Genomic DNA, 114,779 nt, shown 5'->3' with positions numbered 1-114,779 from the left:
AGACCGATCTCATGAGCGGGGACCTACCGAGTGACGTCAACAGTAATCGTTGAGTCAGCATAAAGACGAAATAGAATATTAACAATTACCGTGCGTGTTTTTGTCGGAAGAGTCCGCTGTCCGCAGTCGGCCAGTTCAGCGCAGGAAATCGAACTCCTGTCCAACCGCTTTGGAACGGGCCATTTCAAAGGCCGCCCAGCTCAGGGCGAGGTCCTGCCAGGGCAGGCCGACGGGCGCGTAGACGGTTCGCTCGGTCTCCCCCCTCCGGCCGGGCGCCCGGCCGGCCAGCACGTCCCCGAGCGCCACGGCGGAACGCTCCACCTCGGGACCGGCGCCCGCGAGCGCCCCCATCTCCGCCGCTAGCCCGACGTCGTCGACCACGACGCGCGCCTCCCGCAGGAGGGCGGGCGCCAGCTCGGCCTTGCCCGGCTCGTCCGCCCCTAGGGAGGTGACGTGCGCGCCGGGCGGGACGTCCGGCGCGTCCAGGATCGGGCGCCGCGCCCAGGTCGCCGTCACGACGATCCCCGCGTCCCGGACGGCCTCGCGGATCGCGCCCGGCACCTCGCCGTAGGAGGTCAGGGCGGCGGCGTCCAGCCCGAGCCGGGCGCCGTGCCGCGCGGCGAACGCCTCGGCCCGGCCCGGGTCAAGGTCGTGGACGGCGAGCCCGCGCACCGGCCGCAGCGCCGCCAGCCCGCGCATCACCAGCTCCGCCTGCGCCCCCGCCCCGACCACCGCGACCGCGTCCGCGCCCGGACGGGCGAGGACGTGGGTGCCGAGCGCGGCGGCGAGCCCGGTGCGCCACGCGGTGACGGTGGCCGAGTCCAGCAGCGCGAGCAGCTCGCCGGTGCCGAGGTCGTGCAGGCACACCACGCCGCGCAGCGCCGGACGGCTGCCCGGGAACTTGGCGTTGACCTTCACCGTGTAGGCCGGGATACCCTCGACCACCCCCGGCAGCAACGCCGTCGCGGTCCCGGGACCCGGCGGGCGGGCCACGACGCGGCGCGCCGCGTCCCCGCCGGCCTTCCCCGCGGTGAATCCGCGGCGCAGCGCGGCGAGGCAGCCGGCGGGATCGAACACGGACTCCAGATCGGACCTGGTCAGCAGCAACGTCACCTGATCATTTTGCCGGAACGTCCTACCCGTTCCGCACGGTGCCCCATGCCTGATGAGTACCAATTGTCCTAAACGGGCCATCTTGCCCGTGAATGCTGGACAAATCCGCACCCATTGTGCCAACGCACTCTTCGCCGTTTAGGCACTTTCTAGTCTTCCGTCCGCCTTTGCGGTCTCGGAGCATGTGCGGTGACCTCCGGCATACCACCCGGGTGTGCCCGCTCCCCCCTGGAGGCTCAGTGAAGATCCGTCACGCTCGCATCAGCGGCGCGGCCGTCACGATGACGGCGACGGGAGTCATGGCGTCCGCGCTGGTCGCCGCCCCCGCCGCGAACGCGACCCCGCAGGCGCCGGCCTCGCCCGCACAGGCCGCCCAGGCCAGTGTGCTCACGACGGCGCAGGCGGCGCAGGCCAGGACCGCGACAACGCTGGCCCAGCGGCTCGGCTCCCGCACCGCCGGCTCCTACATCGACGCCGCCACCCGGCAGCTCGTGGTCACGGTCACCGACGCGAGCGCGGCGCGGGCCGTCCGCGCGGCGGGCGCCCAGCCGAAGACCGTCGCGCGCAGCGGCTCGGACCTGAAGAAGGTCATGGCCGCGCTCAAGCGCGACGCGACCGTCCCCGGCACCGCGTGGGCCGTGGACCCGGCCAGCAACACGGTCCTGCTGTCCCTGGACAGCACGGTCACCGGCAGCAGGCTCGCCAAGGTGCGCAAGGCGGTCGCGAAGCAGGGCGCCGCCGTCCGCACCGAGCGGATCGCCGGGACGCTCCGCCCGTTCACCAGGGGCGGCGAGGCCATCTGGACCAGCGGCGGACGCTGCTCGCTCGGCTTCAACGTCAAGAAGGGCGGCGAGTACTACTTCCTCACCGCCGGGCACTGCACGAACATCGGCACGGCCTGGTACTCCGACCAGGGCCACACCAAACTGCTCGGCAACACCGAGAACGGCAGCTTCCCGGGCAACGACTACGGCATCGTGAAGTACTCCTCCGCCCCGGAGGACACCCAGGGCTCCGTCAGCCTCTACGGCGGCACCCAGGACATCACGAGCGCCGGGACCCCGACCGTCGGGCAGACCGTGCAGCGCAGCGGCAGCACCACCCACGTGCACAGCGGCCGGGTCACCGGGCTCAACCAGACGGTGAACTACCAGGAGGGCAGCGTCACCGGCCTGATCAAGACGACGGTGTGCGCGGAGCCGGGCGACAGCGGCGGCTCGCTGTTCGCCGGGGCCACCGCGCTGGGGCTGACCTCGGGCGGCAGCGGCAACTGCTCCAGCGGCGGCACGACGTACTTCCAGCCGGTCACCGAGCCGCTCCAGGTGTACAGCGCCCAAGTCTACTGACGGCAGGTGTACTGACGGCAGGTGTAGCGACCTCTCGTCCCCAGACGGCCATCCGGCCTCCGTGCCGGGACGGGCCCCCGGTCCCCCGCCTCGTCCGGCGGGGGCCGGGGGCCCGCCCGCGTGCGGGCGGGGTCAGGCCGCGACGCCCAGCGCGCGGTGGATCTCGGCGATCACGGCGGACTGGTGCGGCGTGAGGTAGAAGTGGCCGCCCTCCATCACCGTCATCGCGAAGGGCCCGCCGGTCAGCTCGGCCCACCGCTCGGCCTGCGCCGGCGTCACGTGCGGGTCGTCGTTCCCGACGATCACGGTGACCGGGACGTCCAGCCGCGTCCCCGGCCGGTGCGCGTAGTTCTCGACCAGCGCGAAGTCGTTGCGGACGTAGGGCAGCACCAGCTGGCGCAGCTCCGGGTCGGCCAAAATCTCGGCCTCGGTGCCGCCGAGCTTCACCATCTCGGCGACCACGCCCTCGTCGTCGCGCTCGGAGACGCGGTCGTCGTCCCGGTCGTGCGGCGGCCGGGCCCCGGAGGCGAACAGGTGGACGGGCGCGCTCCCGCGCTCCTGGAGCAGCCGCGCGACCTCGTAGGCGACGACGGCGCCCATGCTGTGCCCGAACAGCGCGGCGGGCCGGTCGAGCAGCGGGACCATCGCGTCCGCGACGAGCCGGGCCAGCTCGTGCGCGTCGCCGACGAGCGGCTCGGCCAGCCGGTCGGCGCGTCCCGGGTACTGGACGGCGTGCACCTCGACCGACGGGTCGGCCTCCTTCGCCCAGGACCGGTAGGACACCGCCGACCCGCCCGCGTGCGGCAGGCAGAACAGCCGCGTCGACGCCCACGGCCGGGGCTCGGCGCAGCGGAACCAGGTCATGTGGTCAACTCCCCCTCCTCGTCCGGGCCGGACGAGACGATCTCGGCGTGTTCGGTGTGGCGCCTTCCGCCGCCACCCTAAGGCCCCGCTCCGGACGCGCCGGTACGGCTAGACCCGCGTCCAGTGGGCAGGGTGCGGTCATGGATGAGCGAGAGGGCAGGCGCGGGGACGTCCAGGAGCTGAGCGAGTTCGAGCTGGCCGTCTACGAGACCGTCGCGGAGATCGACAAGGAGGGCGGGGCGGCGGACTTCGACACGGTGAGCCGCCTGGTCGCGGCGCCCGAGGAGGAGCTGTGGGCGGCGCTCGGGCACCTCGTCGAGGTCAACCACCTCCACTCGACGCCGAAGGGCTACGTGCTCGGGCCGCACGACTGGGCCCCGTAGCCGCTGCTCCGCGCGGTCGCGGAGGTACGGGACAATCCGCCCATGACGACGACGCGACGGGCCAGCGGGGCGATGTTCGGGCTGGCGTACGGGGACGCGCTCGGGGCGCCCACCGAGTTCCTCTCGATGGAGCAGATCCGGCAGCGGTTCGGCGACCTCGGACCCGAGCGGCCCGAGGGGGACCCGGCACTCGTGACCGACGACACGCAGATGGCGATCGCGGTCGGCCTCGCGCTGCTGGACGCGCTGGACGACCCGCCGTTCACCGCCGACCGGGTCGAGCCGCTGTGGCGGCGGCGGTTCGTCGACTGGCTCGACAGCCCCGACAACGACCGGGCGCCGGGCAACACCTGCCTGACCGCCTGCCGCGGCCTCGCGACGCCCGTGCCGTGGACGGAGGCGACCGTGCCCGGCTCCAAGGGCTGCGGCGCGAACATGCGCGTCGCGCCGGTCGGGCTGGCCCCGGGGCTGACCGACGAGACGCGCGCCGCCGCGGCCCAGCTCCAGGCGGCGATGACGCACGGGCACCCGACGGGGCTCGCGGCGAGCGAGCTGACCGCGTTCGCCGTCCGGTGGCTGGCCGACGGCATGGCGCCCGCCGACCTGCCCGACGCGCTCCGCGACCGCTGCTACGAGGAGCGCACCACCTACTACGGGGAGTGGCTCGGGGACCTGTGGCGCGCCTCCGGCTCGGACGATCCGTGGCGGTTCATCTCGCGCGGCTGGGAGGAGTGCATCGACGCGCTCGACCGGCTGGACGCGGCGCTCGCCGGTCCGGACCGCGCGGCCGACCCGTGCGAGACGACCGGGGCGGGCTGGGTCGCCGAGGAGGCGCTCGCCGCCGGCCTGCTGTGCTTCCTGCTCTTCCCCGACGAGCCCGTCACGGCGATCCGCCGCGCCGCCGCCAGCTCCGGGGACTCCGACTCCATCGCGTGCCTGGCGGGCGCCTTCGCGGGCGCGCACCTCGGTATGGACGCCTGGCCCGGCGAGTGGGCGGCGCGCATCGAGTACGCCGACGACCTGGGGCGGATCGGGGCCGCCTGGGACTGACGACTTGACGTTGCATAGCTCTATAGCTAATCTTCTTAGCTATAGAGCTACGAAGGAGCACGCGATGACGCACTACCTGGACCTTCCCGACGGCCGCCTCGCCTACGACGACGAGGGCGACGGTCCGCTCGTCGTGTGCCTGCCGTCCATGCTCGACCTGCGCTCGCAGTACCGGTTCCTGACCCCGCTGCTGCTGGCCGCCGGATACCGGGTCGTCACCGTCGACCAGCGCGGCATGGGCGACAGCGACGCCGCCTGGCCCGAGTACGGCAGCACGCCCCTCGCCCACGACCTGATGGCGCTGCTCCGGCACCTGGACGCCGGGCCCGCGCTCGTGCACGGCTGCTCGAACGGCGCGGCGGCGGCCGTCTACGCGGCGGCGGAGGCACCCGGGCTGATCAGCGGGATCGTCCTGTCGGCGCCGTTCGTCCGGGACGGCGAGGCCGGGTTCGCGCAGAAGCTCACCCAGGCGGTCATGCGCGTGCCGGGGCTGGCGCGCCCGCTCTACATGTCCTACTACCCGAAGTGGGAGCCGAAGCCGCCCGCGGACTTCGCCGAGCACAAGGCGAAGCTGGACGCGAGCTTCCGCCGCCCCGGCCGCGCCAAGGTCATCGGCGCCTACATGAGCATGTCGCACGCCGAGGCCGAGGCCCGGCTCGACCGCGTCACCGTGCCCGCGCTGGTCATCATGGGCACGGGCGACATCGACTGGCCCGACCCCGCCGCCGAGGCCGCGTGGGTCGGCGAACGGCTGGGCGCCGAGGTCGTCCTCCTGGAGGGCGCCGGCCACCACCCCCACGTCGAGTACCCCGAGCGCATCGCGGAGGCCGTCACCGCGTTCGCCCGCTCTCTCCCCCGCTGAGCCCCAGCGCGCTCCCCCGCGCGGGCTATGCGGATCAACCCCGCGCGGGAGGTCCGGCGCCCCGCCCGCCGCGAGAGTGGTCGGCAGCGGAGCCGAGGCGAGGGAGGACGACGTGGGCGTCGCATACGCCGCGTCCGGGCGGGGCGCGGCCGGGCGGTGGCCGGAGTGGGCCGGATACGCGGCCGGGGCGTGGACGCTGCCCGCCGTCGCGCTGGCCCTGTACTGGGCGGCCGGCGGGGACACCGGCTACGTGCTGCGGGACGCGCGGATCGGGCCCGCGCTGGCCTGGCCGGTCGCCGCGTTCCTGCTGGTCGGCGGCATCATGGCGGTGTCGAGCGTGCGGCGGGTCGGCCGCCAGATGCCGCGCTGGTGGCCGGGCGCCGGGCTCTGGACGGCCTGCGCGCTGACCGGCGCCGGCACGTTCGGGTTCGTCATGAACGCGCTGCAACTGGTCTTCACCGGGACGGTCGACGACTGGCCGGTGTTCGGCGTCGAGGCCCTCTCGGCCGTCGGCGCGGCGCTGTACGCGGCGGCCGCCCTGGCGTTCCAGCGCGCGGTCGCGGGGGCCTGCGCGCGGTGCGGCGGGCTCCACTCGGCGGGCACCGGTGCGGCGAGGGGAGCGCCGGTGCCCGTCCCCGCTCCCCGCGCGGTGCGGCGCGCCGCGTACGCGGGGGCGCTGGCGTTCGTCCCGTACATGGTGATGAAGACGACCTGGGCGTTCGGCGGGACGTTCGCGGGCGTCTCCGGCGAGGAGATGGTCGCCGAGTTCAGGCGGAACGGCGCGTCCGGGCTCGTGCTCACGCTGGAGCGGTACGGGGTCGACTTCACCACGCTCTCGGCGCTGCTCGGCGTCTTCCTGCTCCTCGGCCTCACGCACCGGTGGGGGCAGGTGTTCCCCCGGTGGGCGCCGCCGCTCACCGGGCGGCGCGTGCCGCGCTGGCTGCCGCTCGTCCCCGCGTGGCTCGGCGCCCTCACGCTCGGCCCGTACGGCGTCGTCGCGACCCTGCTCTACCTGCTGCCGTCGGCGGTGGGCCTGACCGGCCTCCCGGACAAGGAGCCGCTGGCGGGATGGGCGGGCTGGACGGTCGCGGCGTTCGGCGTCGGCGCGTTCGCGGTCTACGGCGTCGCGCTGGGCGTCGCGGCGTGGTCCTACCAGCGCCGGACGCGTCCGGTGTGCCTCAACTAGCCCCGTACTCCTTCGGCCTGTGGCCGCGCTCGGCCGCCCGCGCCAGCTCCTCCGCGGTGAGGACGCGCGGTTCGCCGATCGTCTTCGCCCGGACGTACACGCAGCACAGCCACTCCAGCAGCCGCGCGTTCTCGAACGCCTCGTCGAGGTCGCCGCCGACGGCCACGCCGCCGTGGTTGGCCAAGAGCGCGGCGCGCATCCCGCCCGACATGGCTTCACCGACGTTCGCCGCCAGCTCCGGCGTCCCGTACGTGGCGTAGGGGGCGACCTTCACGATCCCGCCCAGCAGCAGCGTGTTGTAGTGGATCGGCGGCAGCTCGGTCAGGGTCGAGGCGACCGCCACGCCGTAGGACGAGTGCGTGTGCACGACCGCCGACGCCGGGGACGCCTCGTACAGCGTGAGGTGCAGGGGCGTCTCGGACGAGGGCTCCAGCCGCCCGTCCACCGGGCGGCCGCGCACGTCCACGACCGGGCAGTCCTCCGGCTCCAGCCCGTCGAGCCGCATCCCGGCGGGCGTGACCGCGACCAGCTCGCCGGCCCGCACGCTCACGTTGCCGGACGAGCCCGGCACCAGCCCCGTCTCCACCATCCTCCGGCCCGTGCCGCACAGCGCGGCCCGCTCGGCCTCCAGGAGCATCGCCGAACTCCCCTCCCGTCCGGCCGCTAGGGCGCGAGCGGCAGCCCGGCGGACAGCACCGCGCCCGCCGCGCCCGCGAGCTGCTCCAGGCGCAGCACCTCCGTCCGGTGGAACGGCGGCGCGCCCGTCCGCGACACCACCAGTATCACCGCGCTCGTCGACAGCGGGCCTCCCGACAGCGGGCACAGCGCGAAGTGCGCGCCGTCCGGCGCGGTGAACGAGCGCGGCCGCACCGGAGCCAGGGCGGGCAGCTCCGCCGGGGCGGCCCCGCCGACGCTCGCGTACACGAGCGCCGCCGCGCCGTCCGCGCCGACCTCCGCGAGGCCTGCCCAGCCGGCGCTCAGGATGGCCGGGACGGCGTCGGCGAGGATCTCCGCGCCGCGCTCCGGGACGGCCGCGACCTGCCCGATCACGGCGGCGTCGGGGAACGCGCCGCACGGCTCGCCGGTCGGCCAGATGCCGAGCACCTCCACGCCCGGCACCGAGGCCAGGCCGTCGTGGAGCGGGCCGGGCGCGGCGCCCGCGGGCCAGCCGACCGTGAAGTCGTCCAGCGCGCGGCCGTCGCCGCGTTCGAGCACGGCCATCTGCGCCACGTCGGCGCCCGCCGCGCCGAGCGTGCGAGCGACCCGTCCGAGCGAGCCGGGACGGTCCGGCAGGCGTACACGAATCCGTAGCAACATCGCCACCTCCAGTAGCCGGGACCCTCCAGGGTCCGCGAGACGCGTTTCAGTGGTGTTACCCATGTGTTCCGGCACGGAGAATCCGGTGCTGGATCGGCGGGGCCGGGTCGAACTAGAGTCCGGTGAAGGTCAACCGCGGATCTATCGCCGCACGCCACCTCACGATTAAGGTAACTGCACGTGTCGACGGACGGGGAACGCCCGGTCAACGACGGCTCCGGGGCCGAGGTCGCGGAGGCGCTCGCCGCGCTGTCGGCGCAACTGTCGGCCCGGCTCGACCGCGAGCACGAGCGCGCCGCGCACCGGGAGGCCGTCATCGACCGGCTGCACGAGGAGAACCAGCGGCTCCGCCGCGGCGAGCTGGAGGCGATGCTGGAGCCGGCCCGCGCCGCGCTGTACCGGCTGCACGACCAGGCGCGCCGCGAGTCGCGGCGGCTCTCCGAGAGCGAGGACCCTCCCGACCCCGCGCGGACCGCGCAGCTGCTGGCGGCGGTCGCCGACGACGTCGCCGACGCGCTCGCCCGCCTCGGCGTGGAGCGGTACACCGTCGAGCCCGGCGCCCCCTACGACCCGTCCCGGCACCGGCCGGTGGCGGTCACCTCCGTCGCCGAGCCCGCCCGAGACGGCACGGTGGTGACCGTCCAGTCCGACGGGTTCGAGCGGGAGGGCGCGATCCTGCGCAAGGCGGCGGTGTGCGTCGGCAGGCTCGACCCCGCCACGCCCGGCGCACCGTCGAGCGCGGCGCCCGGCGCACCGTCAGGCGCAGCGTCAGGCGCCACGCCCGGCGCCACCGCACCCGTCAGGACCGGACGCGACATGACCGAGCCGAACAAGACCGGGTCAAGTCGCCCCCGCGCGGCGGGGCGCGGCGCGACGATGAGCACCGAACGCAACACCGGACTCGGCACCGATTAGGTGAGAGGGACATGGCTGTCTACGGGATCGACCTCGGAACCACGTACTCGTGCATCGCCTCCATCGACGAGGTGGGGCGGCCGGCGGTGCTGCGCAACCTGGAGGGCACCGACACCACGCCGTCGGTGGTGTACTTCGAGAGCGGCGACAACGTCGTCGTCGGCGCCGCCGCGAAGGACACCGCCGTGCTGGAGCCCGACAACGTCGTCAGTCTGATCAAACGCGACATGGGCCGGGACGTGACCCGCCCCCTGCACGGGATCGACTTCGCGCCCGAGGAGCTGTCGGCGTTCATCCTGCTGAAGCTCGCCACCGACGCGCGGACCTCGACCGGCGAGGAGACCCGCGACGTCGTCATCACCGTCCCGGCCTACTTCGGCGCGGCCGAGCGGGACGCGACGCGCAAGGCCGGGCGGATCGCCGGGCTGAACGTCATCGACATCGTGTCCGAGCCGATCGCCGCCGCGATCACCTACGGCGTGCTCAACCCCGACGCGGACCGGACGATCCTCGTCTACGACCTCGGCGGCGGGACGTTCGACACGACGGTCATCGCCCTGCGCGGCGGCCACATCGAGGTCGTGTGCACCGACGGCGACCACGAGCTCGGCGGCGCCGACTGGGACGCGCGGGTCGTGGAGTACCTCGCCGAGCGGTTCCGCGCCGAGCACCCGGACGCCGGCGACCCGCTCGACGACAAGGCGACCGAGCAGCAGCTCCGCCGGGACGCCGAGGACGCCAAGAAGGCGCTCACCACCCGCACCTCGCACACGGTCCGGGTGATGCACGGCGGGCGGGTCGCGGCGGTCGAGGTGAGCCGCGAGAAGCTGGAGGAGCTGACCAAGGACCTGCTGGACCGCACCGTCGAGATCACCGGCCGGACCCTCGCGACCGCCGCCGACAAGGGCGTGGACGACTACGACGACCTCGTCCTCGTGGGCGGCTCGACCAAGATGCCGGTGGTCGCGGCGCGGCTGGAGACCGAGCTCGGCCTCGCCCCGCGCCTCCAGGACCCCGACCTCGCCGTCGCCAAGGGCGCCGCGCTGTACGCGTTCGAGGAGACCTACCGGCGGCTCGTCCGGGAGGGCTCCGCCGAGCGCGCCGAGGAGATGGCGAGCCGGGCGGGGCTGTCGGCCGAGCAGCGCGAGCAGATCGAGGGGCGGCGGATCCGGACGGTCGCCTCGCACGCGTTCGGGATCGTGGTCGTCGACCGCGACAGCGGCGCCGAGCACGTCGCGCACCTCGTGCACGCCAACGAGGAGCTGCCCGCCGCCAAGACCGAGGACTTCTTCACCGTCTACGACGACCAGGCGTCCGCCGACATCCGCGTGATGGAGCAGGCGGGCAGCGTCGAGTCGGTGGAGCTGGTCGACAACACCGAGATCGCGACCGGGGAGATCCGCGTCCCGCCGGGCAAGAAGGCGGGCTGGCCGATCGGGGTGACGTTCGCGCTGGACGCCTCGGGCCTGCTGAACGTCACGGCTGTGGAGAAGGAGACCGGCGAGCGGCTGGAGCTGAAGGTGGACGTCGGCGGCATGTCGGAGGAGGAGGTCGAGCGCTCCCGGAAGGCCCTCTCCCAGGTGCGGGTGAGCTGAGGGGGCACCCGTGCCGTTCGACCACGAGCCCACCGACGAGCGCTTCGACGAGCCCTTCGACGAGCGTTACCGGCGCGAGGTGCTGGAGCCCGCGCGGGAGGCCGGCGACCGGCCCCCCGACGACCTGCGGGCCCGGTACGCGCTCGCCGAGCCGCTGGTGGCGGCGGCGGTCGCCGCGCGGGTCCGGGAGGTGCGGCAGTGCTGGCGGCGGTCGCGCGGGCAGCTGAAGTACCGCAGGCTCATCGACCGGCTGGAGGCCGAGCACCGGGAGCTGGCGCCGCTGTTCGCCGCCGCCGAGCGCGGCGACCCGCGCCCGCTCGCCGACCGGCTGCGCGGCGCGGCCGGGCGCGACGAGCGGCGCGGCGGCGAGGCCCGCGCCCGCCTCGCCGACGCCGCCGGGACGCTGCGGATGGTCGCCCCCGCCGAGGTCGAGGCCATCGCCCGGACCGCCGGGGTGCCGCGCGCCGAGCTGGAGGAGGCGGCACGCGTCGCGGGCATCGCGGTCCGCGAGCCCGACGCGCTGCCGTCCGCCGCGCCCTACCCCGCGTACCGGAAGGTGCGGGAGTCGCTGGACGTCCTCGGCAAGCGGCACCTGCCCGACTTCCTGTTCGGGGAGCGGCTGGCGGGCCCGATCCGGGTCCTGGACGGTTTCGCCGCCCCGCCGGGGCTGCGCCTCGACCAGGACGCGGTCGCGGCGGCGGGCGCCGAGTGGGCGCGCCGCAGCCGCGACACCAGCACCACGCACGCGGGCACCGTCCTCGCGGCGCTGCGGTCGGGTGCGGCGCTGCACGACCTCGTCCTGTACGACGTGGCCGACCGGCTGCGGGAGCGGCAGCGGCAGCGGCCGTCCGAGGCCGCGCTGCTCCGGTACGCCACCGCCGGCCTCGGCGTCGAGGAGGAGGACGCGCGGCGGCTGGTGTTCGCCGTGCTCCGCGAGACGGGCCGGGGCGGCGGCCTCGCGGGGCGGCTGCGCGCCCTGCTGGACGCGGGCGAGGTGTTCGCGGCCGCGGAGCTGGCCGACGCCCGCGTCCCCGAGGGCGACGCCGCCGACGACGAGGCGGAGGTCCTGGCCGCCGAGGCCCGGCACCGCCTCGACACGGCGCTGCGGCTGCGCGAGACCGCGATCGCCGAGCCCGACGCCGACCGCGCCTGGCGGCTGCTCGCCGACGCGCTGCGGCTCGTCGGCGACCTGCCCGGCGCGGCGGAGCACCAGCGGCGGCTGCCGCCGCTCCCGGTCCCGTCCGCGCGCGCGGACGTGGACGGCGCGGCCGTGCGGGTGTCGTGGGAGCCGTCGCCGTCCACGGCGGGCGAGGTGGGCTACCAGGTCGTCCGGCGGGCGGGGCGGGCGCCCCGCGACGCGCGGGACGGGGAGCCGCTCACCGGGCCGCGCGACGCGGCGCCGCCGGTGAACGTCCCGCTGTACTACGGGGTCCTCGCGGTGCGCGGCGAGGCGGCGGCGCCGCCCGTGGTGGCGGGCCCGGTGGTCGTGCGCCCCGAGCCGGGCGAGGTCGAGCTGCTGGCGGGCGACGGCCAGGTGACGGGCCGGTGGCGGTGCCCGGCGGAGGCGGCGCGGGTCGTCGTGGTCCGCGAGGGGCGGGCCGTCCCGGGCGGGCGGGACGGGTTCCGCGAGCACGTCCCCAACGGCCGCACCCACCACTACCTGGTCAGCGCCGTCTACCTGGACGCCGCCGGACGCGAGGTCATGACGCCGGGGGTGCGGGCGTCGGTGACGCCGAGCGCGCCGCCCGGGCCGGTGTACGAGCTGGAGGCCGTGCCCGACGCGTCCGACCCGGGGCTGCTGCGGGTGGCGTTCGACCCGCCCGCGCACGGCCGGGTCGAGCTGGTGCTGGCGGACGCGCCGCCGCCGTGGCCGCGCAGCGCCCTGATACCGGTGGAGGAGGTCAGGCGCGCGACACGGCGGCTGGCGTGCGCGCCCGTGGCCGGCGGGCTGGAGGTGCGGCCGAGGTCGGGCGGCTGGCTGCTCGCGGTGACGGTGGCCGAGGGCACCGCCGCGATCGGCGCCTGCCACCGGCACGTGAACCTGCCGCCGCCGCGCCGGCTGGTCGCCGAGCGGCGCGGCGACCACGTCCACGTCGGGTTCGACTGGCCGCCGGACGTCGCGGAGGTCGAGGTCGGCGTCGGGATCGTCCACCGCGCCGGGGCGGAGCCCGGCGAAGGGGACCGCGCGGTCGTGACGCGCGCCTCCTACGACACGCAGGGCGGGATCCGGCTGCCCGTGCCCGAGGACGCGCCGGTGGAGGTGTCGGTCGCGGCGGCCGGGACCGTCGGCGGCTCCCGGGTGGTCGGCCCGGCGGTCGCCGCGCGGGTGGACGCGCGGACGGTCGTCCGCTACGACCTCCGGCGCTCGGGCCCGCCGTGGCGGCGGTCGCTGACGATCCGGCTGAGCGGGCCGCGCCCGCTGCGGGTGGCGCGGCTGGCGCTGGTGCTGCGCGCCGGGGCGGTGATGCCGCACCGCGCGGCCGACGGCGAGGAGCTCGGCGCGTGGGAGCAGGTGCCCGTGCCCGGCGAGCTGTCGCTGCCCGCCCCGGAGGCGTCCGGCCCGTACTGGCTGCGCTGCTTCGCCGACGACGCGGTCGTCGAGCTGAGCGACCCGCCCGTCCGCACGCTCCAGGTCGCGCGATGACCAGGCCGCTCGCGCGCGCCCGGCTGCCCCGCGTGGGGCTGGCCCGGGCCGGGCTGCCGGGCGCCGCGTCCAGGCCGGAGATCACCTGCCCGTACTGCTTCGCGTCGGTGCCGCCGCAGCGGGTGCTGTTCCGGTGCCGGGGACGGGCCGGGCGGGCGCTCGGCTGCGCGCCCGTCCTGGACGAGCGGCTCGCGGCCTACACCGGCTCGACCGCCGGGGCGTCGCTGCCCCCGGTGTTCACCGCGCCCGGACGCGGCGGCCGCGCCGACTGCCCCGCCTGCGGCCGGCCCACCGGGAACCGCGCCTGCCCCGAGTGCCACAACCCGCTCCCGGCCGCCTACTGCGACTCCCCCGGCCGGATCGTCGCGCTCGTCGGCGCGAAGAACGCGGGCAAGAGCACCTACATCGCCGTCCTGCTGCACGAGCTGATGAACCGGGTCGGCACCGAGTTGGACGCCTCCCTCGTGGCCTGCGACGACCGGACGATCGAGCGGTACAAGCGCGACTTCGCCCGCCCGCTGCTGGAGGAGCGGAGGCTGCTGCCGACGACGGCGAGCGCGGCGACGGGCCCCCGCGAGCCGCTCGTCTACCTCCTCACCCGCACCCGCAGGGGCCGGTTCGCGCGGCCGCGCAACGAGTCGCTGGCGCTGGTGCTGTTCGACACGGCGGGCGAGGACCTGCGCAGCCGCGAGGCCACCGACCTGCACCTGCGCTACCTGGAGGCGGCGGACGCGGTCATCTTCCTCGTCGACCCGCTGGAGCTGCCCGGCGCGCGGACGGGCCTGGCCGACGTCCCGATCCCGCGCGGCGCGGGCGAGGACCCGGACAGCGAGCCGCTCAACGTCATCGCGCGGGTCACCGAGACGCTCCGGCAGCGGCACGGGGCCCGGCCGGGCGAGCCGCTCCCGGTCCCGGTCGCGGTCGCGCTCACCAAGATCGACGCGCTGCGGCCGGCGCTGCTGCGGCAGTCGGCGCTGCACCGCACCCGCGCGGGCTCGGGCGTCCTCGACCTCGACGACAGGGAGGCGGTGGACGCGCAGGTCCGCGCGCTGCTGCACGACTGGTCGGCCGGGCAGCTCGACACCTATCTCGGGCAGCAGTACGCCGAGCACGCGCTGTTCGGGCTGTCGGCGCTCGGCGGGATCCCCGAGGCGGGACGGGTGGGCGCGGGCGGCGTCCGGCCGCACCGCGCCGAGGACCCGCTGCTGTGGCTGCTGTACCGGTTCGGGATGCTCGACGGAGTCCGCCCCGGAGGGTCCTGACGGTGGCCTGGCAGCTGCACTACACCTCGGCCCGGCGCGGCCCCACCGGCCGGGCGGGGTTCCAGTTCGTCGCCGAGACGCCCGGCCTGCCCGACGGGGTGCGGGCGGGGGTGACGCCGTACCTGTCCTACCGTCCGCCGCCGGACGCGCCGCTCTCGCCGGACGAGGCCGAGCTGGAGGAGTTCCCGGTCTCGCTGCTCTACGACACCGTCGGCGGCCGTCCGCTGCTGCTGCGCAGCCGCTACCTGGGCCGCGACTACTCCGGCCGCTACGGCAACTTCTTCGCCCACGCGGTCGTGGCCGAGCCCTGCGAGCTGGAGGGGCTGCGCCCCGCCGAGCTGTGGCGCGCGCCGCTGTGGACGCACGGCCCGGCCGAGAGCCCCGCGCTGGACGAGCTGGACGAGCTGACCCCCGGCGCCGCCCTCGACCCCGAGGCGCTCGCCGCCTGGCTCGCCGCGTCCGGCTCGGACTCTTGTGGGGGGACGACCCCCCACACCCCCCGGAACAGCCTCAATGACCCGTACGTGACCTTGGCCGGGCTGGTCGACGCGGTCGCCTCCGTGCTCGCGCGGGGCCACGGGCGCGTCGTGCTGGTCGCGCGCGACGTGGAGGTCGTCGCCCGGTGGATCGCGGTCGTCTCCTACTCGCTGCCGGTCGCGGCGGCGGCGCGGCTGTCGTTCGTCACCTACACCGCCGACCCGGAGGGCGCCGCGCAGCGCCTCGTCGGCACGACGCCGGGCGTGTGGGCCGCCGTCCGGCACCGCACCTCGCATGCCTTCGCCGTCGACCTCGGCGAGGGCACTTCCTCGAAGGCCTCGCCCGGCCCGTCGCGGTTCGCCCGGACGGTCGCGGCCTGCTGGCGCGGCGCCGACTTCGCCGGTCTGGACGCCCTCGCCGAACTGGCCCGCCTGGACACCGCCACGCTCGACGGCGCGGCCGTGCTGCTCGCGCTGTGCCGGGGCGACGCCACCGTGACGGCGGAGGAGGAGCGGGCGGCGGCGGGCCTGGTGTCCCGGTGGGACGCGCTCCCGGACTGGGTGTGGCGGGAGCTGGCGCCCGGCGTCGCGTCCATGGGGCTGGAGCTGGCGCTGGCCGTGCACCGGCGGGCCGGGGCCGCGCCGGAGCACACGGCCGCGCTGGCGGTCGCGGCGACGCGGGCGGCGCTGGCCCGGCCGGGCGCGGCCGGGCTGCCCGCCGTCCACGCGGCGTGCCCGGCGGAGGTCCGGGACGCGCTGCTGGACGGCGTCGTCGCCGGGCTCGCTGAGAACGGGCACCGGGACGTCGACCCGGCCGCCTGCGACCTGCTGTACGCCCGGGTCGAGCGGCTGCACGGGTTCCCGGACGTCGCGGTGGCGGTGCTGGCGTCGGTGGGACGGCGGCGCCCGGCGAGCCGCGTCGCGGTCACCGGCGAGCTGCTGCGCCTCGCCGAGGAGTCCGACGGAGTCGAGGGGGTCGGGGCGGCGCTGGCCGGGGTGTGGACGGAGCCGCCGTCGGCGCTGGAGTGCGTCGAGCTGCTGGAGGCCCACCCCGCCGAGACGGCCGGGCACCCGGCGCTGGCCGAGCTGCCCTCGCGGGCGTTCGCGCGGCAGGGCGAGACGTTCGCGGACGCGATGACGCTGCGGCTCGCGGCGCGGGTGCGGGCCGTCCTGCCGGACGGGCGGGCCGCGCGCGACGCGGAGGCCGTCCGGGCGCACGCCGACGCGGTCACCGCCGAGCAGCCCCGGGACGCCGCGCGGGCCCTGGAGGAACTGGCGGGGTCGGGCGCCGACCCGGCCCTCGCCGACGCGGCCTTCGACGCCGCCGCGCGGGTGCTGTGCCGGAGGCCGCCGCGGTTCCGGGCCGGGCTGCTGGCGGCCGCGTCCACGCCCGTCCGGGCGCGGCTCGGCGGGTGCTGGACGGCGGAACTGCCCGCCCGCGCCCGCGCGGGACGCGCCCCGCTGCGCGGCGCCGAGATCGGCCAGCGCAACGACCTGGTCGAGGTCGTGCTGCGGCTGCGGACGCGCGGCGTGACCGAGCCCGCGCTGGAGACGTGGGCGCGCGCGGCGGCCGGGCGGTGGCTCGCGGCGCGGCAGCTCGACGCGCACCTGTCCGGCGAGCCCCGGCTGCGCGAGGCGCTGAAGGACCTCCTCGCCGAAGCCAGGGGGCGATGAAACGTGCACCCCCTGCTCGTCCTGCTGCTGATCGCGGTGTGGCTCGGCGCCATGTACGTCGGGTTCATCGTCGTGTTCCCCGTGCTGTTCCCCGCGACGCTGGTCGTCGCCGGGGCCGCCGCGCTCGGCCTGTACTACCTGCACGCCTGCCGGACGCTCGCGCCGTCCACGCTGGCGGGCCCCTCGCCGGTCGAGCCGCCGCCGGTCGCCTACCGGCACTACCTGCTGGGCCAGGTGTGGCGGGACTGGTGGGCGATCACCCGGACCGTCGTGCCCCGGGTGTGGACGACCGCGTCCGCGATCGTCGTGCGGCTCACCAGGACGCTGCTGCTCGGCGGGCTCTGGGGGTACTTCGCGTTCCCGATCTGGCTGGCGCTGTGCGCGGGGATCGCGACCGCCGCCGTCCCCGCCGGGGTGTTCGTGCTGGCGCTGACCGTCCTGTACGGGCTGGTCGCGGCGGTCGGGCTCGCGGCGTGGCTCGGCTGCGTGCTCGTGCTCGCGGCGGTCGAGCGGGTGTTCATGGCCTACGGGCGGATCCTGCAAACCTGCCCGCACCCGTTCTGTTACGAGCGGATCGGGCTGCCCGAGTACGCGTGCCCGGGATGCGGCGCCCGGCACCGGGGCCTGACGCCCGGCGCGGGCGGCGCGTTCCGGCACGTGTGCCGCTGCGGCGCGCGGCTGCCGACGACGGTCCCGCTCGGGCGGTTCCGGCTGGCGGCGTACTGCCCGCACTGCGGCGGGCGGCTGCCCGAGCGGATCGGGCGGGTCCGGGTGGAGCCGCTGCCGTTCGTCGGCGGCCCGGCGGCGGGCAAGACCACGTTCATGGTGCTCGGCATCCGGGCGCTGCACGCGCACGCGCACGCCGTCGACGGGCGGCTGTCGTTCGTGGAGCGGCGGCACGCCCAGGCGTACGCGGGCGCCATCGAGGAGTTCCAGCGCGGTGGGCGGCCGGCGAAGACGGGCCCGGAGCTGCCGCTCGCCACGATGGTGGACGTGGAGCTGCCGGGCCGCGCGCGCCGCATCCTGTACCTGTTCGACCCGGCGGGCGAGCACTACACGGGCGCGACCGAGGTGGAGTCGCTGCGCTACCTCGACCACGGCGAGGCGCTGCTGTTCGTGCTGGACCCGTTCGCGCTCCCGCAGGTCAGGCGGGCGCTGACGGCCGACGAGCGGCGCCTGGTCGAGGCGGGCGCGGCCTCCTCGGAGGAGGACCCGGCCGACACGCTCCAGCGGGTGCTGAACGAGCTGCGGTCGCGTCCGGGCCAGGGGCGGCAGAAGCGCGTCGCGGTCGTCGTCACCAAGATCGACCTGCTCGCCCGCACCGAGATCGGCCGCGGCCTGCGCGACGATCCCGACCTGCGCGGCTGGCTCGGCCGGGTCGGGCTCGGCAACACCGTCCGCACCCTCGACCAGGTCGCGGGCGAGGTCCGCTACCTCGGCTCGGGCCTCGCGACCGCGCCCGCCGAGGTCGCCGACCTGCTCGGCTGGCTGACGGGGCTGGTCCCGCCCGCGGCGAACGTCGAGGGCCCGGCCACCGCGTCCGGTGCCGAGGAGGGCGGCGTGCCGGGGACGGCGCCGCCGCGCGCGCCCTGGCCGGTGCGGGGCCGCGCGGACGGCCGCGTCCCGGTCGGCTACCAGGTCGGGCGCTGGGCCGTGCTGGCCGGGGTGTCGGCGCTGACCGTCGCCGCCGTGGCCGGCGCGCTGCTCGCGGCCGCGGAGCGGTTCCCCTACTAACGATCGTGACGGACAGTGGTGTGACGGACGCCACTTCCTGACGTGGCAGATAACGTACGGTCATCTCGTTAGACCTTCTCGGAGACCCCTCCCGCCCCGGCCGCTTCCCACGGAGACCCCCATGACCCAGACGGCCACGCCCTCCGGATCCGTGTCCCCGGCGCGCGCCGCGCCCGACCGGCGGCTCATGCTGATCCTCGTGCTCGGCGCGCTGACCGCCGTCGCGCCGCTGTCGATCGACATGTACCTCCCGGCGCTGCCCCGGCTCGCCTCCGACCTGTCCACCGGCGCCATGCAGGCGCAGCTCACGCTGACCGCGTGCGTGGTCGGCCTCGCCGCCGGGCAGATCATCGCGGGACCGCTGAGCGACGCGCTCGGCCGCCGCCGCCCGCTGCTGGTCGGGCTCGCCCTGTACGCGATCGCGTCGCTACTGTGCGTGATGGTTCCGAACGTGGAGACGTTCATCGCGCTCCGGCTCGTCCAGGGCGCGGCGGGCGCCGCCGGGATCGTGATCGGCCGCGCCATCGTCCAGGACCTGTACGACGGCGTCGCGGCGGCGAAGTTCTTCTCGCTGCTGATGCTGGTCAACGGGACCGCGCCGATCCTCGCGCCCGTCCTCGGCGGGCAGCTGCTGCGGGTCGTGCCGTGGCCGGGGGTGTTCGCCGTCCTCGCCGGGACGGGCGTCGCGCTGTTCCTGGCCGCGCTGCTCGGGCTGCGCGAGACGCTGCCGCCGGAGCGCCGCGAGACCGGCGGGGCCCGCGCCACGCTGACGACGTTCCGTGCGCTCGCCGCCGACCGGACGTTCGTCGCCTACGGCCTGTCGGTCGCGCTGGCGTTCGGCGCGCTGTTCACCTACATCTCGGGCTCCCCGTTCGTCCTCCAGGACATCTACCACCTGTCGCCGCAGGGCTTCAGCCTCGTGTTCGGCGCCAACTCGCTCGGCATCGTCGCGGTCGGCCAGCTCAGCGGGTGGCTGGCCGGGCGGGTCAGGCTGGAGCGGCTGCTGGCCGCCGGGCTGACGGTCGTCGCGGTCGGCGGCGTGGGGCTGCCGGTCGCGGTGCTCGCCGGGGCGGGCCTGCCCGGCGTGCTGCCCGCGCTGTTCCTGGTCGCCGCCGGGGAGGGCCTGATCATGCCGAACGCGACCGCGCTCGCACTCGCCGACCGGCCGCCCCGGGTCGCCGGGAGCGCGTCGGCGCTGCTCGGGCTGACCCAGTTCGCGATCGGCGGCGCCGCCGCGCCGCTCGCCGGGATCGGGGGCCCAGGGACCGCGCTGCCGATGGCGCTGACGATCGCCGCGCTGGCGCTGGCCGCGTTCGCGATCACGCGCCTGGCCCCCCGGCGCCGGTGATTGCGCAGGTCAGAGCGCCTCTCTTCCGGCCTTAGGGACTAAACACCCGAGATCGGGAATCATTGGAGGAAAGCCCGAGGGGAGGCGCGGTGAGCGAGATCCCGCAGCGGCGCGGCGTCCGCGCGGCGGCGCTGGCGCTGCTGGCCGCGCTGACGGCGCTGCTCGCGCCCGCCTGCCGCGCGGCGGACGACCCGGAGGCGACCCCGCCGGTCGCGGCCACCTCCACCCGGCACGCGGCGCCGAGCGGCCGCCGCCCCGGCGTCGTCAACATCGACACCGAGCAGGGCCTGAACAGCACCAGCGCCGCCGGGACCGGCCTCGTCCTGGACCCCTCCGGGTTCGTGCTCACCAACAACCACGTGATCCAGGGCGCCACGGCGATCAAGGGCACCGACACCGACAACCACCGCACCTACACCGCGCGGGTCGTCGGCTACGACAAGGCGGGCGATATCGCGGTGATCCGGCTGGACGGCGCGGCCGGGCTCCAGCCGGCCGTGTTCGGCGACGCGTCCCGGGTGCGGGTCGGCGACCCGGTCACCGCCGTCGGCAACGCGGGCGGCAAGGGCGGGACCCCCACGGTCGTGACCGGCCTCGTCACCTCGCTCGGCCAGTCGGTGACCGCCAGGGACGAGAGCGACGGCACCTCCGAGCGGCTCACCGGCCTGATCGAGACCAGCGCCCCGATCCGGCCGGGCGACTCCGGCGGCCCGCTGCTGGACACCCGGGGCGCCGTGATCGGCGTCAACACCGCCGCCGCGGGCGGCGCCGAGCTGAAGCAGAAGGGCGCGCACCGCGGCTACGCGATCCCCGCCGGGCGCGCGCTGGAGATCGCCCGGCAGATCCAGCGGGGGCAGGCGTCCGCGACCGTCCACATCGGCCCGACCGCGCTGCTCGGCGTCAAGGTCCGGGGGACGGGCGCGGAGCTCGGGGCCCTGGTCGCCGAGGTCGTCCCCGGCACGCCCGCCGACGCCGCCGGGGTCCCGGTGGGCGTGACGATCGTCGCGCTGGCCGGGCGGCGGGTGGAGTCGGCCACCGCGCTCACCGACCTGATGCTGGCCCACCACCCGGGCGACGACGTCCTGCTCGAGTGGACGACGGCGCAGGGCGTCCGGCAGTCCGCCGTGCTCCATCTCACCGACGGGCCGCCCCAGTAGCGTCCGTCCAGCGGAACCGGGCGGTGACCAGCGCAGTGGGTCGTGCGAGAGTAAGGGGCAGCCACCCCTGCCCCCGACCCGAGGACGTGAGAAGGATGAGCCGCAAGGCGCCCGCGGGCGACGTCGATCCCGCCGACGACATCGCCGGCACGGAGGTGTCGGAGCCGAAGACCTGGGCGGCGGGCGTACCGGGCGTCACGGCGGCGCTGCGCCAGGCCTACGACCAGATGGGCGTGCGCCGGACGGCGCTGACGCTGGTCCGGGTCAACCAGAAGCCCGGGTTCGACTGCCCCGGCTGCGCGTGGCCCGAGGGCGACCACCGGCACCTCGCCGAGTTCTGCGAGAACGGCGCGAAGGCCGTCGCGGAGGAGGCGACGACCCGGCGGGTGACCCGGGAGTTCTTCGCCCGGCACACGGTCGCCGAGCTGGCCGAGCGCTCCGACCACTGGCTGGGGCAGCAGGGCCGGCTGACCGAGCCGATGATCCTGCGCGCCGGGTCCGAGCACTACGAGCCGGTGTCGTGGGACGAGGCGTTCGAGCTCCTCGCGTCCGAGCTAAACGGCCTCGACTCCCCCGACGAGGCGCTCTTCTACACCTCGGGCCGGACGAGCAACGAGGCCGCGTTCGCCTACCAGCTCTTCGCCCGCGCGTTCGGCACGAACAACCTCCCCGATTGCAGCAACATGTGCCACGAGTCGTCGGGGTCGGCGCTGGTCGAGACGATCGGCATCGGCAAGGGCTCGGTGCTGCTGGAGGACCTGCACCAGGCCGACCTGATCTTCGTCGTCGGCCAGAACCCGGGCACCAACCACCCCCGGATGCTGTCGGCTCTGGAACGCGCCAAGAAGGACGGCGCGCGGATCGTCGCGGTGAACCCCCTGCCCGAGGCCGGGCTGATGCGGTTCAAGAACCCGCAGCGCGCGTCGGGGCTCGTCGGGAAGGGCACGGGCCTCGCCGACCGGTTCCTCCAGATCCGGCTGAACGGCGACCTCGCCCTGTTCCAGGCGCTCAACCGGCTGCTGCTGGAGTCGGACGCGCCCGACGCGATCGACGAGGAGTTCCTCACCGCCCACGCGCACGGCTTCGAGGCGTTCCGCGACCACGTCCTCGGCCTGGACTGGGACGCGGTGCTGGAGGCGACCGGCCTGTCCCGCGGCGAGATCGCCGCGACGCTCGGCGACGTGCTGGCCGCGAAGAAGATCGTCGTGTGCTGGGCGATGGGCCTGACCCAGCACCGCAACTCGGTGCCGACGATCCGCGAGGTCGTCAACTTCCTGCTGCTGCGCGGCAACATCGGGCGCCCCGGCGCGGGCGTCTGCCCCGTCCGCGGGCACTCCAACGTGCAGGGCGACCGGACGATGGGCATCTACGAGAAGCCCGCGCCCGCCTTCCTGGACGCCCTCGCCAAGGAGTTCGGGTTCGAGCCGCCGCGCGAGCACGGCCTCGACACCGTGGACGCGATCCGCGCCATGCGCGACGGCACCGCGAAGGTGTTCCTCGGGATGGGCGGCAACTTCGTCCGCGCCACCCCGGACTCGGCGGTCACCGAGGCGGCGCTGCGCGGCTGCCGCCTGACCGCGCAGGTGTCCACCAAGCTCAACCGGTCGCACGCGGTGACCGGGACGCAGGCGCTGATCCTGCCGACGCTCGGCCGCACCGAGCGCGACGTCCAGGACTCGGGGCCGCAGTTCGTCTCGGTCGAGGACTCGATGGGCATGGTGCACGCCTCGCGCGGGCGGCTCGCCCCGGCCTCCCCGCACCTGCTGTCGGAGGTCGCGATCGTGTGCCGCCTCGCCCGCGCCACGCTGTCCGGCCCCGACCTCGGCTGGGCGGAGATGGAGCGCGACTACGACGTGATCCGCGACCGCGTCTCGCGGGTCGTGCCCGGGTTCGACCGCTACAACGAGCGCATCCGGGGGAAGGACGGGTTCACGCTCCCGCACGCGCCCCGCGACGAGCGCCGCTTCCCCACCGCGACCGGCAAGGCCAACCTGACCGTGAACGAGCTGGAGGTGCTGCGGGTGCCGGAGGGGCGGCTGCTGCTCCAGACCGTCCGCAGCCACGACCAGTACAACACCACGATCTACGGGCTGGACGACCGCTACCGGGGCATCAAGGCGGGCCGCCGCGTCGTGTTCGTCAACCCCGCCGACCTGGAGGCGCTCGGGATCGCCGACGGCGCGGTCGTCGACCTGGTCTCGGAGTGGACGGACGGCACCGAGCGGCGCGCCCCCTCCTTCCGCGTCGTCGGCTACCCGACGGCGCGGGGCTGCGCGGCGGCCTACTTCCCGGAGACCAACGTGCTGGTCCCGCTCGACAGCACCGCCGCCGTCAGCAACACCCCGACCTCGAAGTCGATCGTCGTCCGGTTGGAGCCGGCCGGCTGACCGCTCTAGGCAGTGTTCATGAAGTCCCGGCCGTGTTTATTGAAGTCCCGGCCCACCGCCCTCGCCTGGCGGCTCGGGCAGTGACCGTGCCTTGGCGGGCGCGGATCGCTTCGCGATCTTCGCGGTGGGGCCTCGCCTCCGGCGTCGGCCCCACCGCTCAGCTACGCGCCCGCGTGACCGTTGAGGCCACTTCGACACACGCTCTAGGCTCGGCGCATGACGAACCTGCCTGAGCGCGCCGGACGGCCCGCGACACCGGAGATGCGGGCCTCCGACGCCGACCGCGAGCGGATCGCCGGGGTGCTGCGCGACGCGGCGGGCGAGGGGCGGCTGACGCTGGAGGAGCTGGACGAGCGCCTGGACGCGGTGTACGCGGCCAAGACCTACGCGGAGCTGGAGCCGATCACCCGCGACCTCCCGGCCGCGGGCGCGGCGCCGCCCGCGCCCGCGCCGTCCTCGGGCACCGACTTCCGGCCGGTGCCGGGCGCCCCGTCCTGGCGGGGCGGGATCGGGATCATGAGCGGGTTCCGGCGGTCGGGGGTGTGGAACGTGCCCCGGCGGTTCCGCGCGTTCGCGTTCTGGGGCGGCGGCAAGATCGACCTGCGCGAGGCCCGGTTCGACGAGGCGGAGGCGACGATCTCCGCGCTGGCGATCATGGGCGGGGTCGAGATCATCGTGCCGGACGACCTGACCGTGCACGTCAAGGGGCTCGGCATCATGGGCGGCTTCGACCAGCGGGCGAGCGGCACCGGCGCGCCGGGCTCCCCCGTCGTGGTGATCCGCGGCTTCGCGTTCTGGGGCGGCGTCAACGTCAAGCGCCGGGCGCGCAAGCACGACAAGAAGCTCCGCAAGGAGCTGAAGCGCCGCGAGGCGGAGGCCGAGGCCGAGGGCCCCGACGCCTAGGGCGCGACCGGAGCGCCGCGGGACGCGGGACGCAGGTGGTGCCAGGGGCGCGCCAGCTCGAAGGCGCGGCAGGCGCGCATGACCAGCGCGTCGGCGTGCCGCGCGCCGACGACCTGGAGGCCGGCGGGCAGCCCCTCGGGCGTGAGCCCGCACGGCAGGCTCGCGGCGGGCTGCTGGGTCATGTTGAACGGGTAGGTGAACGGGGTCCAACCCGTCCAGCGGCGGGACGGCGAGCCCGCCGGGGCCTCCCGTCCGGCCTCGAACGCGGTGATCGGCAACGTCGGGGTGAGCAGCAGGTCGTAGCGCTCGTGGAACAGGCCCATGGTCCGGCCGAGGTCCATCCGGCGGGCGGTGGCGTCGAGGTAGTCGCCGGCCGAGAACGCCGCGCCCCGCTCGCAGATCTCGCGCAGGCCCGGGTCGAGCGCCGCGCGGGCGTCCGGGGGCAGGTGCTCGACGACCTTGGCCGCGCCCGCGAACCACAGGACCTCGAACTCCTCGACGGGGTCGGTGAAGCCGGGGTCGGCCTCCTCGACCACGGCGCCCAGGTCGGCGAAGGCCTGCGCGGCGGCCGCGACGAGCGCGGCGACGTCCGGGTCCACGGTGGCGAAGCCGAGGCGGGGGCTGAACGCGACGCGCAGCCCCGTGAGGTCGGCGGGATCACCGGGCTCCCCGGTGAACGCGGCGGTGGGCGGGGGCAGCGACGACCAGTCCCGCGCGTCCGCGCCGCAGATCGCGTCGAGCAGCAGCGCCGCGTCCGGCACGCTGCGGGTCATCGGCCCGGCGTGCGCAAGGGTCCCGAACGGGCTGGCCGGGTAGTGCGGGACGCGGCCGTAGGTCGGCTTGAGCGTGAACGTGCCGGTGAACGCGGCGGGGATGCGCACCGAGCCGCCTCCGTCGGTGCCGAGCGCGAGCGGCGCCATGCCCGCCGCGACGGCCGCCGCCGCGCCCCCGCTGGACCCGCCCGGCGTGCGGGAGGGGTCCCAGGGGTTGCGGGTGACGCCGGTGAGCGGCGAGTCCGTGACGCCCTTCCACGCGAACTCCGGCGTGGTGGTCTTGCCGACGATCACCGCGCCCGCCTCGCGGACCCGGGCCACCGTCGGCGCGTCCTCGTCCCAGGGGCCGGACGGGTCGATCGTCCGCGAGCCGCGCAGCGTCGGCCAGCCCCGGGTGAGCAGGACGTCCTTCACCGAGACCGGCACGCCGTCCAGCGGGCCGAGCGTCGTGCCGCGCCGCCACCGCTCGGCCGACGCGCGCGCGGCCGAGACCGCCGAATCGCCCGTGACCAGGCAGAACGCGTTGAGGTGCGGGTCGTCGCGGTCGATCCGGGCGAGGACGGCCTCGGTCGCCTCGACCGGGGACAGCGTCCCGGCCCGGTAGGCCTCCAGCAGCTCGGTCGCCGTGAGGTCGGCCGCGTCGCTCATCCCTGAACCCCTCTCGATCCGACGTATCCGAGGCGCTTGTCCACGACGTTGCGCAGCGGGCGGCCCTCGACCCGGCACGCGAGGTTCTCGGTGAAGACCCGCACGAGCTCCTCCCGCCAGCCGGTCGCGTCGCCGGACATGTGCGGGGAGACGATCACGTTGGGCATGCCCCACAGCGGGGAGGACGCGGGGAGCGGCTCGTCCACGAACACGTCGAGCGCGGCGCCCGCGATCACGTCCGCGCGCAGCGCCGCGACCAGGTCGTCCTGCACGACGAGCTGCCCGCGGCCGACGTTGATCAGCCGCGCGGACGGCCGCATCCGGCGCAGCGCGGCGGCGTCGATCATGTCGCGGGTGGCATCGGTCAGCGGCGCGGCCAGCACGACGTAGTCGGCGTCCGCGAGCGCCTCGCCGAGCCGCTCCATCGGGTGGACGGTGCCGAGGTCGGGGTCGGCGTCGCGGGCGGTGCGGCCCACCCCCGACACCACCAGGCCCGCGCCGGTGAGCCTGCGGCCGATCGCGCGGCCGATCGGGCCGGTGCCGACGACCAGCGCGTGCGCGCCGGTGATCCGCTCGGTCTCGCGGTGCCGCCACCGCCGCTCCCCCTGGAGCCGGACGGTGCCGTGCAGGTCCTTCGCCAGCGCGATCACGAGCCCGAGCACGTACTCGGCGATCGGCTCGTCGAAGACGCCCCGCGAGTTGGTCACGACCGTGCCGGACTCGACCAGCGCGGGGAACAGCAGCCGGTCGACGCCCGCGCTCGCGATGTGCACCCAGTCCGGCCCGCCCGAGGGGGGCCACGCGGCGGCGACCGCCTCCGTCCAGAAGTCCCACACGAACAGGACGTCGGCGCCCGGCAGGGCGGCGGCCAGATCCGGCTCCCGGACGAGGCGGACGCGGGCGAGCGCCTCCGCCGCGCGCAGGTTCGGAGGCGCGTCGTCCCCGGTCAGCACCACCACGAGCGGCGGCTGCGCGGGGCCGGGCGCGGCTGCGTCCATCGGCGTCCCCTCCGGGTCCGGGAATTAACAGGAAGGCAACTCGGGAAGGCATTGACACGCTAGGAACGCTTCGTAGGATTGTCAACAATCAGCGCGGCACGGGCGAGCAGGCCGGACACCGCACTGATCGTGCTGTAAGACCGTCGCAACCGCTGCCCATGGCCAGGACGGATCCCAGAGCGCTCTAACGGAAGAGTCCTTTCGGGTGGCGACGCGCTCGCCCACCCCTGTCCTCGGGGAGGTCCGGCATGCCGAAGCTCATGACCATCTCACTGGAGCGGCGCGGCGTCTCGTGCGTGGCCGAACTCCTGGAGAAGGACGCGCCGCGCACCTGCGCGGCGGTGTGGAACGCCCTGCCCCTCGGCGGCGACGCCTACCACGCCAAGTACGCCCGCAACGAGGTGTACACGATGGTCGAGCGCTTCGCCGAGGACGAGGTCGGCCTGGAGAACCCGACCGTCACCCCGATCCCCGGCGACGTCGTCCACTTCTCCTTCCCCGGCGGCATGCTCGACCGGGCGTTCAAGGAGGAGAAGGGCCTCCACGGGCTGCCCGGCGTCATCGACCTGGCGATCTTCTACGGCCGCAACAACCTGCTGCTGAACGGCGATGTCGGCTGGGTGCCGGGCAACGTGTACGCCACGATCGTCGAGGGCCTCCCCGCGATGGCCGAGGCGTGCAACGACGTCTGGCGGTCGGGCGCGGTCGGCGAGCGCCTGGTCTACCGCCGCGCCGAGTCCTGAGCGGCGATCCCGATGACCTTCGACCCCATGCTGGTCGAGCGCCCCGAGCTGCTCGCCCAGCACGGCATCGGCGTCGTCGCCCCGTTCGACTTCGCCCTCGACCGGGAGCTGTGGCGCTGGACGCCCGACGACGTGTCGCTGTTCATGACCCGGCTGCCCTTCGTCCCGGTGCCGGTGACGGTCGAGATGGCCTCCGCGCTGTCGGACCACTCGATCGTCCGGCAGGCCACGCGGGACGTGCTGGCCCCCGAGCCGCTCGCCGTGGCCTACGCCTGCGCGTCGGGCAGCTTCATCCGCGGCGCGGCGGGCGAGGTGGCGCTGCACCACACGATGGTCGCGGCGGGCGCGCCGGCGGTGGCGACGACCTCGGGCGCGCTGGTGGAGTCGCTGCGGCTGCTGGACGCCACGCGGGTCGCCGTCGTCACCCCCTACATCGACACGGTGACCGACCGGCTCGTGTCGTTCCTCGGCGAGTACGGCATCACGGTCGCCCGGTCGGTCGGGCTGGGGCTGCTCGGCCACATCTGGAAGGTCGGGTACGGCGAGATCGTCTCGGCGGTCTCGGCCGTGGACACGCCGGACGCCGAGGCCGTGTTCATCTCCTGCACCAACGTCCCCACCTACGACATCATCGCGCCGCTGGAGCAGATGATCGGCAAGCCCGTGCTCACCGCGAACCAGGTCACGATGTGCTCGGCGCTGCGCGCGATGGGACGCCGGGCGGCCGGTACCGGGCAGTCGCTGGTCCAGCTCACCCGGCCGACCGCCGCCTGACCCGCCGGCCACTCCATGATCGAGGAAGGTAGGATTGTCGACAACATGCCGGAGACCGCACCGCGCGCCGGGTTCCTCTACCCCGGCTTCAGCGCCGAGGACGACTACCCCGCGATCGAGCGCGCCCTCGGCGGCGTGCGCCTGCCCCTCGTCCACACGCTGATGCGCGAGGACGCCCACCGGGTGGACGCGCTGCTGGACATCGGCGGCGCCGACGTCCTCGCCGCGGGTGCCCGGGAGCTGCGCGGGATGGGCGTCCAGGCCGCCGTGTGGGCGTGCACCAGCGGCAGCTTCGTGTTCGGGTGGGACGGCGCCGCCGCGCAGGTCGCGGGCGTCCGGGAGGCCGTGGGCGTCCCCGCGTCCAGTACCTCGTTCGCGTTCGTGAACGCCGCCCGGCACCTCGGCGTGCGGCGGGTCGCGGTCGCCGCGACCTACCCCGCCGACGTCGCCGACCGGTTCGGCGCGTTCCTCGGCGAGGCCGGGATCGAGGTCGTGGCACTGTCGGCGCGCGGCATCGTGACCGCCGCCGAGGTCGGCACGCTCGGCCGCGAGGAGGTCTTGGCCTTCGTCGCGGCCAACGACCACCCGGACGCCGAGGCCGTGCTGGTCCCCGACACCGCCCTGCACACGGTGGGCTGGCTCGACGAGCTGGAGGAGCGGGTCGGCAAGCCGGTGCTGACCGCCAACCAGGTGAGCGTGTGGGAGGGCCTGCGGCTCGCCCTCGGCGCCGCCGGCGTGGACGGCCCGCGCCCGCGCCCCGGCTTCGGCAGGCTGTTCGCGACCCCCGCCGCCGCCGGTGCCGGCCAGGGCCCGGTACCGGCGCGACATCCCTGACCCCCAGAGAAAGGGGCCCGCGCATGGGCCGGTTGGGTGAGCTGGAACCCGTCCCCCGGAGATCGACGGTCGAGCTCGTCTCGGACGAGCTGCGATCGGCGATCATGTACGGCTCGCTGGAGCCGGGCGCGCAACTCGGGGAGGTGGAGCTGGCGGCCCGGCTCGGCATCAGCCGCGGCCCGCTGCGCGAGGCGATGCAGCGGCTCGTCCAGGAGGGGCTGCTGGTCAGCGAGCCGCACCGCGGGCTGTTCGTGATCACGCTGGACGCCGGCGACGTCGAGGACATCTACCTCGCGCGGCTCGCGATCGAGCGGGAGGCGTGCCGGCTGATCATGGAGCGGAACCGGGGCGAGGCCGTCGCGCGGCTCACCGACGCCCTGGAGGCGCTCGTGGACGCGGCGCGCGAGCGCGACCGGATCGCGATGAGCGACGCCGACCAGGCCTTCCACGAGGTGCTGGTCAGCGCGTCCGGCAGCCCGCGGCTGGAGCGGATGGCGCACACCCTCCTGGTCGAGACCCGGATGTGCCTGAACGCGCTCCAGGACACCTACCCCGAGCCGTCCGAGCTGGTCGACGAGCACCGGCGGCTGGTGGACGCGATCGGCGACGGCGCGGAGGAGCGGCTGCTCCGGCTCATCGAGGAGCACATGACCGAGTCGATCGAGCGGCTCCGCCCGTCCTGAGCGGGAACCACGTGCCCCGCCCTGGACAGGAGGGCGGGGCACGTGGTGCCATGAGCTTGCAGATTGTCGACAATCCTACGGAGTTCCCATGGCGACGCTGTCTCCCCTGCTGAAGCAGGCCACCCCCGTCCTGGCCGAGCGCGGCGAGGGCGCCTACCTCTACGACGCCGAGGGGCGCCGGTACCTGGACTTCACCGCGGGCATCGGCGTCACGAGCACCGGGCACTGCCACCCGCGCGTGGTCGAGGCGGCGCGGGAGCAGGTCGGCACGCTGATCCACGGCCAGTACACGACGGTAATGCACCGGCCGCTGCTGCGGCTCACCGAGGCGCTCGGCGAGGTGCTGCCGGACGGCCTGGACTCGCTGTTCTACCTCAACAGCGGCAGCGAGGCCGTCGAGGCGGCGATCCGGCTGGCGCGGCACGCGACCGGGCGGCAGAACATCGTCGTCTTCCACGGCTCCTTCCACGGCCGGACGATGGGCGCCGCCGCCCTCACCACCGCCGGGACCAAGTTCCGCGCCGGGATCGGCCCGCTGATGCCGGGCGCCGCCGTCGCGCCGTTCCCGCAGGCCTACCGGTACGGCTGGGACGAGGACGAGGCGACCCGCTTCGCGCTCCGCGAGCTGGACTACGTCCTCGCGACGACCAGCGCCCCCGCCGACACCGCCGCGTTCGTCGTCGAGCCCGTCCTCGGCGAGGGCGGCTACGTGCCCGCGCCGCCCGCGTTCCTGGAGGGGCTGCGCGAGCGCGCCGACCGGCACGGGATCCTGCTCGTGATGGACGAGGTCCAGACCGGCGTCGGCCGGACGGGCCGCTTCTGGGGCCACGAGCACGCGGCCGTGCGGCCCGACGTGCTGATCACGGCCAAGGGCCTGGCCAGCGGGTTCCCCCTGTCGGCGATCGCGGCGCCCACCGCCGTGATGGAGAAGGCCCGGCCGGGCTCGCAGGGCGGCACCTACGGCGGCAACGCGGTCGCCTGCGCCGCCGCGCTCGCCACGCTGGAGGTCGTCCGCGACGAGGGCCTGGTGGACAACGCCGCGCGGCGGGGCGCGCGGCTGAGCGACGGGCTGCGCAAGGTCGCGGCCGACCATCCCGTCATCGGCGACGTCCGGGGCCTCGGGCTCATGCAGGCCAGCGAGTTCACGACGCCGGACGGCGAGCCCGACGCGGCGACCGCCGCGCGCGCCCAGCGGGCCGCCTCCGACCGGGGGCTGCTGCTGCTGACCTGCGGCGCGTTCGGGAACGTCGTCCGCATGATCCCGCCGCTGATCGTGGACGACGCGCAGGTCGACGCCGCGCTGGAGCTGTGGGCGGCGGCCGTCGCCGACGCGGTCTGACGTTCCGGGGCCCTAGCCGACGAGGCCGTCGACGAGGGCGCGCAGGCCGTCGAGGTAGGTGTCCTCGGCGGTGAGCGGCGTCCAGCGGTCGCCGACGGCAGCCAGCCGGGGCAGCTCCTCCGGGTCGAGGTCGGCGAAGACCCGGTCCCGGTAGGTGGCGCGGTCGTCGCCGGCCCGCCGCCGGGCGGCCGCGGCCCGCACCAGCACCTCGCCCGCCGTGTAGTACCAGATCGCGCGGTAGCCGTGGACGGCCCGCTCCGGTGCGAGCCCGCACTCGACCAGGCCGTCCACGATCTGCTCGGCGAACCACAGCGCCGACCGCGCCATCAGGTCGTCGGCGGTGATCACCTGCGCGACCCACGGATGGCCGGCGAGCGCCTCGCGGATCGCCGCCGCGGCCACGACGACGCGCTCGCGGGGGTCGGCCGGGAGGTCGGGGCGGCGCAGCGCCCGCTCCGCGTACTCGTCGAGCAGCAGGACGAGCAGCTCGTCCTTGTCGCGCACGTGGTGGTAGAGCGCCATCGGCGTGCTGCCGACGTCCTTGGCCAGCCGCCGCATCGTCAGCCGGTCGACGCCCTCCTTGTCCACGATCCGCCGGGCGACGGCGAGGATCTCCTCGCGCGAGATGCGCGGCGGGCGCCCCCTGCGCTGCCCGGTCGATGTCGCCATGCCCCCATCATCCCGCATCGGACGCGCCCTCGTTCGACATCCCGGACACGTCCGGGTATTTTTCTTACATGTATAAAAATTCGCCCGGGCGACCCGGGGTGGTGCTGGCGGCGGCGGCCGTCGCCCAGTTCGTCGTCGCCCTGGACATGGCCGTGGTCAACGTCGCCCTCCCCTCGATCCGCACGTCCCTGGGCTTCGCGCCGGTCGACCTCGCCTGGGTCGTGCACGTCTACGCGCTCACGTTCGGCGGGTTCCTGCTGCTCGGCGGCCGGGCCTGCGACCTGTACGGGCGGCGCCGGCTGTTCACCGGCGGGCTCGCCGCCTTCGCCCTGTTCTCGCTGCTGGGCGGCCTCGCGCAGGCGCCCTGGCAGCTCGTCGCCGCGCGCGCCGGCCAGGGCCTCGCGGCGGCGGCCGTCGCCCCGGCGGGGCTCGCCCTGCTCACCACCACGTTCCCCGAGGGCCGCGCCCGCGTCCGCGCGCTCGGCGTGTGGAGCGCGGTCAACGCGGCGGGCGGCGCGCTCGGCGTCCTCGCGGGCGGGCTGCTGACCGAGTACGCGGGCTGGCGCTGGGTGATGCTCGTCAACCTGCCGATCGTCGCGGGCGCGCTCGCGCTGGTGCCGGTGGGCGTGCCCGCCGAGGAGCGCCGCGCGGACCGTCCGCGCCTGGACGTGCTCGGCGCCGTCCTCGCCACCACCGGGACGGGCCTGCTGGTGTTCGGCGTCGTCCGCACCGACACGCGCGGCTGGACGTCGGCGGCCACGCTGCTGACGCTCGGCGCCGCGACCGTACTGCTGGTCGCGTTCGTGTTCGCCGAGACGCGCGTGCGGGCGCCGCTCATCCGCCTCGGCCTGCTGCGGAGCAGGTGGGTGGCCGGGGCGAACGTGTTCGTGTTCCTCGCGGCGGCGGGCCAGTTCGCCGCGTTCTACTTCGTCTCCCTCTACATGCAGGGCGTGCTCGGGATGGGCGCCGCCGCGACCGGCGCGGCGTTCGTCCCGTTCTCGGCGGGCGTCGTCGTCGGCAGCGTCGCGGCGACCCGGATCACCAGCGACCGCTCGCCGCGCGCGTCGCTCATCCCCGGCGCGCTCCTCGCCGCCGCCGGCCTGGGCTGGTTCGCGCTGATGAGCCCGGACGGCGGCTTCCTCACCGACGTGCTCGGCCCGTCGGTGATCACCAGCGTCGGCCTCGGGCTGTGCCTGGCGCCGGTGGCCGCCGCCGCGACGACCGGCGTGCAGCGCGGCGAGGCCGGGATGGCGGCGGGCGTGCTCAACAGCGCGCGGCAGCTCGGCGGCTGCGTCGGCCTGGCCGCGCTCGCCACCGCCGCCGCGGGCCGCACCGGCTCCGGCACCGGCCCGGGCGCGCTCAACTCCGGCTACACGCTCGGCGTCCTGATCGGCGCGGTGCTGCTGCTGGTCGCGGCGCTCGTCGCGGCCGCCGTCCTGCCGCGCCACCGCCCGGCGGCGTCGCCCTCCCCCGCCACCGAACCCGAACTGGAAGGAACGCCGTCATGACTCTGCCGATCGACCAGCCGATCGACCTGTTTTCCCTCGCCCTGGCCTTCCACCCGGACGGCGCCGTCGACGCCGCCGAGCGGCGCATGACCGCGGACTCCGGCGCCTGGCAGGTCGCGACGTTCCACGTGGAGACCGACGCCGACGTCCACGCCGACCACTGGGAGGTGCACCCGGCGGCCGAGGAGGCGGTCTGCTGCCTGGCGGGCGGTATCCGGGTGTGCTTCCGCCCGGAGGAGCCCGGCGGCGCGGAGGAGGTGGTCGCGCTCCCCGCCGGGCACGCCGTCATCGTCCCGCGCGGCCGGTGGCACCGCCTGGAGCTGGACGGCCCGAGCGACATCATGTCGATCACGCTGCGCCGGGGCAGCCGCCTGGAGAAGCGCACCTGAAGGCCGTGCGAGCCCCCAGGGCGGCGTCACGCCTGGGCGACCGCGCCCTCCGCGAGGAGGTCCTCGACGTCGGTGAAGCCGAGGTCCTCCAGGACGGCGCGGGTCTGCCCGCCCGGCAGGGCGGGCAGACCGTCGGTCTCGGCGGCGGTGCGGGAGAAGCGGGGCGCGGGCGCGGGCTGCCGGTGCCCGGAGAGCTCGGGGAACACGTCCCGGGAGGTGTTGTAGGGGTGCGCCTTCGCCTCTTCCAGCGACAGGACGGGCGCCACGCACCCGTCGCCGGGCAGGAAGATCGCCGCCCACTCGTCGCGGGTGCGGGTCCGGAACGCGGCGGCGAAGGCGTCGCGGAGCTCGGGCCAGCCCGCGCGGTCGTCGCGGGAGGGCAGGTCGTCCGGATCGAGGCCGAGGCCGCGCACGAACTCGGCGTAGAACTGGGGTTCGAGGGCGCCGACCGCCATGTACCGGCCGTCGCCGGTCTCGTAGACGTCGTACCAGGGCGCGCCGGTGTCGAGCAGGTTGACGCCGCGCCGGTCCTCCCACAGGCCGGCCGCGAGGAAGGAGTGGGTGAACGCCGACAGGTGCGCGGTGCCGTCCACGATGGCGGCGTCGACGACCTGGCCGCGGCCGCTCGTCCGGGCCTCCAGGAGCGCGGCGAGCACGCCGGTGACCAGGTACATGCTGCCGCCCGCGAAGTCGCCGAGCAGGTTCAGCGGCACCTGCGGCGGGCCGCCCGCGCGGCCGATCGCGTGCAGCGTCCCGGTGATCGCGATGTAGCCGATGTCGTGCCCGGCGCTGCGCGCCAGCGGGCCGTCCTGGCCCCAGCCGGTCATCCGCCCGTACACCAGCGCCGGGTTGCGGGCCAGGCAGTCGTCGGGGCCGAGGCCGAGGCGCTCGGTGACGCCGGGGCGGAACCCCTCCAGCAGGACGTCGGACCGCTCCGCGAGCCGCAGCACGACGTCCCGGCCCCGCTCCGACTTCAGGTCGACGGCGACCGACCGCTTGCCCCGGCCCGTGAAGTCGGTGCCGCCGGTCGCGGCGTCCCCGACGGCGGAGACGCGGTCGACCCGGACGACGTCGGCGCCGAGGTCGGCCAGCAGCATCGCGGCGAACGGCGCCGGCCCGATCCCGGCCAGCTCGACCACCCGTACCCCCGAGAGCGGCCCCTTGCCCATCTGCGACCCCTTCGCGCCTCGCCCGGACTCCGGCGACCCAGTGTGCCCGATCGCGGGCGGGCCGGCGGACCGGGGCGCGGTCAGCGGGCCGTCAGCGTGACCGGCGCGCCCGCGCGGCCCCGGGCGACCAGCAGGCGGCCCTCGGTCTCGGGCGGGCGGAGCGCCCCGCGGGCCCGGGGCCGGAGGCCGGGCGCGGCGGCGGCGAGGTAGTACCAGCGGCCGGACGGGGCGCGCCACCAGGTGCCGCTGACCGGCCGCCGCTCGTCGCAGGCGCCGGTGGCGCGCTGCTCCCGCGCGCCGAGCAGCGTCGCCTCGGCCGCGACGGCGCCGTCGGCGAAGCTCAACCGGGTGCACGCCCACCCGGCGCGCCCGCCGCCGTGCGGCAGCGTCCCCGACCAGAACTGCCACGCCGCCGCCTCGGCGACCGGGCGGGCGAGGCGCCGCGTCCCGCAGCCGAGCCGGTCCCAGAACCGCAGGCCGTCCCGCCCGAGCCGCGCCGCCTCCGGCCTCCCGGCGGACGGCGGCCGGTAGGTGAGGACGGGCGCGCGCGGCCCGCCGAGGTCGCCGACCGTACGCGTGCCGTCGAGGTGGAACGCGGGGCCCCGGCCGCACCGGGTGCGGGCCGGGACCGGATCGGTCACGCCGTCCCGGACGGCCAGCGCCGCGCCGGCGAGGGTCTCGGGGCGGGTGTCCCAGGGCGCGAGCAGGTAGCGGCCGCCGCCGAGGCCCACCGGGGCGGACGCGCCGGTCCCCGCCGTCACCACCGTGAGCCCGGCCGGCGTGTACCGGGCGAGCAGGTCGCCGCCGCGCAGCACCGCGAGCGGGGCGCCGCCGACGTGCCCCGCGTAGAGGAGCTGGACGGTCGGCCCGGGGGCGCGCCGGTCGCCCGGCGCCTGCGCCCATGCCGCCACGGCCCGCCCGGTGAACGCGGCGTCGCCCGCGAGGTCGCCGCGCGCGGGCCAGGCGTCCAGCGTGCGGAGGCCGCGCGACCAGGCGATGGAGTCGGCGCGGACCAGCCGCGGGACGGGCGCGGCCGCCGGGCGCGGGCCGCCGCCGAAGAAGCCGTCGCCCTCGGTCAGCGCGAGCGCGCCGATCAGCGCGGCGGTGAGCAGCGCCGCCCCGGCGAGCGGCAGCAGCGACCGGTTGCGGACGGGCGGCAGCGGCGCGGCCTCGAACCGCTCCGGGTAGCGGGCGGGCGGCACCTCCGCGGCGTCGGCGGCGTCGATCACCGCCAGCGGGTCGCGGACGCGCAGCTCGATCAGCTGGTCGCGGACCTTGTAGCGCGGCATCCGCTCCATGTGGCGCAGCACGTAGGCCACCCGGACGGGCGGCTCCAGCCGCGACAGCGCGCCGGTCAGCGCCGGGTCGGGCAGCCGGGCGGGCAGCGCGCGCAGCCACGGCCCGAGCCCGATGTGCAGCCGCCGGGGCGGCCGCATGGCCCGGCGCAGGACGCGGGTGCGGCGCCGGGCCAGCGCGGCGGGCGAGCGGTCGCGGCGGGCCGTGCCGTCCACGATGCGGCGCGCGACCGCCAGCCGGTTGACGCGCCTGCCCCGTCCCGGAAGAACGAAATACGCCATCCGGACAAGCTCGCTGTATGGCGATTCCGTCGCCGTGTTCGCCATGACCTTTTCCGTCATCGCGGCCACTCCTTCCGGGCGTTTTCCCCTGACCGTCCCCGAGCGCGAAACGGTCGCGAAACCCGAGGTTAGGCAGCATCACGGGGCGTGGAGGCGGAATTTGAATCAACGATTAATCAGGCCGGTGGACATTTCCCGCTATTGTTCGCGCGAGGTGCTGCCGTGGTGCCGCGGCCGATGTTCCGGGGCGTGAGGACCGCGACCGTTTCGTCCGCGTACTACGCTGTTGGCTGCCGTATCGTGTCCCCCGCCGCGAGACCGCCCCCGAACGCCGCCCACCGGGAAGGACCCATGACCGAGGACGTCCCCGGGTACCGGGTGCTGGAGCAGGTCGGCGAGGGCGGGTTCAGCGTGGTCTACCGCGCCCACCAGGAGCGGCTCGACCGGATGGTGGCGCTGAAGGTGCTGTCGGTCAGCTCGGTCGACGGCGCGGCGATGCGCCGCTTCCAGCGCGAGTGCAAGATCACCGGACGGCTGTCCGGGCATCCGAACATCGTGACCGTGCTCGACACCGGCACCACCCGGTCCGGCCGCCCCTACATCGCCATGGAGTACTTCGAGCACGGCGCGCTGACCGACCGGCTCGCCCGCGAGGGGCCGCTGCCGATCGCCGACGTGCTGCGGATCGGGGTGAAGATGGCGGGCGCGCTCGCCGCCACCCACGAGACCGACGTCCTGCACCGGGACGTCAAGCCGCAGAACGTGCTCGTGTCGAAGTACGGGGAGCCCGCGCTCGCCGACTTCGGCATCGCCCGGCTGGTCGACACCTTCGACGCCACCCACACGCAGGCGTTCACCCCGCACCACGCGGCGCCGGAGGTCCTGGAGGGGCGGCCGCCGGGCGTCGGCGCCGACATCTACTCGCTCGGCTCGACGCTCTACCAGCTCGTCGCCGGGCAGCCCGCGTTCAAGGGGCCGCCGGGCGAGGGCATCGCCCTGCTGATGATGCGCATCCTCAACGACCCGCCGCCCCCGTTCACCCGCCCGGACGTCCCGCCCCAGGTCGGCGAGGTCATCGGGCGGGCGATGGCGAAGCGGCCCGAGCAGCGGTACGCGTCGGCGGTGGAGTTCGCGCAGCGGCTCCAGCGGGCGCAGGCGGAGCTGGGGCTGCCGGTCACCGACGTCGCCTACGGCACCGGGCCCGGCCTGCCGGCCGCGACGGGCGGCCACCCGGCCGGGTCGCCGTCCACCTCCGGGTTCTCGGCGTCCATGCCGGACACCGGACCTTCGGTCGAGCCGCGGTCGTCCTTCCCCGGGCCGCCTCCGGTGCCGGAGTGGGCACCGACCCGGGAGTCCGACCCGGCGCCGCTCCCTCTCGCGTCCGGCGCCGCAGCCCCGGCACCGGTCGCGAACGGGCAGGCGGCAGGGGCGGTCGCCGCGTGGCCCGCCGCTCCCCCGCCCCCGCCCCCGCTCCCCGACACGGCACCGCGTCACGCGTCCCAGGACGGGCCGCGCCGGGGGCTGATCGTCGCGGCGGCGGTCGCGCTGGTGGGCGGCGCGGGGCTCGGCCTCGGCGCGCTCGCCCTGTCCGGCGGCGGGGACGAGCCGAAGAAGGGCGCGGCCCCGGCGGCCGGGGCGCCGACGACCGCGCCGCAGGGCACGCAGACCGGCCCCGCCGCGGGCGGCCCCGAGGGTCCCGTGCCGCCCGCCCAGTTCACCGCGACGCGCCCGCGCCGGCTGACCGTCCGGCTGGCGGGGCGGACGGCCGTGCTCACCTGGGTCCTGCCGGACGCGGCGCGCGGGCTGCCGCTGCTCGTCCAGCGGCAGCCGGCGGGGAGCCGCGCGATCCTGTCGGTCCCGGCCGGGCAGCGCTCGGCGACGGTCGCGAACCTGCGCCCGAAGGCCGCCCACTGCTTCAAGGTCGGCGCGGTGCTCCGGCTCAACCAGGGCAGCGCGCCGGACGTGTCGTGGTCGGCGCCCGCCTGCGTCCGCACCGGCTCCAAGAAGACCTGACCGGGCCTCTAGCTCAGTCCTCCGCGAGCGCCCGGGTGTAGGCGGGGACGGTGATGTTGCGCCCCGACAGGATGACGACGAGCCGCCCCTCCGCCTCGACCTTCCCGGCCAGGACGGCCGCGACTGCCGCCGCGCCCGCGCCCTCGGCGGCCAGCCCGTGCTCGCGGATCAGCCAGCGCAGCGCGGCGCGGATCTCCGCGTCCGTGACGGTGGTCAGCGCGGCGGCCCCGGCGAGCATGCCGGGCGTGACGCTGCCGGGCTCCAGGTTGCCGGCGAGCCCGTCGGCCATCGTGTCGCCCACCTCGACATGGACGGTCCGGCCCGCCGCGACCGCCGCCGACACCGCGCGCGACTCCGCCGACTCCACGCCGACGACCTTCACGTCGCCGCGTCCGCGCGCCCACAGCGCCAGGCCCGCGGCGAGCCCGCCGCCGCCGACCGGCGCGACGACGGTGAGCGGCCCTTCGGTCTGCTCGTCCAGCTCGTGGCCGATCGTCGCCTGACCAGCGATGACGGCGGGGTCGTTGTAGGGGGAGACGTAGCGGCCGGGCAGGTTCATCGCATGCGCCTCGGCGTCCTCGTAGGTCGTCCCGTGCTCGACGAGCCGCACCGGGAACGCGCGGATCCGCTCGACCTTCGCCGGGGACGCGCGCGTGGACACCACGACGGTCACGTCGGCGCCGGGCACGCGGGACGCCGCGTAGCCGACGCCGAGCCCGTGGTTGCCCGCGCTGGCCGTGACGGCGGGTTCGCCGTCCGGCAGCGCGGCGAGCGCGGCCAGCCCGCCGCGCACCTTGAACGCCCCGGTCGGCTGGAAGGTCTCCAGCTTCAGCAGCGCGCCGGGCGCCAGCGCGGACGCGACCACCGGCGTCGGCGGCAGCACGGCCGACACCGCGCGCCAGGCGGCGTCGAGGTCGGCCTTGTCCGGCACCCGCACGGGACGGACGGAACCGGCGCTCATCCGCGCCCCTCCAGGCTCATGGCGTGCCCCATGCCCCCAGATTAGCGATCATGAGGGGCGGCGGTCGCGGAGCGAGCGGGGATGCAGGCGGCGGCGCAGCCGGCGGACGCGCCCGGCCCGCGCGGTGACGAGGCGTCCGAGCCGGTCGGCGTGGTGCCACGCCTGGTCGGCGGCGCGCGGATCGGGACGGGTCGGCGCGAACCGGCTGCGGTCGACGAGGTCGGCGAGCGGACCGAGGTGCCCGCGCGCGTCCTCCCCCACGCTGGACGCGCCGAACCGGGCCACCTCGTGCGCGGTGAGCGTCCGGGCCGTGGACAGCCCGACGTCGGACAGGTGGTCGAGCGCCTGATGCCACGCCCCGGCGATCCGCTCGGCGGGCGACCCGGTGCGGCGGCGGCGCCTGCGCAGCGCGGGCGCGAGCAGCACGGCGAGCACGTATGCGAAGACCAAGGCGGCCGCACCGGCGGCGGCGAACACCCACCAGGGCGTGGGGGCGTCGTGCTCACCGGCCTGTTTCCGCACGGGCTTCTGCGGCGTCCGGCCGGGCCCGGGGCCGCGCTGCTGCGACGCGGCGTTCTTCTGCGCCTGCTCCAGCTTCCGCTGCGTCTCCCCTGCGGCGACGGCGTCGTTCTTGTTGGACCGCCGCGCGTTCTCGGGCAGCGGGTTGAACCGCACCCAGCCGAGCCGGTCGAACTTGACCTCCGGCCAGACCATCACGTCCCCGGAACGGACCTGGACGCTGCCGCCCGCGCGGTTCCCGCCATCGAATCCCACGACGATCCGCGTGGGCAGGCCGATGGACCGGCCGAGGAGGGCGTAGGCGGTCGCGAAGTGCTCGGGCGTGCCGCGCCTGCCCTCGCCGAGGAAGTAGTCGAGCTGCCGGTAGCCGTGCCCGGGCGGCGCCGTCACGTCGTAGCGCGCGTACCGCTTGAGGTGCTCCGACAGCATCGCGGCCCGCTGGATCGGCGACGCCGCGTCCCGGGTGGCGGCCTGCGCGAACCGCCGGAACTCGGCGAGCTGGACGGGCGGCCGCGTCGCGCCCGGACCCCACGGCAGCTCCAGCGCGGCACGGGCCTCCGCGTCCCGCGCGAGGGCGGCGCCCGCGAGGTCGTCGGCGGACCACTCCGGCACCCGCGAGTCCACCGTGTACGCCTGCCCCGGCCGGAGCGGCCGCGCGGCGGCGAGCGCGCCACTGGCCGGGTCCACGACGACGGGCAGCCCGTCGACGCGGCGGGGCCGGTCGGCGGCGGGCACCCACACGCCCGGCAGGTCGCGGATCGTGATCCGCTGCCCGGTGGTGTGCTCGCGTCTCGGACGCGGCCCGGCCGGGACCCGGCTCCCCGTCGGGACGAACCGTGCCGTCGACGACCACGTCACGCCGTCGAACCGGTCCAGGACGGCGAGCCGCACGACCTCGCTCCGCCCGGCGGCGACAGTGAACAGCACCTGGTCGGGGCTGAGCAGCCAGCCGCCGACGCGGTCCAGCGGGCTCACCCCGTCGCGCTGCTGGGGCGGCGGCGCCTGCACCTGCTCGCGCGGGTCGTAGGGGTCGGCGCCGACCGGGACGACCGGGCCCGCGAGGTAGGCCAGCGCGCCGAGGACGGCGGCGACGGGCAGCCCGACCGCGACCGGCCGCCACTTCGGCGCGGTCCCGGTCTCGGCCTCTGTCTCGGTCTCGGCGCGGACGAGCAGCAGCACCCCGACCAGCACGGCGGTGGCGGCGGCGAGCGGCAGGTTGGAGGCGGGGCCGTCCACGCCGAGCAGCAGCGCGACCGCCCACACGCCGAGCGCGGGCACGCAGGGGAGCGCGCGCAGCCGCGTGCGCAGCGCCAGCTCGGCGGACGCGAACGCCGCGAGCCACACCGACAGGTTCACCAGCACGAGGTACTCGGGCTTGGCCGGGACGGGCAGCAGCGTCGTGAGGATCGACTTCCACGAGCCGAGCACGCCCTCCCGGAGCGTCCGCGGGAACGTTCCGTCGCCGAGCGCGGAGCGCAGGACGGTCAGCGCGACCGTTCCCGTCCACGCGACGGCCGTCAGCACGACGGCGATCCACAGCGGCCACGGCCGTCCCGCCTTGCGCGGCCCGGACAGCAGCGCCGACAGCGCCGTCGGCACCACGGCCGCGACGACCGCGACCGGGACGACGGGGCCGAGGCCGAACACCCGCTGGAACGCCAGCCCCGCGACGGCGGCGAGCGCCGCCGTCACCGCCAAGGAGAGATAACGGGTCATCGAGCGGTCCCGAGCCGCCGCCACGCCTCCGCCAGCCCGTCCAGGTCGCCGAAGTCGAGCAGGTGGACGCCGGGCGGCGCGGCGGCGGGGCCGTCCGGCCTGACCCGCAGCACCACCACCCGGTCGAACCGGCTCCGGAGGGCCGCGATCCGGCCCAGCTCGGCGGCGCCCGGCGCGACGACGACCAGCGACCCGCCCGCGCGCACCCGGCGCACCGCGTCCAGCGCGGCCGGGCCGGGCTCGGGCATGACCGGGGTGAGCCGGTCGAGGAGGACCTCCACGTCGTCGGGCCCGCCCCGGGTCTCGGCGACCGGGCCGTGGCCGGTGAGGATCCGGACGGGGAAGCTCGCGGTGGCGGCGGCGACCGCCACCGACGCCGCCGCGTCCACGGCCAGCTCGAAGTCGTCGGGCTCGGGCCAGCACTTCGGACGCGCCTCCAGCACGACCGTCGTCGTCGGCAGACTCGCGTCGACGAGCTGCCGGACCATGAGCGTGCCCGTCCGCGCCGACGACTTCCAGTGGATGTGGCGCAGCTCGTCCCCGACCACGTACTCGCGCAGCGCGTGGAACGTCGCCGTCCCCGCCGGGGACCGGTCGCTCGTCGGCCCCTCCAGGTGGTGGGCGCGGCCCGACGGCAGCAGCGACAGCGGCACCGTCCTCGGCCGGACGAGCAGCGTCGCGGGCCGCCCGTACTCGCGGACGCGCCGCGCCAGCCGCAGCGGGTCGGCGCGCACCAGCCGCAGCGGCCCGACGGGGATGCGCCCGCGCCGCGTGGTCGGCAGGCGGTAGGTGACCGTCCGCGTGCCGCCCGCGCGCAGGCGGGGGATGTCAACGGCGACGCCCTTCGACGACGGGCCGAGGCCGTCGTGGGCGGTCATGCCGCGGACGCCGCGTCCGGTGCTGGTCACGTGCAGGACGCCGACCGCGTCCTCGCCGCGCCCGACCCGCTCGGGCGCGATCTCCCGGCGGACCTCCAGGCGCGGCCTCGGCAGCGTCCACAGCGCCGCCGCGACCACCGCCGCCAGGCCCGCGACGGCGAGCGTCGCGGGCTCGGGGTAGCCGAGCCACCAGCCCGCCGCGTAGAGGACCGCGGACCCGGCCGCCGTCCCCCATCCCAGTGGCGTCAACACAGCGTCGTCGTCAACACGGCGGCGTCAGCACCTCAGACCCCGGCGGCCTGCGGGGTCGGCGTGTTCGCGAGCACCTCGCCGACCACGTCGGCGCCGCCGCGTCCGCGCAGCTCCGCCTCCGGCGTGACCACCAGCCGGTGCGCGAGGACCGGGACGGCCAGCGCCTTCACGTCCTCGGGCACGACGAACGCGCGCCCGGCCGCCGCCGCCCGCGCCCGCGCCGCCCGCAGCAGCGCGAGGCTCGCCCGCGGGCTCGCGCCGAGCCGCAGGTCGGGGTGCCCGCGCGTCGCCGCGACCAGCCGCACGATGTAGTCGTGCAGCGGCGGCGCGACGTGCAGCCGCTGGGCGAACTCGATCATCCGGGAGACGTCCTCGCGGCCCATGACCGGCGGCATCTGGTCGAGCGCGGCGCCGGTCGGCGCGCCCGCCAGCAGCGCCACCTCGGCCTGGTGATCGGGGTAGCCCATCGTGATCCGCATCAGGAACCGGTCGAGCTGCGCCTCGGGCAGCGGGTACGTCCCGTCCATGTCGACGGGGTTCTGCGTCGCGATCACCTGGAACGGGCGCGGCACCGGATGCGGCGTGCCCTCCACGGTGACCCGCCGCTCTTCCATGACCTCCAGCAGCGCCGACTGCGTCTTCGGCGAGCCGCGGTTGATCTCGTCGGCCACCACCAGGTTCGCGAAGATCGGCCCGGGATGGAACTCGAACGCGCCCGTCCCCTGGTTGAAGATCGACACGCCGGTGATGTCGCTCGGCAGCAGGTCGGGCGTGAACTGGATCCGCGCCCACTTCGCCTCCACCGACGCCGACACGGCCCGCGCCAGCGTCGTCTTGCCGACGCCCGGCACGTCCTCGACCAGCAGGTGCCCCTCGGCGAGCAGGCACACGAGCGCCAGTTCGACCTTCTCCCGCTTGCCCCGGACGACCCGCTCGACGTTCTGCGCGAGCGCCGCGAACATCTGCGCGAACCGCGCGACCAGCGCCTCCGCGTCCACCCCCGCGTGCTCGGACATCAGACGCACTCCCACAGCGGCGGCGAGAAGGCCCCCGCGCCCGAGTTCGGGGTGCGCAGGTAGATGTCGCTGACCCAGCGCACCCGGCCCTCGTAGTCGATCTTGTCCCAGATGGCGCTCTGGAGACTCTTGTCGTTGTCGTCGGTGACGCCTTCGCCGCGCTGCTGGCAGAGCACCTTGACCGAGCCTGTGAATCCCTTCGGGAAACTGCCGTCCACCGGCGCGGTCTTGCCGGGCCCGGTGTGCAGACGGGTGGTCGTGCTCTCGTTGTGCTGGCCGTTGTAGGTCCCGGCGTGCGCGGCCGGGTCGAGGTCGGCCGTGGTGCTCACCGGTGTCGAGTCACCCGCGCCGTTGCGCGCGACCACGCTCAGCGCGTGCGTCTGACCGTTGGTCAGGCCCGTGACGGTGAGCGTGGTGTTCTTCGTCGTGACGGTGCCACTGGGCGAGGTCACCACGTAGGTGACGCCGTAGCCGGACGACCTGGCCCACGTCAGCTTGGCGCCATGGTTGAGCGCCTCGGCTTTGAGGTCGGTCGCCGGGCCGGGGGCCTGGCAGGCGGTCGCGCCCACCTCTCCCGACGGGCTGTAGGCCGTCTTCCCGTTCTTGCCCTTGTACTCGGCGGCGACCTTGTAGATGTGCGTGGTCCGGTCGCAGGTCAGCCCGCCCACGGTGAACGTCCCGCCGGGCGCGGTGCCGGGGAACGTCGCCGGCCTCGCACCGGCCACGGGACGGTCGTCCTGGCCGAGGAGGACGAAGCGGGTGACCGGGTAGACGCCCTGCGGCTGCGCGGCGGGCGTGAAGCGCACCGTCACCGAGCCGTCGTCGCCGGACGCGGACGGCGTCGGCGGGTCGGGCGCGGTCGGGTCCTTCTTGGCGGGCGGCCTCGCGGGCGGGGCGGGGTCGTCACCGCCGTTGCCGCGCCCGCCGCCGGTGCGGTTGCCGTTGCCGCCGCCCGCGTTCGGCGCCGGGATGGGACGGCGGACGCCGCCGGGGATCTTGTCCTCGTACTTCCGGATGTGCTTGACCGCGCCGCTCGGGTCGAACGCGAGCGCGGTCGCGCCGCCCGGGTCGTTGACCCACAGCAGGTGGTCGCGGACGAGGAGTTCGATCGTCCCGCCGGGGCGGGTCGCGGTGACGGGCCGCTCCCACGTCCCGCGGTCGGTGTTGAAGACCAGCAGCTGCCCGGACGTGCGGTCGGGCACGTAGACGCGGGGCCCGAGCACATGCGGCGGCTCGTACTGGTGGCGCGGCACGCGCAGCGCGACGGACTCGACGCGTCCGACGCCGGTGTCGAGCAGGTAGAGGGCGCCGCCCGCGCCGAGCATAGGGACGACCTGGCCGTCGGCGACCGGCGGGACCTTCAGCCCCGCCTCCGACCGCGACACCGGAGCGGGCAGGTTGATCCGCTGCGCGCCCCCGGGGCGGACGACCAGCGCCGCCGCGGCCGTGCTGTCGGTGATCACGGGCGTCCCGGCGGCGATCGTCAGCGCGAGCCGGTCGCCGGGCCTCCCGGCGGCGACGGGCTGCCCCTGGCGCCCGTCCTGGAACGGGACGACCTGCCCGTTCTGCGGGACGGGCACCCAGAGCGTGCCCTTCGCGTCGATCCCGGCGGCGGCGAGCGGCGCGGGCAGCGTGGCGCCCGGGCCGACCGGGGCGAGCGTCATCGGGTCGATCCGCTGCACGGCGCCCTTGACGAGGTCGATGGTGTAGGCGGTGCCCGCGCCCGCGACGACCTGGAGGGCGGCGCCGCCGAGGGACCGGCTCTGGGCGACCTTGAGCTGGGACGGGTCGATCCGGCTGACGACGCCGGTGTCCTCGTCGATCAGCAGCACGGTCGTGCCGTCCTGGACGATCCTGATGTGGTGGCCGCGCATCTGCGGGATCATGGACGTCCGGCCGTCCACCTTGCCCGCGAGGCCGTTGGCGTGCACGACCATTCCCTTGGCGCCCGCGCCGAGCCACGCGCCGACGTCGGCGAGCCGGTAGCGGGCGCTCGCCGTGCCGACCCCGTACACGAGCGCGCCCACGCAGAGCACCCCCACCAGGCCGATCGCGATCTGCCCCGTGATGCGATCGCGCCGGAAGAACCCGCGCGGCCCGGTGGCCGGCGCGGGGGACTCGTCCCCGTCCACTCCCCGTCACCCTCTCGTCGCACGCCGGAAGTGCTGGAAGCCTCGGCGCGAGGGCACAGTAGCCGCTGTGCGGTCACACCATAAGGGGATTTCGCGCACATCAATGGGTGAACCGCGTACTCTGTGGGGTTACGCGTCGGTAGCTGTGGTGTGGATCACAATCGGCGCGCTCGTGCCGCCGATGAAACGATTCGCGGCTTGCGAAGGCGTCCGAACCGAACGCGAACGTTATCCCCGACGTCCTAATGTTGGGCATCGCGAACGACGACACGGGGTGGACGTGGAGAACGCAAGCATCGGCGATCTGTGGGACCGCCTGACGGGGACCCAGCCGGATCCGCCGTGGTGGCTGGTCGTCCTCGTCGGGGCCGTGGCGCTCGGCGCGGTCGTGCACGGCCCGACCTGGCGGGTCGCGCGCAACACGGTGACGATCGCGCACGAGGGCGGGCACGCGCTGATCGCGCTGGTCACCGGCCGCAAGCTGGACGGGATCAAGCTGCACTCCGACACCTCGGGCGTCACGGTCTCGCGGGGCAAGCCGCACGGGCCCGGCATGGTGTTCACCGCCATGGCCGGGTACCTCACTCCCCCGCTGCTCGGGCTGCTGTTCGCCGCGCTGCTGGCGGGCGGCCGGATCACGCTGATGCTGTGGTTCTCGCTGGCGCTGCTCGCGGGCATGCTCGTGATGATCCGCAACGCCTACGGGGCGCTGTCGGTGATCGCGACCGGCGCGGTCGTCTTCCTGGTGTCCTGGCTCGGCGGCGCCAAGGTGCAGGCCGGGTTCGCCTACCTGGCCGCCTGGTTCCTGCTGCTCGCGGCGACGCGTCCGGTGATCGAGCTCCAGCGCATGCGCGCCCGGCACATGGCGCCGAGCTCGGACGCCGACCAGCTCGCGCACCTCACCGGCGTGCCCGGCCTGGCCTGGGTGACCTTCTTCGGCGGGGTCGCGCTCGCGGCGCTGGTCGCGGGCGCGGCGCTGCTGTTCCCGGAGGTGGCGCTGTCGCCGGACGACGTCCCGCGCCCGCCCGGCTTCTAGCGCCGGGACGCCGCTCCGCCCCGGCGCACTGACACCGGGGTTGACCGCGGGTCGAATGTCGGACCCGCGGGATAGTTTCGACACCGTGAGCGATCGATGGGAGCGGGGGCGGGTGCTCGGGCTGGCGCCCGACGCCGCGGCGGCGAAGGCCGCGGGCGGCGTCGCGGCGGCCGCGTCGTGGGCGGGCACCGGCTGCGACGAAGGCGCGGTCTGGGGCGAGTGCCGGGGCAGCGGCGCGAACCCCTACCGGACGTGCGCCGACCTGGCCGAACCCGCGTTCCGCTGCACGTGCCCGAGCCGCAAGTTCCCCTGCAAGCACGCACTCGCGCTGCTGCTGCTCTGGAGCGAGGGCGCGGTCGAGCCCGGCCCGCGTCCGGGGTGGGCAGCCGAGTGGATGGAGCGGCGGCACGACCGGGACGAGCGGCGGGCCCCCGCCGCCAGGGCCCGCGACCCGAAGACGGCCGAGCGGCGCGAGCGGCGCGTCGACGACGGGCTCGCCGACCTCGACCAGTGGCTGCGCGACCAGGTCGCGCACGGCCTGGCGCAGGCCGAGCAGGCGCCCTACCGGCTGTGGGACGACGCGGCCCGGCGCCTGGTCGACGCGCAGGCCGCCGCGCTCTCCGGCCCGGTCCGGGGGCTCGCGGCGATCCCGCGCCGCCCCGGCTGGCCCGGGCGGCTGCTGGAGGAGTACGCGCTGCTGCGGCTGCTCGTCCGGGCGTACCAGCGGCGGGACGAGCTCCCGCCGGAGCTGCGCGACACCGTCCGCGCGCGGGTCGGGTTCACGGTCGCGCAGGAGGAGGTGCTGGCGGCGGGCGAACGCGTCCGCGACACCTGGTCGGTGACCGGCTCGCGCGACTCCGCACAGGACCAGCTGACCACGCGCCGGGTGTGGCTGCGGGGCCGCCGGACGGGGCGTCCCGCGCTCGTGCTGTCGTTCGCCGCGCCTGGCGCCGCGTCCGGCGGGCGGCTCGACAACTCCCTCGTCGTGGGCACCGAGATCGACGCCGAGCTGGCCTTCTATCCCGGCGCCCAGCCGCTGCGCGCGCTCGTCGCCGACCGGTACGGGCCCGCCGGGGAGGGCGCCCCCGAGGGGACGGACGTCCGGGGCTTCCTCGGCGAGCACGCCGCCGCGCTGGCGCGCGACCCGTGGCTCGACAGCTGGCCCGCGACGCTCACGGCGGTCCGGCTCGGCCGCGCCGAGGGCGGCGACCTGCACGCCGTCGACGGCGCGGGCGACGCGCTCCCGCTGCGGCTCACCGACCCGTGGCGGCTGCTGGCGGTGTCGGGCGGCGGCCCGGTCACGCTGTCCGGCGAGTGGGGCGCGGGCGGCCTGCGCCCGCTGACCGTCTGGCAGCCCGACGAGGGACCGGTGATCCTATGAGCGGCAGCCCTGTGAGCAATGGTCCCCCGAGCGGTAGTCCTGCGAGCGGTGGACCCCCGAGCGGCGGTCCTCCGAACGGCGGTCCTCCGAACGGTGGTCCTCCGAACGGTGGTCCTGCGAGCGATAGTCCTGTGAGCGGCGGCTCTGTGAGCGGCGGCCCTCCAAGCGGCGGCCCTCCAAGCAGCGGCCCTCCAAGCGGCGGGCCTGCGAGCGGCGGCCCTCCAAGCGGCGGGCCTGCGAGCGGCGGCCCTGCGAACGGCGGCCCTGCGAACGGCGGGCCTGTGAGCGGCGGGCCTGCGAACGTCTGGTCCGACCATGTCAGCGCGGCGCTGCTCGGCACCGAGCGGCGCGACCCGCCCGAACTGCCCGGGGCTCCCGAGCCGCCCGGCGAGGCCGGTGATCAGGCCGCGCGGCTCCTCGACCAGGCGGCGGTGCTCACGCTGCGCCGCCGCGCGGGCCGCCCGCCCGCGTCCGGGGTCGAGGTGATCGCCCCGGCGCCGGGCGAGGACGCGCCGGTCGTCCCGCCGGTGGCGGCGGCCCGGCTGGACCGGATCCTCGCCGGGGAGCAGATCCGGGTGCTGCCCGAGTGGCTGGACGCGGCCGCCGCGCACGGGCGCCGCGTCCCGGCCCGGCTGCTGCCCGAGCTGCTGGAGCGCGGTCGCAGCGACCGGATGCTGCGCCCCTCGATCGCCCGCGCGGCGGGGCGGCGCGGGGTGTGGCTGGCCCTGCGCAACACCGACTGGGCCTACCTCGTCGGGGCGGGCGACGACCCAGGCGGCGGCGCCGACGTGTGGCGGACCGGGACGCGCAACCAGCGGGTCGCTTTCCTGACCGGGCTGCGCCGCACCGACCCGGGCGCGGCGCGCGACGTCCTCGCGGAGACCTGGGCCCGCGAACCCGCGCCCGACCGCGCCGCGTTCCTGGCGACCTTCGAGCACGGCCTGACCCTCGACGACGAGGAGTTCCTGGAGGCGGCGCTCGAAGACCGCGGCAAGGACGTCCGGCAGCTCGCGTCCGACCTGCTGGCCCGGCTGCCCGGCTCGGCCTACGGGCGGCGGATGGCGGCGCGCGCCCGCGCGTGCGTGACGGCGCGCACCTCCCGCGACCGGGGGCGCGTGCGGACGGCCATCGAGGTCGAGCCGCCGCGCGAGCACGACGAGGACCTCGCGCGCGACGGCGTCCCGTTTCATCCGAGCGGGTCGTTCATGCCGGGTAACGGGAACGGTCCGGTCGGGGCGCGGGCGGCGTGGCTGCGGGAGATCCTCGCGCGGACGCCCCTCGCCACCTGGACGGAGCTGTTCGGGCTGCCGCCGATGGAGATCGTGTGCCTGCGCGTCGCCGACCCCGACGGCCGCGCCGCCCGGGACGTGCACATCGGGTGGGCGCGGGCCGCGCTGCGGCAGCGCGACGTGGACTGGGCGCGCGCGCTGCTCCGCGGCGGCGTCGTGGTGGACGAGCCGGAGGCGCTCGCTGGGCTGCTGGCCGTCCTGCCCGGCGGCGAGCGCGACCCGGCGGCGGCCGAGCTGATCCGCTGGGTCGACGGGCAGCCCGACCTGCTGCGCGTCCTGGAGCGGGTGCCCGGCCCGTGGACCGGCGACCTCGCGGCGGCGGTCGTCGCGACGCTCACCGCCGCCGCGCGGCGTCCGACGCGCCGCGACGAGCACGCCCTCACCCAGTTGTGCCGGCTCGCCGACCAGCGGCTCGACCCGTCCGCCGCGTCCCGGCTGGAGGAGCTGGGCCCGGCCGCGCCGCGCGCCGTGGCCGAGCTGATCACGACCCTGCGTTTCCGCGACGAGATGGTGAAGGAGCTGGCCGAGTGAGCGAAGAGGAGCGGTTGCTGGGGGGTCTGGAGGGTCGTCCCCCCAGAGAGGCGGGGCAGTTGCCGGGGAGTCGTGCGCCTGAGGGCGCGGGCGGGGTGTTGCGGGCGCATGCGGAGGAGGAGTACGCGGGCGAGCTGGCGCGGCTCGCCGAGCAGGACGAGCGGCCCCGGCCGCCGGGGTGGCGGTTGTCGCCGTGGGCGGTCAGCACGTACCTGCTCGGCGGCGAGCTGCCCGACGGGACGGTCATCGGGCCCAAGTACGTGGGGTCGCGGCGGCTGATCGAGGTCGCGGTCGCGACGCTCGCCACCGACCGGGCGCTGCTGCTGCTCGGCGTCCCGGGGACGGCGAAGACGTGGGTCGCCGAGCATCTGGCCGCGGCCGTCAGCGGCGACTCCACGCTGCTGGTGCAGGGGACGGCGGGCACGTCGGAGGAGTCCGTCCGGTACGGGTGGAACTACGCGCGGCTGCTCGCGGAGGGCCCGTCGGAGCGGGCGCTGGTGGAGAGCCCGCTGATGCGGGCGATGCGGCTCGGGTCGGTCGCGCGGATCGAGGAGCTGACCCGGATGCCCTCCGACGTGCAGGACACGCTGATCACCGTCCTGTCGGAGAAGACGCTGCCGGTGCCCGAGCTCGGCACGGAGGTGCGGGCGCGGCGCGGCTTCACCGTGATCGCGACGGCGAACGACCGCGACCGGGGCGTGAACGAGCTGTCGAGCGCGCTGCGGCGGCGGTTCAACACGGTCGTGCTGCCGCTGCCGGACTCCGTGGACGACGAGGTCGACATCGTCGCCCGCCGGGTCGGGCAGATCGGCGCGGCGCTGGAGCTGCCCGAGGCCCCGGCGGGGCTGGAGGAGATCCGCCGGGTGGTGACGGTGTTCCGCGAGCTGCGCTCGGGGCTGACCGGCGACGGGCGGACCAAGCTCAAGTCGCCGGGCGCGACGCTCGGCACCGCCGAGGCCATCTCCGTGGTCACGAGCGGGCTGGCGCTGGCCGCGCACTTCGGCGACGGGGTGCTGCGCGCGGCGGACGTCGCGGGCGGCATCGTCGGCGCCGTCGTGCAGGACCCGGTGGCCGACCGGGTCGCGTGGCAGGAGTACCTGGAGACGGTCGTCCGGGACCGCCCCGACTGGCAGGACTTCTACCGCGCCTGCCGGGAGGTCTCTTGACGGCGCCCCGGGTCGAGGTCTATGGCGTCCGGCACCACGGGCCGGGGTCGGCGCGCGCGCTGCGCACCGCCCTGGAGGGCTTCAAGCCCGACGCGGTGCTGGTCGAGGGGCCGCCGGAGGCCGATCCGATCGTGGCGCTGGCCGCCGACCCGGGGATGGTGCCGCCGGTCGCGCTGCTGGCCCACTCCCCCACCGGGGAGCACGACCGCCGGGCGGCCTTCTGGCCGTTCGCCGAGTTCAGCCCGGAATGGCAGGCGATCCGGCACGCGCTCGCGATGGGCGCGCAGGTCGGGTTCTGCGACCTCCCGGCGGCGAACCAGCTCGTCCCGCTCGCGGACGAAGGGGAGCCCGGCGCGGCGGAGGAGGACATCCGGCTCGACCCGCTGGGCCTGCTGGCGAAGGCCGCCGGGTACGACGACACCGAGCGCTGGTGGGACGACGTCGTCGAGCACCGGCTCGGCGGCCCGTCCCCGTTCCCCGCGATCGCGGAGGCGATGGCGGAGCTGCGGGCGCAGGTGGACGCGTCGCCGGAGGAGAGCGGCCTGCCCGCCGGGTACTTGCGGCGGGAGGAGCAGCGCGAGGCGTACATGCGCCGGACGGTCCGCCGCGTCCTCAAGGAGGGGTACGAGCGGGTGGCGGTGGTGTGCGGCGCGTGGCACGTCCCGGCGCTGCTGGCGAGTGTGCCCGCCGCCCGCGACGACCGGACGCTGCGCGGCCTGCCGAAGACGAAGGTCGCGATGACGTGGGTGCCGTGGACGCACGGGCGGCTCGCCGGGCGGTCCGGGTACGGGGCGGGCGTGCGGTCCCCCGGCTGGTACCACCATCTGTTCACGGCGCCCGACCGCCCGGTCGAGCGGTGGCTGACCGCCGCCGCGCGGGTGCTGCGCGAGGAGGACCTGCACGTCTCGTCCGCGCACGTGATCGAGGCGGTGCGGCTGGCGGAGGCGCTCGCCGCGCTGCGCGGCCGTCCGCTGGCGGGGCTGGAGGAGGTCACCGAGGCGACGCGCGCCGTCCTGTGCGAGGGCGCCGACCTGCCGGTCGAGCTGGTGCGGGCGCGGCTGGTGGTCGGCGAGCGGCTCGGCGCGGTGCCCGAGCGGACCCCGATGGTGCCGCTCCAGCGCGACCTCCAGGCCGAGCAGCGGCGGTTGCGGCTGCGGCCGTCCGCGCTCGACAAGGACCAGGACCTCGACCTGCGCAAGCCGACCGACCTGGAGCGCAGCCACCTGCTGCACCGGCTCCGGCTGGTGGGGGTGGAGTGGGGCGTCCCGTCCGAGAGCCGGTCGAAGGGGACGTTCCGGGAGACCTGGACGCTGGCGTGGCGGCCCGAGTTCGACGTCGAGCTGATCGAGGCGAGCGCGTGGGGGACGACCGTGCGCGGCGCCGCGACCGCCCGCGCCGAGGCGCTCGCCGCCGGCGCGGGCGCGCTCGCCGACCTGACCTCCGTCGCCGAGCGGTGCCTGCTGGCCGACCTCGGCGACGCGCTGCCGACCGTGATGCGCGCGCTCGCCGACCGCGCCGCCGTCGACACCGACGTCGCGCACCTGATGGCGGCGCTGCCCGCGCTGGTCAGGGCGCTGCGCTACGGGGACGTGCGCGGCACCTCCACCGGCCCGCTCCACACGGTCGTGGACGGCCTGGTCGTGCGGATCTGCGTCGGGCTGCCCGCCGCCGTGGCGGGGCTGGACGACGACGCGGCCCGCGACGTCCTCGGGCGGGTCGACGCCGTCCACGGCGCGCTGTCGCTGCTCGCCCACGAGGGTCACCTGGAGCGGTGGCGCCGCACGCTGGAGTCGCTGGTCGCCCGCCCGGACGCGCTGCACGGCCTGATCGAGGGCCGCCTCACCCGCCTCCTGCACGACGCGGGCCGCCTGCCGGACGTCCCCGACCGGATGGCCCGCGCGGTGTCGGTCGGCGCGGCACCGGCGCGCGCGGCGGCGTGGGTCGAGGGCTTCCTGTCGGGCGGCGGGCTGCTGCTCCTGCACGACGACGCCCTGCTCCGCCTCGTGGACGGCTGGATCTCCGGGCTGCCCGGCGACTCGTTCACCGACGTGCTGCCGCTGCTGCGCCGGACCTTCGGCGCCTACGGGTCCGCCGAGCGGCGCGCGATCGGCGAGCGGGCCCGCCGCCTCGGCGAGGGGGGCGGAGCGCCGCGTCCACCGGGCGACGATCTCGACGAGTCCCGCGCGGCGCCCGCCGCCGCGACCGCGCTGACCATTCTCGGCTGGGAGGGGGCCCGATGAGCGACGAACGGCTGCGGCGGTGGCGCCTGGTGCTCGGCGGCGAGCGCGCCGACGGCACCGGCGCGTCGCTGACCGGCGACGACGCCCGGATGGACGGCGCGCTGGAGCGGCTCTACGGCGCGGGCGACCGCGAGGAGGGGCGCCCCCGGCCGGGGCGGCGCGGCGCGGGCCTCGGCGACTCGGCGCCGTCGGTCGCGCGCTGGCTCGGCGACATCCGCGAGTACTTCCCGTCCACGGTCGTCCAGGTCATGCAGAAGGACGCGATCGAGCGGCTCGACCTGACCCGGCTGCTGACCGAGCCGGAGATGCTGGAGGCCGTCGAGCCCGACGTCCACCTGGTCGGGACGCTGCTGTCGCTCAACCGGGTGCTGCCCGACCGGGCGCGGGAGTCGGCGCGGGCCGTGGTGCGGAAGGTCACCGGCGATCTGGAGCGGCGCCTCGCGGGGCGGACGCGGTCGGCGGCGGGCGGCGCGCTGGACCGCGCGGCCCGCGTCTCCCGCCCGAGGCGGCTCGCCGACGTCGACTGGGACCGGACGATCCGCGCGAACCTGCGCCACTACCTGCCCGAGCACGGGACGCTCGTCCCCGAGCGCATGGTCGGGTACGGGCGGCGCCGCGCGGGCGTCGAGCGGGACGTGGTGCTCGCCGTCGACCAGAGCGGCTCCATGGCGGCGTCGGTGGTGTACGCGAGCGTGTTCGGCGCCGCGCTGGCCTCGCTGCGCGCGCTGCGCACGTCGCTGGTGGTGTTCGACACCGCCGTCGCCGACCTCACCGACCAGCTCCACGACCCGGTCGAGGTGCTGTTCGGGGCGCGGCTCGGCGGCGGCACCGACATCAACCGCGCGGTCGCGTACTGCCAGGGCCTGGTCACCCGCCCGGCGGACACGATCCTCGTGCTGGTCACCGACCTGTACGAGGGCGGCGACCGCGACGAGATGCTCCAGCGGGTGGCGGCGCTGGCGGCGTCCGGCGTGCGGGTCGTGGTGCTGCTGGCGCTGGCGGACGAGGGCGCCCCGTCCTACGACCACGACACCGCGGCGGCGCTCGCCGCGCTGGGGGTCCCCGCGTTCGCCTGTACCCCCGACGCCTTCCCCGACCTGATGGCCGCCGCGATCGAGCGCCGCGACCTCACCGAGTGGACGCGCTCGTCACCGCGGTGACGAGCGCAGCCCCGCCGCGAGCAGGACCACCACCAGGGCGGTGACGGCGGCGTGCCCGGCCAGCGCGGCCGCGTCCACGGACACGAGCGCGCCCCACGCGCCCCACAGCGCGACCCGGGTGACGCGGGCGGCCATCGCCGTCCACGCCCCGGCGCGGCTGCCGCGCCACGCGAGGATCACCGCGACCAGCGTGACGGCGGCGAGCACGGTGAACGACGTCGCGACCACGGGCAGCAGCCCGCCGCGATGCCCCTCCGTCAGCGACGGCCGCGCGATCAGGATCGCGAGCGACGCGACGTCCAGCGCGGCGAGGAACCCCGCGAGCACGAGCCCCACCACCGTCGCCGCTCCCCGCCGCAGCTCCCGCGTCCGCGTCCGAGCCCCCGAGGACGCGGGCACGAACGGCCCGGCGGCGCCCCCGGAACCCGCCGCCGGCTCCCCGCCCCGATCGAGCTCGGCGGTGGCCTTCCGAGTCGAAGTCCCCTCCCCCGCCCCGCCCACAAGCGCAGAACCGCCCCCACGTCCGGAACCAGCTTTGTACGTGCTCCCCGGACCGCTCCCAGTTCCACGCCCGGGCGCGGGTGCGAAACCCTGCGCGGGGCCGGGGGCCGGGGCTCGGGTGGGGGACGGGCGGGGGGCGGGTACCGCGCCCTGGTCGAGGGTGCGGGTCGGGACGGGGGTGCGGGGGCTCGGGATCGGGGTGGTGGGGCGAAGGGCGGGCGGGGCGGAGAAGTCGTGGGGGGTGTGCGGGGCGCCGTACTCGCCCAGGAGGCGCATCAGGACCTGTTCGGCGGTGGGACGGTCGGCCGGGTCCCGGGCGAGGCAGGCGCCGGCGACCTCGGCGATCGGGGCGGGGAGGGCGCTCAGGTCGGGGGTCTCGTGCAGGATGCGGTACATGACGGCGGGGACGCTGCCGCCCGCGAAGGGGTCGCGGGCGGTGGCGGCGAACAGCAGGGTCGCGGCCCAGGCGAACAGGTCGGTGGCGGGGCCGATGCGTCCCGCGAACTGCTCGGGCGCCATGTAGGCGGGAGTGCCGACGACCTGGCTGGTCAGGGTGGCGCCCGCGGCGTAGGCGCGGGCGATGCCAAAGTCGATCACGCGCGGGCCGTCGCGTCCCATCAGGACGTTGTGCGGCTTGAAGTCGCGGTGCACGATCCCGGCGCGGTGGATGGCGGTGAGCGCCGTGACCGAGCTGATCGCGAGCCGGTCGAGGTCGGCGCCGGTGCGCGGCCCCTCCTCCAGGACGAGGTCGTTGAGCGAGCGGCCCTCGACGTACTCGCTGACGATGTAGGGGCGGTCGCCGGCGGTGTCGGCGGCGAGCATCTGCGCGGTGCAGAACCCGGCCACCCGCTGGAGCAGCGCCAACTCCCGGACGAAGCGGGCGCGGGCCGCGTCGTCGCCCAGGAGCCGGGTGTGCAGCAGCTTGACCGCGACCAGCGGCGGCAGCCCCGCGGCGGGGTCGAGCGGGCGACCGAGGAACACCACGCCCTGACCGCCCGTGCCGATGCGGCCGAGCAACTCGCAGCCACCGAGACGCGTGGGGTCGGAGGCGTCGAGGGGAAGCGGGCTCGCCATTCGCACCCCCCGTTCGGCTCCCCCGAGAAAATCAAGCATTTCACCGGGCACAAAACCGCTTCGCCCGGCATCGAAGAGTATAGGTTCGGCGGACCTGGAGCGGGAGACGACACATGCGTGAGAATTATTCGCCAATTGCCCGGAACAGGGTCGTGGCGGTGGCCGCGGCGGTGCTGTGCGTGGCGGGCGGGGTGCTGACGGGGTGCGGGGACGCGGGGGCGACGATCACCCGGTTGACGGTCGGGTCGCCGGGCCCGGAGCCGTACACGCTGATGTCGGGGACCGACGCGACCAAGGTCACGCCCCGGCAGCGGACGGGCGGGACGCGGGACGGGGACACCCCCGGCCTCTACGGCGGGACGCGCCGCGCGGCGAGCTGCGACCAGAGCAAGCTGATCGCGTTCTTGCAGGCCGACCCGGCGAAGGCGAAGGCGTGGGCGGGGGTGCAGGGCATTCCGGTGAGCGACATCCCCCGGTACGTCTCGCGGCTCACTCCGGTCCTGCTGCGCACCGACACGCTCGTGACGAACCACGGGTGGCGCGACGGCGCGGCGACGAGCGCGCCCGCCGTCCTCCAGGCCGGAATGGGCGTTCTGATCAATGGCTACGGAGTGCCGACGGTGAAGTGCAATTGCGGCAATCCGCTCACCCAGCCGGAGAAAAAGATCAAGACGGGCGGCGCATCCTACCGTGGCCGATCCTGGCCGGGTTTCCAGAAGGGGAAAGTGACGCGGATCCGGCCGCGTGATTCCCAGAAGGGGACGATCGAGACGTTCGTTCTCGTCGACCCGGGCGCGACGATGGGCTTCGAGCGGCCGCGCGCCACGGCGGGCGCGCTGGACGGCCCGCCCACCGACCTCCCGCCCGAGGAGACGGTCGAGTCGCCGTCGGACTCCCCCGCCCCGATCGACTCCGGCAGTTCCTCGCCCGGCACGGACGTCCCGACGGACGAGCCGAGCCCCAGCCCGAGCGCGACCGAGCCGACCGGCCCCGGCACCGGCGTCCCGTCGGTCGAGCCGTCGCCCAGCACGCCGGACGACCCGGGCCAGGGCGGCGGCACCGCGCCGGCGGCGTCCGAGCCGTCCTCGGAGACGGGGACGCCGGGGCCGATCTCCATGGCGCCCACCGGGGAAACGGGGGCCTCGCCCGACTGGTGAGACCCATGCGCTACATTTGCTCATATGAGCAGTGCTTCAGACGTCGCCCCCGCCGTGGAGTGCGCGGTGCGCGTGATCGATGCTGAGAAGGTCGGCCTCGTCCGCGCGTCGCTGCCGGAGACGGAGACGATCGCCGAGCTGGCCCAGGTGTTCGGCCTGCTGGCCGACCCGGGCCGGCTGCGGGTGATCACCGCGTTGCTGGAGGGGGGAGAGATGTGCGTGTGCGACATCGCCGCGTCCTGCGGGCACTCGGAGTCCGCGGTCTCGCACACGCTGCGCCTGCTGCGCGCCAACCGCGTCGTCCGGGTCCGCCGCGCCGGGCGCATGGCCTACTACCGGCTGGACGACTCGCACGTCCGGATGCTGCTCGATCTCGCCCTCGCCCACGTCCACCACGGGGAGGAGGAGACATGAGCGAGGAGCGGGAGCCGGAGGAGACCTCGCACGGGCACGGCCACGGGCATGGGCACGGCCACGGGCACGGCCTCACCCCGGACGCCGACAGCCGCTACCTCGGCGGCGCGCTCGCGCTGATCCTCGTCTACATGACCGGCGAGGTCGTGATCGGCCTGCTGGCGCGGTCGCTGGCGTTGATCTCCGACGCCGCGCACATGATGACCGACGCGTTCGCGATCGCGCTGGCCCTGGTGGCGATGCGGATCGCGGCGCGCCCGCCGAAGGGCGGCTACACCTACGGCCTGCGCCGCGCGGAGATCCTGTCCGCGCAGCTCAACGGGCTGACGCTGATCCTGCTGTCGGTCTTCTTCGTCTACGAGGGCGTCCGGCGGCTGCTCGACCCGCCCGACGTCGAGGGCCAGCTCGTGTTCTGGACGTCGATCGCCGGCATCGCGGTCAACATCGCGGCGACCTGGCTGATCAGCAGGGCGAACCGGAGCAGCCTGAACGTCGAGGGCGCGTTCCAGCACATCCTGAACGACCTGTACGCGTTCATCTCCACGGCGGTCGCGGGCCTGCTGGTCTGGACGGTCGGCTTCGCCCGCGCCGACGCGATCGCCTCGCTGGTGGTGGCGGCGCTGATGCTGAAGGCCGGGTACGAGCTGCTGCGGGACGCGGGACGGGTGCTGATGGAGGCCGCGCCGGCGGGGATCGACCCGTCCGAGCTGGGCGGCCGGCTGGCGCGCCGCCCGTGCGTGGAGGAGGTCCACGACCTGCACGTGTGGGAGGTCAGCTCCGGCTATCCGGCGCTGTCGGCGCACGTGCTCGTCGACGCCATGGGCGACTGCCACGCCGTCCGGCGCGATCTCCAGACGCTGCTGCGCGACTCCTACGGGATCACGCACACGACGCTGGAGGTCGACCACGTCGACGCGACCGCGCCCTCGCCCGGAGACCACGGCCACTGCCAGGACGCGCACGGCCCCCGCCACGTCGCCGGGGCGCAGCCGCACCGGCACGCGGGCGGGCATCCCTGCGACCACTGAGCCGCGTCAGGCGAAACCGTCAGGCGAACAGGGCGGCGGCGGAGTCGTGGCAGACGGCGCGCAGCCAGTCGTCGCCGAGGTCGAGGGCGGCCAGGGACTCCAGCTGGTGGGCGTAGGCGTAGGGGATGTTGGGGAAGTCGGTGCCGAGCAGCACCCGGCCCGCGAGGCCGAGGTCGCGCAGCCGGGGCAGCAGCGCGGCCGGGAACGCTCCCATCTCGGCGAAGCCGGTGAACGTCATCGTCGTGTCCAGGTGGACGCGCGGGTAGCGGTCGGCCAGGTCGAAGAACCCCTCGTACTCGGGCGCGCCCATGTGGGCGATGACGGCGGTGAGGCTCGGATGGCGGGCGAGGACGTCGCCGAACGGCCCCGGGCCGGTGAAGCCGTTGGCGACGGGCCCCGACCCGGCGTGGACGACCGCGGGCGTCCCGGCCTCGGCGAGCGTGCCCCACACCTCGTCGAGTTCGGGGGCGCGGGGATCGAACCCGCCGACCTGGAGGTGGACCTTGAAGACGCGGGCGCCCGCGTCCAAGGCGCGGCGCACGTAGGCGGCGACGCCGGGTTCGGGGTGGAACGTCGCCGACTGGACGCATTCGGGGACGCGGGCGGCGAAGTCGGCGGCCCACTCGTTCAGCGACTCGGCCATGCCGGGGCGGTGCGCGTAGAGCAGTGAGGTGAACGCGCGCACGCCGAGGCCGCGCAGGGTCGCGATCCGCTCGTCCTCGGGGTCGCGGTAGTGGATCGGCCACTCGGCGCCGATCAGCGGGCCCGCGTCGTCGAAGTACGCCCAGACCGCGCTCATCAGCCGCTGCGGCATGAAGTGGACGTGGACGTCGAAGAGGCCGGGGAGACCGAGGCCCCGCCAGAACGCGGGCACGGCCGAATCAGAACGCGGTTCTACCACGTCCCCGACTCTAGGCGATCTTCGGCCCGCGCGGCCGCGAGAGCGGGCGGACCGGCGGGTAGGGTGGCGGCGATGCGGACCAAGGCGGAGCTGGATGCGGCGATCCGGGACGGCGGCCGCGCCGTCCTGGTGGTGAACGCCCGTTCGCGGCGGGGCCGCCGGCTCTACGGCGCGGCGCGGCGGCTGCTGCGCGAGGCCGGGGTGGAGTTCGTCCGGGTGCTGCCGGTGACCGACCCGTCCCGGCTGCGCGAGCTGTTCACCGGCGTCCTCGAACTGGAGCCGGACCTGGTCGTCGTCGGCGGCGGGGACGGCACGGTCGCCGAGGCCGTCGGGCACCTCGCGCACCGCGACGTCGCGCTCGGCGTGCTGCCGCTCGGCACCACCAACAACTTCGCGCGGAGCCTGGAGATGCCGCTGGACCTGCCCGGCGCCGTGCGCACCCTCGCCCTCGCCGGACCGGGCGGCGGCAAGGTCGCGGACGTGGACGTCGGCTGGTTCGAGAGCACCGGCGACCGGCGGGGCGGGGAGGACCGCGAGCACATCTTCGCGAACATGGTCAGCCTCGGGCTGTCGGTGGACGTCGCGGGGAGCGTCCCGCACACGCTGAAGCGGCTCATCGGCCGTCCCGCCTACGCGCTGACGGCGGCGCGGCTGCTCCCCCGGCACCCGGCGTTCACCGCCCGTGTCACGATCGACGGCGAGACCCGCGAGCTCGTGACGCACCAGCTCAACGTGGCCAACGGCGCGCACCACAGCGGGCAGCGCATCGCCCGCGACGCCAGCCCCGACGACCGCCTCCTCGCCGTCTACCGGCTGGGCGACGGGCGGCGGCTGCGGCTGGCGTCGGCGACCGCCCGGCACGTGCTGACCGGGCCGTGGCGGTCGCTGGAGGAGGACGCGTTCCTCACCACCGCGCACGTGGAGATCGAGACCGACCCGCCGCTGCGCGTGGACGTGGACGGCGAGATCCGCGGCCGGACCCCGGTCACGATCCGGCTCCGCGGCAACGCCCTGCGGGTGATCGTCCCCCGCACCTTCCACGACACCTGACCGCCGGTCAGAGCACGCCGCGGGCGGCGAGCAGCTCCTTCAGCCTGTCGTGCGGGAGGGCCGGGGAGCGGTGCCCGTCCCGTCCGACCATGGTGCGGGCCGACAGCAGCACGTTCAGCACGGCCTCCTCGACCGCCTGCACGACCGCCTCGTAGAACGGGTCGATGCGGTTCCACGGGACGAACCGGAGCGCGTCGTAGCCCGGCTCCCCCACCGGGAACCCGCCGCTGATCGCGCCCGGGTTGGCGTTGGAGAAGGCCAGGAACACGTCGCCGGACGAGTGCTGCCCGTAGGTGCCCGTCCGGGCGAGGCCGAGCGGGACGCGGCGGGCGAGCGCGGCGCACTGGCCGGGCAGCAGCGGCGCGTCGGTGCCGACGACCACGATCACCGAGCCCGCGCCGGCGAGCCCGAGCCAGTCGGTGTCCTCCATCGGGTTGTCGCCGGCGAGGTCGGCGCCGACCGGGACCCCGCAGACGCTGAGCTGCGCGCGGGACCCGAAGTTGGCCTGGACGAACACCCCGACGTTGTAGGAGTCGGAACCGTGCTCCACGACCCGCGAGGACGTGCCGCTGCCGCCCTTGAAGCCGTAGCAGTTCATGCCGGTCCCGCCGCCGACCGAGCCCTCCTCGACCGGGCCGCCGCGCGCCGCGTCGATCGCCGCGACCGCGTGCTCGGGGCGGACGTGGTCGCCGCCGATGTCGTTGAGGTAGCCGTCCCAGGTCTCGGCGACCACGGGCAGCATCCACTCGCGGGCGTCGGGGCGCTCGCGCAGCGCCCAGTCGATCGCGCCGCGGTGGCACGCGCCGACCGCGTGCGTGTTGGTGATCAGCACGGGCAGCGTCAGCGCGCCGGTCTCGGCGATCCAGTGCGAGCCGGTCATCTCGCCGTTGCCGTTGAGGGCGTGGATGCCGGCGGCGCACGGGTCGGCGAACCCCGTCCGGCCGCGCGGCAGCAGCGCGGTCACCCCCGTACGGACCGGGCCCTCGCCCCGGCGGAGCGGGCCGTCGCCGCTGGTCAGGGTGGTGTAGCCGACCTCGACGCCGGGGACGTCGGTGATCGCGTTGTGCGGCCCTGGCAGGCCGGGCAGCGGCAGGCCGAACTGGCGGGCGCGGGTCATCGGTCCCCTTCCGGGTCATGGCGGGCTTGCGGGGGCACGGCCCCTCGCGGAGGCGCGGCGGCTTCGCGGGGTACGGCGGGTGCGGCGGTTTCGGGGGGTGCGGCGGGCGCGGCGGATTCGAGGGCTTCGAGGGTGAGGCCGGTGGCGTCGGCGGCGGCGGCGAGCAGCAGCCGCGCGGCGCGGGCGGCGTCGAGCGTCGGCGCGGCCATGACGATGTGCAGGCCGTACCCGTCCTCCAGCGCGACGAGGTTGCGGGCGATCGTCGAGGCGTCGCGGGTCAGCGTGAACGCGCCGGTGGCGGCGCCGGTGTCGAGGATGCCGGCGTAGATGCCGACCTGCCGCTCGTAGAGCCGGATGTGCTCGGCGGCGTAGGAGACGTCCCGGCGGGCGATGGTGCCGAGCTCGTACAGCAGCACGCACAGCTCGTCGCCGGGGCCGGTCGGCAGGCCGCTGCGGACCATCGCCGCCAGCCGCCGCAGCGGGTCGGGCTCGCCGCGCACGGCCTCCTCGCGCCCGGCGCAGAACCGCTCGACGGCCTCGCGCTGCACCTCGCGCAGCAGGTCGTCCAGCGTCGGGAAGTAGTACAGGACGGAGCCGGACGACATCTCCGCCTCCTCGGCCACGTCGCGCAGCCGGAGGTCGAGCACGCCGCGTCCGACGACGGCGCGGCGGGCGGCGGCGACGAGGTCGGCTCGCCGTTCGTGGGCCCTGCTGGGTCTCGCCATGCCCGACATTCTCTGAAGATCTTTCAGACAATGCAAGTCAGGCATCGACGCGAGAAAGACGAGACCAAGACGTTACCGGCACCCGTATTGACCTGGGCGCCCGGTGTTCTTTGATACTCGTTCAAGGAATTTTCAACGCGGAGGTGCCCTGATGGCCGCTCCTGAGGTCCGTCCACCGGCCACCGCCGACCGCCCCCCAGCGCTGCACCGCGGCCTGCGGACGGTCGGCGCGCTGCTCATCGTCCTGTCCGCGGTCACGCCCGCGTCGTCGGTCTTCATCATCGCGCCGGGGGTGATCACCCAGGCGGGCACCGGCGCCTTCCTGACCTTCGCCGCCGCGGGCGTCGTCGGCATCTTCATGGCGTTCGTCTACGCCGAGCTGTCCTCGGCGTATCCGCTGACGGGCGGCGAGTACGCGATCGTCGGGCGCACGCTCGGGCGGATGCCCGGGTTCGTCGTGCTCGGCCTGATCCTCATCACCCAGCTCCTGATCCTGGCCGTGATCGCGCTCGGCGTCGGCACCTACCTGGGCGTGGTCGTCGACGGGCTGAACGGGCCGGTCGTCGCGGCGGTCACGGTCGCCGCCGCGACCGTCATCGCGATCTTCGACATCAAGGTCAACGCGGTGGTCACCGGGATCTTCCTGGCGATCGAGATGATCGCGCTGCTCGTCCTGTCGGCGCTCGGGTTCCTGCACGTCGAGCGGCCGTTCACCGACCTGATCGCGCATCCGGTCGTGGCGGCCGACGGCTCGGGGGTGACCGCCGCGTCCGCCGGGCTGATCGCCGCCGCTACCGCCGTCGCGATCTTCGCCTACAACGGCTACGGCTCCGCGGTGTACTTCGGCGAGGAGACCCACAACGCGCAGAAGGCCATCGCCCGGACGATCCTGTGGGCCCTCGGCATCACGGTCGCGGCCGAGCTGATCCCGGTCACCGCCGTCCTGCTCGGCGCGCCCGACCTGGACACGCTGCTGCACTCGGACTCGATGATGGAGTACTTCATCACCGAGCGCGGCGGCGCGACGCTCAACAAGGTGATCAGCCTCGCGATCGCGCTCGCGATCCTGAACGCGGTGATCGCGATCATGCTGCTCACCGCCCGGCTGATCTTCAGCTCGGGCCGGGACGGCACCTGGTCGCCGCGCGTCGACAGGGCGCTGACCACGCTGCACCCCCGGTTCGGCACGCCCTGGATCGCCACGATCATCGGCGGGGTCCTCAGCGCCGCCGCGTGCTTCCTGGAGGAGAAGTTCCTCCTGGTCGTCACCGGGACGTCGCTGGTCTTCGTGTACGGCGCGCTGTGCCTGGCCGTGATCGCCGGACGCCGGAACGGGACCACCGCCCACGCGGGCTACCGGATGCCCTGGTTCCCGGTCGCGCCGGTCGCCGCGCTCCTCGCGCTGGTCTACGTGATCTACCAGAACGCCAAGGACCCGGAGGTCGGCCGCCCGAGCCTGTTCGTCGCGCTCGGCGTGATCGCCGCCGCGTGCGCCTACTTCGCGCTCGTGCTGCGCCGCCGCGGCGGCTGGCACCTCCAGGACGCGGCCGAGGAGGAGCCTGCCGACGACTGACGTAGGGCGGCCCGGTCCGGCTCACGATCGGGCCGGGCCGCCTTGCCTCAGCGCGGGTCCTCGGCCATCCGGTAGGCGCCCGCCTCCAGGCGTTCGATGAGGCCCTGCGTCCACGTGGTGGCGGACTCGGCGGAGTGGACCCACCAGCCGAGCAGCTCGCGCAGGTGGTCGGCGGGGTCCTGCTCGTCCAGCAGCGGGACGATCGACGCGCGCCAGGCCGCCAGGCCCTCCAGCCGCTCCCGGAGCAGGCGGAGGGCCTCGGCGCGGGTCAGCTCGGTCAGGAACCCGAGCCCGGCGGTGAGCATCTCCGGGTGCCGGACGTCCACGGTGGCGATCGCGCAGCGCAGCAGCCGCAGGAACTCCGCCCGGCCCTCCTCGGTGATCTCGTAGTCGGTGTGCGGGGGCCCGGCGTCGCTCTCCTCGACGTCGTGGGCGCGCAGCAGCCCCTCCTTGGCGAGCTGCCTGAGCGCGTGGTAGATCGAACCGGGGTTCACGTGGGCCCACTCGTCCGAGCCCCATGACATCAGCTCGCGCCGCACCTCGTAGCCGTGCGCGCGCCCGAACCGCCGAACCCCGCCGAGGACCAGCAGCCGCGTCGTCGACATCCCTACCCCGTTCCCCCTGACGTGTCCGGGGATCAGGCTAGAGCGTCGGGACGGCCCGCGGCCCCGCACCCCGCCCGATCGGCGTCAACCGCGGAGTTCGGCGAGGTCGTCCCCGGTGAGGCGCAGCCCGGCGGCGGCCATGTTCTCCTCCAGGTGGGCGAGGGAGCCGGTGCCGGGGATCGCCAGCAGGACCGGGGACAGCGCGAGCAGCCCGGCGAGCAGCACCTGCGCCGCCGTGGCGCCGTGCCGCGCGGCGACGGCCCGGACCCGCGCGTCGTCGGGGACGCCGAAGCCGCCGAGCGGAAAGTAGGGCGCGTAGGCGATGCCCTCCCGCTCGCAGACCGCGAGCATCTCCGCGTCGTCGGGGCGCGTCACGTCGAACCGGTTCTGGACGGCGGCGACCGGCGCGATCGCCCGCGCCTCCGCGAGCTGCGCCGTGCTCACGTGGCTCAGCCCGAGGTGCCGGACGAGGCCCTCCTCGCGGAGCGCGGCCAGCACGGCGAAGCGCTCGCCGATCGGCTCGTCCGCCGGAGCCTCCATGCCGCCGGGACGCAGGTACACCAGGTCGAGGCGGTCGAGGCCCAGCTCGCGCAGGTTGCGCTCCACCTCCGCGCGCAGGCCCGAGGCGGGGAGCTGGCCGGTGGGCGTCGGGGCGTCCGGGCCCCGGTACGGCCCGACCTTCGTCGCGATCACCAGGTCGGACGGGTAGGGGCCCAGCGCCTCGCGGATCAGCTCGTTCGCGGCGAGCCCGTGCCGGTAGTAGAACGCGGCGGTGTCGATGTGGTTCGCGCCCAGCTCGACCGCCCGGCGCAGGACGGCGAGGGCCGTCCCCCGGTCGTTGGCGGGCGCGTCGAGAGTGGACGCGGGCAGCCGCATCGCGCCGAAGCCCAGCCGGGAGATCCGCAGGTCGCCGCCCAGGTCGAGGTGCCGGTCATCAACGATCTTCGTCATGCGCCCCACTGTGCCGCCGGGCCCGCGCGGCGGCGAACGGCTGGCAACTTGCTGCCAGTTCCGGCGACCTGACCCCGGTGGCAGACTGGACGCGATGAGCGTCGATCTGGACCGCAACGTCGTCCTGCGCGGCGAGGCGGAGCTCGCCGCGCGCGCCGGACGGCTGTTCGCCGCGCGGGAGGAGTTCCTCTGCGCGGCGCACGACCTGTGCACCTGGGCGCTGCCGGGCGTCCACGAGGAGATCGTCGCGCGGTGGCGGCGGGAGCCGCCCGCCCCGACCGCCGTGCGCGCCCGCAAGCTCTACGCCCCGGCGGCGCTCGCGGACGAGGAGTCCGAGCGGAAGCTGCTGGAGCTGGCCGCGCGCGGCCCCGAGATCCGGATCTGCGCGGCGCCGCTGCCGCGCGAGACGATCGTCGTCGACCGGCGGGTCGCGATCCTCGCCGGGCCGCCGGTGGCGGGGGTGCGCGAGTACACCGTCGTCCGGTCGCCGGGCGTGGTGGACGGCGTGCTCGCGCTGTTCGAGGCGGCCTGGGAGACGGCCGCCGCGCTCGCCGACCACCGCCGCTCGCGCCCGCCCGCGCTGGGCGAGCAGAGCCGCACGATCCTGCGCCTGCTCGCGGGCGGCCTGAAGGACGAGGCCGCCGCGCGCCGGCTCGGCCTGTCGCTGCGCACCTACCGGCGCCGCGTCGCCGAGATCCTCGTCCTGCTCGACGCCGACTCCCGCTTCCAGGCCGGTCTTCGCGCGCGGGACCTCGGCCTGCTCGGCTGATCCCCGCCGGCGCCGCGGGCCCGGGGCCGTAGGCTCGGGGCATGCCGACCGCCTTCATCACGGGAGCGACCGCCGGGCTCGGCGCCGCGTTCGCGCGCCGCCTCGCCGCCGACGGGTTCGACCTGGTCCTGCTCGCCCGCGACGCCGGGCGCCTCGAACGGGCCGCCGCCGACCTCGGCGAGCGGTACCAGGTGGACACCGAGGCGCTGCCCGCCGACCTGTCCACCGGGCAAGGGCTGGCCGCCGCGCAGGAGCGCGTCCGCGACGGCGTCGACCTGCTCGTCAACAACGCCGGGTTCGGGCACGGGAACGTGTTCCCCGACGTGCCGCTGGACGCGGAGCTGGCCATGCTGCGGGTGCACTGCGAGGCCGTCCTGCGCCTCACCCACGCGGCGGTGCCCGGCATGCTCGACCGGGGGCGCGGCGGCGTCGTCAACGTCGCGTCCGTCGCCGCGTTCGGGGTGCGGAGCACCTACGGGGCGTCCAAGGCGTGGGTGGTGCACTTCAGCGAGGGCGTCGCCGCCGACATGGCGGGACGGTCGCGCGGCCGGGTCCACGTCATGGCGCTGTGCCCGGGGTTCGTGCGCACCGAGTTCCACGAGCGCGCCCGGATGGACGTGACCGACATCCCCGGGTACATGTGGCTGGACGACGCCGCCGTCGTCGACGCGGCGCTGCGCGACCTGCGGCGCGGCGCGCGGGTCAGCGTCCCGAGCCTGCGCTACAAGGCGCTCGTCGGCGCGAGCCGGCTGCTGCCCCGCGAGCTGACCGCGCGCGTGTCCTCCACCCGGGGACGGCGGCGGCGGACCTGAACCCGACCGCCCGGCGGCACCGCGCGGCCGTCCGGGATGCTGGGGGCATGCGGATTCTGGTGACGGGTGCGGCGGGATATGTCGGATACGCGGTCGGGCGGCGGCTCGTCGCCGCCGGACACAAGGTGGACGGCCTCGTGCGGCGCACCGACGCCGTCCTGCCCAAGGGGGTCCGCCCGGTCCCCGGCGACCTGCTCGACCCCGGCGGCCTGCCGCGCGGCCCCTACGACGGGGTGTGCCACCTCGCGGCGCTGACCCGCGTCCGCGAGTCGTTCGCCGACCCGCTCGGCTTCTTCGCCGTCAACGTGCAGGGCACCGTGAACCTGCTGCAGGCGGTGGACGCGGCGCGCGTCGTCTACGGATCGACCGCCGCCGTCTACGGGACGCCCGAACGGCAGCCGATCCCCGAGACCGAGGGCACCGCGCCGACCAGCCCGTACGGGGCGTCCAAGCTGGCCGCCGAGCAGGCCGTCCGCTTCCACGCGCGGACGGGCGCGATCGGCGCCGTCGTGCTGCGGACGTTCAACGTCGCGGGCTCGGTGGACGGCCGTCCCGACCCCGACGAGACCCGGCTGATCCCGAAGGCCCTCGCGGTCGCCACCGGGCGGGCGCCCCGGCTGGAGGTCAACGGCGACGGCGGCACCGTCCGCGAGTACCTGCACGTGGACGATCTCGCCGCCGCCCACGTTCGCGCGCTGGAGACCGTCGGCCCGGGTGAGGAGCGCGTCTACAACGTCGGCAGCGGCACGGGCGCGGCCGTCCGCGACGTGGTCGCCGCCGTCGAGGAGGCCACCGGACGGGCCGTGCCGACGCTGCGGCGCCCGCCGCAGCCGGAGCCGCCGCTGCTGCTGTGCGATGCCGCCGCGATCCGCGCCGACCTCGGCTGGCGGCCGGTCCGCTCGTCCCTGCCGGAGATCATCGGCTCCGCGTGGGACGCCCTGACCCGCGCGGACGGCTAAACTCCCCGGCGTGTCCGAACCGAAGTTCGAAGTCCAGATGCTGCACGACCGAGTCATGATCAAGATGGAGAAGGACAGCGGCGAGCGCCGCAGCACCGGCGGGATCGTGATCCCCGCGACGGTCGAGCAGGCGAACCGCCTGGTGTGGGGCGAGGTCTGCGGGGTCGGCCACCACGTGCGGATCGTCAAGACCGGCGACCGCGTCCTGTTCCACCCGGGCGAGCAGTACGAGGTCGAGATCCAGGGCGAGAACTACCTGGTCATGCGGGAGCGCGACCTGCACGCGATCGCCAGCGAGCGCCCCGAGCACGGCACCGGCCTCTACCTCTAGGCGGGCGCCCCCGGGTCCGCCTCGCTCTCCACCAGGCCGTGGTCGGTGAGCTCCCAGAAGTGCCGCCGGCCCGGCCGGACGAGCTGGAACACCGCCTTGTACGCGGCGACGCTCATCAGCCCCCAGTACAGCGGGATCGTGACCATGACCCGCACGGCGCGGAACAGGCCGCGCTCCAGGCATCCGGCCATCGCGCAGTAGACCATCAGCAGGTTCCCGGCGACCATCGTGACGACGCCGCCGTACAGGACCGGCGGCGGGAAGACGGCCTGGACGTGCCGTGTGCCGGTGCACAGGTAGAGCGCCGTCAGCGCCCAGAAGAACGGGTTCGCGAGCGTGGTGAGCGTCGGGAACCCCATCGTGAGGTGGAAGGCGATCGTCCGCCGGGTGCCGAGCTGCCGCCACAGCAGCAGCGGGTGCCGGGTGTGGACGAGCCACGTCTGGATGTACCCCTTGATCCACCGGCTGCGCTGCCGGATCCAGTTGCCGAGGCGGCTGTTGGCCTCCTCCTCGGTGACCGAGTCCATCATCCGCACCTCCCAGCCCCGGCGCGCGATGCGGATGCCGAGGTCGGCGTCCTCGGTGACGTTGTAGGGGTCCCAGCCGCCGAGCGCCGCGAGCGCGTCCCCCCGGAAGTGGTTGGACGTGCCGCCGAGCGGGATCGCGAGCCGGTGCCGGTCCAGGCCGCGCAGCCACAGGCCGAAGGTCGTGGCGTACTCGGCGGCGAAGCAGCGGGTCAGCCAGTTCGTCCAGGGGTTCCAGTACTGGAGTTCGGCCTGCACGCACACCGTCCGGTCGGGCAGCGACGCGAACGCCAGCGCCGCCTTGCGGAGCTGGTCGCGGTCGGGCCGGTCCTCGGCGTCGTAGATCACGACGAGCTCGCCGCGCGCCCGCGCCAGTCCGATGTCGCACGCCTTCGGCTTCGTCCGGGGCGGGGCCGGCGGGATCAGCACGACCTCGAACGGCGCGTCGAGGTCGGGCAGCGCGCCGCGGGTCTCGGCGTCGTCCTCCTCGACGAGCAGGAGGATCTGGAGCCGGTCGGCGGGGTAGTCCAGGCTCGCGAGCCGGTCGAGCAGGCACGGCAGCACCGCCGCCTCCCGGTAGAGCGGCACGAGGACGGTGTAGGACGGCAGGTCCTCGTCGGGGACGGCGTACAGCTCGTCCTCGCCGAACCTGATCATCGGCGCGGTCCACGCGGTCGCGACCATCACGGTCCGGAACACCAGCGACAGCAGGTAGGCGGCGGTGACCGCCCAGACCGCCGCCTGCGCCCACCGGACCGGCGGCGGCCCCACCCCGGCCAGCGCGTGCGCGGCCATCGCCGCCGCGACCAGCGACGGCAGCGCAACCGCCACGACCGCCTGCCCGCGGCTGAGCGTGCGGCGCGCGCTCAGCTCCTCGTCCATGGGCGCCACCGGGCCCCACGGCGGCGCGTCCAGGACGGCCGTGTCCCCCGGGTCGGCGCCGGCGAGCGTCATCGCGCCCTCGCCAGCCGGTAGACGCGCTGGGTCGCGTCCCGGTAGAGGAGGGCGTAGCCGGTCAGCCGGGGGTTGTCGCGCAGCGCCTGCCAGGTGCGGTCCGGCGCTCCGCGGAGCGTCCGCGCGTAGATCCAGCGGACGCGGCTCCCGGCCGGGTCGGTGAGCGCGCGTTCCCACAGCCGGAAGCTGCCCTCGTAGACGACGCGTCCGATCGGGATGCGCGCCCGGAACGCGACCTCCTCGTTCCCGTAGTTCTCCATCAGGAGGGTGCCGCCGTCGTAGTGGGCGCGCAGCCAGGTCGCGGCCGCGATGACCCCCCGGCGGTGCGGGCCCCCCTGCCACCGCTCGGGTTCGGCGAGCGTCGCGGTCCCGGGGACCGCGAGGACGGTGGCGACGACACCGGCCGCCGCCCCCACCCGCGGCCAGCAGCCGTGGAAATCGGGCACCAGCGACACGAGGTAGCCGGCGAAGACGGCGGCGGCCAGCGCCATCACCAGGCCGAACCGGACGTTGTAGAACGCGCCCTGGACCTCCGGGACGTACAGCGGCCGCTGTCCCGTGTCGAGGGCGTAGACGAAGAACGGCGCGAAGACCAGCAGGACGAGCGGCGCCACCGCCGCCGGGCGCAGCCGCCCGCGCCACAGGTAGCCGGCCAGCCCGGCCGCCGCGGCGAGCAGCGTCGGATAGCCGAGGTTGTGGACGACGGCGAGCCCGTAGGTCCGCGCGGCGGTGAGCGGCGCGCCGACGTTGGCGTCGCCCGCCGTCACCCACAGCGACGGCTTGGCGTAGTCGCCGGAGTACCAGCACAGCGCGTCGCCGAAGATCACATGGCCCCACACCGCCCACGCGGCGATCCCGCTGAACGCCAGGAGCGCGAAGAAGGCCAGGTGCGCCTCCGCCCGTGCGTAGGACTTCCAGCGGCGTACGGCGACGTATCCCACCACCAGCGTTCCGGCGGCCGCGAGCAGCCAGCCCTCGTAGCGGGTCAGTGTGGCGAGCAGCGTCGCGCCCGCCGCCAGCGCGAGCCGCGCGTGCCGTCCGGTGCGGCACCACGCCTGGAGGTGGTGGACGGCGGCGGCGACGCAGGCGAACAGGAGCAGCTCGGTCATCGGCGTGCTCTGGAGGTAGAGCACGTTGGTGTTGAGCGCGAACAGCCCGGCCGCCGCGAGGCCCGCCGCCCGGCCCCGCCCGGCCGCGCGTCCGCGCGCCGGGCCCGCGTGCGCCCCGCCGGACACCGGCCCGCCGGACACCGCCCCGGCCGCCGCGCCGACCGCGATCAGGTACACGTACCGGACCGTCGCCGCGTAGGCCGCCATCGAGACCACGGTGCCGCCGAGGCCGGAGTGGAACAGGCCGTCGTGCCAGACGAACGGCAGCGCCAGCAGGTGCGGCAGCGGCAGCCACACGCCGCCGAGCTGCGCCGCGCCCGCCGTCGGGCTGTCCACCACGCGGCGGGCGATGAGCAGGTGCGAGACGGCGTCGTTGTAGGCGAGCACGGTGCCGTGCCGGAGGTGATGCGCGAGCGCGGCGGCCGACAGCGCCACCGCCGCCGCCGTCACCCCCGCGAGCACGCGGTCCCTCGGGTGCAGCATCCACCGCGCCCACCGCCACGCGTAGCCGTCGCGGACCAGGATCCGGTACACGTGGACGAGGCTCAGCAGCGACCGCGCGACGACCCACGGCGACGCCCCGGTCGGCCGGCCGTGCGCGCGGGGGCGGTGGTCCACCGGATGCTCGACGACCCGGGCGTCCCGCCGCCTGATCTTGGCGAGGATCTCCGGGTCGATCGCGGCGGCCTCGCCCACCAGCCCGAGCCCCTCGACGACCCGCCGGTCCAGCAGCTTGTAGGCGCAGTCGACGTCCCGGCTGCGGATGCCCAGCAGGATTCTGCTGAGGAGCGTCCACAGCCGCCCGCTGAGGCAGCGCGCGGAGGAGTCGGCGCGGTGGCGGCGGAACCCCGTCACGGCGTCGGCCCGCTCCTCGCTCCTGAACCGCAGCAGCACGGGCAGGTCCGCCGCCGCGAACTGGCCGTCGGAGTCGGTGAGCAGCAGCAGCCGCAGGTCGGTCCACTCCAGCGCGGCCGCGATGCCGGTGCGGACCGCCGCGCCGTACCCCCGGTTGGCGCGGTGGCGGACGCCGATGACCCGACCCGCGTACCGCACGACCAGGCCGTCCAGAATCTCGCCGGTGGCGTCGGGGCTGCCGTCGTCGACGACCACGACGCAGTGGTCGTGGCCGGCGGCCTCCAGCGTCACCAGGAAGTCCTCGACGGTCGCCGCGAGGTTCTCCGCCTCGCGGTAGGCGGGCATGACGACGACCACGCCGTCGCGAAGGGGTCGCGCTCCCGGGGCGGTACGCGGCCCATCGGCCCTGTGTCCCACCGCCGTCGTCAACGCGATTCCCCGAGATTTCGCCGCCTGGACGCACGCGCGGGCGCGTCCCTCGCGACTCATTCTCATGTCCGTCCCGGCATGCCCGATAAATCCGTTGATCAAGGCCCAGCAAAGATCCATCGCGTGCTGTGGCGGGACGTCCCGGTTTGGGTGACTATGGAGGCTCGACGTGTCCCGCCAGGCCTGTGACCTGGCGGGACACGTCATCTCCTCACAGCCCCCGGACGGCCGCGACGCTGAACGGGATGCGCGGCACGCCCGCGCCGAGCGGGCCGCCCTTGTCGAACTGCGACCGGACGACGTACAGCGTGCCGTGGCTGCGCGCCACCGTCGTCGGCAGCTCCAGCGCCGGGCTCGCCTCGCGGCGCTCCCGGCGGGCGGCGGCGCCGTCGTTCCCGACCCGCCAGCGCGAGATGGCGTTGTCGAGGTTGTGGACCGCCCAGAGGCGTCCGCCCTGGAGCTCCAGACCGTCGGCGTGGCGCAGGTCGCCGCCCTCCAGCGCCACCTTGCGGACCGCGCCCGAGGCGACGTCGAGCCGGTACAGGTCGCCGCCGGTCATGTCGACGGTGAGCAGGTACCGCCCGGACGGGTCGGCGACGATGCCGTTCAGCGTGAGCTCCCCCGCCGCGTGCTCCTCGACGGCGTCGCCGAGGTCGAAGCGGGCCCTGAGGTCGGCGCGGCCGCCTCGCGCGACGTCGCGGGGCGTCACCCGGTAGACGACCGAACGCGCGCTGTCGGTGACGTAGGCGTCGCCGTTGGGGGCGACGGCCACGTCGTTGACGAACTTGGCAGCCGTCCCCGGCACGACGAACCGGGCCAGCAACCTGCGGGTCCCGATGTCGTACACCGAGACACCGGACGAGGAGTCGCACACCCACAGCCGTCCGGCCCGGTCGGCCCGGACGCCGTTGGCGGTGCGGCGGCCGTCCGCGCCGGCGGGCAGGAACACCTCGGCCACCCGCCTGCCGCGCGTCAGCCTGTAGACGCTGCCGTCCTCGTAGGACGCGACGTAGAAGTCACCGGTGCGGTGATCGATCGTGATGCCCTCCGGATACACGCGGTTCCCCGGCAACGCGAACGCCGTGGACACATGAATCCGGGACGAAACGGGCGCGACGGCGGCCGCCGGAGCAGCCCCCGACGGAGCGGCAAGGGAGACGGACGCGGGCAGGACGGCCACCGCGAACGCGGCGGCGGTAGCACGGGCAAAGCGGTTCATGCTTCTCCGTTCGTACTGATTCATAAGAACGCATACGAACGATAGTTAGAGTTCTAATGCTCGTCAACCTTCGACCGTTCGAAGGCTCGATACCATGCGGAGATGACCTCAATGCCCGTCCCGGAGCGGATCGGCTCCTACCTCAAACGCGCCGAGCAGGCGCTCAACGGAGCCAAGCAGGCCGCGGTGAAGCCGAGCGGGCTCACGGTGCCGCAGTACGCCGCCCTTCTGCACCTCGCGGACCACCCCGGGATGTCGGCGGCGGCGCTGGCCAGGGCGTGCGCCGTCACCCCGCCGACGATGAACACCGTCCTGAAGAACCTGCGGGAGCGCGGTCTCATCGAGCGGACCCCGCACGAGTGGCACCGCAACATCCTGGAGACCCGCCTCACCGCCGAGGGCGAGGCGGCCATGGCCGACGCGGACGCCCGCGCCATCCGGATCGAACGCGGCCTCGCCGCCAAGTTCACCGACGCCGAACGCGAAACGCTGATCGAACTGCTCGGCCGCTGCGTCACCTTCCTGGAAGCAGCCCGCCCGGCCCGCAGCGGCTGACAGAATTCTTCGCGATCTCGGCCCAGCGTGCTCCCCGGCGGCTCGCAAACCGACCGACCTTGTGCGGGCGCGGAATCGCTTCGCGATCAGGGTCAGACGACGACCTTGGCGGAGGAGCCGGTGCGGTTCTTGGTGACGCGGAGCTGGGCCGGGATGCGGGCGCGCAGTTCGGCGACGTGGCTGACGATGCCGACCGCGCGGCCGCCGTCGCGCAGGCCGTCCAGGACGTCCATGACCTCGTCGAGCGTCTCCTCGTCGAGGGTGCCGAAGCCCTCGTCGACGAACAGCGTGCCGATCTCGGTGCCGCCCGCCTCGGCGGTGACGACGTCGGCGAGGCCGAGCGCCAGCGACAACGAGGTGATGAACGACTCGCCGCCCGACAGCGTGACCGGGTCGCGTTCCAGGCCCGTCCAGGCGTCGGCGACGCGCAGCCCGAGGCCGCCCGCGCCGCGGTTCCGGTCGCCCGCCGCCTTCTCGGTGGTGTGGACGAGGGCGTAGCGGGCGCCGGACATGCGGGCGAGCCGCTCGTTCGCGGCGGCGACGACCTGTTCCAGCCGCGCGGCCAGCACATACGCCGACAGCGACATCTGCCGCCGGTTCGCGGCGGACTTGCCGGAGGCGAGCCCGGCGAGGCGTTCGGCGACCTCGTGGCGTTCGGCGGCGGGACGCCAGGCGCGGACGGCGGCGTCCAGCTCGCGGCGCAGCTCGGCGAGGCGGTCGCGGCGATGCCGGGCGCGGTCGGCGGCGGACGCGGCGCCCGTGTGCGCGGCCTCGGCCGCGGCGAGCGCGGCCTCCAGCGCGGGCAGGTCGGGTGCGGGCGCGGCGGCGGCCGACCGCAGCGCCGGGTCGTCGAGCAGGTCGCGGACGGCGGCCTCCTCGTCCTCGAACCGGCGGAGCCGGTCGCGCAGCCGCGCCTGGTCCTCGTCGGGCATCGCGGCGGCGAGGACCTCGTCGGGGGTGGCGAAGCCCTCGTCCTCGGCGGCGGCCTTCGCGGCGGCGCGGGCGGCGGCCAGCTCCCCGGCGGCGAGGTCGGCCGCGCGGAGCGCCTCGACCGCCTCGGTGAGCGCGTCCGCCTCGCGGCCGAGCCGGGCGATGCGCTCCTCCAGGCTGCCGTCTGCGTCGCGCGCCGCGTCCAGCTCGGCGGCCAGCCGCGCCTCCTCGGCGGCCAGCTCGCCCTCGCGGGTGCGGTTCCTGGTGAGCGCCTGGCTCAGGTCCTGCTGGGCGTCGCGGACGCGGTCGAGCTCCTGCTCGTCCCCGTGCACGGCCGCCTCCAGCCGCTCGGCCTCGGCGAGCGCCGTGTCCGCCTCCGCCAGCGCCAGTTCGGCGTCCGCCAGCTCGGCGCCGAGCGCCTCGGCGGTCAGCTCGCCGACGATCTCCAGCAGCCCGTCGCGCTCGGCGCGCCGCGCCTGCACCTCAGCGGTGGCCCGCTCGCGGACGTCCTGCGCCCGCTCGAACTCGGCCTGCGCCTCGGCGACCTGCTCCTGCGTCGGGATCGGCGCGAGCGAGGTACCGGGCGCGGGGTGGTCGGGCGAGCCGCAGACCCGGCAGGGCACGCCGTCCTCCAGCTCCTCGGCGAGGACGGCCGCCATGCCCTCCAGCCGCGCCTGCTGGAGGTCCTGGGCGCGCTGCCGGGCGTCCTGGGCGGCGTCGACCGCCTCCTGCCGCGCCGCCTCGGCCTCGGCGAGCAGGTGCTCGACCTGGTCGCGGCGCTGCGCGGCGTCGAGCCTGTGCCGCACGGCGTCGGCGGCGGCCAGGGCGCCGGGACGCGTCGCGGCGACCGCGCCGGCCGCCTTCAGCTCGGCGCGGCGCGTCTCGACGCGGCCGGGCAGCTCGGCGAGGGTCGCGGAGACGCGCGCCTCCTCGGGCTCCAGCCGCCGCAGCTCGTCCGCCAGTCCGCGACGCTCGTCCCGGATCTGCCGCAGCCGGACCGCCGTGCCGCGTTTGCCCTCCAGCGCCGCGGCATCGTCGCGGCGCTCCCGCTCGGCCTTGGCGAGGACGTCCAGCGAAGCGTTCGGCGGCAGCAGCGCGCCGACGCGGGCGCGGGTCTCGTCGGCCCAGCGGCGGGCCTGCCGGGCCCGGTCGTGCCGGTCGGCGACCGCCCGCACAAGCGGGACGACCCGCTCAGCCCGGGCCGCCGCGTCGAGCCGCGAGGCGACCCGCGACCGCTCCTCCGCGCGCTCGGCGAAGGCGGCCCGGCGCGCCAGTGCGTTCTCGTGGCGGCCGCGCCGTTCGGCGAGGTCCTCCGCCGCCCGCAGCGCGGCGCGCGCGGCCTCCACCTCCCCGGCGGCGCCCGCCCGAAGTTCCTCGACCACGGCGCGCACGTCGGCGTTCCCGCCGGCCAGCTCCGCCGCCCACGCGGGCAGCCCCTCGACCTCGGCGGCCGCCTCCTCACCCCGGCGCGGCGCGGGCACGGCCGCCCGCCTCTGCGGGACGGCGGGCCCGGCCTGCGCCGCGGCGGCGTGTGGCAGGGGCGAGCCGGTCGTTTCGGCGATGCGGTCGGCGATCGAGACGGCGCGCGCGGCCAGCTCGGCGGCCTCCCGGCCGGTGGCGGCGCGGCGCTCGGCCAGCCACTTCTCGACGTGGGTGAACACCTCGGTCGCGAAGAGCCGTTCGAGCACCTCGCGGCGCTTGTCGGCCCCGGCGCGCAGGAACCCGGCGAACTCGCCCTGCGGGAGCATCGCGACCTGGCAGAACTGCGTGGCGTTCATGCCGAGGAGGCGGGAGACGAGGTCGCCCGCCTCGTCCAGCCGCGTGGTCAGGCCGATCCACCCGCCGTGCTCGAACTCCTCCAGGACGACCCTGGCGTTCTGGGCGGTGGTGCCGGACCCGCGCAGCTTGGGCCGCTCCCACGCCGGGGACCGGGTGAGCCGCAGCCGCCTGCCCCGCACGGTCGTCTCCAGGACGACCTGCGGCGCGGCCCCGGGCGGGGCGTGGTCGCTGCGCAGCCCCTTGACGACGCCGCGCGCGCCGGGCACCTGCCCGTAGAGGGCGAAGCACACGGCGTCGAGCACGCTGGTCTTGCCCGCGCCCGTCCGGCCCTGGATGAGGAACAGTCCCGCGTCGGACAGCGCGTCGAAGTCGATCTCCTCCGTCGAGGAGAACGGGCCGAACGCGGTGACCTCCAGGCGGTGCAGCCTCAAGCGAGTGCCTCCTTGCGGCGGAAGTGCTCGAACGCCTCGTCCAGCAGGGCGCGCTCGGCGGTGCTCGCCGGGCCGTCGGTCATCTCGGCGACGAAGTCGCCCGCGATGTCCAGTTCGGACCGCTCGGCGACGCGCTCGGACCAGGTGCGGGCGCCGTCCGTCCCGCCGCCCTCGGGCTCGTAGCCGAGGACGAGCGCGTGCGGGAACCGGCGGCGCAACCGCTCCATCGCCGCCGAAGGACGGCGCGGGTCGGTCAGCGTGACCTGGAGCCAGCGGTCCTCGTACTTGTCGAACGCGGCATCGGTGAGGAGGTCGTCGATGCGGCCGCGGATGCGGGAGATCCGGCGCGGGACTGGGGCCTCCGCGAACTCGGCGGTGACGCCGTCCTCGCGCAGGTCGACCAGCCAGAACCCCTTGACGTGCCGGTCCTCGGAGAAGGAGTAGGCGAGCGGCGAGCCCGAGTACCGGACGCGGTCGGTGACGGACCAGCGGCCGTGCAGGTGGCCGAGCGCGGCGTAGTCGACGCCGTCGAACACCGCCGCGGGCACATGGGACGAGCCGCCGACGGAGATGTCGCGCTCGCTCTCGCTGGCTTCCCCGCCGGTCACGAACGCGTGCGCCAGCACGACCGAGCGCAGGCCAGGACCGCGCCGCGCGATGTCGGCACGGACGCGGCGCATCGCCTCCGCCAGCGTCGCCGCGTGGCTGCGCTCGTCGAGCTCCCACTCGTGCCGGACCAGCTCGGGCTCCAGGTAGGGGATGCCGTAGACGGCCGCGTCGCCGACGACGACCGGCTCCCCCACCCGCGTGAAGTCGGTGCGGACGTGTACCCCGGACGCGTCCATCAGCGCCGAGCCGAACCCGAGCCGCCGCGCGGAGTCGTGGTTGCCCGCGATGAGCACGACGCGGGTGAGGTCCTTCAGCCGTCCGAGCGTGTCGTCGAACAGGCGGACGGCGTCGACCGCGGGCAGCGCGCGGTCGTAGACGTCGCCGGAGATCAGCACGCAGCCCACCCGCTCCGCCCGGACGGTCTCGACCAGATGGTCGGCGAACGCCGCCTGGGCGGCCAGCAGGTCCTCGCGGTGGAACGATCTGCCGAGATGCCAGTCGGAGGTGTGCAGGATTCTCATGTCGCAGCAACCATAGGCACCCCCTACGACACATCCCGCGCAGAAACGCCGCGTTCCTTCAATCCCGTACAAGAGCCACACCCGCACCGGGAGCCATGTGCCCTGGGAGACCGCCGGAAGCCTCTAGTCTTGGGGCGTGAGTGATCGCCCCTACGTGCTGGTGAGCTGCGCGATGTCGGTCGACGGCTACATCGACGACGCGACGCCCGAGCGGCTCCGGCTGTCCAGCCCCGCCGACTTCGACCGGGTCGACTCCGTGCGCGCGGGCTGCGACGCGATCCTCGTCGGCGCCGGGACGGTGCGCGCCGACGACCCCCGGCTGCTGATCCGCTCCCCCGCCCGCCGGGAGCAGCGGGTCGCGCGCGGGCTGCCCGCCGACCTCACGAAGGTCACGCTGACCTGGAGCGGCGACCTCGACCCGGGCGCGCGCTTCTTCACCACGGGCGAGGCGCCGAAGCTCGTGTACGCGCCCACGGGCACGGCCGGCGGGCTCGCGGCGCGGCTGGACGGCCGCGCCGAGGTGATCGACGCGGGCGACCCGCTCACGCTGAGCACGGTGCTGCGCGACCTCGCGGCGCGGGGCGTCCGGCGGCTGATGGTCGAGGGCGGCGGCGGCGTCCACACGCTGTTCCTGACCGCCGGTGTCGTGGACGAGCTGCAACTCGTCGTCGCGCCGTTCTTCATCGGCGACCCGTCCGCGCCGCGGTTCGTCGGCTCGGGCGTGTTCCCGCAGGCGCCGGACCGCCCGATGCGGCTGGAGGAGATCACCCGCATCGGCAACCTCGCGCTGCTGCGCTTCCTTACCGGGACCGCGCGTGGATGACGCGCGCTGGCTGCGGCTGGCCTGCGAGCTGGCCCGGCGGTGCCCCCCGTCCGGGACGGCGTTCTCGGTCGGCGCCGTGATCGTGGACGCCCACGGCCGCGAGATCGCCCGCGGCTTCTCCCGCGAGGACGACCCGCACGACCACGCTGAGGAGGCCGCCCTCGCCCGGGTGACCGGCGACCTGGGCGGCGCGACCGTCTACAGCTCGCTCGAACCGTGCGGCCACCGCGCGTCCCGCGACCGCCCGTGCGCCGAACTGATCGTCGCGTCCGGCGCGGCGCGCGTCGTCTTCGCGTGGCGGGAGCCGTCCCTGTTCGCCGAGGGCACGGGCGCGGAGACCCTCACCGCCGCGGGCATCGAGATCGTCGAACTCCCGGAACTCGCCGACCTCGCCCGCCAACCCAACACCCACCTCCTCCACACCAGCTGAACCGGAGCGCTCCGCCCCAGGATCATCGAGTGCGTGAGTCGGCGTAGCCGGCGCAGACCCAAGGCAAGAGCGCCCGCCACAGCGACTCGCACCTGCCGAACCGGAGGGCTCCGCTCAGGGACCATCGAGCGCGCAGGTCGGCGTGGGCGGCGCAGGATCAGGGCGAGAGCGCCCGCCACGGCTGCACGCACGTGCTTCACACCGGCTGGTCCCGGATTCATCGGGTGCGCAGGGCGTCGTAGGTGGTGCGGGCTCGGGGCAACAGGGCTCGCCATAGGGGGCGGTAGAGGCGGCCGGGGAGGTAGCGGCTGCGTTCCTCCAGGGCGACGCGGCCGCGTGGGTGCGCCTTCCAGCCTGCCGAGCCCGGATCGTAGCCGGACCGGTACTCGATGGCGCAGACGTGCTTCACGCTCTTGTAGCCGTAGTGGGCCGGGGCGACGAGGCGGAGCGGGGCGCCGTGGTCGGGGGTGAGCGGCGCGCCGTCCAGGGCGTCCGCGAGCAGGACGCCGGGGGCGAGCGCGTCGGCCAGGAGCAGGGTGGCGCGGTAGCCGTCCAGGCCGGTGAAGGTGACCCAGCGCGCGGCGCGGGCCGGTTCCACGTGGGCGGTGAGGTGGGCGTGGACGGCGGCGAACGGGACGCCCTCCCAGCGCAGGCCGAGTGCGCTCCACGTGGTGACGCAGTGCAGGCCGGCGCGCGTCTCCGCCCGCCCGAGCCCGGTCAGCTCCGCCGCCGGGAGCTGCGCCGGGCGCCGGACGGCCCCGGTCACCGTCACCACCGGCAGGTCCGGGACGCGCGGACGGCGGGCCGCGAACGCGGGCAGCCCGAACGGGGCCAGGGGCGCGGCCGTCTGGCCGGGAGGCAGGGCGTCCAACGGTCCTCCTTTTTAGAGACTGCTCTCCAATACCCTACCCTCTAGCCCATGGGGCGACCACCGCGGCACGACGTCGGACGCCTGCTGGACGTGGCCGTCGAGCTGGCGGCGGACGGCCCGGGCCGGGTGACGGTCGCGGCCGTGGCCCGCGCGGCGGGCGCGCCGAGCGGCTCGGTGTACCACCGCTTCGAGGGGCTGCCCGCGCTGCGCGCCGCGCTGTGGCTGCGGACGGTCGAGCGGTTCCAGGCGGGCTTCCTCGACGCGCTGCGCGGCGAGCCGCCGGAGCGGGCGGCCGGGGAGGCGGCGCGGCACGTGGTGGCGTGGAGCCGCGCGCATCCCGCGGAGGCCCGCGTCCTGCTGCACGGCAGGTCCGCCCTCGACGAGGACGGCTGGCCCGAGCGGGACCGCGCGCGGTTGGGCGAGACCGACCGCCGCGTCGGCGCGGCCGTCCGCGACCTCGCGGGCCGCCTCGGCGTCGAGGAGGAGCGCGCGGCCGTGGCCGTGATCGACCTGCCCTACGCGATCGTGCGCCGCCACCTGCTGGGCGGCGGCACGATCGCGCCGGGTACCGAGGACCGCGTCGCCGAGGCGGCCGTCCTGCTCAGCCGCCGGTGAGGCTCAGCCCTCGGTGAGGCCCAGGTGCTCGGCCTCCTCGGTGAGCCGCCGCGCGGCGGCCGCCGAGCCCGCCGCGTCCAGCTCGTGGGCGAGCTGCTCCAGCTCGGCGCCGCCCGCCATGAGCGCGGTCAGCTCCTCGCGGGTGATCTCGTCCTTGGCGTGGTATCCGGCGCTCCGGCCGCGGTTCAGGATCAGGAAGCGGTCGCCGACCGGGTAGGCGTGGTGCGGGTTGTGGGTGATGAAGATGACCGCGAGGCCCCGCTCCCGCGCCTGGATGATGTAGCGCAGCACGACCCCGGCCTGCTTGACGCCGAGCGCCGCCGTCGGCTCGTCCAGCACGAGGGCCCTCGCGCCGAAGTACACGGCGCGGGCGATCGCCACGCACTGCCGCTCGCCGCCCGACAGGGTGCCGATCAGCTGGTCGACGTCGCGCAGGTCGATGCCCATCGCGGCGAGTTCGGCGCGGGCCGTCTCGCGCATGAACCCGGTGTCGAGGCGGCCGATGCCCTTGCGCCGCTCGGAGCCGAGGAAGAAGTTGCGCCAGACCGGCATCAGCGGGACGACCGCGAGGTCCTGGTAGACGGTCGCGATGCCCCGGTCGAGGGCGTCGCGCGGCGAGCCGAACGCGACCCGCTCCCCCGCCACCTCGTAGGTTCCGGCGTCGTGCCGGTGCAGCCCCGCGATGATCTTGATGAGCGTGGACTTGCCCGCGCCGTTGTCGCCGAGGACGCAGGTCACCTCGCCCGCGTCCGCCTCCAGGTCGACGTCGCGCAGCGCGATCACGGTTCCGTAGCTCTTGCCGACGCCGGTCAGCCTGACCAGCGGCGGTGTTCCGGTGTCGGTCATGCCGAGCGCTCCACCCTGCGTCGCACGATCAGGTTGACCACGGTGGCGATGAGCAGCATCGCGCCGAGGAAGAACTTGAACCAGTCGGGGTTCCACTCGGCGTACACGATGCCCTTGTTCGTCATCCCGAAGATGAACGCGCCGATGGCGGCGCCGATCGCCGAACCGTATCCGCCGGTCAGCAGGCAGCCGCCGATGACCGCGCAGATGATGTAGAAGAACTCGTTCCCGACGCCCTCGCCGGACTGGACGGTCGCGAACGCGAACACCAGGTGCATCCCGGAGATCCAGGCGCACAGCGCGACGCCCATGAACAGCCCGATCTTGGTGCGGGCCACCGGGACGCCGACCGCGCGGGCGCTGGCCGCGTCGCCGCCCACCGCGAAGATCCAGTTGCCGGTCCGGGTGCGCAGCAGGATCCAGGTCGCGACCGCGACGAGCCCGAGCCACCAGAACACGGTGACGTTGACCTCCACGCTCCCGATGCCGACGTCGGAGGCGAACACGGCGCGGGCGCTGTCGAAGCCGTCCATGTCCCGGACGGAGTCGGACGCGACGTTCCCGGTGACCGCCTTCGTCACGCCGAGGTTCAGGCCCGCGAGCATGAAGAACGTCGCGAGCGTGATGATGAAGCTCGGCAGCCGCGTGTTGACGTAGAGCAGCCCGTTCACCATGCCGAGCGCGAGCGTCACCACCAGCGAGATCGCCACGCCCGCCCACACGTTCAACGTGAGCTGGTAGGCGGTGAGCGCCGCGACCAGCGCCGAGGTCGTCACCATGACCCCGGCGGACAGGTCGAACTCACCGCCGATCATCAGCAGCGACACGCCCACTGCCATGATCCCGAACGTCGAGGCCGCGTACAGGACGGTCGAGAACGACGTGGCCTGGAGGAACGCGTCCGCGACGACGGAGAAGAACACGAACACGGCGACGGCGCCGAGGAGCGCGCCGAGTTCGGGGCGGGCCAGCAGGCCCCACAGCGGCGACCGCCGGGCCACCCGCTCGTCGACCGGTGGCGGCGGTTGCGCGACGTCCCGCGTCACCGGGTGCCCCGGCGCGCGAACGCCTCCAGCGCGGCGGCGTTGTCCCTGGTCACGATCGCGGGCCCGGTCAGCACCGGGCGCCCGCCGCCGAGCACGTCGCCGTTGGTCTTCAGCAGCCACAGCGCGTCCACGGCGCTGTAGCCCTGGAGGTAGGGCTGCTGATCGACGGCGAACCCGATGTCGCCGGCCCGGATCGCGTCGATCAGCTCCCGGTTCAGGTCGAACGTCCCGACCCTGGCCTTGCTGCCGACGCTCTTCACGGCGTCGACGGCGGTCGCTGCGAACGGCGCGCCGAGCGTGAGGACGCCGTCGATGCCCTTGTCGGCCTGGAGCTTGGCGGTGACCGACGACCTGACCTCCGGCATGTTCGTACCGTTGACGTACAGGTTCCGCAGGTCGCCGCCGAAGGTCTTGCGGGCGCCGGCGCAGCGGTCCTCCAGACCGATGTTGCCCTGCTCGTGGACGACGCACAGCGCCTTCTTCGAGCCGATCCGCGCGAGCTCCCGCCCGGCGGCCTCGCCCGCGACCGACTCGTCCTGGCCGAAGTGTGCGACCGCGCCGAGCCGCGCCGAGTCGCCCGCGCCCGAGTTGATCGACACGACCGGGATCTTCGCGGCGGCCGCCCGGCCGAGCACGTCCTTCAGCGCGTCGGGCTTGGCGAGCGTGACGATGACGCCGTCCACCTTCTGGTCGAGCGCGGCCCGCACGAGCTCGGCCTGCTTGCCGCCGTCGGCGTCGGCCGAGTACAGGAACTCGACGTCGTCCTTGGCGGCGGCGGCCTTCGCTCCCTTCTGGACGATGTCCCAGAACGTGTCGCCCGGGCCCGAGTGGGTCACCATGGCGATCCTCAGCCGGTGCCGCTCGGCCGCCCGCTTCTCCGCCTTCTTCCCGCCCGAGCTGCTACAGGCGCCGAGTGCCAGCAGGCTCACGGCCGCCAGTACCGCGAGTCTCGTCGCCGGCCCGCGCGCGCACACGCCTCTCATCTGTCGGTCTCCGTTCTCCCCGAAGGACGAGCTGGGTCCAACGGAAGGAGTCGATCACAGATGGCGACGCCGCGTCCGCCCTTCGCTCACGCCGGCGCCGCGCTCACGTCGCCCCTCCGCTCACGACGGCCGCGCTCACGGCCATGCCGCGCGCACCTCGCGGGTGTCCACGATCCGGCCCTCCCGCATCGACAGCTCGCACGCCTCGGCGAGGTAGAACGCCTCCAGGGCCTCCTCGGGCGGGCACGGGTTGCCGTGGCGGCCGGTGACCACGTCCATGAAGGCCCGCAGCTCCGCGTCGTAGGCGTCGGCGAACCGCTCGATGAACCCGCAGTAGGCGCCGCGCGGCACGGCGTCCGGGGCGGGCGCGCCGCGCTCGGGGTCGCACCCGCCCTGTTCGGGGAGGGCGGTGACGGGGGTCCGCTCGTCCAGTCCCGCGACGATGCTGTCCTTGGAGCCGAACAGCTCCAGCCGGGCGTCGTAGCCCGCCGCGTTGTACCGGGTGGCCGAGACGAGGCCGAGCGTCCCGTCGTCCAGGACGAGCATCGCCGATCCCGTGTCGACGTCGCCGCACTCGCGGAAGAACGCGTCGCCCCGGTTGGCGCCGGACGCCGTCACCCGCACGACCTCCCGGCCCGTCACGAACCGGATGAGGTCGAGGTCGTGGATGGCGCAGTCGCGGAACAGCCCGCCGGACGCCGGGACGTAGGCGGCGGGCGGCGGCGCCGGGTCGAAGCTGCACGAGCGCACCGTGTGCAGCCAGCCGAGCCGCCCGGACGTGAGCGCCTCCCGCGCCGCCGCGTTGCCCGCGTCGAAGCGGCGCTGGAACCCGACCTGCACCGGGACCCGCGCCGCGTCCGCCGCCGCCACGATCTGGAACGTTCCATCGAGGTCGGGCGCAAGGGGCTTCTCGCAGAACACGGGTATTCGACCGGCCAGAGCGGCCGCCACCAGGTCGGCGTGCGCGTCGGTCGCCGCCGCGACGACCACGCCGTCGAGCCCTGCGGAGAACAGCTCGCGGACCCCGTCCACCGGCACGACGCGGACCTCGCCGCTCGCGACCCGCGCGGAACCGACGTCCTGCGCGCACGCGGCGTCCGCGGCGGCGAGGACGTCCACGACGGCGTCCCTGGGGGCGCGCGCCAGGCGGTCCGCCAGCAGGCGGGCGCGGGAGGGGTCCGCGTCGGCGACGACGAGCGTGCCCACCTCGGGCAGCCCGCACAGCGCGGCGGCGTGGCGGGAGCCGATGCGGCCCGCGCCGGCCAGTCCGATGGTGAGACCGGCGGTCGGTCCAGTGGTCGTGGTCTGCGTCATTCTCGATCCCGGCTGTGTCGTCCCGGGGCCGGACGAGGGGCGGGCCTGCGCGGCGCACGCCGTCGCCGGTCCTGGGGGCGAGCACGGCACCGCTTCGCGATCGACCCGGATGAGGCTCACCTGCGGCATCGCCTCGCCCGGGAGCGGGTGACGCGCTCGCGCGTCGGCTGAGGCACTCTCAAAATAGACCCTAGGCTTGAACCGGTCACCCCTACCGTCCGTCACGTCCTCCAACCAAGCACGGGTTTGCTTCGTATGCGGGTCCTCGTCACCGGCGCCTCCGGGTTCGTCGGTTCCCACACCGTCCGCGCGCTGCTCGCGGCCGGGCATCACCCGCGCGCGCTGGTCCGCGATCCGGACCGGGCGGGCAGCACGCTCAGGGCGATAGGAGTGCAGGTCAGCGACGTTGAGATGGCCACCGGCGACATGCTGGACGGGGCCGCCGTGACCGCCGCGCTGCGCGGCTGCGACGCGGTCGTCCACGCCGCCGCCGCGATCGGCGTGACCGGTCCGCCCGGGGCGCGGCCCGAGGCGAACGCGGCCGGTGCCCGAAACGTGGTGGGCGGCGCGGTCGCGCAGCGTATTCGGGCGGTGTACGTCTCAACGGTGGGCGTGTTCGTCCCGCCGGCCGCGCCGATCGTCACCGCTGACGCGCCGCTCGCGCGCCCCCGCACCGCCTACGGCCGGTCCAAGCTGGCCGCCGAGCGGTACGTGCGCGGCCTCCAGGACGCGGGCGCCCCGGTCGCGATCGTCTACCCGGGCGGCGTGTGCGGACCCGGCCAGCCCGTCCTCGGCGCGATGATGGAGGGCCTGGCCGCCGGGCTCGGGAAGGTCTGGCCGCTGCCGGGCGGCGGCGTGCCGATCCTGGACGTCCGCGACCTCGGCGAGGCGCTCGCCCGCGCCGCCACGGCGGGGCTTGGCGCGCACCGGTGGGTGCTCGGCGGGCACTACCTGACCTGGCCGGAGCTCGCCGACCTGTGCGACGCGGCGACCGGCGTGCGGAGCCGGCGGGTCCGCGTCCCGAGCGGGCCCCTGCTGGGGCTCGGCACGGCGCTGGACGCCGCCGCGCGCGTGCGGCCGCACGGTTACCCGCTGACCCGCGACGCCGCCGAGTACATGGTCACGCTCGTCCCGACCGACGACCGGCCGATCCTGGACGCGCTCGGCCTCACGCTCCGCCCCGCCAAGGAGACGATCGCCGACAGCGTGCGGTGGCTGGCCGACAGCGGCCACCTGAACCCGCGCCGGGCCGGACGGCTCGCCGCGGGCCGGACGCGGCCGACGCTCGTCCAGCGGACGCTCGGCCCGCCCGTCCAGCGCGTCGCGGGCTCGGCGTGGTTCGCCAAGGCCGGGCCGCGCGTCGTCCCGCCCCTGGACCGCGCGCTCCACCGCCTCACCGGCGGGCGCCTGCTGCTGAGCCAGGCGCTCCTCCCGAGCCTCGTGCTGACCACGACCGGCGCCGTCAGCGGCCTCCGGCGCCGCACCCCGCTCGCCTGCCTGCCCGACCGGGACGGCACGTGGCTGGTCGTCGGATCCAACTTCGGACGCGAGAAGCACCCCGCCTGGACGGGGAACCTGCTGAAGCACCCCGAGGCCGAGGTCGTCTTCCGGGGCCGCGCCGTCCCGGTCACGGCGCGGCTCCTGGACGCCGCCGAGCGCGCCGAGGTCTGGCCGCGCCTGCTCGACGTCTGGCCGGTCTACGACCGCTACGCCGAACGCGCGCGCCGCGAGCTGAGGGTCTTCCGCCTCACCCCCGCGTGAGGCGGGGCGCCCGCGCCGGAGCGACTCCGGCGCGGGCGTCCCGCATGCCCCCGCAGTTGGTCCCCCGGTCAGACGGCGACCGGGGTGGTGGCCGGTTCGAGCGCCAGGTCCAGCACCTCGCGGACGTCGCTGACGGCGAACACCGTCAGGTTCTCCAGCACCTCGGCCGGCACGTCCTCCAGGTCCGGCTCGTTGCGCTTGGGCACGATCGCGGTCGTGATCCCGAGCCGGGAGGCCGCCAGCAGCTTCTGCTTCAGCCCGCCGATCGGCAGCACCCGCCCGGTCAGCGACACCTCGCCGGTCATCGCCACGTCCGAGCGGACGGGCCGGCCCGACAGCAGCGACGCCAGCGCCGCGGTCATCGTGATACCCGCGCTCGGGCCGTCCTTCGGGATCGCGCCGGCGGGCACGTGGACGTGCACGCCGCGGTCCTTCAGGTCCCCGACCGGCAGCTCCAGCTCCGCGCCGCGCGAGCGCAGGTAGCTGAGCGCGATCCGGGCCGACTCCTTCATGACGTCGCCGAGCTGGCCGGTGAGCGTCACGCCGGTGTCGCCGGTCTCCCGGTCGGCCAGCGACGCCTCGATGTACAGGACGTCGCCGCCCGCGCCGGTGACCGCGAGGCCCGTCGCGACGCCCGGCACGCCCGTCCGGCGCTCGGACCTGCTCAGCTCGACCTCCGGGGTGAACCGGGGCCGGCCAAGGTAGTCCTTCAGGTCGGCCGCGCCGATCGAGACCGGCAGCTCCGCCTTCTCCAGCGCCACGTTCGCGGCGACCTTGCGCAGCACCCGCGCGATCGAGCGGTCCAGCGACCGCACGCCCGCCTCGCGGGTGTACTCGGCCGCCAGCAGCCGCAGCGCGTCGTCGCCGAACGCGACCTCGGACGCCTCAAGCCCCGCCTTGTCGAGCTGGCGCGGCAGCAGGTGGTCGCGGGCGATCGTCACCTTCTCGTCCTCGGTGTAGCCGTCGAGCTGGACCAGCTCCATCCGGTCCAGCAGCGGCCCGGGGATCGCCTCGACCACGTTCGCGGTGGCGAGGAACAGCACGTCGCTGAGGTCGAGCTCGACCTCCAGGTAGTGGTCGCGGAACGTGTGGTTCTGCTCGGGGTCCAGGACCTCCAGCAGCGCCGCGGTCGGGTCGCCCCGGTAGTCCGCGCCGACCTTGTCGACCTCGTCCAGCAGGACGACCGGGTTCATCGAGCCCGCCTCGCGGATGGCCCGGACGATCCGTCCCGGCAGGGCGCCGACGTAGGTGCGCCGGTGACCGCGGATCTCCGCCTCGTCCCGGACGCCGCCCAGCGCGACCCGCACGAACTCGCGCCCCATCGCCCGCGCGACCGACTCGCCCAGCGAGGTCTTGCCGACCCCGGGAGGACCGGTCAGCGCGAGCACCGCGCCGCTCCGGCGCCCCCCGACGACGCCGAGCCCGCGGTCGGCCCGCCGCTTGCGGACGGCCAGGTACTCGACGATGCGCTCCTTGACGTCGTCCAGGCCCGCGTGGTCGGCGTCCAGGATCTCCCGGGCGCCCGCGATGTCGTAGGCGTCCTCGGTCCGCTCGTTCCACGGGATGTCGAGGACGGTGTCGAGCCACGTGCGGATCCAGCCGCCCTCGGGCGAGGCGTCCGAGGAGCGCTCCAGCTTGTCGACCTCCTTGAGCGCGGCCTCGCGCACCTTCTCGGGGAGGTCGGCGGCCTCGATCCGGGCCCGGTAGTCGTCCTCCTCGTCGGCCGGGTCGCCGTTCAGCTCGGCCAGCTCCTTGCGGATGGCCTCCTGCTGCTGGCGCAGCAGGAACTCCCGCTGCGTCTTCTCCATGCCCTCCTGGACGTCCTTGCGGATCGTCTCCGCCACGTCCAGCTCCGCGAGGTGGTCGCGCGCCCAGCCGATGACCAGCGTCAGCCGCTCGACCACGTCGGGCGTCTCCAGCACCTCGACCTTCTGCTCGGCCGACAGGTAGGGCGCGTACCCGGCGTTGTCCGCCAGCGCGGACGGGTCGTCGATCTGCTGTACGACGTCCACGACCTGCCAGGCGCCGCGCTTCTGGAGGATCGCGCTGACCAGGCCCTTGTACTCCTTGGCCAGCTCCTCGGCGCGGCCGCCGGCGGGCGGCGTCTCGATCACGGTGCCCTCGACCCACAGCGCGGCCCCGGGCCCGGTCGTCCCGGTCCCGATCCGCACCCGCGAGACGCCCCGGACGACCGCGCCCGGCTCGCCGCCGGGCAGCCGCCCCTCCTGCTCGATCACGCCCAGCGTGCCGACGCCGGCGTACTGCCCGTTCAGCCGCGGCACCAGCAGCACCCGCGGCTTGCCCGCCGACCTGGTCCCCGGCCCCTTGGCCTGGGCCACGGCGCGCGCCGCCTCGATGGCCGCCCGCACCTCGCCGCTCTCGGACAGGTCCAGGGGCACCACCATGCCCGGCAGAACGGCCCCGTCGTCCAGGGGCAGCACCGGCAGCGTCAGGGTCTCGCTCATGCTCAGCTCCAAGTCCGTGTCTGAGGACCCAACAGCAAGTTGAGTCATACACACTCAAGAAAACGGAGCAGCAGTTTGTTTCCTCAACAACGTTCGCTCTCAGCGATCACGTGATCGACCCCCGCGGCGGCGGCTCGTACGCGGCTCATAGGGCGAGGGCTATGCCAAGGTGCGAGTGATGGCGGTATCGACCTGGATGTCACAATCTCGTCCTCGCTGGACGTGACCCCCGGTATCCGGCGCGACACCCCGCGGCCTCCCCCGCGTTGAAGCCCGCGTTGGAGCAGGTGGGCGGCGACCGGCCGCCGGACGCTCGCGTCCAGCGGTCCCAGAGATCCGGCACCGCGCGAACCCGCGCCACGGTTCCGGTGCCGCGTCCCCCGCCCCCGCTCCCCCCTGGAGGTGCGCCGTGTTCCTGCGGCCACGCGTCCTGACCATCGCGGCCGCCCTGGTGGCCGCCGCGTCCACCCTGCCGGGCCCCGCCGCGCGGGCGACCGCGCCCCGCCCGCCGAGCGCCGCCGAGGCGGCGCCCGCCCGCGCCGCCGCGCCCCGCGTGAGCGTCGCCGGAGAGGAGAAGTCCAGTAGCGCCGTGCTGCGGTACGCGTCCGCCGGACGAGCCGGGCGCGTCATCATCCGCGAACCCGGCTCGGCCTACGTCAAGGTGCACTTCGCGTCGTTGCGGCTGCTGCCCGGCGACCGCGTGACCGTCGCCGACCCGGCGGGACGCGAGGTCCACACCTACCACGGCGATCCGACCGCCCGGCGGACCGCCGGCGACTCCGGCTTCACCGTCCACGCCAAGCCGGGCTTCGCCGCGATGTCCGTGGACGGCGACACCGCCGTGGTCACGCTGCACGCGGCGGCCCGGCCCGACGCCGCCGCCCTGGACCGGCAAGGGTTCGGCGCCCGCATCGACAGCTACTACCGGGGCTTCGACCAGGACGAGTGGGCGGCGGCCAACCCCGGCACGTTCAGCGTGTGCGGGCCGGACGCCCGGCGCGACGTGAGCTGCTACCAGACCAGCCACCCCACCGAGTACGCCCGCGCGGGCGCGGTGGCCCGCCAGCTGCTCAACGGCCTCGGGTACTGCACGTCCTGGCGGGTCGGCAACACCAACCGGATGCTGACCAACCAGCACTGCATGGAGAGCGCCGCCGACCTGAAGGCCAGCGAGTTCCAGTTCGACTACCAGTGCGCCACCTGCGGCGGCAACAACCCCCGGCCCGGCACCAAGGTGAGCGGCGCGGAGCTGATCAAGATGAGCCCGCTCCGCGACCTGGACTACGCGCTGTTCTCGGTGAACGACTTCGCCTCGATCCAGAAGTTCGGCACCCTCTACCTGGACGCGCGGGAGCCCGTCGCGCAGGAGCGCATCTACATCCCCGGCCACGGCGACACCCTCCCCAAGCGCCTCTCGCTCTACGAGGACGGCGACGGCGGCGGCTACTGCAAGATCGACACCGTGCAGTCCGGCGTGAACACCGGCTACCGGTGCGACACCTCCGGCGGCAACTCCGGTTCGCCGGTGCTGGCCGCCTCCTCGCACAAGGTGATCGCGCTGCACCACCTCGGCGGCTGCCCCAACTGGGGGACGCGGATCAGCCGCGTCTACGCCGAGATCTCCGGCCTCATCGACAACCGCTCGCTCGCGGGGAACACCGCCCGGACGCCCTGAGTTCCGAGGCGAACGGCAATGGGTCGGCAAAGTCCGCCGCGGATCTTGAATCTTTGCGCCCCGTCCGGTTTACGCGCGCATGACCCGGGGGTACCTAACGCAACGAGATCGTGACACACAGTGAACGACAGGCTCTTCGGGTGGCAAAGCGCCAGGTCCCGAAAGCCGCCAGAGGCGAAGGAGGGGCGGAATGAGGATCACCGCGTGTGTTCACCGCGGACCGGTCCCCGCCGGTGCGTCCGAGGGCGTTCGCCGACCGTCCCACCGCGGCGGACGGCTGCACACCTCGGGTTCTCGGCCGCACCGCCCGGACCACCCCGCCGCCCCGGGTCCCGGCGCCGCCCGCCCCCGCGGCACCGGGGTTCCCACGGCCGGGCCGGCGGCGCCCGTCGGCGGCGCCGCCCGCCCGGCCCTCACGCGACCGGACGCCCTGCCGCGACCGGGCGCCCTCATGCGACCGGCCGCCCAGACGCGACCGGATGCCCATGCTCGATCGGACGCCGACGCGGCGTCCGCCCACCGGACGGGACCCGTCACGCCCCCGTCCGACCCGGTTCAGACCGGCCCGACCCAGGAAGGGGGGTGAGGCTCGACCCCAACCGACGCCGGCGCCAAGGCCGGTGAACAACGGCGGCTGGAACTTCCGTCCGACCCCCGTCCTGGCCGCCACCACGCAGTTAGGGATCACTGCGGGACCTTGGGCCCGCGAAGGCACACGCCTTCGCGGGCCCGAGTCCTTTTCCGCCCCGGCCCGGGCGGGTTCAGCGCGCGGCGTCCACCAGCTTCTTCCGCCAGGTCTGGCCGCGGATCGTGTCGCCGAAGCGGCGGGACGGGGGCTCCTCGTCCTCCAACGCGAAGCCCGCCCTCGCGTAGAGGCGGTGCGCGGGGCGCTGGAGCGCCGTCGTCCACAGCATGATCTCGGCGTACCCGGCCTCGGCGGCGAAGCGCGCGCAGGCGTCCACCAGGGCGGCGCCGACCCCGCTCCCCCGGGCCTCCGGCTCGACGTGCAGGAGCCGCAGCTGCGCCACGTCGTCGTCGCGGCGGACGCAGAACACGCACCCCACCGGGACGCCGCCGCTCTCGGCGATCCAGGCCCGCTCCCGCTCCGGGTCGCGGTTCTCGACGTACGCGGCGACGACACCGGCGACCAGCGCCTCGTAGGTGTGGTCCCAGCCGCATTCGTCGGCGTAGAGGGCGCCGTTGCGCTGCACCACCCAGCCGAAGTCGCCGGGACCCGGGTCGCGCAGGACGAACCCGTCCGGCCGCGGGTCCTCGCCGAGGATGCCGTGGATGGAGCGCATCGCCGCCAGGAGGCGCCCCCGGGAGGCGCCGGGCAGGCGGTCCAGCAGCTCGCGGATCTCCGCGGCGGACCGCTCGTCCAGCATCGCGTAGGCGTCCCGGCCGCGCGGGGTGAGCCGGACGACCTGGCGCCGCGCGTCCCGCTCGGACCGCTCCCGGACGACGAGGCCGTCGGTCTCGAAGCGGGCGAGCATCCGACTGAGGTAGCCCGCGTCCAGGTCGAGCGCGCGGCGCAGCGCGAGGACCTCGGTGTCGTGCCGCTGCGCCAGCTCGAAGAGCACCCGGGCCTCGGTCAGCGAGTAGGGCGTGCGCACCAGCCCCTCGCCGAGCACACCGATCACGCCGGTGTAGAACCGGTTGAACGAGCGGACCGTCGCCACGTCCGCGGAAGTCGCACCCACATCCGCCTCCAACGTTTGACTCCGTCAAACATTAGGGCATGGGACGTCGTTGATCCACTGGAATCGGGCCTCAGGCGGCGGCGCCGGTCAGCTCCCGCGCGTCCCGGACGATCCTGCGCTCCACGAAGAACGTCATCAGCGGGACGATGCCGCCCAGCACGATCATCCCCATCCGGCCGAGCGGCCAGCCGGTGCGCCGCCACAGGTCGTAGGCGGCCAGCAGGTACACCACGTAGAGCGCGCCGTGCACCGGCGCGACGATCCCCGCCATGGCCGGCTCGTCCGTCGGGCCGTACTTCAGCACCATGCCGACCACCAGCAGCACCAGCAGGGTCCCGACCACCAGGGCCAGGATGCGGTACCTGGTCACCGCGCCTTCCACAGATCACACCTTTCCGGAGCCGCGCGAACGCGGGCTGTCGTCAGCGGTGGGGACGTCCGCCGCCGTCCCCGGCCCGAGCGGGCCGCCCCTCAGTCCCGGCGGTGCGACTCGGCGTTCAGCCGAGCGAGGTAGCGGTTGTAGGCGGCGAGGGCGGGGTCCTCTTCCTCCTGGCGGCGGATGATCTCCCGGGTGACCGCCGCCTCGGCGGGCTCCTCGATCACCCGCGGGGCCTGCGGCTCCACGCCGTCGCGCTCGTCCCTGATCATCTTGACCCACATGACGATCACGAAGATCGCGAAGATCGGCCATTCGAACGTGTAGGCCCAGCTGCGGTCGTTGCCGCCCTGCGCGCGGTCGTACTGCCACCAGCCGAAGCCGAGGAACGACGCGCACAGGACGATCGCCAGCGCGTGCAGCCCGAGCCAGCCGGGAGTGAGGAACCGTCGCACGTCAACGAGCGTACCCCCGCCCCTCCGCGGCCCGTACCGGGGTGCCGGTGTAGACGGCGCGGGGGCGCAGCGGGCTCGACCCCTCGTACTCCTCCAGCGCGTGGGCCAGCCATCCGGCGATGCGCGCGACGGCGAAGATCGCCTCGCCGGAGCCCGGCCGCAGCCCCGCGACCGCGCCGAGCACGGCGAGCGCGAAGTCGACGTTGGGCGGGGGCAGCCTGCGGCGCCGCGCAGCGGCGAGGACGGCCTCGGCGGCGGCGAGGCGCTCGTGGCCGGGCGCCGCGTCCCGGATGAGGTCGAGCAGGAACGGGCAGCGGCCGTCGGCGGCGTAGACCGAGTGGCCGAAACCGGGAACGCGCTCCCCCGCGCGGAGCCGCTCACCGACGGCGCCGGCCGCCCCGTCCGGGTCCGCGACCTCGGCGAGCAGCCGCTCCGCGCCATAGGACGCGCCGCCGTGCAGCGGCCCGCTCGCGACGCCGAGCCCGGCGACGACGACGGCGTAGGGATCGGCGCGCACGGACGCTGCCACCCGCGCCGCCACCGTGGACGCCGCCAGCTCATGGTCGGCGAGCAAAATCATCGCCGCCTCGAACACCCGCAGCAGCCTGGCGTCCGGCGCCCCCGAACACAACCGCGCCCACAACCGCCCCGCAATCGACCCCTCAGCCCCCGCGGACGGCCCAGCGCCCGCGCCGAGTTCAGTGCTCGCAGGCCGTCCAGCGCCCGCGAGCAGGTCGGAGCCCGCGGACGGATCAGAGCCCGCGGGCGGGCCAGAACCCGCGGACAGGTCAGACCCTGCGGGCGGTTCGAAGCTCGCGGGCGGTTCGAAGCTCGCGGGCGGTTCGGGGCTTGCGGGTGGGAGGGCCGCGATCAGGCCGGCGGTGAGGGTGCGGGCGGTCGCGATGACGGCGTCGGAGTCGAGGAGGTGGCGTTGCGGGTCGGTGGCGGCGAGCGCGGCGGCGATCAGGGGGAGGCGGTCGAGCGGGAGCATCGCGGCGGGGAGCCCGGACTGGGCGGCGACGGCCGCAGCGACGCCCTCCCCGTCGGCGCGCCAGAGCTCGCCGCCCGGCTCGGGGGGTTCCTCGCCCGTCCAGAGCCAGGCCGCGACCTGCTCGAACGTCCGGCTCGCGGCCAGGTCCAGGACGTCGCGGCCCCGGTAGTAGGGGCGGTCCGCGCCGAGCGCCGTGATCCGCGACTCGATCGCCAGTTCGCCCGGTCCCGGTGGGCGGCGCGGTCTGCCGCGCCGGGCCAGCTCCTCCACCTGGGCGGCGTCGAACAGGCTGCGCCTGCCGTCCTCGGCGTGCCGGCGGCGCAGGACGCCCCGGCTCACGTAGGCGTAGAGCGTGGCGGGTTTCACACCGAGGCGTTCGGCGGCGCTCGCGGCGTCGATCCAGCCGTCCACCAGCCCGTCTCCTCCGTCGACATTGATTTTAGTCAATATTGATACATGTGGATCGCGGTGTCAATCTGTGGGCATGCCACAGATCCACTTCCTCGACGTCACCAACCGCGACGGCGTCCAGACGGCCCGGACCGGGCTGTCCAAGTTCGGCAAGACGATGGTCAACTTCTACCTGGGACGGCTGGGGGTGGCGCAGAGCGAGATCGGCTTCCCGTTCCTGTTCCACGAGGTGCCCTACGTCCGGGCGCAGATCGCGCTGGCGGAGGCGGGCGCGTTCGGGGACCTGCGGCTGTCCGGATGGTGCCGGGGCGTCGCGCAGGACGTGGAGAAGGCGCTCCAGGTGCGGGCCGGGCAGACCGGGCTCGCGCACTACAACCTGTCCATCTCGACGTCCGACTACATGATCGCGAACAAGTTCCGGGGACGGCTCGACCGGGAGGCGATCGTCCGCGAGATGGTCGCGGCGGTGCGGGCGGCCAAGGCGGGCGGCGCCGCGACGGTCGGGGTGAACGCCGAGGACGGCTCGCGCACCGGCGACGGCTTCCTCACCGAGTTCGCGCTGGCGGCGAAGGAGGCGGGCGCCGACCGCGTCCGCTACTGCGACACGATCGGCGGCGACACCCCGGACCGCATCCGGGAGCGCTTCGCGACGCTCGCGGCGGCGGTGGGGATGCCCGTCGAGACGCACTGCCACAACGACCTCGGCATGGCCGTCGCCAACTCCGTGTCCGGCGCGCTGGGCGGCCTGGAGGCGGGCCAGGACGTGTGGATCAACACGTGCGTGAACGGCATCGGCGAGCGGTCGGGCAACGCGGACCTGCTGTCGTCGATCCTCGCGTTCCGGCACGGGTTCGGGCTGGAGGGGCGCGGCGCCGACGTCGGCGACCCGATCGACCTGTCGTGGGCCCGCCGGTTCGCGCTGTGGGCGAGCTACGCGTTCGGCCAGCCCCTCCCCTACAACCAGGTCGGCGTCGGACGGAACGCGTTCGCGCACGAGTCCGGCATCCACGCCGACGGCGCGCTGAAGGACCACGGCAACTACGAGCTGTACGACGAGCAGACCCTCGGCCCGTTCCCGGACGACCGGCACGCGCGGCGCGGCCGGGTCGTCCTCACCGGCGAGTACGGCGGCAAGGCCGGGTTCCGGCACGTGATGGACGGTCTCGGCGTCGAGCCGGTGGACGAGGACCTGGCGTTCGCGCTCGTCCAGCTGTGCAACGCGCAGACGGGGCGCCCGCTCACCGACGACGAGCTGCGGCTGATCGGCGGCTACCCGCGTGAGCTGGCGCTGCTCTTCCCTGGGCAGCTCCCCCAGGGCTGAGCGGCGAGCGACCCGGCGCGCGGCGGCCGGGCGCCCGGGCGCCCCCGGCGTGCAACTGCAGGCAGGCCACCGGTGTTGGCAGGAAGACGACAACGTGGCCCCCGAAAGGCGACGTGTCGGCGGAAATGACAGATCCGCGTGGAAGGCTGTCCGCTGGGAAGGAGCCCACCACCATGACCGGAACACTCGCGTTCGGCACGGCCGACACCGTGCTCGGCCGCCTGCTCGTGGGCGAGACCGAGACCGGGATCGTCTCGCTGCACTTCCGCGACACCCCCGCCGCCCGCGAGCGCGTGGCGCGGGCGGCGGGCCTGCCCGTCGTGGACGCCCCGGACCGGCTCGCGCCCGCCCTGTCGGCGCTGTCGGACTACTTCGCGGGCGACCTGAAGAGCTTCGACCTGCCGATCGACTGGCGGCTGACGTCCGACGTCCAGCGGCAGGTGCTCACCACCCTGTACGAGACCGTCCCCTACGGCCGCACGCTCACCTACGGCGAGCTGGGCGACCGCAGCGGGACGGGCGTCCACGCGCAGGTCATCGGCCAGGTGATGGGCTCCAACCCCATTCCGCTGGTCGTCCCGTGCCACCGCGTGGTCGCCGCCACCGGGATCGGCGGCTACAGCGGCGGCTCGGGCGTCGAGGTCAAGCGCTGGCTGCTCACCCTCGAAGGGTCGCTGCCCGCCACCCTGGACTGGGACATCACCCGCGCCCCCTGACCCCTGGGGCCCTGCGCGGGCCCTGGGGCGGGGCTCAGGACGGCAGGGTCCGCTCGATGGCGGCGACGACCTCGGCGGCCTCGGGCTCGGTCTGCGGCGCGAACCGGGCGGCGACGGAGCCGTCCGGGCCGATGAGGAACTTCTCGAAGTTCCAGCGGATGTCGCCGGTGTGGCCCTCGGCGTCGGGCGTGCCGACCAGCCCCTGGTAGAGGGGATGCCGCTGCTCGCCGTTGACGTCGACCTTCTCCGTGAGGGGGAAGGTGACCCCGTAGGTCGCCGAGCAGAACTCGGCGATCTCGTCGGGGGTACCGGGCTCCTGGCCCATGAACTGGTTGCAGGGGACGCCGAGGACGGTGAAGCCCCGCTCGGCGAAGCGCTCCTGGAGCCGCTCCAGCCCCGCGTACTGGGGGGTGAGGCCGCACTTGGAGGCGACGTTGACGACGAGCACGGACGTGCCCCGGTATCGCGCGAGATCCGCGGACCCGCCCTGGAGGCCGCCGATTTCCACATCGTAGACAGACATGCGACCGATCCTAGGAGACCGGTCCGACATGCCCGCGGGACGACGCCCGCGAGTCGATCGCCGGCAACGGCGCGGCCGACACCCGGCGACACCCGGCGACACCCGGCGACACCCGGCGACGCTGCCGGCACCGGCGACACCGCCGGACCTGACGGCGACGCCGGCATCTCCTAGGCGGCCGTCGACGCCCCCACCGGGCGCCGGACCGCGTGACCGCCGGCCGCCGGACCTGGCGGCCGCCGCTACCTGCCGCCGTCGCCCAGGTTGTTCACGAACGAGGAGAGCTGGTCGCCGGCCGTCCCGAGCTGGCTGAACGCGTTGTTCACCACCCCTGCCGCGTCCTGCGGGGAACTCAGCAGGTAGAAGATGACGAAGGCGATCGCCACATAGCGGAGGTTCTTCTTCAGCATCCGTAACGCCGTCCCTCTAAGTAGCGCAGCGACACAATGACCCGATGCGATTGTGCCCAACCGCGTCTGCCCGCAAAGGGGGATTTTACTGTGACGGCGGCGACAGTGCTTGCTGCCGGAGATGTAGAAGAACCCCGCGCCCGTCGAGGGCACGGGGTCCGCGGAGGCCGTCCTAGCTGCTCGGGATCGCGCTCATGAACCGCGAGACCGACTCGGCAGCGTTCCCGAGGCCGCCCAGACTGCCGTTGACCAGGCGTGCCGCGCCTTCGGGCCGGCTGATGACGTACCACGCCAAGAAGGCGATGCTCACCAGCTTCACGTACTTCTTGTTCACTCGAACCACCCTCTGCGGTCAGATGCCTACAGAGAGTGTTTCCCAGCGACGGCCGGATGGAGATCAACGGCACGCAAAGACAGGTCCATGTCCCCTCGGCGCCACATCCCGCGGGGCCCGGCGGACCGGGGCGTCAGGGGGTGCGGGGCTCGGCGAGGTAGTCGATGTAGAAGGGGCGGAGGGCGTCGGCCAGCTCGCCCTCGCCCGCGTGGGTGAACTCCTCCAGCAGCGACAGCCCGTGCAGGAGGTCGAACTCGGCGCGCCCGACCTCCCCGGTGGCCGCGGCGGCGGCCGGGATCGCGCGCAGCAGATCCCACAGGAAACCGACGTCACGGCGTTCACGGGCCAGCTTCGTGGCCCGCTCGTACAGCTCCTTGGTGGGCAGCTCGTCCAGATCCTCGCCGTTCGGCGTCACCTCTGTCATGCCCCGAGCCTAACCGGGCACCACCGCGATCCGTCCCCACCCGTCCCGGCCGCCCCTACTTGGTGATGACGCTCTCGGGGATCTTCCGGTCCGACTTCAGCGCGTCGAAGAGCGTGGCCGCCTTCGCCCTGTCCCAGGTGATGTAGTCGCCGGCCGCCGTCGTGTGGCCGACGCCCCCGATCGGGACCGTGGTCGTCACGCCGTTCCCGCCGCTGACGCCCTTCATCGCCCACATCATCCGGACGAGGTCGTAGAGGTGGTCGCCGTCGTCCACGAGGAAGTTCTTGGTCGCGTTGGTCGCGAGCGGCCAGCCGCGGAAGGGGTTGAGCAGCGTCCCGGGGCCGGTGGCCTTCTTCATCAGCGCGCCGAAGAACTGCCGCTGGTGCTCGACGCGCTCCAGGTCGGCGCGGGCGAACTTGCGGGTCCGCACGTAGCCGAGGGCCTGGCCGCCGTTCAGCGTCTGGCAGCCGGGGCTGAGCTTCAGGCCCGCCTTCGGGTCGTCCAGCCTCTCCTTGACGCAGATGTCCACGCCGCCGACGGCGTCCACCACGCCGACGAAGCCGCCGAAGCCGATCTCGGCGTAGTGGTCGATGTGGACGCCCGTGGCCCGCTCCACCGTCTGGACGAGCAGCTTCGGCCCGCCGAACCCGAAGGCGGCGTTCAGCTTGTTCGACCCGTGCCCCGGGATCGGGACGTAGGAGTCGCGGGGCAGGCTGATCAGGGACGTGCCGCCCGAGCCGTAGTGCAGCAGCATCATCGAGTCGGTGCGGCGGCCCGCCGCGAAGCCGGTGCGCAGCCGCCGCTGGTCGGCCTTGGACATGCCCTCGCGGCTGTCGGACCCGACGACCAGCCAGTTGGTGCCGGGGGTGTCGGCGACCCGGCCGGCGTAGTCGGTGAGGACGGACTCGCGCTTGAGCCGCGAGTCCAGGTAGAAGTACGCGCCGACGAGCAGCAGCAGCGGGACGAGGACCAGCGCGCCGAGCACGTACGGCCAGCGCCTCCGGCGGCGCCGCCGGTATCCGGCGGGGGGCTCGTCCCCGAAGCCGATCCGGCCCCCGGCGAGCTGGTCTCCGGCGTACGGGTCCGCGTAGGGGTCGGGCTCGTAGGCGTGCGGATGGTCCGCGGGTGCGGACTCGTGCCTGCTGCGTGCCACGCGGTCGCCCTCCTTGCGGGTCCAGCCCTCCGGCCAGCCGTCGGTCATGCCGTAGACCCTAGACAACTCGGGCGGCGGGCGCGTCCATCCGGCGCAGGATTGTCCACAACTCCAGATAGCCACTCTTTGCGACACGAAAGGGGGACAACCTCCTCCTCTCGTCGCACACTTCCTTTGCCGGGTGGTACCTGAGGGCGAGGGGCGGAACCGGATGGGCGTACGTGCGGAGAAACGTCGCAAAAGAGCTGGTAAGAAGCGTGGCAGGAGAGGCGGGAGTGACGAAAGGGCACCGGAGTTGCCCGAGCTCGCCACCCACTACTGGTACACCAGGACCGGCGAGCTGGCCGAGACCGGGATGCGCGTCATGGCCCGGCGGCTACCGTCGGTGATCGGCCAGGCGGCGCGGCTGGCGTGGCGTGCGAGCCGCGCCGACACGGTGGTGACGATCTCCCTGAACCTCCTCGCGGGCGTGTTCACCGCGTTCGGGCTGCTGGCGACGACCGGCGTGCTCACGGCGCTGTTCAGCGGGGGCCCGACGCCGGGCCGGGTCCGCGACGCGCTGCCCTCGCTGGTGCTGGTCGCGGGCGCGGCGGCGCTGCGGGCGGGGTTGCAGGCGGGCGCGGGCTGGGCGCAGGCGCGGCTGGAGCCGCAGGTGGAGCGGCTGGTCGAGCTGCGGCTGTACGAGGCGACGACGAGGGTGGCGCTCACCGCGCTCGACGACCCCGACTTCCTGGACGAGCTGAAGCGCGCGGAGACCCGGGGCCTCCAGGCCGCGCCGCGGGTCGTCCAGCACGCGGTGGACGTGCTGACCGGCGCCGTCGGGCTGGTCGCGGCGGCGGGGACGCTCGGCGTCCTGCACCCGCTGCTGCTGCCGCTGCTCCTGCTGACGGCGCTGCCCGAGGGATGGGCGTCGGTCCGCAGCGCGCGGATGCGCTACGTCACGCTGCTCAGGCTGGTGGAGGTGGGACGCCGCAAGTGGATCCTGTCGGACCTGATGACCGAGCGGCGGCACGCGGCCGAGGTCCGCTCGTTCACGATGCGGCGGTTCCTGCTGGAGGAGTACGACCGGTTCGCCGCCTACCAGCGCGGCGTCGAGCTGGACCTGGCGCGGCGCCAGACCGTCGCCAAGGTCGCCGGAGACGTGCTCCAGGGCCTCGCGACCGGCGCCGTCTACGTCGCGCTGGGGTTCATGCTGTGGAAGGGCGCGGTGCCGCTGGCGGTCGCGGGAACGGCCGTCCTCGCGATCAGGACGGGCCAGACGTCGCTGGCCAACCTGGTGTTCGCCGTCAACCAGTGCTACGAGCAGGGCCTGTACTTCGGCGACTACCTGACGTTCTGCGACACCGCCGAGGCGAAGATCCCGGGCCGCGCGCTGCCGTCCGCCGTCGAGAAGGAGGAGGAGACGCTCCCGGACGACTTCGACTGCATCCGGGTCGAGAACGTCACCTTCACCTATCCGGGCGCGGACAAGCCGTCCCTGCGGGGGATATCGCTGGAGCTGCGCAAGGGCGAGGTCGTGGCGCTGGTCGGCGAGAACGGCTCCGGGAAGTCCACGCTCTCCCGCGTCATGGCGGGCCTGTACGACCCCGACGGCGGCGAGATCCTCTGGGACGGCGTGCCGCTGTCGCGGGTCTCCCCCGAACAGGTGTGGAACCGCGTCGCCGTGATCGCGCAGGAGTACACGCACTGGCCGATGACGGCGCGCGAGAACATCGCGATGGAACGCGACGACGGGACGCGGGAGCCCGCCGTCCTCGCGGCCGCGCGCGCCTCGGGCGCCGACGAGGTCGTGGCCGAGCTGGCGCGCGGCTACGACACGCTGCTGGACCGCCGCTTCCAGGGCGGCGCCGACCTGTCGGGCGGCCAGTGGCAGCGGCTCGCGGTCGCGCGCGGCTTCTACCGGGACGCGCCGCTGCTGATCTGCGACGAGCCCACCGCCGCCCTGGACGCGCGGGCCGAGCACCTGCTGTTCGAGCGCATCCGCGCCCACACCGACGGGCGGACCGTCCTGCTGATCACGCACCGGCTGGCGAGCGTCCGGCACGCCGACCGGATCCACGTCCTGGAGCAGGGCCGGGTGATCGAGGAGGGCGACCACGACACGCTGATGGCGCACGGCGGCCTCTATGCCGAGCTGTACAACCTCCAGGCCGCCGCCTACGGCGCCGCGTACCAGTGAGGGAGCGGTACCGCGTGGGCGAACGCGAGGAGTACGCAGACGTCGGCGAGGACCGGAGCGTTGTAGAGGAGCGGGCGCGGCCCTGCCTGGTCGGGTCTGCTGTGGTAGCCGCCGTGCGGCTGCTGCTGTTCGGCGAGGTAGGAGAGCGCCCGGTGCAGTGCGCCGGTGCGCTGGGGCATGGAGGTGAGGGCGATCACGGCATAGGCGGTGCTGATCGGATCACTGGGATCGCCGGGGTCGTGTCCCCACCCGCCGTCCGTGCCCTGTGTCTCGGTGAGGTGTCCGGCGGTGCGCCGCCGGTGGCCCGCGGCCGCCGTTCGCAGCGAGGCCGGTGCGTGGGTCGTCAGGGTGTCGCAGGCCAGCGCGGTCCGGAAGGCCGCGTTGGTGGCGGTCCGGCTCCAGCTGCGTTCGCCGCCCGCGCCTCGTTCGGCGCGGTCCACGATGAAGGCCACCCCGCGCTCGACGGTTCGCCGGTGGGCGGGGTCGGCGGCGAGGGCGTTGACGGCGGCCGCGGTCATGGTGACCTCGGAGGGGCCGCCGTGGACGAAGGTCGGAAATCCGCCGTCGGGGTTGCGTTGCCGGAGGAGGAAGCGTTCCGCCCCGCGGATGGCCGCCGCGTGCCGCAGTGGCGCGGCGGCGCGCAGGAACTCGATGGTGTAGGACGTGTCGTCGACGTCGCTCTGGCCGACGTCGACGGTGTAACCGAGGCCGCCGTCGGGATGCTGCTGGGCGGCCAGAGCGTCGGCCATGAATGCGGTCAGGGCGCCGTCGGGGCTGGTGCGCTTCAGGGCGTTGCCGGCGATCGCCGTGGCGAAGACGTCCATACCGGTGATGAACGGCAGGCCGCCGTCGGGCCGCAGTTCGGCGGTGATGCGGCCCAGCGTTTCCCGGACGGACGGCCGGTGGGAGCGGTGGTGGCGCAACGCGAGCAGGCCCAGCAGGCGGGCGAGATGGTTGCCCTCCCATACCGGTCCGGGCCGGACGGCCGGGGCCAGACGCGCCCAGTCCTGGTCCGTGACGGCGGCCGGCGCGCCGGCGCCGTGGGCCGCCATGACCTTGAGGGCGCACATCTCAAGTCGCAGCCAGCTCTGCTGCCGGTCGGCGTCGAACGCGGCGAAACCGGACGTCGGGAAGTCGGCCCCGCCGAGTTCGGCCAGCAGGGTCTGGAACATCAACTGCTTGCGGGCGGCGCTGAAGTGCTCGAACGAGGACAGCACCGCGTCTAGGACAACACCGTCTGCTCCAGACCCGTCCTCGGCGAGGACGAGCCGGGCGAAGGCGCACTGCAACGCGTCGGGAGGGTCTGCGACGATCCGCTCTCGGAGGTGGCGGCGCAGCCGGTTCGCGGCCCCGGGGGCGACGGACTCCGATTCCAGCAGGTGCAGCAGGAGAGCCGATTCCAGGACGCGGCTTTCGCATGGGGCGGCCACCAGTCCGTCGGGGCCCACCAGCGCGGCGACCCGCTGGGCCAGACGGTCACGGCAGCGCCGGAGGGCCGATGCGAAAGGAGCGGCGGCCGCGGCCGGCCCCGCGTCGCGCAGTGATCCGCCGCCTTGTGAAGCCGCCGATTGCAAATCCGGTAACAGCCGGCGCAATGTCTCCAGACCCGCCGGGACGAATGGTTGCGGCGGGTCGGACACGACATTTGCGAGGGGCAGCAATCGATACTGCTCCATTTCGTCGGCTGCCGCTCGTATCGGGCCGTCGAGAAGGGCGAGGTGGACCGCGAGGTGGCAGGGGCCCACCGGGGAGTCATGGCGGACCCGCAGGACTTCGCGCACCGCCGGTCGCAGCCCGGTCTCCTCGGCGAGCTCGCGCATCGCCGCCTGCCGGTAGTCCTCTCCCGCTCTGACCCCGCCGCCGACCAGCACGTCGTGGTAGCCGGGGAAGACGGCGGCGTGCGACGGCCTCCGGTAGACGAGGACGCGGCCGTCACCGGTGTGCACAATGGTCGCCGCGACCCGGTAGTACAGACCCTCCGCAGCGGCCTTGCCGCGTGGACCGCTGCGGACGAATCGGTCGTCGGAGTCGACATAGTCGATAATTTCGGCGGCGGCCCCCGAGGCGGCGGAGCGGACAGGTTCCATAATGTCAACTCCGCTCTGCGCTCACTGAACACGCAAACCGCCCGCATTATAATTCCGCCGTTCGAATCGAACTACCCGACCGGCGGCTAGATGTAGGGGCCGAAGCCTCCCGCGTCGTCGCGGGACGGGGCGTCCGGCAGGTCCTCGGGCCGCAGCAGCCGCACCTCGGCGGCGTCGACCTCGCCGGGGGCCGCGTCGTGCGCGGCGGTGATGCGGCCCGCCTGCCGCGACACGGCCGCCTCCAGCAGGTTGCGGACGACCCGCGCGTTGCCGAACGAGGCCCCGCGCGGCAGCGCGGCGACGAGCCGGCGCAGCGCGTCCAGCAGGCCGGGGGCCAGCTCGAAGCCCTTCTCCGCCGCCATCGACTCGAAGATCGTGACGAGCTCGTCGGCGGAGTAGTCGGGGAAGCGCAGCACCTTCGGGAAGCGGGAGTCCAGCCCCGGGTTGAACTTCAGGAACCGCTCCATCTCCGCGTCGTAGCCCGCGACGATGACGACCAGGTCGTTGCGGTGCTCCTCCATCAGCCGCAGCAGCTCGGCGACCGCCTCGTGGCCGAAGTCGCGGCCGTCGCCGCCCGCCGAGGACAGCGCGTACGCCTCGTCCACGAACAGGACGCCGCCGAGCGCGCGCTCGACCGCGCCGCGCACCCGGGGCGCGGTCTGCCCGATGTAGTCGGCGACGAGGTCGGCGCGGGTGACCTCGACGAGGTGGCCCGAGGACAGCAGCCCGAGCTGCGCGTACACGGCGGCGATCAGCCGCGCGATCGTCGTCTTGGCGGTGCCGGGGTTGCCCATGAACACCATGTGCCGGGCTGGGGAGGCGATCGGGACGCCCGCGTCCCGCCGGATCTGCTCGGCGCGCGCCTCGGCGACCAGCGAGGCCACCTCCGCCTTGATCGCGTCCAGGCCGATGAGGCGGCCGATGTCGGCGAGCGGATCGCCCGACCCCTCCTCGCGGCCCCGGGCGAGCGTGTCGGGCACGTCCTCCAGCAGGATCTCGTCCAGCGACTCGTTCTCGTCGACGACGCCGTCGGCCAGGACGCGGCGCCCCTGCATCGCGACGGCCCGGTCCAGCAGGTTGATCATGATGCGGGCGTTGCCGAAGCCGCGGTCGCGCGGCGCCGCCTGGGCGAGCGCGCGGACCTTGTCCAGCACGCCGGGGGCCAGCGCGAACCCGGCGTCGGCGGCCTTGGCGGCGAACACCTCGACCAGCTCGTCCTCGGCCAGGTCGGGGAAGCGGATCGTGCGGGGGAAGAACGCGGCGAGGTCGGGCGTGGACTTCAGCAGCCCGTTCAGCTCCGCCTCCGGCCCGGTCAGCACGACGACCAGGTCGTCGGCGTGCGCCTGGACGGCGGTCCCGAGCACGTCCAGCACCTCCCGGCCGCGCGAGGCCTCGGCGGCCGACGGCGCGAACACGTGCGCGTCCCGGACGACGAGGACGCCGCCGAGCGCCTGCTCCACCGCCCGCCGGACGCGCAGCACGCTCTCGCTGGAGTACTCGCCGAGCAGCTCGGCGCGGTCGACCTCGACCATGTGGCCCGAGGAGAGGGCCCCGATGTCGGCGTAGATCCGCCCGAGGATGCGCGCGACCAGGCTCTTGCCGGTGCCGGGGTTGCCGGTGAACACCAGGTGCCGGGGCCGCGCGGCGACCGCCATCCCCGCCTCGCGGCGCAGGCTCGCCGCCTTCGCCTCGGCGACCAGCGCGTCGACCTCCCGCTTGACCGGCTCGATGCCGGCGCAGGCGGCCAGCTCGGCGAGCGGGTCGCGGTCGGAGCGGCGGCCGTGCACGATCCGCTGCGGCAGGTCCGCGCCGGTGATCTCCAGCTCGTCGGCGGGGGTGCGGGCCCGCGCGGCGGCGACGCACTGCCCGGCCATGTGCTCCACGAGCCGCGCGCCGCGCAGGTTGAGCAGCGGCGGCGTGCGGGTGAGCAGCACCCCGGCGGTCGCGGCGACCCCGTCCGCGACGCGCGCGCCGCGCCGGGCGGCGGCGCGGGTGAACAGCTCGGCGTAGTCGTCCTCGGCGAAGTCGCGGGTGCGGGCGACCTCGAACGCCCGGACCAGCGCCGGATTGGCGTCGATCAGCCGCCGGTCGCCGCCCGGCCGGCACAGCGCGACGACGTCCAGCGCCGGCGAGCGCGCGAGCAGCCGCCGCAGCTCCTCCACCGCCGCCGGGCCGCACCGCTCGTAGGTGACGAGCCGCTCCAGGTCGTCGACGACCAGCAGCATCCGCGCCTCGACGCAGTCGCGGACGCGGGCCTGGAGCCACAGCACGGCGTCGCTCACGCCGAGCGAGGCGAACACCTGGTCGGAGACCCACAGCGCCTCGCGCAGCACGCCGCGCTCGGCGAGGACGCGCTCCAGCACCTCGGCGGCGGTGCCTTTGCCGGTCCCCTCGGGCCCGGCGACCAGCAGCCGGACCGGCCGCTCCCCCGCGAGCCGCGCCGCCAGCGCGTCCTGGACGGCGCGGGTCAGCTCCGGCTGCCCGACGATCGCCTCGGCGACGGCCTCGTCGCGCGCGGAGCGCCCGTCGTCGGCGGCCCGGCCGGGACGCTCGTCCGCGACCCGCTCGGGGAACAGCGCCGAGCCCAGCGGGTTGAACACGCGCCGCGCCGTGAACAGCCGGCGCAGGTCGGCCTGGAACGGCCGGACCGGCACGCGGCAGCGCGGGCTGATCGCCGCGTCCGGCAGGCCCTGCACGGCGCCGGTGATCCGCACCGCCATGTCGAGCCAGGCCCGCGCGGCGTCGGCCTCGCCCGCGACCAGCGCGCGGGCCAGCCAGGCGCGCACGTCCTGCTGCCACGCCTCGGCCGCGAAGCCCTCGCGCGCCGCCTGGAACCGCTCCTCCAGGTTCTCGTAGCGGGTCGTCCCGAGCGCCACCGCCAGCTCCGCCGGGACGACCCGCGCCTCCGCCGCGAGCAGCAGCAGGGCCAGCGCGACGTCCGGGTCGTCGCCGTCGGAGACGGCCCCGGCGAGCCGCTCGTGCGCCGCGTCCAGGCCCTCGCACGCCCAGCCGAGGTAGGCGAGCGGCCCGGCCATCTCGGGCAGCACGGCGAGCTCGTCGTCGCGGAGGCCCGCCGTCCACACCTCCTCCAGCGCCTTCTGCGGGACGGTCATGTCCTGCTCGCGCAGCACCGGGTCGGACGCCCGCCGGTCGAACAGGTCCATCAGCGTCCGGCGCCGCCGCTCCAGCGGCTCCAGCCCGTCGAAGACGTCCAGGCCCGCGCGCGCCAGCTCGAACATGACGGCGCGGCGCTCCCGGTCGTCGCCGGCGGGCTCGGGGAGCCACAGCCCCGGCGGCCGCCAGCGGCCGCCCTGGGTGAACCACGCCAGCGGGTCCCGGACGGCCGGCTCCGGCGTCGCGAGGAACGCCGACAGCAGCTCGTAGTCCACGTCGCCGCGCGTCCCGCCCCGCACCGCCGACGCCCCCAGCAGGAACGTCAGCAGCGACCACTGCTCGGCGCCCGCCGCGCTCGTGTCCTTGCCGTAGAAGTCGCTGAGCTGCCTGGTCAGCACGATCGCGCGCGGGTCGGCGTTGTAGGCGACCGCGCGCTCGCGCATCTCCTCGTACAGGCCGTCGGGGACGCGCCACGGCCCGAACGCGTACACGTCCAGGACGGGCTCGTCCGTGAGCAGCACTTCGAGATGGTCCGGCAGCCGGGGGGCACTCACCAGAGGGGTCCTTCTCCTACGCAGCGGGTCGGGGGTGACGTACGTCTGGCATGCACCCTACGACCCGGCTCGATCACGCACATCCCGTCGCGCCACTAGAGCGGGCGCGCGTTGGGGCGTTTGGGCACGCGGCCGTCGCCGGAGGAGCGGCCGGTGGCGCGGCGCCCGATCCAGGGGAGCAGGTACGCGCGGGCCCAGTAGAGGTCCGCGCGGCGCGAGGTGAGCCAGTTCGCGGGGTCCAGCGGCGGCCACGGCTCGCGCCAGTCGCCCTCGACCGGGACGCCGATGACCTCCGCGACGCGCAGGGCCATGCGGCGGTGCCCCTCGGGCGACAGGTGCAGCCGGTCCTCGAACCAGGCGCGCCGGTCGTTGAACACGCGCAGCGACCACAGGTCGACGACGTCGCAGCCGCGGCGGTCGGCGATCGCGCGCAGGTGCATGTTGAAGGTCGCGGCCCGGCCGCGGATGCGCGTCGCGGTGTTCAGCCCGCGCGGGTCGAAGCCGGTGAAGACCACCACGCGGGCGCCGGTGCCGCGCAGCCGCCGGACGGCGTCGTCGAAGACCACGGCGAGCGCGTCCGGGTCGGCGCCGGGACGCAGCATGTCGTTGCCGCCGGCGCAGAACGTCACCAGGTCGGGCTCCAGCTCGACGGCCCGCGGCACCTGGTCCTCGACGACCTGCCGGACGAGCTTGCCGCGGACGGCGAGGTTGGCGTAGTGCAGGCCGGGGTCGCGGGCGTCGAGGTGCTCGGCGAGCCGGTCGGCCCAGCCGCGGAAGCGGTCCGGCTCACCCGGATAGGGGTCGTTCAGGCCCTCGGTGAAGCTGTCGCCGAGGGCCACGTACGTCCGGATCCGCCCCATCTCTTCCATCGCCGTCCCCCGTGCCCGTTCGTTCTCGATCACGTGGGCAATGATGCATGGTGCACGCAACCTACGCGACCGTAGACCGCCCTGATGTGGGCGAGACGACACGCCCCGGCCGGAGGGTGGCGGCCGGCGTGCGCGCGGGGAGGGTCAGGTCCAGCTCGGGGAGGTCGTCCCCGGCGCGGCGGTGGCGTGCACCGACATCGCGTGCTGGACGAGCGTGATCAGCACCTGCTTGGTCGACTCGCGGTTGCGCGCGTCGCACTGGACGATCGGCACGTGCCCGCTGATCGACAGGGCGTCGCGGATGTCCTCGACCGCGTACTGGAACTCGCCGTGGAACCCGTTCACGCCCACGACGAACGGCAGCCCGAGCTCCTCGAAGTAGTCGACGGCGGCGAAGCAGTCCTCCAGCCGGCGGGTGTCGACCAGCACGACCGCGCCGATCGCGCCGCGGACCAGGTCGTCCCACATGAACCAGAAGCGGTGCTGGCCGGGCGTGCCGAACAGGTACAGGATCAGCTCGCGGTCGAGCGAGACGCGGCCGAAGTCCATCGCGACCGTGGTCGTCGTCTTGTCGGGGACGGCCGACAGGTCGTCCACGTCGGCGCTGGCGGCGGTCATCACCGCCTCGGTGGTGAGCGGCATGATCTCCGAGACCGACCCGACGAAGGTGGTCTTGCCGACGCCGAACCCGCCGCCGACGACGATCTTCACAGAGGTCAGCTCGGCCTCTGCGCCGTGCGGCCCCGGGGGTGGAACCTGATCAGAGCTTCCGAAGGCCACTGAGCACCCTTTCTAGCAAACGGAGGTCCGGCTGGCCGCCGGTCGTGGTGGGACGCGACTGGTGCAGGCGCAGCAGTCCCTCGACGGCCATGTCGGCGACGAGCACCCGCGCGACGCCGAGCGGGATGCGGAGCATCGCGGACACCTCCGCCACCGATCGGGCCGACCGGCACAGGTCCATGATCGCCCGGTACTCCGGGGTCAGCACGGCCACGTCCCGCGGCGGGTAGGGCGCCGCGGTGACCAGGGCCTCGATGGCCAGGTCGTACCGCGGCTTCGTGCGTCCCCCGGTGACGGCGTACGGGCGCACCAGCGAGCTGGCGTCCTCCTCCTCACGTGCGGGCGGCCGGCCCCCCGGCCCCGGCATCCGCCCCTGGTCCCCCGGCCAGCGCCCCGGGCCGCCCGGACCTCCCGGACCGCCTCCGTAGGAACTGCCTCGATCCATCTCGCCCGACCTCCGTCAGAGTCAGTCCGGTCAATAACGGGCGGGCCCCGCGCCCATCTCGGTCACCGGCGGCCCCGGGTACGGCGGCTGCTGCTCCGGGGTGCGCAGCGCGGGCGTCAGCACCCGGCCGACCCGCTCCACCAGCAGCGTCATCTCGTACGCGACGAGGCCGAGGTCGCAGTCGGGCGCGGCGAGCACCGCGAACACCGACCCGTTGGTGATCGACATGACGAACAGCAGCCCGCGGTCCATCTCGACGACGGTCTGGCTCACCCCGCCCGCGTCGAAGATCTTCGCCGCGCCCTGCGTCAGGCTCATCAGCCCGGAGGCGATGGCCGACAGCTGGTCGGCGCGCTCGGGCGGGAAGCCCGAGGAGTAGGCCATCGGCAGGCCGTCCGAGGAGACCACGACGGCGTGCGCGACCTTCGGGACCCGGTCCGCGAAGTTCGTCACCAACCAGTTGAGATCCTGCCCGCTCATCGGGTGCCTCCTGTCTCGTCGTCGCCCTGCGACGGCGCCTCACCTGACGTGCCGCCGCGAGTCTCGGTGCGGCCCCGATGGACGCCTCGCTGCAAGCTCGCGAAGCGGTTGCGCACGGCGTCGGCCTGCGGGCCCTGCGCCTGCCTGCCCTGTGCTTCCTGTCCCGGGCGGTCCTGCGCGGCGGGCTGCGCCTGCCCCGCCTGCGGCTGCCCGCCCAGCGGACCGGCCTGCCCCGGTCCGCCCTGCCCCGGTCCGCCCTGTGCCGGTCCGCCCTGCGCCGGTCCCTGGCCCGCCTGCGCCTGGCGTCCCACCGCGCCGGGCACGCGGTTCTTGCCCGGTACCCGCTTGGGGAGGCCGACCGACGTGCGCGTGCTCGTCACCGGCTCCCGGACGGCCTCGGCGGCGCGGAAGCCCGCGTCCGCCGGGGACTCCCAGTCCTTCGGCGGGTCCTCGCCCGCCGACGCGTCCGATCTGCGCTGGAACCACTCCGACTGCATCGCGTCGAAGATCGGCGAGCGCTCGGGGACCCGCTTGGGCCCGGCGGCGGGCCGGGGCGGCGGCGGGATCCGCGCGGGCTCGGCCGCCGCGGCGGCCGGCGTCGGCGACTCGAATCCGGACTGCTCGGGTACGGGTGGCTCCGGGATGGCGTCCTCCGGCGGGTTGGGCGTGGGCGTGGCCGGCCGCGCCTCGTCGGGCGCCGCCGGGACGCCGTTGTCCCCCCACGGGGCCCCGCCTCCGCTGGGCCGGGTTCGCGCGCCGCCTGGGGAGCCGTCGGCGAGGGTGTCGGACGGCAGCGGGCCTGTGTCGCCGCCGACCTGCTGGAGCGGGCCCGTCTCCCAGGGGATGTGCCGCGGGGCGCCCGCCTCGGGCACCACGGGCTGCGCCTCGGGGACGACGGACTGGGGTCCGGTGTGCCGGCCGGGCCGGTAGAGCCCGTTGCGGCCCGCGGCGCCGCGCGGCCGCTCGCCCGCCGGCTGCTCGCCCTGTGGCCGCTCAGCACGCGGCTGCTCACCGCGCGGCTGGAACAGCCCGTTCGGCTGGCCGTCGCCCGCGCCCGGGCGTCCCGGCAGGTTCGCGCCGGGCTCGCGGACGGGCAGCTCGCCGGGCGCGCGCGAGGGGCGGTCGTCCGCGGGCGTGCGGGGCTGCACCGGGTAGGCGTCGGAGCCGAACGGCTCGGACGGGTAGGGCTCGCCGGCCGGGGGCGAGGCGTCGGCCGGGCGCTGGTCGACGGGCGGGACGATCGGCATCGGGCCGGTGACGCCGGGCGGGACGGCGCCGGGCGGGACGGCGTGCGCGCCGCCGCCCGCCTGGGCCATCGGTCCCGTGCCGCCGCCGACCACGCGGTGCGCGCCGCTGCCGCCGACCATGGGGTGGCCGCCGCTGCCGAGCGACGGCTGCGGGCCTGAGCCGAGGGAGGGATGCGGGCCCGAGCCGTACTCCTCCTGCTGGAGCGCGCCGCCCTGCCCGAACGTCCCGGCCTGCTCGAACGCGCCGCCGGCGCCGCCCGCGCCGAGGGCGGGCGGCTCGGTCGTCGTGGTGAGCGCGGCGAGCTGTCCGCCGCCGGACGCGCCCGCCTCGCGGGGCGCGGCGCCGGCGCCGAAGCCGCGCGAGCCGATCCCGGCGGACTCGCCGGGGCTGACCACCGCGTCCGGCAGCACGACGAACGCGGTGAGGCCGCCGCCCTGCGCCGCGCGCAGCTCGACCCGGATGCCGTGCCGGACGGCGAGGCGGCCGACCACGAACAGGCCCATGCGCCGCGCGGCGGAGAAGTCGATGACCGGCGGGTTCGCGAGCCGCCAGTTGGCCTGCTCCAGCTCCTCGGGCGAGATGCCGACGCCGTTGTCGGTGATCTGGAGCATCGAGCCGCCGCCGCTGAGCAGCTGCCCGGACACCGTGACCTTGGTGTGCTCGGCGGAGAACACCGTCGCGTTCTCGACCAGCTCGGCCAGCAGGTGGACGAGGTCGTTGACGACGGGCCCGGCGACGGTCATGTCGCCCTGAACCCGCAGCGCCACCCGCTCGTACTGCTCCACCTCGGAGAGGGACGCGCGGACGACGTCGATGAGCGGGACCGGCCGGTTCCACCGCCGCGCCTGCTCCTGCCCTCCGAGGACGAGGAGGTTCTCGCAGTTGCGGCGCATACGGGTGGCGAGGTGGTCCAGGCGGAACAGGTTGGCGAGCTGCTCCTCGTCGCGCTCGCTCTGCTCCAGCTCCTCGATGAGGCGGAGCTGGCGCTCGATCAGCGACTGGCTGCGGCGGGAGAGGTTGACGAACATCGCGTTGATGTTGCCGCGCAGGACGGCCTCGTCGGCAGCCAGCCGCACCGCCTCGCGGTGGACCTCGTCGAAGGCGCGGGCCACCTGGCCGATCTCGTCGGTGGAGTCGATGTCGATCGGCTGGACCTCGATGCCGCCGGCGGCGGCCTCGGGGTCGCGGAGCCGGTCGACCAGGCCGGGCAGCCGGGTACCGGCGACCTCCAGGGCGCCCTGCTGGAGCCGGCGCAGCGGCTTCACCAGCGAGCGCGCCATGAAGGCGGTGATCAGCAGGACGAACAGCAGCAGCACGGCCGCGACGATCGCGTCGGTGATCGTCGACTGCCGGGCGTCGGCGCCCCGCTCGTCGCTGATCTTGCGGATGTCGCCGGCCAGCGACTCCTCGACCTTGCGCATCTGGTCGACCATCTCGGTCATGGCGCTGCGGATGACGAGGGCCGCGTGCGAGGTGCCGAGCGCGATCGGGAGCCGTCCGTTCCCGGCGCTGGCGGCGGTGATGGCGCGCTGCCGCAGGTCGCGGGCCTGGTCGATCCGGGTGCCGACGACGGTGTCCTCGAAGAGCTGGCGCTGGGCGACCGAGGAGGAGCCGCGGAAGGCGGTGACCGCGCTGTCCTCCTCGGCGCGCGCTGCGGTGAGCGCGTTCAGCTCGTCGGTGGCGAGCCGGTGCCCGTGCGCGCCGATCAGCAGCAGGGCGCGCTCGCGGGAGACGGCCTCCTTGGCGCGCGAGAGGGAGCCGAGCGCGCGGCTGGCCTCCGCGAGCCGGTCGTCGGCGACGTTCTGCGAGAGGGCGTCCAGGATGCCGGTCAGCTCCCGGGCCGACTCGGTGTACTTCTGGAGGACGGTGAACGCGGGCACCTTCGTGCTCGTCGCGAGGGAGCGGACCGCCTTGACGCCGTCCAGCCGTCCGCGCACGGCGGTCGCGTCGCGCACGGCCTCGCCGCCGAAGGAGGAGTCGATGCGCCCGGCGGCGGAGCGGACGGCGCCGAGCTGCGCGTCCGTCCGGCGCTGCCGGTCCTGGAACGCGCCCAGCAGGGCCGGGTCATGGTTGGAGGCGATGTACTCGACCGCGGTGTCGCGCTCGGCGATGAACTCCTGGAGGAACCGGGTGGTGCTCTCGCCGAGGTCGGCCATCTTCTCGACCCGCCCGTACGCCTCCGCCCGGCTCGCCGAGCCCGAGATGCGAAACCCGGCGAGTGCGACGGCCGCGACCGTCGGCACCAGGATCAGCACGACGAGGCGCTGCGGCACCCGCCAGTTCCGCAGGCTGAACCTGCTGCCCGTCCGTGGTGAAGGATCGGACCGTGCCTCGACCTCCCCGGGTCGGGGAAGGTCGCGACCTGCGTCGCTTGGTTGCATCCGGCGTAAACACCCTCTCGATCACGATGTGCCGCATCCCCTGTGGCCGAACCACCACGAAGAGTCCAAATGCAACATCGTTCCGCCTCCGGCGCTCGACATTGCAGCACATCCAGGGATGGGCCGCAAAGGACCCTAGGCGGTTCGATATGGACTAACGCGACAATCGGGGATTCGTTACTGTCTGTCCGTTTTCACGGGTACGGTCGATCACGTTCCGCACATGTTCACTCAGTAATCGAATGGACTCGACTCGTGACGCTCGCTGTTCGCCCGGGATCGATTCAAGATCGTGACCTTCCCGGGCCCGATTGTGGACCGCTCCGACCGATCACGCTCCGGAGCCGTCCGGCGATGGACGGTCACTCCTGACCGAAAGGACCGATGAGGGCGGGACGGACGGACCGAATCCGCCCTGCCCGGCGAGAAACCAACGGGCCGTACCGTCCAGTGGAACACGGGACGTGCGGGACGGAGTAGTCGCCGACATACCATGCGTCACGCAAG

At 75.1% G+C, this 114,779-nt stretch carries 94 protein-coding genes and 1 pseudogene; 47 read left to right on the top strand and 48 right to left on the bottom strand.

Going from position 1 to position 114,779, the window contains the following annotated elements:
* Positions 1-135: 135 nt before the first annotated feature.
* Positions 136-1,113, bottom strand: coding sequence for an ornithine cyclodeaminase family protein (locus K2F47_RS22670; protein ID WP_242906888.1), 978 nt, complete (start codon positions 1,111-1,113; stop codon positions 136-138).
* Positions 1,114-1,352: 239 nt separating this feature from the next.
* On the opposite strand from K2F47_RS22670, the gene K2F47_RS22665 reads away from it, so the two are divergent.
* On the top strand, positions 1,353-2,459 hold the full coding sequence (locus K2F47_RS22665; protein ID WP_242906887.1) for a S1 family peptidase: 1,107 nt from the start codon (positions 1,353-1,355) through the stop codon (positions 2,457-2,459).
* Positions 2,460-2,591: 132 nt separating this feature from the next.
* Here K2F47_RS22665 and K2F47_RS22660 read toward each other — a convergent pair whose 3' ends face one another.
* Complete coding sequence (locus tag K2F47_RS22660; protein ID WP_242906885.1) at positions 2,592-3,323, bottom strand: thioesterase II family protein; 732 nt, start codon at positions 3,321-3,323, stop codon at positions 2,592-2,594.
* A 140-nt stretch (positions 3,324-3,463) separates the two neighbouring features.
* Between K2F47_RS22660 and K2F47_RS22655 the strand changes: the two genes are divergently transcribed.
* The 4 genes from K2F47_RS22655 (at position 3,464) to K2F47_RS22640 (ending at position 6,804) form a co-directional block, all read left to right on the top strand.
* Positions 3,464-3,706: a hypothetical protein gene (locus K2F47_RS22655; RefSeq protein ID WP_242906883.1), complete on the top strand. Its 243-nt coding sequence runs from the start codon at positions 3,464-3,466 to the stop codon at positions 3,704-3,706.
* 42 nt (positions 3,707-3,748) lie between these two features.
* A complete protein-coding gene (locus tag K2F47_RS22650) occupies positions 3,749-4,756 on the top strand; it encodes an ADP-ribosylglycohydrolase family protein (protein WP_242906881.1) in 1,008 nt (335 codons plus the stop codon).
* A gap of 64 nt (positions 4,757-4,820) precedes the next feature.
* Positions 4,821-5,618: an alpha/beta fold hydrolase gene (locus tag K2F47_RS22645; RefSeq protein ID WP_242906879.1), complete on the top strand. Its 798-nt coding sequence runs from the start codon at positions 4,821-4,823 to the stop codon at positions 5,616-5,618.
* Positions 5,619-5,730: 112 nt separating this feature from the next.
* A complete protein-coding gene (locus K2F47_RS22640; RefSeq protein WP_242906876.1) occupies positions 5,731-6,804 on the top strand; it encodes a hypothetical protein in 1,074 nt (357 codons plus the stop codon).
* Here K2F47_RS22640 and K2F47_RS22635 read toward each other — a convergent pair.
* Together K2F47_RS22635 and K2F47_RS22630 are read right to left on the bottom strand one after the other, a co-directional pair.
* Positions 6,797-7,441, bottom strand: coding sequence for a class II aldolase/adducin family protein (locus K2F47_RS22635; protein WP_242906875.1), 645 nt, complete (start codon positions 7,439-7,441; stop codon positions 6,797-6,799). The genes K2F47_RS22640 and K2F47_RS22635 overlap by 8 nt on opposite strands.
* A 26-nt stretch (positions 7,442-7,467) precedes the next feature.
* The gene (locus K2F47_RS22630; RefSeq protein WP_242906874.1) at positions 7,468-8,121 is read right to left on the bottom strand and encodes an ACT domain-containing protein; all 654 of its coding nucleotides are present in this window, start codon (positions 8,119-8,121) and stop codon (positions 7,468-7,470) included.
* A gap of 180 nt (positions 8,122-8,301) precedes the next feature.
* Here K2F47_RS22630 and grpE point away from each other — a divergent pair, with 180 nt between their 5' ends.
* From grpE to K2F47_RS22580, 10 genes are all read left to right on the top strand, one after another.
* Positions 8,302-9,036, top strand: coding sequence for a nucleotide exchange factor GrpE (gene grpE, locus K2F47_RS22625; protein WP_242906872.1), 735 nt, complete (start codon positions 8,302-8,304; stop codon positions 9,034-9,036).
* 11 nt (positions 9,037-9,047) lie between these two features.
* On the top strand, positions 9,048-10,631 hold the full coding sequence (locus tag K2F47_RS22620) for an Hsp70 family protein (protein WP_242906871.1): 1,584 nt from the start codon (positions 9,048-9,050) through the stop codon (positions 10,629-10,631).
* Positions 10,632-10,641: 10 nt separating this feature from the next.
* Entirely contained in the window at positions 10,642-13,275 is a 2,634-nt protein-coding gene (locus tag K2F47_RS22615) for a SaeA-related protein (RefSeq protein ID WP_242906870.1), read from the top strand.
* On the top strand, positions 13,272-14,537 hold the full coding sequence (locus K2F47_RS22610) for a TRAFAC clade GTPase domain-containing protein (RefSeq protein ID WP_242906869.1): 1,266 nt from the start codon (positions 13,272-13,274) through the stop codon (positions 14,535-14,537). Before K2F47_RS22615 ends, K2F47_RS22610 begins: the two co-directional genes overlap by 4 nt.
* Before the next feature lie 2 nt (positions 14,538-14,539).
* Complete coding sequence (locus K2F47_RS22605) at positions 14,540-16,687, top strand: GAP1-N2 domain-containing protein (RefSeq protein ID WP_242906868.1); 2,148 nt, start codon at positions 14,540-14,542, stop codon at positions 16,685-16,687.
* 3 nt (positions 16,688-16,690) lie between these two features.
* Entirely contained in the window at positions 16,691-18,421 is a 1,731-nt protein-coding gene (locus K2F47_RS22600) for a TRAFAC clade GTPase domain-containing protein (RefSeq protein ID WP_242906867.1), read from the top strand.
* A gap of 121 nt (positions 18,422-18,542) precedes the next feature.
* Positions 18,543-19,769, top strand: a complete 1,227-nt coding sequence (locus K2F47_RS22595; RefSeq protein ID WP_242906866.1) for a multidrug effflux MFS transporter — start codon at positions 18,543-18,545, stop codon at positions 19,767-19,769.
* Positions 19,770-19,858: 89 nt separating this feature from the next.
* Positions 19,859-20,926: a S1C family serine protease gene (locus K2F47_RS22590; RefSeq protein WP_242906865.1), complete on the top strand. Its 1,068-nt coding sequence runs from the start codon at positions 19,859-19,861 to the stop codon at positions 20,924-20,926.
* A 95-nt stretch (positions 20,927-21,021) separates the two neighbouring features.
* Positions 21,022-23,313, top strand: a complete 2,292-nt coding sequence (locus K2F47_RS22585; RefSeq protein WP_242906864.1) for an FdhF/YdeP family oxidoreductase — start codon at positions 21,022-21,024, stop codon at positions 23,311-23,313.
* A gap of 216 nt (positions 23,314-23,529) precedes the next feature.
* A complete protein-coding gene (locus K2F47_RS22580) occupies positions 23,530-24,216 on the top strand; it encodes a DUF1707 SHOCT-like domain-containing protein (protein WP_242906863.1) in 687 nt (228 codons plus the stop codon).
* Here the strand turns inward: K2F47_RS22580 and K2F47_RS22575 are convergent.
* Entirely contained in the window at positions 24,213-25,637 is a 1,425-nt protein-coding gene (locus K2F47_RS22575) for an amidase (RefSeq protein WP_242906861.1), read from the bottom strand. The two genes, K2F47_RS22580 and K2F47_RS22575, sit on opposite strands and share 4 nt — an antisense overlap.
* Positions 25,634-26,635 (bottom strand): D-2-hydroxyacid dehydrogenase, encoded by a 1,002-nt coding sequence (locus tag K2F47_RS22570; RefSeq protein ID WP_242906860.1) that lies wholly within the window; start codon positions 26,633-26,635, stop codon positions 25,634-25,636. The genes K2F47_RS22575 and K2F47_RS22570 overlap by 4 nt, the downstream gene beginning before the upstream one ends.
* 260 nt (positions 26,636-26,895) lie before the next feature.
* Here K2F47_RS22570 and K2F47_RS22565 point away from each other — a divergent pair, with 260 nt between their 5' ends.
* The 5 genes from K2F47_RS22565 (at position 26,896) to K2F47_RS22545 (ending at position 31,008) form a co-directional block, all read left to right on the top strand.
* The gene (locus K2F47_RS22565) at positions 26,896-27,378 is read left to right on the top strand and encodes a DUF3830 family protein (RefSeq protein WP_242907533.1); all 483 of its coding nucleotides are present in this window, start codon (positions 26,896-26,898) and stop codon (positions 27,376-27,378) included.
* Between the two features lie 12 nt (positions 27,379-27,390).
* Entirely contained in the window at positions 27,391-28,152 is a 762-nt protein-coding gene (locus K2F47_RS22560) for a maleate cis-trans isomerase family protein (RefSeq protein WP_242906859.1), read from the top strand.
* A gap of 45 nt (positions 28,153-28,197) precedes the next feature.
* A complete protein-coding gene (locus K2F47_RS22555; RefSeq protein WP_242906858.1) occupies positions 28,198-28,986 on the top strand; it encodes a maleate cis-trans isomerase family protein in 789 nt (262 codons plus the stop codon).
* Positions 28,987-29,009: 23 nt separating this feature from the next.
* Complete coding sequence (locus K2F47_RS22550; protein ID WP_242906856.1) at positions 29,010-29,669, top strand: GntR family transcriptional regulator; 660 nt, start codon at positions 29,010-29,012, stop codon at positions 29,667-29,669.
* Between the two features lie 88 nt (positions 29,670-29,757).
* Entirely contained in the window at positions 29,758-31,008 is a 1,251-nt protein-coding gene (locus K2F47_RS22545; protein ID WP_242906854.1) for an aspartate aminotransferase family protein, read from the top strand.
* A gap of 12 nt (positions 31,009-31,020) precedes the next feature.
* On the opposite strand, the gene K2F47_RS22540 is transcribed toward K2F47_RS22545, so the two are convergent.
* Positions 31,021-31,677: a TetR/AcrR family transcriptional regulator gene (locus K2F47_RS22540; RefSeq protein ID WP_242906852.1), complete on the bottom strand. Its 657-nt coding sequence runs from the start codon at positions 31,675-31,677 to the stop codon at positions 31,021-31,023.
* A gap of 68 nt (positions 31,678-31,745) precedes the next feature.
* Between K2F47_RS22540 and K2F47_RS22535 the strand changes: the two genes are divergently transcribed.
* On the top strand, positions 31,746-33,185 hold the full coding sequence (locus tag K2F47_RS22535; protein ID WP_242906850.1) for an MFS transporter: 1,440 nt from the start codon (positions 31,746-31,748) through the stop codon (positions 33,183-33,185).
* Entirely contained in the window at positions 33,182-33,574 is a 393-nt protein-coding gene (locus tag K2F47_RS22530) for a cupin domain-containing protein (RefSeq protein ID WP_242906848.1), read from the top strand. The genes K2F47_RS22535 and K2F47_RS22530 overlap by 4 nt, the downstream gene beginning before the upstream one ends.
* Before the next feature lie 26 nt (positions 33,575-33,600).
* Here K2F47_RS22530 and K2F47_RS22525 read toward each other — a convergent pair whose 3' ends face one another.
* Together K2F47_RS22525 and K2F47_RS22520 are read right to left on the bottom strand one after the other, a co-directional pair.
* Positions 33,601-34,743: a CaiB/BaiF CoA transferase family protein gene (locus K2F47_RS22525; protein WP_242906846.1), complete on the bottom strand. Its 1,143-nt coding sequence runs from the start codon at positions 34,741-34,743 to the stop codon at positions 33,601-33,603.
* A gap of 80 nt (positions 34,744-34,823) precedes the next feature.
* Positions 34,824-36,320, bottom strand: coding sequence for a hypothetical protein (locus K2F47_RS22520; RefSeq protein ID WP_242906844.1), 1,497 nt, complete (start codon positions 36,318-36,320; stop codon positions 34,824-34,826).
* Positions 36,321-36,671: 351 nt separating this feature from the next.
* On the opposite strand from K2F47_RS22520, the gene K2F47_RS22515 reads away from it, so the two are divergent.
* A complete protein-coding gene (locus tag K2F47_RS22515) occupies positions 36,672-38,333 on the top strand; it encodes a serine/threonine-protein kinase (RefSeq protein WP_242906842.1) in 1,662 nt (553 codons plus the stop codon).
* A gap of 13 nt (positions 38,334-38,346) precedes the next feature.
* Here the strand turns inward: K2F47_RS22515 and K2F47_RS22510 are convergent, their stop codons facing one another.
* Genes K2F47_RS22510 through K2F47_RS22490 form a run of 5 tightly spaced genes read right to left on the bottom strand, consistent with a single transcriptional unit; the run spans position 38,347 to position 45,807 of the window.
* Entirely contained in the window at positions 38,347-39,294 is a 948-nt protein-coding gene (locus tag K2F47_RS22510) for a threonine ammonia-lyase (protein ID WP_242906840.1), read from the bottom strand.
* A gap of 48 nt (positions 39,295-39,342) precedes the next feature.
* Positions 39,343-41,529: a transglutaminase TgpA family protein gene (locus K2F47_RS22505; protein ID WP_242906838.1), complete on the bottom strand. Its 2,187-nt coding sequence runs from the start codon at positions 41,527-41,529 to the stop codon at positions 39,343-39,345.
* Positions 41,526-42,656, bottom strand: a complete 1,131-nt coding sequence (locus K2F47_RS22500) for a DUF58 domain-containing protein (protein WP_242906836.1) — start codon at positions 42,654-42,656, stop codon at positions 41,526-41,528. Before K2F47_RS22500 ends, K2F47_RS22505 begins: the two co-directional genes overlap by 4 nt.
* 35 nt (positions 42,657-42,691) lie before the next feature.
* Positions 42,692-43,675, bottom strand: a complete 984-nt coding sequence (locus K2F47_RS22495; RefSeq protein WP_308198441.1) for an AAA family ATPase — start codon at positions 43,673-43,675, stop codon at positions 42,692-42,694.
* Positions 43,675-45,807, bottom strand: coding sequence for a hypothetical protein (locus K2F47_RS22490; protein ID WP_242906834.1), 2,133 nt, complete (start codon positions 45,805-45,807; stop codon positions 43,675-43,677). Before K2F47_RS22490 ends, K2F47_RS22495 begins: the two co-directional genes overlap by 1 nt.
* Before the next feature lie 280 nt (positions 45,808-46,087).
* On the opposite strand from K2F47_RS22490, the gene K2F47_RS22485 reads away from it, so the two are divergent.
* Both K2F47_RS22485 and K2F47_RS22480 read left to right on the top strand, forming a co-directional pair.
* The gene (locus K2F47_RS22485; RefSeq protein WP_372490887.1) at positions 46,088-46,843 is read left to right on the top strand and encodes a M50 family metallopeptidase; all 756 of its coding nucleotides are present in this window, start codon (positions 46,088-46,090) and stop codon (positions 46,841-46,843) included.
* 85 nt (positions 46,844-46,928) lie between these two features.
* The gene (locus K2F47_RS22480; RefSeq protein WP_242906830.1) at positions 46,929-48,224 is read left to right on the top strand and encodes an SWIM zinc finger family protein; all 1,296 of its coding nucleotides are present in this window, start codon (positions 46,929-46,931) and stop codon (positions 48,222-48,224) included.
* A gap of 47 nt (positions 48,225-48,271) precedes the next feature.
* Here K2F47_RS22480 and K2F47_RS41755 read toward each other — a convergent pair.
* Positions 48,272-48,541, bottom strand: a pseudogene (locus K2F47_RS41755) (hypothetical protein); the annotation flags it as partial.
* Here K2F47_RS41755 and K2F47_RS22475 point away from each other — a divergent pair.
* The 4 genes from K2F47_RS22475 to K2F47_RS22460 all read left to right on the top strand — a co-directional run bounded on the left by K2F47_RS22475 (position 48,506) and on the right by K2F47_RS22460 (position 54,610).
* Complete coding sequence (locus tag K2F47_RS22475) at positions 48,506-50,044, top strand: DUF5691 domain-containing protein (RefSeq protein ID WP_242906828.1); 1,539 nt, start codon at positions 48,506-48,508, stop codon at positions 50,042-50,044. The pseudogene K2F47_RS41755 and the gene K2F47_RS22475 overlap by 36 nt on opposite strands.
* Before the next feature lie 95 nt (positions 50,045-50,139).
* Positions 50,140-51,210 (top strand): ATP-binding protein, encoded by a 1,071-nt coding sequence (locus K2F47_RS22470; protein WP_242906826.1) that lies wholly within the window; start codon positions 50,140-50,142, stop codon positions 51,208-51,210.
* Positions 51,207-53,450, top strand: coding sequence for a DUF5682 family protein (locus tag K2F47_RS22465; RefSeq protein WP_242906824.1), 2,244 nt, complete (start codon positions 51,207-51,209; stop codon positions 53,448-53,450). Before K2F47_RS22470 ends, K2F47_RS22465 begins: the two co-directional genes overlap by 4 nt.
* On the top strand, positions 53,447-54,610 hold the full coding sequence (locus tag K2F47_RS22460; protein WP_242906822.1) for a VWA domain-containing protein: 1,164 nt from the start codon (positions 53,447-53,449) through the stop codon (positions 54,608-54,610). Before K2F47_RS22465 ends, K2F47_RS22460 begins: the two co-directional genes overlap by 4 nt.
* Here the strand turns inward: K2F47_RS22460 and K2F47_RS40820 are convergent.
* Complete coding sequence (locus tag K2F47_RS40820) at positions 54,599-56,185, bottom strand: serine/threonine-protein kinase (protein WP_272497293.1); 1,587 nt, start codon at positions 56,183-56,185, stop codon at positions 54,599-54,601. The two genes, K2F47_RS22460 and K2F47_RS40820, sit on opposite strands and share 12 nt — an antisense overlap.
* A gap of 113 nt (positions 56,186-56,298) precedes the next feature.
* Here K2F47_RS40820 and K2F47_RS22450 point away from each other — a divergent pair, with 113 nt between their 5' ends.
* The 3 genes from K2F47_RS22450 to K2F47_RS22440 are packed head-to-tail and all read left to right on the top strand — an operon-like array spanning position 56,299 to position 58,784.
* Positions 56,299-57,342, top strand: coding sequence for a DUF6777 domain-containing protein (locus tag K2F47_RS22450; protein WP_242906820.1), 1,044 nt, complete (start codon positions 56,299-56,301; stop codon positions 57,340-57,342).
* A 24-nt stretch (positions 57,343-57,366) separates the two neighbouring features.
* Entirely contained in the window at positions 57,367-57,756 is a 390-nt protein-coding gene (locus K2F47_RS22445) for an ArsR/SmtB family transcription factor (RefSeq protein WP_242906818.1), read from the top strand.
* Positions 57,753-58,784, top strand: a complete 1,032-nt coding sequence (locus tag K2F47_RS22440; RefSeq protein ID WP_242906816.1) for a cation diffusion facilitator family transporter — start codon at positions 57,753-57,755, stop codon at positions 58,782-58,784. The genes K2F47_RS22445 and K2F47_RS22440 overlap by 4 nt, the downstream gene beginning before the upstream one ends.
* Positions 58,785-58,803: 19 nt before the next feature.
* On the opposite strand, the gene K2F47_RS22435 is transcribed toward K2F47_RS22440, so the two are convergent.
* Positions 58,804-59,658 carry an amidohydrolase family protein gene (locus K2F47_RS22435; RefSeq protein WP_242906814.1) on the bottom strand — a complete coding sequence of 285 codons (855 nt, stop codon included), beginning with the start codon at positions 59,656-59,658 and terminating at the stop codon, positions 58,804-58,806.
* 99 nt (positions 59,659-59,757) lie between these two features.
* Between K2F47_RS22435 and K2F47_RS22430 the strand changes: the two genes are divergently transcribed.
* A complete protein-coding gene (locus K2F47_RS22430; protein WP_242906813.1) occupies positions 59,758-60,735 on the top strand; it encodes a diacylglycerol/lipid kinase family protein in 978 nt (325 codons plus the stop codon).
* 7 nt (positions 60,736-60,742) lie between these two features.
* Here the strand turns inward: K2F47_RS22430 and K2F47_RS22425 are convergent, their stop codons facing one another.
* Positions 60,743-61,852: a DmpA family aminopeptidase gene (locus tag K2F47_RS22425; protein WP_242906811.1), complete on the bottom strand. Its 1,110-nt coding sequence runs from the start codon at positions 61,850-61,852 to the stop codon at positions 60,743-60,745.
* Positions 61,849-62,577 (bottom strand): TetR/AcrR family transcriptional regulator, encoded by a 729-nt coding sequence (locus tag K2F47_RS22420; RefSeq protein WP_242906809.1) that lies wholly within the window; start codon positions 62,575-62,577, stop codon positions 61,849-61,851. Before K2F47_RS22420 ends, K2F47_RS22425 begins: the two co-directional genes overlap by 4 nt.
* Before the next feature lie 151 nt (positions 62,578-62,728).
* Here K2F47_RS22420 and K2F47_RS22415 point away from each other — a divergent pair, with 151 nt between their 5' ends.
* A complete protein-coding gene (locus tag K2F47_RS22415; protein WP_242906807.1) occupies positions 62,729-64,150 on the top strand; it encodes an APC family permease in 1,422 nt (473 codons plus the stop codon).
* Positions 64,151-64,197: 47 nt separating this feature from the next.
* On the opposite strand, the gene K2F47_RS22410 is transcribed toward K2F47_RS22415, so the two are convergent.
* Both K2F47_RS22410 and K2F47_RS22405 read right to left on the bottom strand, forming a co-directional pair.
* On the bottom strand, positions 64,198-64,755 hold the full coding sequence (locus tag K2F47_RS22410) for a PadR family transcriptional regulator (protein ID WP_242906805.1): 558 nt from the start codon (positions 64,753-64,755) through the stop codon (positions 64,198-64,200).
* 84 nt (positions 64,756-64,839) lie between these two features.
* Positions 64,840-65,706 carry an oxidoreductase gene (locus K2F47_RS22405; protein ID WP_242906804.1) on the bottom strand — a complete coding sequence of 289 codons (867 nt, stop codon included), beginning with the start codon at positions 65,704-65,706 and terminating at the stop codon, positions 64,840-64,842.
* A gap of 94 nt (positions 65,707-65,800) precedes the next feature.
* On the opposite strand from K2F47_RS22405, the gene K2F47_RS22400 reads away from it, so the two are divergent.
* Genes K2F47_RS22400 through K2F47_RS22385 form a run of 4 tightly spaced genes read left to right on the top strand, consistent with a single transcriptional unit; the run spans position 65,801 to position 68,577 of the window.
* The gene (locus tag K2F47_RS22400; RefSeq protein WP_242906802.1) at positions 65,801-66,475 is read left to right on the top strand and encodes a helix-turn-helix transcriptional regulator; all 675 of its coding nucleotides are present in this window, start codon (positions 65,801-65,803) and stop codon (positions 66,473-66,475) included.
* A gap of 41 nt (positions 66,476-66,516) precedes the next feature.
* Positions 66,517-67,287 (top strand): SDR family NAD(P)-dependent oxidoreductase, encoded by a 771-nt coding sequence (locus K2F47_RS22395; RefSeq protein ID WP_242906800.1) that lies wholly within the window; start codon positions 66,517-66,519, stop codon positions 67,285-67,287.
* A gap of 47 nt (positions 67,288-67,334) precedes the next feature.
* A complete protein-coding gene (locus K2F47_RS22390) occupies positions 67,335-68,246 on the top strand; it encodes an NAD-dependent epimerase/dehydratase family protein (protein WP_242906798.1) in 912 nt (303 codons plus the stop codon).
* Between the two features lie 10 nt (positions 68,247-68,256).
* Positions 68,257-68,577: a GroES family chaperonin gene (locus tag K2F47_RS22385; protein ID WP_242906796.1), complete on the top strand. Its 321-nt coding sequence runs from the start codon at positions 68,257-68,259 to the stop codon at positions 68,575-68,577.
* Here the strand turns inward: K2F47_RS22385 and K2F47_RS22380 are convergent.
* The 3 genes from K2F47_RS22380 to K2F47_RS22370 form a co-directional block, all read right to left on the bottom strand.
* On the bottom strand, positions 68,574-70,055 hold the full coding sequence (locus tag K2F47_RS22380) for a glycosyltransferase family 2 protein (RefSeq protein ID WP_242906794.1): 1,482 nt from the start codon (positions 70,053-70,055) through the stop codon (positions 68,574-68,576). The genes K2F47_RS22385 and K2F47_RS22380 overlap by 4 nt on opposite strands.
* Positions 70,052-72,364: a glycosyltransferase family 2 protein gene (locus K2F47_RS22375; RefSeq protein WP_242906792.1), complete on the bottom strand. Its 2,313-nt coding sequence runs from the start codon at positions 72,362-72,364 to the stop codon at positions 70,052-70,054. Before K2F47_RS22375 ends, K2F47_RS22380 begins: the two co-directional genes overlap by 4 nt.
* A 295-nt stretch (positions 72,365-72,659) precedes the next feature.
* Positions 72,660-73,667 carry an SMP-30/gluconolactonase/LRE family protein gene (locus tag K2F47_RS22370; protein WP_242906790.1) on the bottom strand — a complete coding sequence of 336 codons (1,008 nt, stop codon included), beginning with the start codon at positions 73,665-73,667 and terminating at the stop codon, positions 72,660-72,662.
* Positions 73,668-73,769: 102 nt separating this feature from the next.
* On the opposite strand from K2F47_RS22370, the gene K2F47_RS22365 reads away from it, so the two are divergent.
* A complete protein-coding gene (locus tag K2F47_RS22365; RefSeq protein ID WP_242906788.1) occupies positions 73,770-74,222 on the top strand; it encodes a MarR family winged helix-turn-helix transcriptional regulator in 453 nt (150 codons plus the stop codon).
* A gap of 92 nt (positions 74,223-74,314) precedes the next feature.
* Here the strand turns inward: K2F47_RS22365 and K2F47_RS22360 are convergent, their stop codons facing one another.
* Both K2F47_RS22360 and K2F47_RS22355 read right to left on the bottom strand, forming a co-directional pair.
* Positions 74,315-77,362, bottom strand: coding sequence for an AAA family ATPase (locus tag K2F47_RS22360; protein ID WP_242906787.1), 3,048 nt, complete (start codon positions 77,360-77,362; stop codon positions 74,315-74,317).
* Complete coding sequence (locus tag K2F47_RS22355) at positions 77,359-78,492, bottom strand: exonuclease SbcCD subunit D (RefSeq protein ID WP_242906785.1); 1,134 nt, start codon at positions 78,490-78,492, stop codon at positions 77,359-77,361. The genes K2F47_RS22360 and K2F47_RS22355 overlap by 4 nt, the downstream gene beginning before the upstream one ends.
* A 136-nt stretch (positions 78,493-78,628) precedes the next feature.
* Here K2F47_RS22355 and K2F47_RS22350 point away from each other — a divergent pair, with 136 nt between their 5' ends.
* Both K2F47_RS22350 and K2F47_RS22345 read left to right on the top strand, forming a co-directional pair.
* Complete coding sequence (locus K2F47_RS22350) at positions 78,629-79,315, top strand: RibD family protein (protein ID WP_242906784.1); 687 nt, start codon at positions 78,629-78,631, stop codon at positions 79,313-79,315.
* Positions 79,308-79,745, top strand: a complete 438-nt coding sequence (locus K2F47_RS22345) for a cytidine/deoxycytidylate deaminase family protein (RefSeq protein ID WP_242906783.1) — start codon at positions 79,308-79,310, stop codon at positions 79,743-79,745. Before K2F47_RS22350 ends, K2F47_RS22345 begins: the two co-directional genes overlap by 8 nt.
* A 217-nt stretch (positions 79,746-79,962) precedes the next feature.
* Here K2F47_RS22345 and K2F47_RS22340 read toward each other — a convergent pair whose 3' ends face one another.
* Positions 79,963-80,616, bottom strand: coding sequence for a molybdopterin-dependent oxidoreductase (locus tag K2F47_RS22340; RefSeq protein ID WP_242906782.1), 654 nt, complete (start codon positions 80,614-80,616; stop codon positions 79,963-79,965).
* A 48-nt stretch (positions 80,617-80,664) separates the two neighbouring features.
* On the opposite strand from K2F47_RS22340, the gene K2F47_RS22335 reads away from it, so the two are divergent.
* On the top strand, positions 80,665-81,231 hold the full coding sequence (locus K2F47_RS22335; protein ID WP_242906781.1) for a TetR family transcriptional regulator: 567 nt from the start codon (positions 80,665-80,667) through the stop codon (positions 81,229-81,231).
* 3 nt (positions 81,232-81,234) lie between these two features.
* Here the strand turns inward: K2F47_RS22335 and K2F47_RS22330 are convergent, their stop codons facing one another.
* The 4 genes from K2F47_RS22330 to K2F47_RS22315 all read right to left on the bottom strand — a co-directional run bounded on the left by K2F47_RS22330 (position 81,235) and on the right by K2F47_RS22315 (position 85,420).
* The gene (locus tag K2F47_RS22330) at positions 81,235-82,077 is read right to left on the bottom strand and encodes an ATP-binding cassette domain-containing protein (protein WP_242906779.1); all 843 of its coding nucleotides are present in this window, start codon (positions 82,075-82,077) and stop codon (positions 81,235-81,237) included.
* Positions 82,074-83,123: an ABC transporter permease gene (locus K2F47_RS22325; RefSeq protein ID WP_242906777.1), complete on the bottom strand. Its 1,050-nt coding sequence runs from the start codon at positions 83,121-83,123 to the stop codon at positions 82,074-82,076. The genes K2F47_RS22330 and K2F47_RS22325 overlap by 4 nt, the downstream gene beginning before the upstream one ends.
* The gene (locus K2F47_RS22320; RefSeq protein WP_242906775.1) at positions 83,120-84,106 is read right to left on the bottom strand and encodes a sugar ABC transporter substrate-binding protein; all 987 of its coding nucleotides are present in this window, start codon (positions 84,104-84,106) and stop codon (positions 83,120-83,122) included. Before K2F47_RS22320 ends, K2F47_RS22325 begins: the two co-directional genes overlap by 4 nt.
* Positions 84,107-84,241: 135 nt before the next feature.
* Entirely contained in the window at positions 84,242-85,420 is a 1,179-nt protein-coding gene (locus tag K2F47_RS22315) for a Gfo/Idh/MocA family protein (protein ID WP_242906773.1), read from the bottom strand.
* Positions 85,421-85,675: 255 nt separating this feature from the next.
* Here K2F47_RS22315 and K2F47_RS22310 point away from each other — a divergent pair, with 255 nt between their 5' ends.
* On the top strand, positions 85,676-87,181 hold the full coding sequence (locus K2F47_RS22310) for a nitroreductase family deazaflavin-dependent oxidoreductase (protein WP_242906771.1): 1,506 nt from the start codon (positions 85,676-85,678) through the stop codon (positions 87,179-87,181).
* Between the two features lie 68 nt (positions 87,182-87,249).
* On the opposite strand, the gene lon is transcribed toward K2F47_RS22310, so the two are convergent.
* On the bottom strand, positions 87,250-89,646 hold the full coding sequence (lon, locus tag K2F47_RS22305; RefSeq protein WP_242906769.1) for an endopeptidase La: 2,397 nt from the start codon (positions 89,644-89,646) through the stop codon (positions 87,250-87,252).
* 409 nt (positions 89,647-90,055) lie between these two features.
* Here lon and K2F47_RS22300 point away from each other — a divergent pair, with 409 nt between their 5' ends.
* Complete coding sequence (locus tag K2F47_RS22300; RefSeq protein WP_242906767.1) at positions 90,056-91,321, top strand: trypsin-like serine peptidase; 1,266 nt, start codon at positions 90,056-90,058, stop codon at positions 91,319-91,321.
* Positions 91,322-92,082: 761 nt separating this feature from the next.
* Here K2F47_RS22300 and K2F47_RS22295 read toward each other — a convergent pair.
* The 4 genes from K2F47_RS22295 to K2F47_RS22280 form a co-directional block, all read right to left on the bottom strand.
* The gene (locus K2F47_RS22295; protein WP_242906765.1) at positions 92,083-93,021 is read right to left on the bottom strand and encodes a bifunctional helix-turn-helix transcriptional regulator/GNAT family N-acetyltransferase; all 939 of its coding nucleotides are present in this window, start codon (positions 93,019-93,021) and stop codon (positions 92,083-92,085) included.
* 70 nt (positions 93,022-93,091) lie between these two features.
* The gene (locus tag K2F47_RS22290) at positions 93,092-93,403 is read right to left on the bottom strand and encodes a DUF3817 domain-containing protein (RefSeq protein ID WP_242906764.1); all 312 of its coding nucleotides are present in this window, start codon (positions 93,401-93,403) and stop codon (positions 93,092-93,094) included.
* 89 nt (positions 93,404-93,492) lie between these two features.
* Complete coding sequence (locus tag K2F47_RS22285; RefSeq protein ID WP_242906762.1) at positions 93,493-93,852, bottom strand: hypothetical protein; 360 nt, start codon at positions 93,850-93,852, stop codon at positions 93,493-93,495.
* Position 93,853: 1 nt separating this feature from the next.
* Entirely contained in the window at positions 93,854-95,254 is a 1,401-nt protein-coding gene (locus K2F47_RS22280; protein WP_242906760.1) for a citrate/2-methylcitrate synthase, read from the bottom strand.
* A 73-nt stretch (positions 95,255-95,327) separates the two neighbouring features.
* On the opposite strand from K2F47_RS22280, the gene K2F47_RS22275 reads away from it, so the two are divergent.
* Together K2F47_RS22275 and K2F47_RS22270 are read left to right on the top strand one after the other, a co-directional pair.
* Positions 95,328-96,575: a hydroxymethylglutaryl-CoA lyase-like TIM-barrel protein gene (locus K2F47_RS22275; protein WP_242906759.1), complete on the top strand. Its 1,248-nt coding sequence runs from the start codon at positions 95,328-95,330 to the stop codon at positions 96,573-96,575.
* 173 nt (positions 96,576-96,748) lie between these two features.
* Positions 96,749-97,291: a methylated-DNA--[protein]-cysteine S-methyltransferase gene (locus K2F47_RS22270; RefSeq protein WP_242906758.1), complete on the top strand. Its 543-nt coding sequence runs from the start codon at positions 96,749-96,751 to the stop codon at positions 97,289-97,291.
* Between the two features lie 34 nt (positions 97,292-97,325).
* Here K2F47_RS22270 and K2F47_RS22265 read toward each other — a convergent pair whose 3' ends face one another.
* The 5 genes from K2F47_RS22265 to K2F47_RS22245 all read right to left on the bottom strand — a co-directional run bounded on the left by K2F47_RS22265 (position 97,326) and on the right by K2F47_RS22245 (position 100,183).
* Positions 97,326-97,814 (bottom strand): glutathione peroxidase, encoded by a 489-nt coding sequence (locus K2F47_RS22265; protein WP_242906757.1) that lies wholly within the window; start codon positions 97,812-97,814, stop codon positions 97,326-97,328.
* A 242-nt stretch (positions 97,815-98,056) separates the two neighbouring features.
* Positions 98,057-98,224, bottom strand: a complete 168-nt coding sequence (locus K2F47_RS22260; protein ID WP_242906756.1) for a hypothetical protein — start codon at positions 98,222-98,224, stop codon at positions 98,057-98,059.
* 172 nt (positions 98,225-98,396) lie between these two features.
* Complete coding sequence (locus K2F47_RS22255; RefSeq protein WP_242906755.1) at positions 98,397-98,558, bottom strand: hypothetical protein; 162 nt, start codon at positions 98,556-98,558, stop codon at positions 98,397-98,399.
* 133 nt (positions 98,559-98,691) lie between these two features.
* Entirely contained in the window at positions 98,692-98,982 is a 291-nt protein-coding gene (locus tag K2F47_RS22250; RefSeq protein ID WP_242906754.1) for a hypothetical protein, read from the bottom strand.
* Between the two features lie 55 nt (positions 98,983-99,037).
* Positions 99,038-100,183, bottom strand: coding sequence for an LCP family protein (locus K2F47_RS22245; protein WP_242906753.1), 1,146 nt, complete (start codon positions 100,181-100,183; stop codon positions 99,038-99,040).
* A gap of 247 nt (positions 100,184-100,430) precedes the next feature.
* On the opposite strand from K2F47_RS22245, the gene K2F47_RS22240 reads away from it, so the two are divergent.
* On the top strand, positions 100,431-102,314 hold the full coding sequence (locus K2F47_RS22240; RefSeq protein WP_242906752.1) for an ABC transporter ATP-binding protein: 1,884 nt from the start codon (positions 100,431-100,433) through the stop codon (positions 102,312-102,314).
* On the opposite strand, the gene K2F47_RS22235 is transcribed toward K2F47_RS22240, so the two are convergent.
* The 7 genes from K2F47_RS22235 to K2F47_RS22205 form a co-directional block, all read right to left on the bottom strand.
* On the bottom strand, positions 102,293-104,401 hold the full coding sequence (locus K2F47_RS22235; protein ID WP_242906751.1) for a drimenyl diphosphate synthase: 2,109 nt from the start codon (positions 104,399-104,401) through the stop codon (positions 102,293-102,295). The two genes, K2F47_RS22240 and K2F47_RS22235, sit on opposite strands and share 22 nt — an antisense overlap.
* A gap of 86 nt (positions 104,402-104,487) precedes the next feature.
* Positions 104,488-108,069, bottom strand: coding sequence for an AAA family ATPase (locus tag K2F47_RS41455; protein WP_242906750.1), 3,582 nt, complete (start codon positions 108,067-108,069; stop codon positions 104,488-104,490).
* A gap of 95 nt (positions 108,070-108,164) precedes the next feature.
* Positions 108,165-108,929 carry an SGNH/GDSL hydrolase family protein gene (locus K2F47_RS22225; protein WP_372490901.1) on the bottom strand — a complete coding sequence of 255 codons (765 nt, stop codon included), beginning with the start codon at positions 108,927-108,929 and terminating at the stop codon, positions 108,165-108,167.
* Positions 108,930-109,082: 153 nt separating this feature from the next.
* Entirely contained in the window at positions 109,083-109,658 is a 576-nt protein-coding gene (locus K2F47_RS22220; RefSeq protein ID WP_156215648.1) for a GTP-binding protein, read from the bottom strand.
* A gap of 40 nt (positions 109,659-109,698) precedes the next feature.
* Positions 109,699-110,085 carry a DUF742 domain-containing protein gene (locus tag K2F47_RS22215; protein WP_242906749.1) on the bottom strand — a complete coding sequence of 129 codons (387 nt, stop codon included), beginning with the start codon at positions 110,083-110,085 and terminating at the stop codon, positions 109,699-109,701.
* A 108-nt stretch (positions 110,086-110,193) separates the two neighbouring features.
* Positions 110,194-110,643, bottom strand: coding sequence for a roadblock/LC7 domain-containing protein (locus tag K2F47_RS22210; protein WP_242906748.1), 450 nt, complete (start codon positions 110,641-110,643; stop codon positions 110,194-110,196).
* Entirely contained in the window at positions 110,640-114,164 is a 3,525-nt protein-coding gene (locus tag K2F47_RS22205) for a sensor histidine kinase (RefSeq protein WP_242906747.1), read from the bottom strand. Before K2F47_RS22205 ends, K2F47_RS22210 begins: the two co-directional genes overlap by 4 nt.
* Positions 114,165-114,779: the final 615 nt, after the last annotated feature.

Origin of the sequence: Actinomadura terrae (genome assembly GCF_022751215.1) — a bacterium.
Taxonomy (GTDB): domain Bacteria; phylum Actinomycetota; class Actinomycetes; order Streptosporangiales; family Streptosporangiaceae; genus Spirillospora; species Spirillospora terrae.
This window is presented reverse-complemented; position numbering and strand designations above follow the sequence as displayed.

What these genes read in the sequence shown, in the direction of transcription:
- K2F47_RS22225 (WP_372490901.1), bottom strand. Translation starts at nt 108,929, where the DNA reads ATGGGGCGGATCCGGACGTACGTGGCCCTCGGCGACAGCTTCACCGAG.
- K2F47_RS22630 (WP_242906874.1), bottom strand. Translation starts at nt 8,121, where the DNA reads ATGTTGCTACGGATTCGTGTACGCCTGCCGGACCGTCCCGGCTCGCTC.
- K2F47_RS22250 (WP_242906754.1), bottom strand. Translation starts at nt 98,982, where the DNA reads ATGACAGAGGTGACGCCGAACGGCGAGGATCTGGACGAGCTGCCCACC.
- K2F47_RS22270 (WP_242906758.1), top strand. Translation starts at nt 96,749, where the DNA reads ATGACCGGAACACTCGCGTTCGGCACGGCCGACACCGTGCTCGGCCGC.
- K2F47_RS22235 (WP_242906751.1), bottom strand. Translation starts at nt 104,401, where the DNA reads ATGGAACCTGTCCGCTCCGCCGCCTCGGGGGCCGCCGCCGAAATTATC.
- K2F47_RS22570 (WP_242906860.1), bottom strand. Translation starts at nt 26,635, where the DNA reads ATGGACGCAGCCGCGCCCGGCCCCGCGCAGCCGCCGCTCGTGGTGGTG.
- K2F47_RS22420 (WP_242906809.1), bottom strand. Translation starts at nt 62,577, where the DNA reads ATGGCGAGACCCAGCAGGGCCCACGAACGGCGAGCCGACCTCGTCGCC.
- K2F47_RS22515 (WP_242906842.1), top strand. Translation starts at nt 36,672, where the DNA reads ATGACCGAGGACGTCCCCGGGTACCGGGTGCTGGAGCAGGTCGGCGAG.
- K2F47_RS22535 (WP_242906850.1), top strand. Translation starts at nt 31,746, where the DNA reads ATGTATAAAAATTCGCCCGGGCGACCCGGGGTGGTGCTGGCGGCGGCG.
- K2F47_RS22460 (WP_242906822.1), top strand. Translation starts at nt 53,447, where the DNA reads ATGAGCGACGAACGGCTGCGGCGGTGGCGCCTGGTGCTCGGCGGCGAG.
- K2F47_RS22595 (WP_242906866.1), top strand. Translation starts at nt 18,543, where the DNA reads ATGACCCAGACGGCCACGCCCTCCGGATCCGTGTCCCCGGCGCGCGCC.
- K2F47_RS22510 (WP_242906840.1), bottom strand. Translation starts at nt 39,294, where the DNA reads ATGAGCGCCGGTTCCGTCCGTCCCGTGCGGGTGCCGGACAAGGCCGAC.
- K2F47_RS22335 (WP_242906781.1), top strand. Translation starts at nt 80,665, where the DNA reads ATGGGGCGACCACCGCGGCACGACGTCGGACGCCTGCTGGACGTGGCC.
- K2F47_RS22370 (WP_242906790.1), bottom strand. Translation starts at nt 73,667, where the DNA reads ATGAACCGCTTTGCCCGTGCTACCGCCGCCGCGTTCGCGGTGGCCGTC.
- K2F47_RS22445 (WP_242906818.1), top strand. Translation starts at nt 57,367, where the DNA reads ATGAGCAGTGCTTCAGACGTCGCCCCCGCCGTGGAGTGCGCGGTGCGC.
- K2F47_RS22450 (WP_242906820.1), top strand. Translation starts at nt 56,299, where the DNA reads ATGCGTGAGAATTATTCGCCAATTGCCCGGAACAGGGTCGTGGCGGTG.
- K2F47_RS22555 (WP_242906858.1), top strand. Translation starts at nt 28,198, where the DNA reads ATGCCGGAGACCGCACCGCGCGCCGGGTTCCTCTACCCCGGCTTCAGC.
- K2F47_RS22400 (WP_242906802.1), top strand. Translation starts at nt 65,801, where the DNA reads ATGAGCGTCGATCTGGACCGCAACGTCGTCCTGCGCGGCGAGGCGGAG.
- K2F47_RS22315 (WP_242906773.1), bottom strand. Translation starts at nt 85,420, where the DNA reads ATGACGCAGACCACGACCACTGGACCGACCGCCGGTCTCACCATCGGA.
- K2F47_RS22650 (WP_242906881.1), top strand. Translation starts at nt 3,749, where the DNA reads ATGACGACGACGCGACGGGCCAGCGGGGCGATGTTCGGGCTGGCGTAC.
- K2F47_RS22330 (WP_242906779.1), bottom strand. Translation starts at nt 82,077, where the DNA reads ATGACCGACACCGGAACACCGCCGCTGGTCAGGCTGACCGGCGTCGGC.
- K2F47_RS22565 (WP_242907533.1), top strand. Translation starts at nt 26,896, where the DNA reads ATGACCATCTCACTGGAGCGGCGCGGCGTCTCGTGCGTGGCCGAACTC.
- K2F47_RS22275 (WP_242906759.1), top strand. Translation starts at nt 95,328, where the DNA reads ATGCCACAGATCCACTTCCTCGACGTCACCAACCGCGACGGCGTCCAG.
- K2F47_RS22585 (WP_242906864.1), top strand. Translation starts at nt 21,022, where the DNA reads ATGAGCCGCAAGGCGCCCGCGGGCGACGTCGATCCCGCCGACGACATC.
- K2F47_RS22520 (WP_242906844.1), bottom strand. Translation starts at nt 36,320, where the DNA reads ATGGCGTATTTCGTTCTTCCGGGACGGGGCAGGCGCGTCAACCGGCTG.
- K2F47_RS22365 (WP_242906788.1), top strand. Translation starts at nt 73,770, where the DNA reads ATGACCTCAATGCCCGTCCCGGAGCGGATCGGCTCCTACCTCAAACGC.
- K2F47_RS22430 (WP_242906813.1), top strand. Translation starts at nt 59,758, where the DNA reads ATGCGGACCAAGGCGGAGCTGGATGCGGCGATCCGGGACGGCGGCCGC.
- K2F47_RS22415 (WP_242906807.1), top strand. Translation starts at nt 62,729, where the DNA reads ATGGCCGCTCCTGAGGTCCGTCCACCGGCCACCGCCGACCGCCCCCCA.
- lon (WP_242906769.1), bottom strand. Translation starts at nt 89,646, where the DNA reads ATGAGCGAGACCCTGACGCTGCCGGTGCTGCCCCTGGACGACGGGGCC.
- K2F47_RS22610 (WP_242906869.1), top strand. Translation starts at nt 13,272, where the DNA reads ATGACCAGGCCGCTCGCGCGCGCCCGGCTGCCCCGCGTGGGGCTGGCC.
- K2F47_RS22560 (WP_242906859.1), top strand. Translation starts at nt 27,391, where the DNA reads ATGACCTTCGACCCCATGCTGGTCGAGCGCCCCGAGCTGCTCGCCCAG.
- K2F47_RS22440 (WP_242906816.1), top strand. Translation starts at nt 57,753, where the DNA reads ATGAGCGAGGAGCGGGAGCCGGAGGAGACCTCGCACGGGCACGGCCAC.
- K2F47_RS22405 (WP_242906804.1), bottom strand. Translation starts at nt 65,706, where the DNA reads ATGACGAAGATCGTTGATGACCGGCACCTCGACCTGGGCGGCGACCTG.
- K2F47_RS22540 (WP_242906852.1), bottom strand. Translation starts at nt 31,677, where the DNA reads ATGGCGACATCGACCGGGCAGCGCAGGGGGCGCCCGCCGCGCATCTCG.
- K2F47_RS22545 (WP_242906854.1), top strand. Translation starts at nt 29,758, where the DNA reads ATGGCGACGCTGTCTCCCCTGCTGAAGCAGGCCACCCCCGTCCTGGCC.
- K2F47_RS22375 (WP_242906792.1), bottom strand. Translation starts at nt 72,364, where the DNA reads ATGCCCGCCTACCGCGAGGCGGAGAACCTCGCGGCGACCGTCGAGGAC.
- K2F47_RS22355 (WP_242906785.1), bottom strand. Translation starts at nt 78,492, where the DNA reads ATGAGAATCCTGCACACCTCCGACTGGCATCTCGGCAGATCGTTCCAC.
- K2F47_RS22530 (WP_242906848.1), top strand. Translation starts at nt 33,182, where the DNA reads ATGACTCTGCCGATCGACCAGCCGATCGACCTGTTTTCCCTCGCCCTG.
- K2F47_RS22210 (WP_242906748.1), bottom strand. Translation starts at nt 110,643, where the DNA reads ATGAGCGGGCAGGATCTCAACTGGTTGGTGACGAACTTCGCGGACCGG.
- K2F47_RS22635 (WP_242906875.1), bottom strand. Translation starts at nt 7,441, where the DNA reads ATGCTCCTGGAGGCCGAGCGGGCCGCGCTGTGCGGCACGGGCCGGAGG.
- K2F47_RS22425 (WP_242906811.1), bottom strand. Translation starts at nt 61,852, where the DNA reads ATGACCCGCGCCCGCCAGTTCGGCCTGCCGCTGCCCGGCCTGCCAGGG.
- K2F47_RS22645 (WP_242906879.1), top strand. Translation starts at nt 4,821, where the DNA reads ATGACGCACTACCTGGACCTTCCCGACGGCCGCCTCGCCTACGACGAC.
- K2F47_RS22380 (WP_242906794.1), bottom strand. Translation starts at nt 70,055, where the DNA reads ATGACGCTCGCCGGCGCCGACCCGGGGGACACGGCCGTCCTGGACGCG.
- K2F47_RS22245 (WP_242906753.1), bottom strand. Translation starts at nt 100,183, where the DNA reads ATGACCGACGGCTGGCCGGAGGGCTGGACCCGCAAGGAGGGCGACCGC.
- K2F47_RS22580 (WP_242906863.1), top strand. Translation starts at nt 23,530, where the DNA reads ATGACGAACCTGCCTGAGCGCGCCGGACGGCCCGCGACACCGGAGATG.
- K2F47_RS22390 (WP_242906798.1), top strand. Translation starts at nt 67,335, where the DNA reads ATGCGGATTCTGGTGACGGGTGCGGCGGGATATGTCGGATACGCGGTC.
- K2F47_RS22265 (WP_242906757.1), bottom strand. Translation starts at nt 97,814, where the DNA reads ATGTCTGTCTACGATGTGGAAATCGGCGGCCTCCAGGGCGGGTCCGCG.
- K2F47_RS22320 (WP_242906775.1), bottom strand. Translation starts at nt 84,106, where the DNA reads ATGAGAGGCGTGTGCGCGCGCGGGCCGGCGACGAGACTCGCGGTACTG.
- K2F47_RS22655 (WP_242906883.1), top strand. Translation starts at nt 3,464, where the DNA reads ATGGATGAGCGAGAGGGCAGGCGCGGGGACGTCCAGGAGCTGAGCGAG.
- K2F47_RS22550 (WP_242906856.1), top strand. Translation starts at nt 29,010, where the DNA reads ATGGGCCGGTTGGGTGAGCTGGAACCCGTCCCCCGGAGATCGACGGTC.
- K2F47_RS22410 (WP_242906805.1), bottom strand. Translation starts at nt 64,755, where the DNA reads ATGTCGACGACGCGGCTGCTGGTCCTCGGCGGGGTTCGGCGGTTCGGG.
- K2F47_RS22660 (WP_242906885.1), bottom strand. Translation starts at nt 3,323, where the DNA reads ATGACCTGGTTCCGCTGCGCCGAGCCCCGGCCGTGGGCGTCGACGCGG.
- K2F47_RS22575 (WP_242906861.1), bottom strand. Translation starts at nt 25,637, where the DNA reads ATGAGCGACGCGGCCGACCTCACGGCGACCGAGCTGCTGGAGGCCTAC.
- K2F47_RS22495 (WP_308198441.1), bottom strand. Translation starts at nt 43,675, where the DNA reads ATGTCCGAGCACGCGGGGGTGGACGCGGAGGCGCTGGTCGCGCGGTTC.
- K2F47_RS22260 (WP_242906756.1), bottom strand. Translation starts at nt 98,224, where the DNA reads ATGCTGAAGAAGAACCTCCGCTATGTGGCGATCGCCTTCGTCATCTTC.
- K2F47_RS40820 (WP_272497293.1), bottom strand. Translation starts at nt 56,185, where the DNA reads ATGGCGAGCCCGCTTCCCCTCGACGCCTCCGACCCCACGCGTCTCGGT.
- K2F47_RS22310 (WP_242906771.1), top strand. Translation starts at nt 85,676, where the DNA reads ATGCGGGTCCTCGTCACCGGCGCCTCCGGGTTCGTCGGTTCCCACACC.
- K2F47_RS22525 (WP_242906846.1), bottom strand. Translation starts at nt 34,743, where the DNA reads ATGGGCAAGGGGCCGCTCTCGGGGGTACGGGTGGTCGAGCTGGCCGGG.
- K2F47_RS22620 (WP_242906871.1), top strand. Translation starts at nt 9,048, where the DNA reads ATGGCTGTCTACGGGATCGACCTCGGAACCACGTACTCGTGCATCGCC.
- K2F47_RS22395 (WP_242906800.1), top strand. Translation starts at nt 66,517, where the DNA reads ATGCCGACCGCCTTCATCACGGGAGCGACCGCCGGGCTCGGCGCCGCG.
- K2F47_RS22215 (WP_242906749.1), bottom strand. Translation starts at nt 110,085, where the DNA reads ATGCCGGGGCCGGGGGGCCGGCCGCCCGCACGTGAGGAGGAGGACGCC.
- K2F47_RS22505 (WP_242906838.1), bottom strand. Translation starts at nt 41,529, where the DNA reads ATGACCCGTTATCTCTCCTTGGCGGTGACGGCGGCGCTCGCCGCCGTC.